This is a genomic window from Variovorax sp. OK605, assembly GCF_900115445.1.
In the GTDB taxonomy this organism is placed as follows: Bacteria; Pseudomonadota; Gammaproteobacteria; order Burkholderiales; family Burkholderiaceae_C; genus Variovorax.
This window is the reverse complement of sequence record NZ_FOWL01000002.1, coordinates 227,567-339,084: the sequence shown is the minus strand read 5'-3', so window position 1 is coordinate 339,084 and position 111,518 is coordinate 227,567. Positions and strand designations below refer to the sequence as shown.

Sequence of the window (111,518 nt, the reverse complement as noted above, 5' to 3'; positions counted from 1 at the left end):
GCCGCGCACAGACCGATGTGTTCTCATGCCCTCTTACCCCTCGAACAATGCTGATGAATGCTTATTGGAACGGACCGATGCGACCCAGATCGCCGAAGTTCATCCAGACAAAGAAGGCCCTGCCCACGATGTTGCTGTCTGGCACGAAACCCCAGAAACGCGAGTCGGCCGAATTATCGCGGTTGTCGCCCATCATGAAGTAGCTGCCTACGGGCACCTTGCAGACGACGCCCTCCACCGAGTAGCGGCAGTTCTCGCGGCCGGGGAAGTCGCTGGCGCCGGGCACGAAGGACGGGGCCGTCTCGTCGTTCAGGATCTTGTGCTTCCTGCCGAGCAGGTCTTCGTCGTACTGCTTGAGTAGGCGCATCGATTCGCTGTCGAGGTAGTCGGCCGCGGGCTGCTTGGACACCGGCTGGCCGTTGATCGTGAGCTTCTTGTTCAGGTAGGCCACTTCGTCGCCCGGAATGCCGACCACGCGCTTGATGTAGTCCATGCTCGGCTTGGGCGGGTAGCGGAACACCACGACGTCGCCGCGCGCCAGCGGCGTGCCTTCGGTGATCTTGGCGTTGATGACCGGCAGGCGCAGGCCGTAGGTGAACTTGTTGACCAGGATCAGGTCGCCGGTCAGCAGCGTGGGCATCATCGAGCCCGAGGGAATCTTGAAGGGCTCGTACAGGAACGAGCGCAGCAGGAACACCACCAGGATCACCGGGAACAGGCCGGCGGTCCAGTCGAGCCACCAGGGCTGCATCAGCAAGCGCTCGCTGGCCTTCGCGTCGGCGGTGTCGACCTGCTTGATGCCCTGCCCGGCCAAGCGCGCGTTGCGCTCGGCCAGCGAGGCTTCCAGCGCGGCGGCTGCGCGCTCGCGCTTCGGCAGGAAGAAGAAGCGCTCGGCCACCCAGTAGAGGCCGGTGATCACCGTGGCCACGAACAGCAGCAATGCGAAGTTGCCTTCGATCGCGCCGAAATACCACGAGCCGACATAGCCGGCAAAAGCCGCGAGGACCAGGGAGGTGATGAGTGCCATTTTTTTGATCAGTCTTCGACTTGCAGAATCGCGAGGAAGGCCTCTTGCGGGACCTCGACGGAGCCGATCTGCTTCATTCTTTTCTTGCCCGCCTTCTGCTTCTCGAGCAGCTTCTTCTTGCGGGAGATGTCGCCGCCGTAGCACTTGGCCAGCACGTTCTTGCGAAGGGCCTTGATTGTCTCACGCGCAATGATGGTGACCCCGATGGCGGCCTGGATCGCCACGTCGTACATCTGGCGCGAAATGATCTCGCGCATCTTCGAGACCACCGCCCGGCCGCGGTACTGCGACTGGCTGCGGTGCACGATGATGGACAGCGCGTCGACCTTCTCGCCGTTCAGCAGGATGTCGACCTTCACCACGTCGGAGGCGCGGTACTCCTTGAACTCGTAGTCCATCGACGCGTAGCCGCGGCTCACCGATTTCAGCTTGTCGAAGAAGTCGAGCACGATCTCGCCGAGCGGCATCTCGTAGGTCAGCATGACCTGGCGGCCGTGGTAGGCCATGTTCATCTGCACGCCACGCTTCTGGTTGGCCAGCGTCATGACGGAGCCGACGTATTCCTGCGGCATGTACAGGTGCACGGTGACGATGGGCTCGCGGATTTCCGCCATCCGGCCGACGTCGGGCATCTTGGACGGGTTCTCGACCATGATCACTTCGCCGTCATTCCTGACCACCTGGTAGACCACGCTGGGCGCGGTCGTGATCAGGTCCTGGTCGAACTCGCGCTCCAGGCGCTCCTGCACGATCTCCATGTGCAGCAGGCCGAGGAAGCCGCAACGGAAGCCGAAGCCCAGCGCCTGGCTCACTTCGGGTTCGTAGCGCAGCGACGAGTCGTTGAGCTTGAGCTTTTCGAGCGCGTCGCGCAGCGAGTCGTACTCGCTGGCTTCGGTCGGGTACAGGCCCGCGAACACCTGCGGCTGGATCTCCTTGAAGCCGGGCAGCGCCTCGGTCGCCGTGGCTGCCGCACCGCCGGTGCCGGGCCGGATCAGCGTGACCGTGTCGCCGACCTTCGCGGCCTGCAACTCCTTGATGCCCGCGATGATGTAGCCCACCTCGCCGGCCTCGAGCGACTCGCGCGCTTCGTTGGCGGGAGTGAAGACGCCGATGCTGTCGGCGTTGTACATCGCGCCGGACGCCATCATCTTGATGCGCTCGCCCTTCACGAGCCGGCCGTCGACCACGCGCACCAGCATGACCACGCCGACGTACGCGTCGAACCAGCTGTCGACGATCATCGCGCGCAGCGGACCGTCGGGATTGCCGCGCGGTGCGGGCATGCGCGCGACGATGGTCTCGAGAATGTCGTCGATGCCGACACCGGTCTTGGCCGAGCACGGAATCGCGTCGGTCGCATCGATGCCGATCACGTCTTCGATTTCAGTGCGCGCGTTGTCGAGGTCTGCATTGGGCAGATCGATCTTGTTGAGCACGGGCACCACTTCGACACCGAGGTCGAGCGCGGTGTAGCAGTTGGCCACCGTCTGCGCTTCGACACCTTGCGATGCATCGACGACGAGCAATGCGCCTTCGCATGCGGACAGCGAGCGACTCACTTCATACGAGAAGTCGACGTGGCCCGGCGTGTCGATCAGATTGAGGTTGTAGACCTGTCCATCGCGCGCCTTGTAGCGCAGCGCAGCGGTCTGCGCCTTGATGGTTATCCCACGCTCTTTTTCGATGTCCATCGAATCGAGCACCTGCGCTTCCATCTCGCGTTCCGCGAGGCCGCCGCAACGTTGGATCAAACGGTCTGCGAGCGTCGACTTGCCATGGTCGATGTGCGCAATGATCGAAAAATTTCTGATGTGATTCATCAACGGGAACGCTTAAGTACTTGAATTGGCTCGGACGCAGAGTGCGACGGGCAAGAAAAAAGGGCGCGTCTTCTGGAGACGCGCCCTGAACCAACAAGCAATGGCAACTGCAGTAGTTGGAACTTCATTGTAGGCAAAAAGGGAGGCACGTACATCCGGGAACAGGGTCCAAAGGGGTCGTTGCAGGTCCACAACATCAAAGATATGAACAGGTTATCAACAGGATCGGTGGAGCAGTCTATGAACAACTTGTGGGCGATCTGTGGACCACCGGTGGACTGCTGTCTGACATCTCGCATCGTGGATGCCAGTGCACTCCTTATGCGCTGACTGGCTGCACCGAGCGATCTATTCTACCGAAATTCGTCCTAAGCCTGTTTTAAAGTTAGTTTCCACTAACAAAATCCGCCGCTTTTTCCGTCCAAGATTTTTTTCATGGCCGGCGCAAGAACGTCGTAAACACCTCAAAAAAACGGCCCCAAACCCGACTGCCGGGTGGGGCCACTTGACGCCAGCGCCAGATCAGCGTGCGGGCCGGATCAGGGCGTACTGCGCCCAATCGCCCCGGCGGAACAGCACGCTGAGCGCCTTGTTCTTGTCGGCCTTCCCCACGGCAGACTCGAATTCGCGGGTGTTCGCCACCTCGGCATTGCCCACGGAAAGAATGATGTCGCCCTCGCGCAGACCAGCCCGCGCCGCTGCTTCGTTGGCGGCATCGACCTTCACGCCGCCCTTCAGCTTGAGCTCTTTCTTCTGCGCATCGCTGAGGTCGCTCACGGCCAGGCCGAGCGACTTCGCGGCGGCGGAGGCCGGCGGCTTCGGCGCCGGCTCGTCGCGGTCGCTCGCACGCTTGGCTGGCTTGTCGGGCTCGATCTCGGCAATGGTCACGCTCAGGTCGCGCGACGCGCCGCGGCGGAACACCGTTAGCGTGCTCTTGGTGCCCGGCTTGGTGTTGCCCACCAGGCGCGGCAGGTCGCTCGGCTTCTCGATGGCCTTGCCGTCGAACTTGGTGATGACGTCGCCCGGTTCCACGCCGGCCTTCTCGCCCGGCGAACCTGCCTCGACACCGCGCACCAGCGCGCCCTGCGCCTTGCCCAGGCCGATGGCCTCGGCCACGTCCTTGGTGACCTGATCGATCTGCACGCCGATGCGGCCGCGCGAGACGCGCCCGGTGGTGCGCAACTGGTCGCTCACGCGGATCGCTTCGTCGATCGGGATCGAGAACGAGATGCCCATGAAGCCGCCCGAGCGCGAGTAGATCTGGCTGTTGATGCCCACCACCTCGCCGCGCATGTTGATGAGCGGTCCGCCCGAGTTGCCGGGATTGATGGCCACGTCGGTCTGGATGAACGGCAGGTACTCGCCCGTGTCGCGCTGCTTGGCGCTCACGATGCCGGCGGTGACGGTGTTCTCGAGGCCGAACGGCGAACCGATGGCCATCACCCATTCGCCCACGCGCAGCCTGGAGATGTCGCCGACCTTCACCGCGGGCAGGCCCGTGGCTTCGATCTTCACGACCGCCACGTCGGTGCGCTTGTCGGCGCCGACGATCTTGGCCTTGAACTCGCGCTTGTCGGGCAGCGTGACCAGCACCTCTGAGGCGTCTTCCACCACGTGGGCGTTGGTCATCACGTAGCCGTCGGCCGTCAGGATGAAGCCGGAGCCCACGCCGCGCGGACGTTCCTCTTCCTGCGGCTGCTGGGGCCGCTTGGGGGTCGGGCCCTGGCGGGGCTGGCCCGGCGCCGGCTGGCCGAAGAAACGGCGGAAGAACTCCTGCATTTCCTCGTCCATCTCGCCGTTGCCGCCGCCGCGTTGCGCGACTTTCTCGACCGTGCGGATGTTGACGACCGAAGGCCCGACCTGGTCGACCAGATCGGTGAAATCGGGCAGCGTGCGCGTCTGCGCATGAACGGATTCGACCGGCAGGAAGGTGGCGCCCGCGGTCAGCGCGAGTGCAAAAGCCAGCAGGCCGGAACGAAGCTTGTGTCCCTCGACTTTGAAGATCATCGGTTTTCTTTCAAAAGAACAGAGCGGCGGAAAACAGTTGCTATGAGTCTGCGCTACACGCTTGGTTCAGCGCAACTTGGCGCCCATGCGGCCCGACGCCGTCAGCGTGTGCGCGCCAGGCTCTGCGCGAAGGCGTTGAGTGTCTGCGGCGGCACCTCGCCCACCGCGGTCAGCCACCAGTCGCTGGCCGGCGCGGGCAGGCGGCGGCGGATCGCGTTGGTCGCGCCGATGGTTAGCACGCCATCGCGCGGCGCACGGGCGGCGTCGTAGCGCTCGATGAAGAGCGATACCGAGGCCAGGCCATCGGAGAAGGTCCACTGCACCGTTGCGGTGTCCTGCTTCGCCTTGCCGCTGCTGTCGTCGGCAGCGGCGGCCATCGGGCGGCGGAAGAAGCTGCGCGGCTTGAAGCCGGCAACGGGCGTGCTGAGGGTCCAGCCCTCGTCCTGCGCGTTGCTGCGCTCCAGCTCGAGCTTCTCGATGCGGTAGCCGGTGGTGTTGGCCATCATCTGCGACAGCGCCTGTGCCTTGACGGGCGCGTCGAGCTGCAGCTCGGAGAACGCCGACTGCTCCACCACGCGCGCATCGCTGTCGATGGTCTGCAGCTTCACCACCAGCCCGGAGCGGCGCTCGCTCCAGATGCGGTAGCCGAAGCGCAGGCCGTCGTGCGGCACCAGTTGCACCACGTCGGCGTCGAAGCCGGCCACGCGGTCCTTGCCGATCGCGCGCACATCGTAGAAATCGCTGATCGACGAATCGGGCTTTTCCGGCAGGTTCGGGAAGAGGTCGAGGTTCTCGCGCTTCTCGACCTTGACGACCTTCGCCTCGGGCAGGAAGGTCATCACGTTGCGGTTGCGCCGGAAGGTCGAGCGCGGTGGCCCCGACAGGGCCTCGATGCGTTCGATCTGGTGCTCGCCGTCGCGCACGTGCCAGATGCGCGCGCTCGACAGGTCGCCGCCCGGCGCCGACACCACGAAGGTGCCCACGTAGTTGCGCTGGCGGGCCCCGGCGTGCATGCGCTGCAGCCACTCTGTCACGTTCATTGCCGGCGGTTCGTCGGTCTGAACCGGTGCGGTCGCACCCTTCGCATTCGCAGCACCCGAGCGGGTCTGTGCGGTGGCGGCCTGCGCAAGGCAGAAAGCGGCAAACACAAGCACGCAGGCGCGTGCGGAGATCGGCATCTGAACGGTCATTACGGGCGGCTGCGGGGGCGCGCGCTCAGCGCGTCGGACCCTCGAAAGTGGCGTTGCGCAGGAAACCGGAAGGCATTTGCGACGCACCGCCGGCTTGCTGGTGCGCTTCGAGCAACTGGTCGAGCCGCGGATCGCGCAGCATGACCTGCGGGTTGCCGTTGCCGACGATCACGCGGGTGGGCGTGAGCGTGTTGGCTGCGGGCTGTTCGCTGTTCACGGCCACGGCCACGGCCGCCAGCACCGAATTCACTGCCGGCTGCACCTGCTGTTGCTGCACCGCGGCCATCTGGGCACCGGCTTGCGGCACCGCCGCGCCGTTGCCGACCAGCGTCCAGCTGATGGCGGCCACGGCCATCAGCGACGCGGCACCGGCCACCAGCTTCCAGCGGAACACCGGCTCGTTGGCCGCCTCGGCCCTGCGCTGCACTGGCAGCGCGACAGGCGCGGCTGCCGGCACCGGGGCCGGCGCAATCACCACGGGCTCCGCCGCCAGGCGCTGCTGGAAGCGCGTGAGGAATGCCGAGGTGTCGCTGCACGGCGCATGCGAGCCCGAGCGCAGCACATCGCCCGCCACATGGAACGCCTGCCAGGCCGCGCGGGCTTCGCCCTCGGCGCAGACCGCTTCGATCGCCTGCGCGAACGCCTCGCCCTGCAAATGACCATCCGCAAGTGCGGACACCTGTTCCCGAACCGTCATCGTCTGATTCATTTCATTCACCTGCTTACTTACCAACGCTTGCCGGACTGGTTGTCCAGCAGCGGTTTGACCCTGGCCGAAATGGCCTCGCGCGCCCGGAAAATACGCGAACGCACGGTGCCGATAGGGCAATCCATGACCTCGGCGATCTCTTCGTAACTCATGCCCTCGATTTCGCGCAGCGTGACCGCCTGCCGCAATTCAGCTGGCAGTGCTTCCATGGCAGCCTCGACGGCACTGGCGATTTCGTTCGCCGCCATGACCGATTCGGGGGTTTCGTCGGTGGTTGGTTCGTTTCCAGGACGGTAAGTTTCATCGTCGTCCTCAGAAGACGGCCTCAGGGCCGCTTCGGAGACGGTCGGATCGCGCTTCATGTCGACCAGCGCCTTCTTGGCGGTGTTGACGGCGATCCGGTAGAGCCAGGTGTAGAACTGCGCCTCGCCGCGGAACTGGTGCAGCGCGCGGTAGGCGCGAATGAAGGTTTCCTGCGCGATGTCCTCGACCAGGTCGACATCGCGCACCATGCGCCCGATCAGGCGCTCGATGCGCCGCTGGTACTTGATGACCAGCAGTTCGAACGCTTTCTGGTCGCCCGCGACGGTGCGCTGAACGAGCTGGAAATCGACCTCGCCCGGCCGCGGCGCTTCAGCGGGCGCGTCGGTCAGGCCGGAATCCGGCGGCACGGGCGGCGGAGAAGTGGTCATCGAGGAGGGTTCAGGGCGCGTCGGCGGGAGCCGTCGCGCGCCAGGTGTCGCCCGCAGGTGCTGCGGACGGGGGGCGCGAATATACCGCACGGCGCACGTCGCGCCAGCGTTCGGGCATGGCCCGCTGTTCGACCCAGAGCCAGCGCCGCGCGCGGCCCGGCTCGCTGAAACGAAGCAGCATCAGCGACTGGAAATCGAGCGCCACCAGCGCCCGCGCGGCATGCACCGAACGCGATGCATCGCCCGCGGAGAGCGACCAGTGAAGGCCGTCGAAATGCAGGGTGCCCGCACCGTCGCGGCGCAGGCCGAAGCCCGCCGCGACGCCGGCGAATGCAACGCTGAGAACCAGCAGCAGCTGGCGCCATCCGGCGCTATCCGAAAGATAGCAGGACGTGCCCGCGCAACAAGCGCCCAGGGCCCAAAGAACAACAAGGAGGCGAGTCGCGCCGCGCGAGCGCCCCACCGGGTAGGTCACCGACGGCGCGCTGTGCATGAAAGAGCAATGCTCAAGCGCGCTTGAACACCAGCGTGCCGTTGGTGCCGCCAAAGCCGAAGTTGTTCTTGACCGCGACGTCGATCTTCAGATCGCGCGCCTCGTTGGCGCAGTAGTCGAGATCGCACTCCGGATCCTGGTTGAAGATGTTGATGGTCGGCGGGCTCTTCTGCTCGTGCAGCGCCATCACCGTGAACACCGATTCGATCCCGCCCGCGCCGCCCAGCAAGTGGCCGGTCATGGACTTGGTCGAATTCACGACCAACTTCTTCGCGTGATCGCCGAACGCCAGCTTGACCGCATTGGTCTCGTTGAGGTCGCCGATCTGCGTCGAGGTGCCGTGCGCGTTGAGGTACTGGACCTGGTCGGCATTGACGCCGGCGTTGGCCAGTGCCATGGCCATCGAGCGGCGGGGGCCGTCGACGTCTGGCGCGGTCATGTGGTACGCGTCGCCCGTCAGGCCGAAGCCCGCGACTTCCGCGTAGATCTTGGCGCCGCGCGCCTTGGCGTGTTCGTACTCTTCGAGCACCAGCACGCCGGCGCCCTCGCCCAGCACGAAACCGTCGCGGTCCTTGTCCCAGGGACGCGAAGCCGTGGCGGGATCGTCGTTGCGGGTGCTCAGTGCGCGAGGCGCAGTGAAGCCGCCGATGCCGAGCGGGGAAATGGTCGATTCCGCACCGCCCGCGATCATCACGTCGGCGTCACCGTACTCGATCATGCGTGCCGACGTGCCGATGGCATGAAGGCCGGTGGTGCAAGCGGTGACCACGGCGATGTTCGGGCCCTTGAAGCCGTACTTGATCGACACGTGGCCGGAGATCATGTTGATGATCGACGCCGGCACGAAGAACGGCGACACGCGGCGCGGGCCGCGTGCAGCCAGTTCGGCGTGCGTCTGTTCGATCATCGGCAGACCGCCGATGCCCGAGCCGATGTTGCATCCGATGCGCACGGCTTTTTCATAGGACAGCGCTTCGCCGGTCGGCAGTCCGCTGTCCTGCACCGCCTGGATGGCGGCGGCGAGACCCAGATGAATGAAGCGGTCCATGTGACGCGCTTCCTTCTCCGAGATGTATTGGGTGATGTCGAAACCCTTGACCTCACCGGCGAACTTGCAGGCGAAGGCGCTTGCATCGAACGCGGTGATGTTCGCAATACCCGACTTCCCGGCCAACAGGTTGGCCCAGGATTCGGTTGCGGTGTTTCCGACAGGAGCGATGCAACCGAGTCCGGTCACGACGACGCGGCGTTTGGTCATGCCGGCAAACCTTTCTGGATGCGCTGAACAGTTGCCTGTCGGCGCGTGCGGTTTAGAGATAAGCCGCCGGCCGCAGTTGCAATCTTGTCAGCTGGCCTGTCAGGCCTTTTGATTCTTGGTGGCGTAGTCGACGGCGTTTTGCACCGTGGTGATCTTCTCGGCATCTTCGTCGGGAATTTCGATGCCGAATTCGTCTTCGAGTGCCATCACGAGTTCGACCGTGTCGAGCGAGTCAGCGCCGAGGTCGGCCACGAAAGCCTTTTCGTTCGTCACTTGGGACTCTTCCACGCCGAGTTGCTCGGCGATGATTTTCTTGACACGTGCTTCGATATCGCTCATTTGGTTCCCTCTGAGGGTTGTAGGTAATCGGTGGATTTTAGCCGGGCGCATTGTGGCATTTGCCGTGCACCCGGTGCGGGAAAGATTGCGCCTTGCGGCTACATGTGCATGCCGCCGTTGACGTGCAGCTCTTGCCCCGTGACGTAGGACGCCTGGGGCGATGCGAGGTAGGCCACCGCGTGCGCGATGTCGGCCGGCTTGCCCAAGTGGCCCAGCGGGATCTGCTGGAGCAGCGCCTGTTGCTGGGCCTCGGGGAGGCTGGCCGTCATGTCGGTCTCGATGAAACCGGGCGCGACGCAGTTGACCGTGATGTTGCGGCTGCCGAGTTCACGGGCCAGCGCGCGGGTCATGCCCGCAACGCCGGCCTTGGCGGCCGCGTAGTTGGCCTGGCCGGCATTGCCGGAGGCGCCAACCACGCTGGTGATGCTGATGATGCGGCCGTAGCGCTGCTTCATCATCGGGCGGATGACGGCGCGCGAGAGCGAGAAGACGGCCTTGAGATTGGTGTCGAGCACCGCATCCCAGTCGCTGTCCTTCATGCGCATGGCGAGCGTGTCGCGCGTGATGCCGGCGTTGTTGACCAGTACGTGGATCGCGCCGTAGGCCTGCACGATCTCGTCGATCAGCGCTTCGACGGCGGCACCGTCGTTCACGTCGAGCGCGCGGCCGCGGCCGCCGAATGCGCTGAGTGCCGACGTGATCTTGGTCGCACCTTCATCGGTGGTGCCGGTGCCCACGACCTTCAGGCCACGCTGGGCGAGCTCCAGCGCGATTGCCGCGCCGATGCCGCGCGTGGCGCCGGTGACCAGGGCGACTTGCCCTTCGAATTTGGGAATGCTCATAAGAAAAAGTGTCTGGCCTTGCCGGTCAGCCGGCGAGCGATTGTCGGGTGTCCGCGAGCGTGGCCGGGTCGTACACCGACGCGGCTTCCAGATCGGGGGCGATGCGCTTCACCATGCCGGCCAGCACCTTGCCGGGGCCGCACTCGATGATGGAGGCTACACCGCGCAGTTTCAAGGCCTGGACGCTCTCGACCCAGCGCACCGGACCGGCCGCCTGGCGCACCAGCGCGTCGCGGATGCGGTCGGCGTCGGTTTCCACCGACACGTCGATGTTGTTCAGCACCGGAATCTGCGGCGCCGCCAGCGGCGTGGACGCCAGCTTTTCGCGCAGCGCCTCGGCGGCGGGCTTCATCAGGCTCGAATGGAACGGTGCCGACACGGGCAGCAGCAGCGCGCGCTTGGCGCCGTTGGCCTTGAGCAGCTCGCAGGCCTTGTCGACGGCGGCCTTGCTGCCGGCGATCACGGTCTGCATCGGGTCGTTGAAATTCACCGCTTCGACGATCTCGGCACTGCCGGCACCGAAGCTGGCGGTGGCTTCCGCGCACCCGGCCACGACCTTGCCCGACTCCATGCCGAGCACGGCAGCCATCGCGCCGACGCCCACAGGCACCGCCTGTTGCATCGCTTGCGCACGGAAACGCACGAGCGGTGCGGCTTGCGCCAGCGTCAAAACGCCCGAAGCCACCAGCGCCGAGTATTCGCCCAGCGAATGACCGGCCACGACCGCGGGCGTGGCACCGCCTTCGGCCAGCCACGCGCGCCAAGCGGCCACACCGGCCACCAGCATCACGGGCTGCGTGTTGGTCGTGAGCGCCAGGTCTTCCTTGGGGCCGTTCTTGATCAGCGCGCCCACGTCTTCGCCGAGCGCGTCCGAAGCTTCGCGCAGGGTTTCGACAACGGCGGGGTGATCGCCCCAGGCGTCGAGCATGCCGACGGCCTGCGAGCCCTGACCCGGAAAGACAAAAGCAAAGGATTTCATTGTTTATGCGTCGTCTCGCATTGCAGGCGCCCTCTTCCGGGCGCCGCAACACACTACAGATTCAATAGCACCGCGCCCCAGGTGAAGCCGCCGCCCACGCCTTCGAGCATGAGCGTTTCGCCTTTCTTCACCTTGCCGGAGCGCACGGCCTCGTCGAGCGCCAGCGGGATCGAGGCGGCCGACGTGTTGCCGTGCTCGTTCACCGTGACGATCAGCTTCTCGCGTGGAAGCTTCAGCTTCTTCGCCGTGCCTTCCATGATGCGGATGTTGGCCTGATGGGGAATGAGCCAGTCGATGTCCGCTTCGGTCTTGCCCGCCTTGGCAAGCGTGGCGCGCGCCGCTTCTTCGAGCACGCGAACCGCGAGCTTGAAGACGGCCTGGCCGTCCATGTGCAGCAGCGGCGTGCCCAGCACATTGCCGCCGGACACATGGCCCGGCACGCAAAGAATGCCGACGTGCTTGCCGTCCGCATGCAGGTCGCTGGCCAGGATGCCGGGCTGTTCGCTCGCTTCGAGCACCACCGCACCCGCGCCGTCGCCGAACAGCACGCAGGTGGTGCGGTCGCTGAAGTCGAGGATGCGCGAGAACACTTCGGCGCCCACCACCAGCGCGCAGCGCGCGGTGCCCGTGCGGATCATGGCGTCGGCCACGGTCAGCGCATAGACGAAGCCGCTGCAGACCGCCTGGACGTCGAACGCCGGGCAGCCGGCAATGCCGAGCTTGTGCTGGAGGATGGCGGCCGACGACGGAAACACCATGTCCGGCGTCGAGGTCGCGACGATGATCAGGTCGACGTCGCTGGCCTTGCGGCCGGCGGATTCGAGGGCGTGGCGGGCGGCTTCGAGACCGAGATCGCTGCTGGTGACGTCCGGCGCGGCAAAGTGCCGCGCGTGGATGCCGGTGCGCTCGACGATCCACTGGTCGGAGGTTTCGATGCCGCGTGTCGCCAAGTCCTTGGCGAGATCGTCATTGGTCACGCGGCGTGGGGGCAGATAGCTGCCGGTGCCGGTAATGCGTGAATAAGGGGTCATCAAACGTGAAGGGCCGTCGCGTCGACCGGCGCCGCCGGTTCCTGCCGCGCGAGCAATGGCGCGGCGTGGGCGATGCGGGCCCGCACGCGATCGAGCAGGTTGTTGCGAGCGGCATCATAAGCGCGATCCAGGGCGTGCCCGAAAGCCACTTCGTCAGCCGAGCCATGGCTCTTGAAAACCAGCCCACGCAGACCCAAAAGTGCCGCACCGTTGTAACGGCGGTGATCCAGGCGACTTTTGAACGCTTTTAGAACCGGATAAGCAACGATGGCCGCAAGTTTCGTGAACACGCTTCGCGAGAATTCGACACGAATGAACTCGCCGATCATCGACGCCACGCCTTCGCTGGCCTTCAGCGCAACGTTTCCAACGAAACCGTCACACACCACGATGTCGGTCGTGCCCTTGAAAATATCGTTGCCTTCGACGTTGCCGTAGAAGTTCAGATCTTTCGAGTTGGCAGCCGTACGCAGCAGTTGACTGGCTTTCTTGATGGTTTCGCTGCCCTTGATGGCTTCCTCGCCAATATTGAGCAGGCCGACCGACGGCGCCTCGTTGCCGGTCAGCGCCGACACCAGAGCCGAGCCGAGCACGGCGAACTGAAGCAGGTCTTCGGCGTCGCAGTCGACGTTCGCACCCAGGTCGAGCACGGTCGTCGCTCCACCTTTTGCATTTGGTAACTGCGGCGCGATGGCCGGGCGGTCGATGCCGTCGAGCGTCTTGAGCAGGTAGCGCGCAATGGCCATCAGCGCGCCGGTATTGCCGGCGGAGATCGCGGCCTGGGCGACGCCGTCCTTGACCTGCTGGATCGCCACGCGCATCGAAGAGTCTTTCTTCTTTCGCAAGGCGATCTCGATCGGGTCGTCCATGCCCACCACTTCGCTCGCGGCGACGATGCGGGCACGTGGATGCGCGGCGAACCCCGCCAGTGCGGCCGGCGCACCGACCAACAACAACGAGGCTTCGCTGTGCCGCTCGAGAAACGCGCGGCAGGCCGCGAGCGTGACTCGCGGCCCATGGTCACCCCCCATGCAATCGACGGCAAGCGTGATTGCGGAAGGCGCAGCAGTGATTTCGGGGGAAGAAGGCGTAGCCATCAAAACAAAGGCCCGACGCTACGGCAAAAGTAGCTTCGGGCCTTGGCCTTGGGATGCGAGATCAGGCTTCGGACTTGTTCTTGAGCACCTGGCGGCCACGGTAGAAACCGTTGGGGCTGATGTGGTGACGCAGATGCGTTTCGCCGGTGGTCGGCTCGACAGCGATGCCGGGCACGACCAGCGCATTGTGTGAACGGTGCATGCCGCGCTTGGAAGGCGACTTCTTGTTTTGCTGGACGGCCATGGTGGCTCCTGGACTGTGAGGTGAGTGAAAGGGTGCGGGCTCAAGCGGTGGCAATGCTGTGACATGGCTGGCATGTTCTGATCTGCATTGCTGCTCACGGCGGCGCGCGCGAAGCCCATGATTATAGCCCAGCCTGAGGAAAAGAGCTACTTGCCCTCTTCCGAGCCTTTTTTCGGCGTGCGCGAACGCAACGCTTCGAGGGCGGCAAAGGGGTTCGGCTTGGCTTCTTCGGCCGCCTTGAAGTCCTCGTCGCTGGACGAAAGCTTGACCGGCGTGGGGCACACGTCGTGAACGGGCATGACGGGAATTTCCATCAGCAGCTCGTCCTCGATCAGGGCGTGGAGGTCGAAATCCCGGCTCACGACGAGCAGGTCTTCGTCGGATTCCTCGTCTTCGGTCTCCGCCGTGGCTTCGTCGGCCACGAAACGGAACCAGCGGTCCACGAAAAGCTCGGCATCGACCGGCGACAGGCAACGCTGGCAGACCAGCGGCACGACGGCTTCGGCTTCCAGGTGCATCCAGGACACGGGCTTGCCGTCGGCGCCGGGGCGCTCTTCCCCGGTGGCTTCCCAACGCACGACCGCGTCGGGCGCCGGGGCGGCCAGTTCGGCGGTCAGGCGTACATAGTCAGGCACCGGATCGGCGGCATCCAGGGTGGCGGCCGCGGCCGTAAAGGCAGGCACATTGAGCCGTTCGGGGGCAAATTCTCTCTTCATCCGCGCCAGTCTAGCGCGCCTCGCGCTTCACCGGCTCGGGACAAGCCTGAGGGAAAGCCGAGGGATTCAGGCGGCTCACGCACAATCGTCCCATGCAACGCACCGTGATCCTCGCCTCGACCTCGCGCTACCGCCGCGAACTGCTTACCCGCCTGAGACTGCCCTTCGACGTGCACTCGCCCGAGGTGGACGAAACACCGCTGCCCGGCGAAACGCCGCGCGACCTGGCCGTTCGCCTGGCCCTCGAAAAAGCCAACGCCGTGGCCGCCCGCTTCCCCGAAGCCGTGGTCATCGGCTCCGACCAGGTGGCCGACCTGGCCGGTGAAGCGCTCGGCAAGCCCGGCGACCATGAGCGCGCCACCACCCAACTGCGCCGCATGCGCGGCCAGACGCTGATCTTCCAGACGGCCGTGGCCGTGGTCTGCCGTGCTTCGGGCTTCGTCCAGCGCGACATCGCCCCGGTGCGCGTGGTGTTCCGCGATCTCAGCGACGCCGCCATCGAGCAGTACCTGCAGGCCGAGCAGCCCTACGACTGCGCCGGCAGCGCCAAGAGCGAGGGCCTCGGCATCGCGCTGCTGGAAGCCATCGACAGCGACGACCCGACCGCGCTGGTCGGCCTGCCGCTGATCCGCACCTGCCGGATGCTGCGCGCCGCGGGGGTGGATCTGCTGTGACGCAAAAAGGCAAGCTCTACCTCGTTCCGGCGCCGCTCGACTTCGGCTGCGACGTCCAGGCCCCGCTGCAGGACGCCCTGCCCCTGGGCACGCTGCAGACCGCCGCGGGCATCACCCACTGGATTTGCGAAAACGCGAAATCCGCTCGCGCCTACCTGAAACGCATCGACGCCGTCGCTCCGCTGGCGGCGCCGCTGCAGGCGCAGAACATCCAGGAACTGCCGCGCGAAGTGCACAAGAAAGGCGACCATGCCGGCCAGTTCGACGCTCGCCCCCTGCTGGCCGCCGCGCTCGAGGGCCACGACATCGGCCTGCTGAGCGAAGCCGGCATGCCGGCGGTGGCCGATCCGGGCTCGTCGGTGGCACGCGCCGCGCACGACCTGGGCCTGACCGTGGTGCCGTTGACCGGCCCGGTCTCGCTGCTGCTGGCGCTGGCCGCGAGCGGCCTCAACGGCCAGAACTTCGCCTTCGTCGGCTACCTGCCGCAGGACGCCGTCGAGCGCCAGACGCGCATCCGCGAACTCGAGGCACTGGCGCTCAAGACGGGCCAGACACAGCTCTTCATCGAAACGCCCTACCGCAACGCCGCGTTGCTGCAGGCGCTCGTGCAGACCTTGCAGCACAACACCCGCCTCGCCGTGGCGCGCGGCCTGACGCTGGCCACGGCCCAGGTGCGCAGCGAGACGGTCAAGTCCTGGCGCGCCGCCAAGCCGCAAGCCACCACCGACGAACGCCTGCCCGCCGTGTTCGCGATCGGCCGTTGACGATGGTGGCCGTCACCTCGGGCACGCGCTGGGCGTCGCGTGCGCAGTTCTTTTCCGCCGGCTTCATCTTCGCGACCTGGGGCGTGCATGTGCCCACCGTCAAGGCGCACTACGGCATCGACGAGGCGCAACTCGGGCTGGCCATGCTCGCGGCCGGCGCGGGCGCGATGTTCGGGCTGACCAGCGCGGGCCGCTGGATCGGCCGCCACGGCTCGCGCCGCGTGGCCGGCATCTGCGGCTGCATCTATGCGCTGCTGCTGGCCGGGCTGATCGCAATGCCCGGCTACGCCGCGCTGCTGGCCCTGCTGGCGGCCTTCGGCCTCGTGACGAGCGTGTTCGACGTGTCCATCAACACGGAAGCGGCCCAGCTCGAACTGCATGGCGACACGCCGCTCATGAGCGGCATGCACGGCATGTTCAGCCTGGGCGGCATGGCGGGAGCGGCCAGCGGCAGCGCCGCACTGGCGGCCGGCCTCGGCGCGCAGGCGCACCTGTTGATCGTCGCCGCGGCCATGGTGCTGGTGGTGGCGTTTGCCTCGACGCGCATGCTGCCCCGGCCCGCCACCAGCAGCGCCACCGAGGCCGACCACGGTTTCCTGCTGCCGCGCGGCACCCTCGCCGTGCTGGGCGCGCTCGCGGCACTGGGCTTGATCGCCGAAGGCGCGATCTACGACTGGAGCGTGCTCTATATGCAGCAGGAAATCGGCAGCCCGCAGCAGCAGGCCGCACTGGCCTACGCGAGCTTCTCCGCCGCCATGGCCGCGGCGCGTTTCGGCGGCGACGCGATGCGCGCGCGCTTCGCGCCGGCCACGCTGCTGCTCGGCAGCGGCCTGCTGGCTGCGGCCGCCATGACGCTGGTGCTGATCACCGACCTGCCCTGGCTGGCGCTGGTCGGCTTTGCGGGCGTGGGCGTGGGGTTCGCGAACGTGGTGCCGATCCTGTTCTCGGCCTCGGCGAAGGTGCCGGGTGTCGAGCCGGCGCGCGGCATTGCGTCGGTGTCGGCCTTGGCCTATCTGGGGTTCATGGCAGGCCCGGCAGTGATCGGGCTGCTGGCGCGGGCGACCTCGCTGACCGCCGCGCTCTATGTGGTCGTGGTGTTCGCCGCGGCGCTGGCAGCGTCTGCGCGCTACACCGCCAGCGGCGAAACCAGATAAGCGATCAGCGCAGGGCCGGCGCGGTGTGCATCAGGCGCACGGTGGTTTCGGCCATCGCCGCGCCGAACTTCTTGGCCAGCTTCTCGGCCACGTTGTCGCGCCGCGTGTAGTCGATCACCTCTTCGGCCTTGATGACCTCGCGGGCCACGTAGTCGACGTTGCCCAGCTGGTCGGCCAGGCCGTACTCGACGGCTTGCTCACCGCTCCAGAACAGGCCGCTGAACAGGCCGGGCGTGTCGAGCTTGAGGCGGTCGCCGCGGCCGGTCTTCACCACGTTGATGAACTGCGTGTGGATCTGGTTCAGCATGGTCTGCGCATGGGCGCGCTGCGCGTCGCTCATCGGGCTGAACGGATCGAGGAAGCCCTTGTTCTCGCCGGCGGTGAGCAGGCGGCGCTCGACGCCGACCTTTTCCATCACGCCGGTGAAACCGAAGCCGTCCATCAGCACGCCGATGCTGCCGACGATGCTGGCCTTGTCGACATAGATCTTGTCGGTGGCGGCGGCAATGTAATAGGCCGCCGACGCGCAGGTCTCCTCGACCACCGCGTAGACCGGTTTCTTGTACTTGGCCTTCAGGCGCTTGATCTCGTCGTTGATGATGCCGGCCTGCACCGGGCTGCCGCCGGGCGAGTTGATCAGCAACACCACGCCCTTGGCGCCTTCGTCCTCGAAGGCCGTCTTCATTGCGGCGACCACGAATTCGGCGCTCGCGTCACCGCCGTTGGCGATCTCGCCCTTGATCTCGACGACGGCCGTGTGCGCCGTGGTCTTGGCCGTGCTCGGCGCGCTGCGCGAGAGCGCGAGCCACGCCAGGAAGATGAAGAAGGCCAGCCACGACAGGCGCACGAAGGTCTTCCAGCGGCGCGTGGCTTTCTGTTCGTTCAGTGAAGCGAAGGCGAGCTTTTCGAGGGTGGCGCGCTCCCAACCGGGACGCTGCGTGGGGTCTTTGGCCATGTTCTTGGAGGGGGCCGGCTCAAATGGCTCGAACCCCGCGGGCTCGGTTCTGGTTGGGTCGGTCATGTCAGAAGGTCAGGGGGTGAAGGTTCCAGTCAGTATGCCAGTGCACCACGCCGTCATGCTCGCTCAAGGCGATCTTCACGAGGCCGCCGCGGCAAGGGCCGCCGGCGCATTCGCCGGTGTCGGGCTTGTAGACCGCGCCGTGCGTGGCGCACAGCAGCCACTGGCCGGTGTCGTCGAAGAAGCGGTCGGGCTGGAAGTCCATTTCCATCGCGACGTGGCTGCAGCGGTTGAGAAACGCATGCGGCAGGCCTTCGAAACGCACCGCGAAGGCGCGGCAGGTCTCGCCGCCATGGATCACGTCGAAAGGCACGGCCAGGCCGCCTTCGACCAGGTCGCCGGCGTTGCACAGCGGGATGCGTTCTTCACTCATGGCAACACAAGTCCCGGTTCAGGCGTTGTCGAGGAGCCACGCTTGCAGGTCGGCCACCGAGTGCGCGACGTGCAGCGGCTTGAATTCATCGAAGCTGGCGGGCTCGTGCGCGCCGTAGCTCACGCCCACGCTGGCGGCGCCGGCGTTCTGCGCAAGCTGCAGGTCGTGCGTGGTGTCGCCGATCATCAGCGTGCGTTCCGCCGTCACGTCGAGCTCTTCCATCAGCTCCAGCAGCATGCGCGGATGCGGCTTGCCGAAGGTTTCGTCGGCCGTGCGCGAGCCGTCGAAGCGGTCGCGCAGCGCCACCGACTTGAGCGCCTCGTTCAGCCCGCGGCGCGACTTGCCCGTGGCCACCGCCAGCTTGTGGCCGCGCGCACGCAGGGCGTCGAGCATCTGCAGCACGCCGTCGAACAGCACGAGGTCGTCCTGGTGCTGCAGGTAGTGGTAGCGGTAGCGCGCGCCGAGTTCGGGGTATTTCTCCTTGGGAACGTCGGGCGCCGCACGCGCGAGCGCCTCGGCCAGGCCCAGGCCGATGACCCAGGCGGCGTCGTTCTCGCTCGGCTTGGCGCCGCCGACGTCGACCACGGCGGCCTGGATGCAGCGCACGATCAGGCGCGTGGAGTCGTAGAGCGTGCCGTCCCAGTCGAAGGCGATCAGGTCGAAGCGAAGGGGTCTGGAGGTATCAGTCATGGGACGTGGGTGTGGGGTGTTGGGCCATCGCCTCGAGGGCGGCGGGCGACATCAGCGCATGCAGCTCGGGCGGCAGGTCGGCCTGCAGCGCCACGCGGTCGCCGCTGGCCGGGTGATTGAACTGCAGCCGCCAGGCGTGCAGAAACATGCGCTTGAGGCCGAGCTTCTGCAGGGCGCGCTGGCGATCGGACTCGCCGTACTTGTCGTCGCCGGCGATCGGATGGCCGGCCGAAGCCAGATGCACGCGGATCTGGTGCGTGCGGCCGGTCTTGATGGTCACGGCCAGCAACGACAGCGGCGCGGCGTCGCCCGGCAGCGCGAGCCGCGCCAGCACCCGCACCAGCGTGATGGCGCGCATGGCGTCCGGGTGGTCCTTGGCGACCACGCGCACACGGCGCTCGCCGGCCCCCGCGCCGGAACCGTCGGGCAACAGGTACTTGGCCAGCGGCGCGTCGAGCACCTTCTTGTTGGCGGGCCAGGCGCCTTCGACCAGCGCCAGGTAGGTCTTGCCGGTCTCGCGCTCGCGGAACTGGTCCTGCAACGCCAACAGCGCGCTGCGCTTCTTGGCCACCAGCAGGATGCCGGAGGTTTCGCGGTCGAGCCGGTGCACCAGCTCCAGGAACTTGGCGGCCGGCCGCGCGGTGCGCAGTTGCTCGATCACGCCAAAGCTCACGCCGCTGCCGCCATGGACGGCCACGCCGGCGGGCTTGTCGATGGCCAGCACGGCGTCGTCTTCCAGGAGCACCGGAAATTCGCGCGCCGGGGCGGGCGGCGTGGCGCCCTCTTCCGCGCGCGGCGACAGGCGAATGGGCGGCAGCCGCAGCACGTCGCCGACCTCGATGCGGGTCTCGGCCTGCGCGCGGCCCTTGTTGATGCGCACCTCACCCGATCGGATGATCCGGTAGACGTGCGTCTTCGGCACGCCTTTCAGATGGCGGAACAGGAAGTTGTCGAGCCGCTGCCCGGCGGATTCGGCGTCGACCGTGAGGAATTTGATGGCCGAAGGCGGCGCCCCGGCATCGCCCGAGGCTTTTTGGTCTGCGGGATTTGGAGCAGCCGCGGGGCCTTGCTTCGCACCTATAATGTTTTTCACCAGCGCGGTCATGTAAGTGCTTGATTAGACAGAAGTTTAGTCCACTGCCATCAAATACCCAGGGCGGCGCTGTGAGGTCGATGCCGCTTTGGCACCCAGCTGCAAACCCCGCGCAATTGCGCAAAGTGGCAGAGCAGGTGCCCAAGTCAAGCCGACACCCACGAAACACCGATACGGAATACCCAGCCTGCAGCTGACCAAGCTGCAGGCGGATCGAAGCGAGTCCCTTGTTGTGTTGATGCTGCTGATTCAAATTTGCCTGCGCTGGCCCACCTGGTTTCGACCAGCGGCCTCAGGCATTGAACTATCGGTAGCGCGCGCCACCCTTGCGCAACCAGCTATCAAAAAGATAGCTACCCAACACCGAATCTGGCTCGCGCCCATCCACGCGCCCCCACCCCGGCTGTCTTCTTGAGCTAACGTTCGAGAGGCCTGCTCGCGCCTGGCGCGGCAGTGACAGCATCCGGGGCCCAAGCGGCAATTCCCTGGTTTCGCGGGCGTCGTCCGTGCATCGTTGGCCCATCAAGGGCCGGTAGAACGATACATATAAGGACAACGCATCATGAAGCGGATGCTGATCAATGCCACGCAGGCCGAAGAACGCCGCCTGGCCATCGTCGACGGGCAGAAACTGCTCGACTACGAAATCGAAATCGAAGGGCGCGAACAGCGCAAGGGCAACATCTACAAAGCGGTCGTGACGCGCGTCGAGCCTTCGCTCGAAGCCTGTTTCGTCGACTACGGCGAAGACCGCCACGGCTTCCTGCCGTTCAAGGAAATCTCCAAGCAGTACTTCGCAGAAGGCGTGTCGGCCAGCCAGGCCCGCATCCAGGACGCGATCCGCGAGGGCCAGGAACTCACCGTCCAGGTCGAAAAGGAAGAACGCGGCAACAAGGGCGCCGCCCTCACCACCTTCATCTCGCTGGCCGGCCGCTATGTCGTGCTGATGCCGAACAACCCCCGCGGCGGTGGCGTTTCGCGCCGCATCGAGGGTGACGACCGCGCCGAACTCAAGGAGGCGATGGACCAGCTCGAGTACCCGAAGGGCATGAGCATCATCGCGCGCACCGCCGGCATCGGCCGCACCGCGCCAGAACTCCAGTGGGACCTGAACTACCTGCTCAAGCTCTGGAGCGCCATCGACGGCGCGGCCAAGGGCGGCAAGGGCGCCTTCCTGATCTACCAGGAATCGTCGCTCGTGATCCGCGCCATTCGTGATTACTTCAATCACGACATCGGCGACATCCTGATCGACACCGACGACATCTACGACCAGGCGCAGCAGTTCATGGCGCACGTCATGCCCGAGCATGCCGCCCGCGTGAAGCGCTACCGCGACGACGCGGCGCTGTTCAGCCGCTTCCAGATCGAGCACCAGATCGAGTCGGCCTACGCGCGCACCGTGCAACTGCCCTCGGGCGGCGCCATCGTGATCGACCATACCGAAGCTCTGGTCTCGGTCGACGTGAACTCGGCCCGCGCCATCAAGGGCGGCGACATCGAAGAGACCGCCACCCGCACCAACCTCGAAGCCGCCGACGAAGTGGCCCGCCAGATGCGCCTGCGCGACCTGGGCGGCCTGATCGTCATCGACTTCATCGACATGGACGAGTCGAAGAACCGCCGCGAAGTCGAAAGCCGCCTGCGCGACGCGCTGCGCCAGGACCGCGCCCGCGTGCAGTTCGGCTCGATCAGCAAGTTCGGCCTGATGGAAATGAGCCGCCAGCGCCTGAAGCCGGCGCTCTCCGAAGGTTCGTCGATCCCCTGCCCCCGTTGCGGCGGCTCGGGCCACATCCGCGACACCGAATCGAGCGCGCTGCAGATCCTGCGCATCATTCAGGAAGAGTCCATGAAGGACAACACGGCCGCCGTGCATGTGCAGGTGCCCGTGGAAGTCGCTTCGTTCCTGCTGAACGAAAAGCGCCCCGAAATCGCCAAGATCGAGCTCAAGCAGCGCGTCACCGTGCTGATGGTGCCCAACAAGACGCTCGAAACGCCGAACTACAAGCTCGAGCGCCTGAAGCACGACGACCCGCGCCTGGACCACATCGAAGCCAGCTACAAGATGGCCGACGAGATCGAAGACCCGACCTCGGTCACGCGCCGTTCGCAGGAGCCCACCAACAAGCAGACGCCGGTCATCAAGGGCGTGCTGCCCGACGCACCTGCGCCGGTGGTGCCGCCCAAGCCCGAAGCGGTGCGCGCGCCTGTCGCCGCAGCACCCGCGCCGGTCGCGCCGCCCGTGGTGAGCGCCCCGGTTCCGGCCCAGAAGGGTTTCTTCGGCTGGATCAAGAACCTGTTCGGCGCCACGCCGGAAGCCGAGGCGGCGCCCGCGCCGTCCGCGATCCCGGTCGAGGCACCGAAGCCCCGCCGCGACGGCCGTCCTGGCCGCGACGGTGAAGCGCGCGGCGGACGCGACGGCGAACAGCGCCGTGGTGGCCGCGGCGGTGAAGGTCGTGACGGCCGCGGCGAAGGCCGTGGCGAGAACGGCGGACGCTCTGGCGGCCGCGACGGCGAGCAACGCCGCGGCGGCCGTGGCGGCGAACGCCGTGAAGGACGCGAAGGTCGCGAGGGCCGTGAAGGCCGCAACAGCGAAATGCGCGCCGACGGCACGCCCAACCAGCCGCGCGAACAGCGTGAACCCCGCGAACAACGCGAGCCGCGCGAGCCCCGTGAAGCGCGCGCACCGCGTGACGGCGAACAACGCCGCAACGGTCGTGGCGAACGCCGCGAAGGTGAAGGCCGCAACCTGCCGGCGGAAGCACTCGACGGCAACGCCAACCTCGAAGCCCAGCAACTGGCGCCCGGCGCCGTCGCAGGCGAAGAAGGCAACACGGCAGAACGCGCACCGCGCGCCCGCCGTGAACGTGGCGAGCGCGGCGACCGTGCGGAACGCGGCGAGCGCACCGAACGCGGTGAGCGCAGCGACCGTGGCGGCGAACGCAGCCCCGAAGCCGGCGAAGCAGCAGCCCCAGGCGAACGCCAGCCCCGCAGCGGCCGTGAAAACCGTGAAGGTCGCAGCGATGAGCAGCGCGCACCGCGTGGCGACCGCAACGACGGCCGCCGCGAACGCCGCAACGATGCCCCCGAGCAGCTGAACGGCGAAGCCGAAGTGGCAGCCGCCACCGAAGCCACGCAAGACGGCGAAGCCAACGGCAACAACGAGCAGGCACCGCGCCGCGAAGGCGACGAGCGCCGCGGTCGTTCGCGTGACCGTTACGGCCGTGACCGCCGCGAACGCGGCCCGCGCGACGAGAACGAAGCCAACACGGCCGATGCACCGGTCGCGGCGGAAGCCGGCGAAGCCCAGGAAGCCCCTGTGTCGCGCCAGCCCCAGCCGATGGTCTCGGAACGCGCCGAAGAGGCCGTCGCTGTTGCAGCGGTCGCCGCACCGGAAGTGCGCGAGGCCGCTCCCCAGCAGCCGCGCGCCGAGCGCCCCGCGCCGGTCGCCCCTGTGGCGGTTGCCCCTGTCGCGGTTGCCGCGCCGGCAGCGCCGATCGTGGCCGAAAGCGCCAAGGCACCTGCCGCCGCGCCCGCAGCCACCGCCGCCAATGGCCGCGCACTGCCCAAGGTCCAGCCCTTCGAACTGCCGCTGGCCGACCTCGCGCAGATCGCCGAAGGCTCGGGCCTGCAGTGGGTCAACTCCGACGCCGAACGCATCGCGCAAGCCCGCGCCGCGATCGCCGCCGAGCCGAAGCCGGTGCACGTGCCGCGCGAACGCCCCCCGGTGGTCGTGCTCGACGAAGGCCCGCTGGTGCTGGTCGAAACGCGCCGCGACCTCGGTTCGATGTCGCTGCCGTTCGAGCAGGCCGCCGCTGACGCACAGCCGCAGCAACGCATGCTCTGAGCGACACACGCTCCCAAGTAAAAACGGCGCCACTGGCGCCGTTTTTTTATGTCTTGTTCAGTTGAGCCGCCGGCAGCCCGGGCATCTCCAAAATCAGCTGCCCGAAGCGGCACGCGCATTCCGTCTTGCCGCCCTCGCTCCAGATCAGCGAGAAATCCACGCTCGGCAGGGCCGGCAGGCCGTAGCGGCCGTCGACGATCTTCATGCCCGGCTCCACGTCCTCGCGCGTGAGCACCGACACGGCCAACCCCGCCAGCACGGCCGCGCGAATCCCGTGCGGGCTCGCCGAAGTGAAGACCACGTGCCAGTCGACCGGCACGGAGTCCAGCGCCGCGCCCGCCACCTGGCGGTTGACACAGGGCTTGGGAAAGAACGCCAGCGGCAGCGAGGCGCCGGCCGGCACGTCGAAAGTCTCCGCCGCCACCCACACCAGTTGCGTGCGCCGCAGCCGCGTGCCTTCCTCGCAGTCGGGCGGCGACATCACCACGGCCAGGTCGAGCTCGCCCGCGCGGATCATCGCGCGCAGGTCGAGGTGCATGCTCACGCTGACCTCCATGCGCGTGGCGGGGAACGAGCGCGCGAACTGCGAGAGCAAGGGCGGCAGCCGGTCGCCCATGAAGTTGTCGGGCACGCCGAAGCGCACCACGCCCGTGATCGGCGAAGGCAGGAAGCGCTGCGTCATCGCGTCGAGCGTTTCGAGGATCTGCAGCGCGTAGCGAAGAAAGTCCTCGCCGTCCTCCGTCACGGTGAGGCGGCGCGTCGTGCGGTGCAGCAGCGGGCGGCCCACCTGCTCCTCGAGACGGCGGATCTGGTGGCTGATGGCCGACTGCGTCAGGTGCAGCCGCTGGGCGGCGCGCGTGAAGCCGCCGGTTTCCTTCACGGCCACGAAGGCGCGCAGCAGCGCGGGGTCGAAATCCATGCGGGTCGATTCATGATGAATGGTCATGGATTCTAGGAAATTAAATCATTTCCATCATGAAGAGCCTTTCCACAGAATCGCGCGGCGCTTCCTCCGGAAGCCGTCAGAAAAGATTCCGAAAGACTTCCCATGCCTCTCTCCCCCACCGGCAAGAACCGGATCGCGCTGGCCGCGGTCTGCCTCATCGCCCTCATGTTCGGCCTCGAGATCTCGAGCGTGCCGGTCATCCTGCCCACGCTCGAACATGCGCTGCACGGCGACTTCAGCGACATGCAGTGGATCATGAACGCGTACACCATCGCCTGCACCACGGTACTGATGGCAGCCGGCACGCTGGCCGACCGCTATGGCCGCAAGCGCGTCCTCGTCGTCGGCGTGGTGCTGTTCGGTCTCACGTCGCTGGCCTGCGGGTTCGCGCAAAGCGCCTGGGTGCTGATCGTCAGCCGCTTCCTCCAGGGCCTGAGCGGCGGCGCGATGCTGATCTGCCAGCTCGCGGTGCTCTCCCACCAGTTCCCGCAAGGCCGCGAACGCAGCCGGGCCTTCGCCGTCTGGGGCGTGGTCTTCGGCATGGGCCTGGGCTTCGGGCCGATCGTCGGCGGCGCGATCGTCGCGCTGTCGAACTGGCAATGGGTGTTCCTGGTCCACGCGCCGCTGGCCATGGTGGCGGTGGCCCTGGTGCTCGGCAGCGTGGCGGAGTCGAGCGACCCCGAGGCGCGGCGCCTCGACCTCGCGGGCATCGTGACGCTGTCGCTCGCGGTGCTGGGCCTGACCTGCTTCATCACGCAGGGGCCGGGCCTGGGCTTCGCGAGCCTGCCGGCCATCGGCCTTGCGGCAGCGGCGCTCGCCAGCTTCGCGCTCTTCCTGTGGGTGGAAAAGACCCACCCGCATCCGATGTTCGACTTCTCGGTCTTCCGCATCCGCAACTTCTCGGGCTCGATGATCGGCTCCGTCGGCATGAACTTCAGCTTCTGGCCGTTCATGATCTACCTGCCGATCTACTTCCAGGGCGCGCTGGGTTACGACGCGGTCACGGCCGGCTCGGCGCTGCTGGCCTACACGCTGCCCACGCTGGCACTGCCGCCGCTGGCGGAACGCCTGTCGCTGCGCTACCGGCCGGGCGCGGTCATTCCCGCGGGGCTGTCCGTCATCGGGCTGGGCTTCATGGCGATGTACGTCGGCAGCGCCGTGGACCACGCCAGCTGGATGACCATGCTGCCCGGCTGCCTGCTGGCCGGCATCGGCCTGGGCCTGACCAACACGCCCGTGACCAACACCACCACCGGCGCGGTGCCGAGTGCGCGCGCGGGCATGGCCTCGGGCATGGACATGAGCGCGCGCTTGATCACGCTGGCCGTCAACATCGCGCTGATGGGCTTCATCCTGCTCGAGGGCATTCATGCGCACCTGCGCGGCGCCCTCTCCGCCTCGCTCGGCGCGGCGCAGTTGCGCGCGCTGGCGGAGAAGATCGCGACCGGCAACTTCGCCTCGCTCGCGCCCGCTTTTCCGGCGCTCGCACAGGCCGATCCGTCCGGGGCGGCCGTGCATGCCGCACTGGTGCACGGCTTCGGGCTGGTGATGCTCTACGGGGGTGTCGGCGTCTGGGTGCTGGCCGGCCTCGGCTGGCTGGTCTTCGGCAGCGGCAAGCCGTCGGCACGGCAGGCATCGGCGCTGAAAGCCGGCGGGCCTGCGTGCCCTTGAAGACGCTCAGGCGTTCAAACGTTCCAAGCGTCCAAAACGCTCAGGTGCTCTCGACCTGCGCCGCGCGCTTCCAGGCTTCGGCCGCCTGGGCGGCGTCGTTGCGGTCTTCGGCCAACTGGGCCAATGCCAGCCAGGCGCGGCGGTACAGCTCGGTGTCCTGCAGGCCGAGCCCGGCCTGCATCAACAGCTGCTGGGCCTTGCCCCACAGCTGCCGCTTCATGCAGGCCATGCCCGCGAGGTACTGCAGATTGGGGTCGCGCGGGTTGTTGCGCTGCGCGCTTTCGATGCGGGCCAGCCAGTCGGCATCGACCGAATCGAGCCCGGCTTCGAGTGCACGCGCGAGCTTCACGCGCAGCCCGTCGCCCAGGCCGCGCGGGTTCGCCACCATGCGCTCCCAGGCTGGCAGCAGCCAGCCGCGCGCCAGTGCCAGGTCGCCGCGCAGCGCCACCATGCGTTGCGCCGCGTGGATCGCCACCTCGGGCATCCCGCGTTCGTTGGCGTCGAGTTCGGTCCATGCGCGCTGCAATTGCGCCGGGTCGTGTGCACCCGACAGCAGCTCGGTCGCAAGGCCGCGCAAGATGCTCTGTGCAGCGGCTTCGGAGAAGGCACGGTGCTTGGCCAGCAGCCGCGCGGTCTCCAGCGCCTCGAGCGTGCGCTGGTCCTGGCGGGCGGCCTTCAGGCGCAGGCGCAGTGCCAGCGTGCGGCGCTGCGCGCCCTGCGGCAGTTCCTCGAGCCGGGCCAGCGCCGCGGCCGCGTCGCGGTCTTCGAGCGCCCAGCGGGCGGCGCGCAGCTGCACGCCTTCGCGCGTCTCGGGGCTGGAGAGCACGGCGCGGTCGGCGCTTTCGTTGAGGGCCTGCTGCAGGTGGGCGTCGCGCGCCGGCTTGTCCTGCAGGGCCTGCGCGCTTTCAGCGGCCAGCAGATGCGACAGCACGCGCACCTGCTGCGCCTGCGGCAGGCTGGCGCCCAGCGCGGCCAGCGTCTTCTCTTGCGTCAGCGCGGCCTGGGCCGCCTTGCGGGCACGCGAGAAGCGGCCGGAGATGAGTTGCACCATCGCGTCGAGCAGTGCCGCATGCAGCGTGCGCTCCTTCTGCTGCAGCCGCCATTGGCGCGCCTGCTTCGGCAGCGAGAACAGTGCCGCCAGCGCGCGCAACGCGGCGTGCAGCAGCACGAAGGCCACCAGCAGGATCACCAGCACGAGGTTGAGCGACAGGTCGACACGCCACGGCGGCCAGAACACGGTGATCGTGCCCTGGTTGTTGCCTGCGAACAGGGCGACGGCCGCGGCAACGGCAAACAGCGCAAGGAGCCAGATTGCGGCGCGCATTCCCGGTCAGCGTCCTGCAGCCGCGGTGGCGAGCGCGGTCAATGTGTCGTCGATGCGGACGGCTTCGGTCGTCTTCACCAGCGACTGCAGTTGCTGCAGCTGCGTGGCAGCGGCCTGCGTGCGGCGCGATGCGGGATCGAAATAGCGGTTGAGCGAAACGGTCACCTGGGCCAGTTCGGTGCGCGTGGCTTCCATCTGCCGCGACAGCAGCGACAGCCGCGCGTTGAGCAGCTTGAGCTTGAGGTTCTCGCGCAGGAAGTAAGACTGCTCGGGCGCCAGCAGGATGGCCTCCGGGCTCTGGATGCGGCCCACGCGCACCAGCGAGCGCAACTCGCCGCGCACCGTCAGCAGCGCGCGCTGCCACCACGGCGCGTCGGCGGGAATCGGCTCGGCCTGCCAGGCGTTGGCGCCGGTGCCGCGCACGGCCACGGCGTTGAGCGTGGGCAGGTCGTCCACGCCGCGCATCAGTTCGTCGAGCTTCTGCAGCGCTTCGGCGCTGTCGGTGCTGGCGCTGCTGCGCAGGCGGTCGGCGTCGCGCTGCATGGCGCGCTGCAGCGGCGCCAGCCGCGGCTGGGCCGCGCGCGCGATGCGCTGGTCGCCGGCCTTTAGCGCGGCCAGCAAGGGCTCCACGCTGCCGGTGACCTGCGCCTGCTGCAGCGACAGGCGCACGGCCGAGTCGATGTCGACCACGAGGTTCTCGTCGCGCGAACGCGAGAGGCTTTGAATGAGTTCTTCGAGCTGCGAGCGCTGCAGCGCCACTTCGGCCACGCGCGTCTCGACCAGTGCCACGCGCGCCGCGGCGTCGCGCACCGTGTCGCTGGCCTGGCGTGCCAGCGTGCGCGCTTCCATCGACTGGGCAATGGCATCGGCGCTCTGGCGCGCCAGTTGCTCCTTCATGCCGCCCACCTTCTGCCACAGCGCGATGACCATCAGCAGCGCCACCACCGCAACGAGGGCCACGAGCCCGAACGCGAGGCGCGACAGCAGCAGTGCACCCGCGGCCTGCGCGGCCGGTGTCTGGTGCGGTGCCACGGTGACGGGCACCGGCGGTGCGGCAACGGTGGGGGAAGAAAGATCGTCTGACGGGGACGCGGCGCTCATGCCAGGGATTCTATCGACGCGACCAGTGCGTCTTGCAGCGGTGTGCATACACGCAACGCCCCAAAACCCGCGGCCTGCGCGGCTTCGCCGATGCGTGCATGGGTGACCACGGCGCTGGCCGCATGCCAGTCGGTGCCGGGCATCGCGCGCTGGAGATTGCCGATGGCTTCGGAACTGCTGAAGAGCCAGATCGCGCGGCCTTCGGCTCCGTCGATGGCCAGCTGGCGTTGTACGACGTCCAACGACGGCGCCAACCGGCGGTACGCGACCACGGTGCTCCTGAGGCCGCCCGCGGCATCGATCTCGTTGGCGAGCCAGTCGCGTCCCGTCGGGTTCGCGTTTTCGTCGCCGCCGCGCACGATCAGCACGCGCACGCCGGCCGACACCTGCGTCTGCACGCGCTCCCACAGCGCCTCGGAATCGAAGCGCGTGGCTTCGGGCGGCGGTGCGTCGATCGACGCGGGCGGCACGCCCGCGCGGAGCAAGGCGCGCGTGGTGCCGGGGCCCGTGGCCCAGAAACGGCGGCCCGCCAATGAAACGCCGGCATCCTTGTGCGCGAAGAAATGCTCGACCGCCGTGGCGCTCACGAACATCAGCGCCGCATGGTCCGCGAGCTGCAGCCATGCGTTGCGCAAGGCTGCTGCATCGGCCACCGGCTCGATCGCGATCAGCGGCAACGCCACCGCATCGAGCCCCGCCGCGCGCAGGTCGGCAACCCAGTGCGCGGCCTCGCGGGCCGGCCGCGTGACGATGACGGGACGGGTGGTCATGCGATGACCACGGCTGTCAGTGGGCCCCGGCGTCGCGCAGCAGCGCCGCGGCGCGCTGGCCGAGCGCGTCGGCCTCGGCGAAGTCGGCGGCGCTCGACAGTGCATGCACCTTCACCAGCGGCGCGTTGCCTTCGGGGTCGCCCCAGGCGGCGTCGATGCGCAAGGCGCCGTCGGCCTGCCAGCGCGCATGCGCGGCCAATGGCATCGAGCAACTGCCGCCCATCGCGCGGCTCACGGCGCGCTCGGCGGCGGTCGAGAGCCAGTCGCCCCGGTGGGCCAGCGAGCTCAGCAATGCGATGAGTTCGGCGCGGTCCGCGCGCACCTCGATGCCGAGCGCGCCCTGCCCCGCGGCCGGCAGCATGGTGTCGGGCTCGAAGGCCACGCGGATGCGGCTCTCGAGCCCCAGCCGCTTGAGCCCGGCCGCGGCCAGCACGATGGCGTCGTACTGCCCTTCGTCGAGCTTGCGCAGGCGGGTGTCGAGGTTGCCGCGCAGCGGTTCGATGCGCAGGTCGGGCCGCAGCGCGCGCAGCAGCACCACGCGGCGCAGGCTGGAGGTGCCGACCACCGCGCCCTGCGGCAGTTCGTCGATGGAGGCGTAGCGCGGCGAGACGAGCGCGTCGCGCGGGTCTTCGCGCTCCAGCACGCAGGCCAGCGCGAAGCCTTCGGGCAGGTCCATCGGCACGTCCTTCAGCGAATGGACCGCGATGTCGGCACGCCCTTCTTCGAGCGCGAGTTCGAGCTCTTTCACGAAGAGCCCCTTGCCGCCCACCTTGCTGAGCGAGCGATCGAGGATCTGGTCGCCGGTGGTCGTGAGGCCCAGCAGGCTGACCGTGTGGCCTCGTTCTTGCAGAAGCGCCTGCACGTGTTCGGCCTGCCAAAGGGCCAGCCGGCTTTCGCGCGTGGCGATCACGATATTGCTCAAGACCGTTCCCAAAAAGTACATGTTTGCAGACCGTCGGAATGCTAGCATGTTGCGCCGCAGCAACGCAGACGGCGCATCCATTCAAGAAGTCCAGGACAAACATCGAATGAAAGCCAGCAAGACCCCTGCCCTCCCCAAGCGCCGACAGGCCGAAGACCAGCCACTGATCGACGACATCCGGCTGTTGGGCCGGATCCTCGGCGATGTGATCCGGGAGCAGGAAGGAGACGAGACCTATGCGTTGGTCGAGAAGATCCGCACGCTGTCGGTGGCGTTTCGCCGCGATGCCGACCATGCCGCCGACCGCGCGCTGAAGAACCTGCTCAAGGGCCTGAGCGCCGCGGAAACGGTGCGCGTGATCCGCGCCTTCACCTACTTCAGCCACCTGGCCAACCTGGCCGAGGACCGCCACCAGATCCGCCGCCGCACCGAGACCGAGCGCGCCGGCGAGAGCGTCGACGGCGACCTGCAGACCGCGCTGGCGCGCATCCGCAAGGCCGGCGTGAAGCCCGACGAAATCGTCGCCTCGCTGGCCCACAGCTACGTGTCGCCGGTGCTCACCGCGCACCCGACCGAAGTGCAGCGCAAGAGCATCCTCGACGCCGAGCGCGCCATTGCGCAGCTGCTCACCGTGCGCGACGAGATCCGGCTGCGCCAGAACGCCTACGCCAGCGGCAAGGACACGCTCACGCCGCTGGAGTTCGCGGACAACGAGACGCAGATGCGCACGCGCGTCACGCAGATCTGGCAGACGCGCCTGCTGCGCTTCTCCAAGCTCACCGTGGCCGACGAGATCGAGAACGCGCTGAGCTACTACGAGGCCACCTTCCTGCGCGAGATTCCGCGCGTGTACGCCGACCTCGAGAAGGCGCTGGCCCAGGGCGGCCACACGCCCTCGGTCGCGCCTTTCCTGCGCATGGGCCAGTGGATCGGCGGCGACCGCGACGGCAACCCCAACGTCACGGCCGAGACGCTCGAGTACGCGCTGAGCCGCCAGTGCGAGCTGGCGCTGCGCTACTACCTCACCGAGGTGCACTACCTGGGCGGCGAGCTCTCGCTGTCGGCCACGCTGGTCGACGTGTCGGTCGAGATGCAGGCGCTGGCCGAGCGCTCGCCCGACACGAGCGAGCACCGCAAGGACGAGCCCTACCGCCGCGCCCTCACCGGCGTGTATGCGCGGCTGGCCGCCACGCTGCGCGAGCTCACCGGCGGCGAGGCCGCGCGCCATGCCGTCGCGCCGCAGAACCCGTACACCAGGGCCGAGGAGTTCCTGGGCGACCTGCGCACCGTGGCCGAGTCGCTCGAGGAGAAGCACGGCAACGTGCTTGCCGCGCCGCGCCTGCTGCCGCTGATCCGCGCGGTGGAAGTGTTCGGTTTCCACCTGGCCACGGTCGACCTGCGCCAGAGTTCCGACAAGCACGAGGCGGTGATCGCCGAACTGCTGGCCACCGCGCGCATCGAGCCGTCGTACGCCTCGCTGGCCGAGGAAGCCAAGCAGACGCTGCTGCTCAAGCTGCTCGACGACGCGCGCCCGCTGCGCGTGCCCGACGCCGACTACTCGCCGCTCGCGCGCAGCGAGCTGGCCATCTTCGCCGCGGCCCGCGCCGCGCGTGCGCGCTACGGCGCGGCGGCCATCCGCCACTACATCATCAGCCACACCGAAACGGTGAGCGACCTGCTCGAGGCGCTGCTGCTGCAGAAGGAAGTGGGCCTGCTGCGCGGCGCGATGAGCAGCAACGCGACCTGCGACCTGATCGTGGTGCCGCTGTTCGAGACCATCGAAGACCTGCGCAATGCCGCGCCCATCGTGCGCGCCTTCTATGCGCTGCCGAACATCCAGGCGCTCATCGAACGCTCGGGCGCCGAGCAGGACGTGATGCTCGGCTACAGCGACAGCAACAAGGACGGCGGCATCTTCACCAGCAACTGGGAGCTGTACCGCGCGGGCATTGCGCTGGTGTCGCTGTTCGACGAGCTCAACAAGAAAAAGGCCAACCCCATCCGACTGCGCATGTTCCACGGCCGCGGCGGCACGGTGGGACGCGGCGGCGGCCCGAGCTACCAGGCCATCCTGGCGCAGCCGCCGGGCACGGTGCGCGGCCAGATCCGCCTGACCGAGCAGGGCGAAGTCATCGGCTCGAAGTACGCCAACCGCGAGATCGGCCGGCGCAACCTCGAGACGCTGGTGGCCGCCACGCTCGAGGCCACGCTGCTGCCGCAGGGCAAGCTGGCGCCGGCCACCTTCCTCTCGGCGGCCGGCGAGCTGTCGACCGCGAGCATGGCCGCGTACCGCAAGCTGGTGTACGAGACCCCGGGCTTCGGCGACTACTTCTTCGGCTCCACGCCGATCCGCGAGATCGCCGAACTCAACATCGGCTCGCGCCCCGCCTCGCGCAACCCGAGCCACAAGATCGACGACCTGCGCGCCGTGCCGTGGAGCTTCAGCTGGGGCCAGTGCCGCCTGACCATTCCGGGCTGGTTCGGCTTCGGCTCGGGCGTGGAGCAGTTCCTGGCCGCCGCCGGCACCGCCGCGGGCAAGAAGGAACGCGTGGCCCTGCTGCAGCGCATGTACGCGCAGTGGCCGTTCTTTCGCACGCTGCTGTCGAACATGGACATGGTGCTGGCCAAGAGCGACCTCGCGCTGGCCTCGCGCTATGCCGAACTCGTGACCGACCGCAAGCTGCGAACGAAGGTGTTCTCGATGATCGATGCGGAATGGCACCACACCTCGGACGCGCTCACGCTCATCACCGGCGCGAAGCAGCGCCTCGAAGGCAACGCCGAGATGCAGCGCTCGGTGCGCCACCGCTTCCCGTACATCGACCCGCTGCACCACCTGCAGGTCGAGCTGATGCGCCGCTACCGCGCGGGCGACGGCGGCGAGCGGCTGCAGCGCGGCATCCACATCTCGATCAACGGGGTGGCCGCGGGCCTGCGCAACACGGGCTGATGCCGCGCACGAAAAAGTGAAGCGATGAAGCGATGAAGCGATGAAGGCGGGCCCCACGGGCCCGTCTTGTCCTGCGGCGGACATAGACTCGCAGTCCCTCCCACCGAAAGAGAACGCCATGAAAGGCTCCTGCCTCTGCGGCACCGTCCAGTACGAGGCCACCCGTCTCGCGGGCCCCATCGTCCACTGCCACTGCACGACCTGCCGCAAGGCGCACAGCGCGGCCTTCACGACCACCGCGCGCGCCGACCGCACCGACTTCCGCTGGACCGCGGGCGAAGAGGCGCTCGGTTCGTTCGAATCGACGCCCGGCAAGCTGCGCCACTTCTGCACCCGCTGCGGCACGCACCTGGTGGCCGAATGGGTCGCGCAGCCGCAGGTGATCCTGCGCGTGGCCTCGCTCGACGACGACCCGGGCAGCCGCCCGAGCGCGCACATCTGGACCTCGCTCGAAGTGCCGTGGCTCGACCACGGCACCGCCATCCCCTCCTTTTCAGAAGCGATACCCCCCAAGGCATGAGCACCAAGATCCAGTTTCGCCGCAAGGTCATCGTCGCCGTGCTGCTGTGCGTGGCCATCGGCGGCGCCATCGTCCGGCACTACGCAACGCCCGGCACCACCACGCGCGACATCGGCACGCTGCTGATGGTGCTGTGGGTGCCGATCATCGGCAACGTCATTGCATGGCTCATCAGCAAGCGGCCGCGCCGCGCGAAGCCCGCTGCCGTCGACGCGCCGCCGAGCTTCGACACCACGGGCGCTTTCACGGCCCATGCGCGCGTCGAACTCGTCTTCCGCAAGCCGGGGCTGCCTTCGCAGGACGTGCCGATCTCGTCGGGCGAATACCGCTGCGCGCTGGTGATCGACAAGGAAGGCTTCTCGGCACGCTGGTTCGTGCCGCCGGGCGAGGTGCTGGAGCGCGGCACGGCGGCCGAGGTCGACATCGAGTACCTCTCGCCGACCCTGGCGCAGCCGCGCTTTGCGCAGGGTGCGGCCTTTCGCGTGCTGATCGGCGATTCGTTCGTGGCCGACGGCCGCGTGCTCTGACGGCCGTCGCCACCCGCGCGACGGGCGAAGATGTCAACGGGGCAAAAAAGAGCCGATTGTTCGCGGCAAGGAAACTGACTACTGCCGCGCGCCCCCTTTGTCGCGAAGGCGACGGCTCGCACACTCCAATGCCCTTTCACCGGCATTGGCGTGCATGCACCGCCGATGCGATCCAGGACCGCATCCCATGATGAATTCACCCAGCAGCAACCCGTGCATCGACGAGGTCGGCGGCCTTGCGCCCGACACGCCCGCCGCGGCAACGGCGCATGCGCCCGCGTCGCGCTCCGCATGGCTCGCCGTGAGCTCCATCGCCGTCGGCACCTTCGCCATGGTCTCGACCGAGTTCATGCCCATCGGCCTGCTGACCGACATCGCACGCGGCCTCAACGTGTCCGACGGCACCGCGGGCCTGATGGTCACCATGCCCGGCGTGCTGGCGGCCTTCGCCGGCCCCGCGCTCATCGTGGCCTCGGGCCGGCTCGACCGGCGCACCGTGCTGATCGCGCTCACCGCCTTGCTCATCGCGTCGAACCTGCTCGCCGCGCTCGCGCCCAACTTCGCCACCATGCTGGTCGCGCGCCTGCTGCTGGGCCTGTGCGTGGGCGGCTTCTGGACCTTTGCGCCGGCCGCCGCCACGCAGCTGGTGCCGCACGCCTCGCAGGCGCGGGCCATGTCGCTGGTGCTGGCCGGCGTGTCGGCCGCCACCGTGCTCGGCGTGCCGGCCGGTTCGTTCCTCGGCACGCTGTTCGGCTGGCGCGCCTCGTTCGCCGTGACCGGTGCGCTCGCGGCCTTCGTGCTGGTGGTGCAGCTGTGGCTGCTGCCGGCCATTCCGCCGGCGCGGGCCATCGGCGCACGCGACCTGCTGACGCCGCTCACGCGCCGCATGGCCCAGGTCGGCCTGCTCACGGTGCTGTTCTTCATCGCCGGCCACTTCGCGGCGTACACCTACCTGAAGCCGCTGCTGCAGCAGGTGTTCGGCCTGGCGCCCAATGCCGTTTCCACGCTGCTGCTGGTCTACGGCGCGGTCGGCTTCGTCGGCACCTTCGTGGGCGGCAGCATGGTGGCGCGCAGCGTGCGCGGCACCACCCTGCTGGCGGCGCTGATGCTGGCGGCCGCGCTGCTGATGTCCACGCTGATCGGCACCGGCTTCGTGCCGGGCGCGGTGGTGGTGGTGATCTGGGGCGTGGCCTTCGGCCTGATCCCGGTGGCGCTCACCGGCTGGATGCTCGAGGCCGTGCCCGACGCGCCCGAAGCCGGCCAGGCCCTGCTGGTCAGCGGCTTCCAGGTGGCCATTGCCGCCGGCGCGCTGATCGGCGGCGTGACGGTCGACAGCTTCGGCATCTCCAGCGCGATGGTGCTCAGCGGCGTGCTGGTGCTGGCCGCCGCGCTGATCGTCGGCACGCTGGGCCGCGCACGCGGCAGCGTGCGGATGGCTGCGATTCCGGAATGAACGGCTGAACTGCTGGCTGGCCGCCAGCCAGCGGCGCAGGCCAGCTAGCGGCGGCCGCGCTTGCCGGCCGCCAGGATCGCGTCGAGCACCACGCGCAACGCCTTGTTGACGGGCTTGTCCCGCCGCACCACGATGGCCAGCGTGCGCTGCATGCGGGGGTTCAGCCGGTGCGTCTTCAGGCCGGGGTGGGCGCCGCGGCCCGTCATCGACATGCCCGGCACGATGCCGTAGCCCAGCCCCGCGGCCACCATCTCCTTCATCGCCTCGACGCTGCCCAGCTCCATCACGGGTTGCGGATGCACGGCCCCCGCGGCAAACCAGCGGTCGACGAGCTTGCGCGTGTTGGCGGCGGGCTCGAACAGCACCAGCGGCAAGGCACCCAGCTCGGCCGGCGTGAGCTTGGCCTTCAGCGAAGCCCCACGCGCGGACCCCACGGGCCCACTCATCGGCCCACTCACTGGCCCACTCACCGGGCCGATCGCGACGAACTCGTCTTCCAGCACCGGCATCGCCGCCAGCGAACGCCCCGCCGCCGGCAGCGTGACCAGCGCAAGGTCGAGGCTGTTCTCCTCCACCTTGCGCGCCTGGTCTTCGGTGTTGCCGGTGCTCACGACCACGCTGAGTTCCGGGAACTGTTCGCGCAGCGTGCGCAGCACGGCCGGCAGGAAGTGCAGGCACGCCGTGGCGCCCGTGCCCAGCCGCACGCGGCCGGCGACGCCGCTGGCGTGGTCGGCCAGTGCGTCGATCGCGTTCTCCACCGCGGTGTCGATGTGGGGCATGTGGCGCAGCAGCTCCATGCCCGCGGGCGTGGCCTTGGCGCGCTTGCCCACGCGCTCGATGAGCCGCACCGCGAGGCGGCGCTCCAGCTGGCGGATCTGCAGGCTCACGGCCGGCTGCGACACGCCCAGCCGGTCGGCCGCGGCCGAGAAGCTGCCGGTCTCGATGACCAGGCCGAAGGACTTGAGCTGGTCGAGGTTGAGTGTTTTTTCCAAAAGTATTCCTTATGCACCGCATAGGCAGACGAAGCTTCTCTTATCGATGGTGCATCGTCAACATCGGGGCCATGTCATCGCCACGCCTCGCTTCCACCCTCGTCGACATCGCCGACGCCGAGCCCCGCCACATGGCCGCCGTGCAGGCCATCTACAGCCACTACGTGCTGCACGACCTCTGCTCCTTCGAAGAGCAGGTGCCCAGCGTCGAAGAGATGCAGGCGCGCCGCGCCGACGTGCGCGCACGCGGCCTGCCCTACCTGGTGGCGCTGAAAGACGGCGAGGTCGCCGGCTATGCCTACGCCACCGCCTACCGCGCCCGCTCCGCCTACCGGCACACGGTGGAAGACTCGATCTACGTCGCGCAAGGCATGCACGGCCACGGCATTGGCAAGGCGCTGCTGGGCGAGGTGATCCGCCGCTGCACCGACGGCGGCTTCACGCAGATGGTGGCCGTGGTCGGCAACAGCGCCAACGCCGGCTCGCAGGGGGTGCACCAGAGCCTGGGTTTCGAGCGGGTCGGCGTGCTGCGCGACGTCGGCTTCAAGTTCGGGCAATGGGTGGACACCGTGCTGATGCAGCGCGCGCTGCGCTGAGCCGCACGATGACCGCGCAAGACACCGGGCCCATGCGCGGCTGGCTCGCGCTGCTGTGCGCGAGCCGGCTGCTGCAGACCATGATCGTCACGGCCTACTCCGGCGTGCTGCCCTTCCTGATGGCCGACTGGCAACTGACGGCCGCGCAGGCCGGCTCGATCCAGAGCGCATGGCACGTGGGCTACATGAGTTCGCTGTTCGCGGTCGGCCTGCTGGCCGATCGCTACGGGCCGCACCGCATCTTCCTGGCCGGCAGCGCCGTCAGCGCGATGGCGGCACTGGCTTTTGCCGTGTTCGCGCGCGACCACCTCTCCGCGGTGCTGCTGTACGGCCTGGCCGGCCTGTGCGCGGGCGCCTCGTACACGCCGGGCCTGCAGCTGCTGGCGCGCAACACAGAGCCGGCGGTGCGCGGGCGCGCGATGGGCCTGTTCATCGGGTCGGCGTCGATGGGCTATGCGCTCTCGCTGGCGGTGGTGGCGGTCTGCAGCCATCTGCAGCACTGGCGCCTGGGCTTGCTGATCGCGGCGGCGGGCACCGCGGCCGGCGCCTTGCTCACGGTGCAGGCGCTGCGCCGCATGCGCCCGGCCATGGCATTCGTGGCCGGCACGCCCGGCATGCCGCGCGAAGGCCCCTGGCAGTCGCTGGCCGCCACCGTGCGCGACAAGCCCGCGATGGCCGGCAACTGGGCCTACGCCTTCCACTGCTGGGAGCTCATGGCGCTGTGGGCGTGGCTGCCGGCCTACCTGGTGGCGTCGTCGGGCGCCGGCACGTCATGGCAAGGCGCGGGCATTGCGCTGGCCGCGCTGGCGCACCTCGTCAGCGTGTTCGGCAGCGTGGCGGGCGGCGCGGCCTCCGACCGGCTCGGCCGCGCGCGGGTGATGATGATCGCCACCGTGGCGAGCCTGTGCATGTCGTTCTCGTTCGGCTGGATGTGGACCTGGCCGCTGTGGCTGCTTGCCGCGGCCGCCGCCGTCTACAACCTGCTCGCCATCGCCGATTCGTCGGTCTACTCGACCGCGCTGGCCGACGTGGTGGCGCCGCACCGGCTGGGCGTGGCGTACTCGGTGCGCTCGGTGATGGGCTTCGGCGCGGGCGCGCTCAGCCCGTGGGTGTTCGGCCTGGCGCTCGACTGGGGGCAGACCCGCTTCGGCCTGGGCAGCACGCACGGCTGGGTGGCGGCGTGGAGTTCGGTCGGCCTCGGTGCGCTGCTGGGCCCGCTGATGATCGCGCGCTTCTCGCGGCTGCACCGGGCGCGCGCCCTCGCCCAGTGACTCACGGATCCTCGCCCTCTGTCCACTCGGGGCTGTAGCCACCGAGCGTCGGGTGGTACATCTCGTCGCCCGAGTGCTGCGTGAACTCGACGTTGAGCCGGTCTTCGCGCAGGCCCAGGATGTCGATGCAGTCGCGGCACAGCGCCTTCGCCACCTCGAGCCGCAGCTCGGCCGAGCGCCCGCGCCGGATGTCGCACATCAGCACCGACACCTCTGCGGGGTCGCCGTCGACCATGCGCCACACGCCGCCCTCGCCCACCTCGCGGATGGCGATGCTGATGCGGCGGATGTCCACGCTCATCAGGCGCGCGTAGGTCTCGCTGAGCTGTTTGGCAAGGCGCTTCTTGTCGGCCACCGGGTGGCGGCCGTTCACGTCGAGTTGGAGGTAGGGCATATCGGGGATAAAGAAGAGTCAGGGAATCGAAGCGTCAAGCAAGTCTTCGACTGAGCGGCTTCGCCATTTCTCAAATGGCATCGGCAAACGGAAAACTGTCCACCTCGTCGAGATCCAGCGAGGGCCAGCCGGTGAAAGGCCTTGCGCCACGGTCACTGAGGAGATCGAGATGGGCTCTGACGGCGGTACGCAATTCCGCCCCTGGCCCGATCACCATGTCGTCACCTCCCAGACCGTGGACCACACCGCCGGCGATCACCGCAAGCGCGGCGCACACGACGACCTGCACCGCGACCGTGGCGTCCGCCCGGCCCATGCTGCTGCTCAGATCGTAGAAATGGTCCATCTCCCTGGCTTCAGGCGGATACAGGCGCCACCTGTTTCTCGCCTCGATTTCTGCACGGCCAACGTGCTCGAATCCGCAGCCGACCAGCAGGCTGACACCGGGACGGACACGAGAAAAGGTGTGGAAATCGAGCTTCGCCCACAGGCAGTCGACATCCGGCCCGAGCGGATGAAAGTCGGGGTGAAGCTCAAGGCCCACATCGAGCGCTTGCATTTCTGCGGCGAAGCGTGCCCGCCAATCCGGTGGTAGCGCGTGCGTGAACGCACTGATGCCGATGCTCATCGGGTCCCCTGTGGAAGGTCTGCATGACGTGACCGACTGCGCCAATTTTGAGGCATGAGCGCCATGCAGCGCATGGTCGAGTCCACCGATGGAGCCGGGCAGCCGCGCGAACGGCCTGCGCACCTACCCCGGTCGAAACCCGATGATCCTTTCACGAGCTCAACCCGCTGCCGCGCCAAACCAGGCCCCAGGCCCCAGGCCCCAGGCCCAGGCCCAGGCCGCCCCGCACGACGGTCCACGTCCCCAGCCCGCGCCATGCGTGCAACAACGCCGACCGGGCCATGCCGAGGCAAGGTGATCCAGCAGGCGGCGGTGAAGGTGGTCCGAGCGGGCACCAGCTCGGGCCGGACCGCGATTGTTTCCATCGCGGAAACTGAGTAACGCTTCGGCGCGCCGGTGCCTCGCTCGAAGGGCCATGAAAATCCGGGGCGGGCGCAGTGTGCGCACCCAACCTTTCCATCGAACCGAACGATCCATGTCCAATTCTTCTGCCCAATCCGCCACCGACGAACCCACTGCAGCCAAACTGCTCGACACCCTGCAGTGGCGCTATGCGACCAAGAAAATGGACGCAACGCGCAAGGTCCCGAAGGAAAAGCTGGAGCGCATCCTCGAGGCCGCCCGCCTGGCGCCGACGTCCAGCGGCCTTCAGCCGTTCGAGATCTTCGTGGTCACCGACGCGGCGGTTCGCGAACGCATCAAGCCCATCGCGTGGAACCAGGGCCAAGTGGTCGATTGCTCGCACCTGCTCGTCTTCGCTGCCTGGGACGACTACACGGCCGAGCGCATCAACCACATGTTCGACCTGACCAACACCGTGCGCGGCACGACGAACGAAGGCTGGGAAAACTACCGTGCCATGCTGCTCGGCAGCTATCCGCAGCGCGGCAGCGAGGTCAACTTCGCGCATGCGGCCCGCCAGGCCTACATCGGGCTGGCCGCGGCACTGATTGCAGCGGCGCACGAAGAAGTGGACAGCACCCCCATGGAGGGCTTCGACCCCGCGGCGCTCGACGACATCCTGGAGCTGCGCCCGCGCGGCCTGCGCAGCGTCGCCATCCTGCCCGTGGGCTACCGCGTGGCGGACGAAGACTGGCTGGTCAACCTCACCAAGGTGCGCCGGCCGCGCGACCAGTTCGTGACGGAAGTCTGAGGCGACGTCGAGCGATCGGCCTGCATGGCCTGCAGGAGAGCGATGCAGGCGGCTCGGGTTCGAGCATGCCGCCGCCGTGGCGGCAGGCGCCAGGAGCGAGTTTCTCGTCGGCATGCAGCGAGGCTTCGTTGGCTGTCACCTGGGCAGCGCCTGCGCACCGCGATACCCCAGCAGCGCGTCGTACAGATCGGTGCGGCGGTCGCGGTGCAGGTCGTTGAACTGGTTCCAGATGGGCGCGCTGCGCGCGGCGCCGAGGTCCACGTCGGCGTAGAGGATGGTGTCTTCGTCGGGCCCGGCGATGCGCCCGACCGGCCAGCCGTTGGTGCCCGCAATCAGTGAGTTGCCCATGAAGCCGGCGCCGCGCTCTTGCCCGACGCGGTCGGCCGCGGCGATGAACACGTTGTTCGAGTGCGCGGCGGTGATCGTCAGGTACGCCGCCATGCAGGTGCCGCTGGCGTCGTACAGCGGCGGCGGCGTCCAGACCCAGGCGGTGGGCAGGCACACGATGTCGGCGCCCAGCTGCGCGAGGATGCGCGTCGTCTCGGGAAACCAGATGTCCCAGCACACCAGCAGGCCGATGCGGCCGATCCTGGTCTCGAACACCGGGTAGCCCAGGTCGCCGGGCGTGAACCAGAGCTTCTCGTTGTTCCACAGGTGCGTCTTGCGGTAGCGGCCGATGTAGCCCTCGGGGCCGACGAGCACGGCGGTGTCGAACAGCTGCGGGCCGTCCTGCTCGACGAGGCAGCCGACGATGTACACGTCGTGCTGCGCGGCGAACGCCACCCAGCCCTGCACGGTCTCGCCACCGGGCACCGGCTGCGCATGGGCGTAGGCCTCTTCACGGCCACTGAAGCAGTAGCCCGTGGTGGCCAGTTCAGGCAGCACGATGAGCCGGGCCTTGTTCTCGACAGCGGCCAGCAGGCGTTCGTTCACGGCCTGCGTGTTGCGCGCGAGGTTCTCGACGCCGACCTGCGGATCGAACTGAACGACGGCCACGCGCACGGGGCTGGCGCGCAGGCCGGGGGTGGCGTCGGATGAATGGGCGATGGATGGATGCATGAACTCAGGCTTTCAGGTTTTAGGTTTTAGGTTTCAAATTAAAACCAGATGGATCGTAGCCATTCAGGTTTTACTTTGCAACCAACATGGCATTGCGCCCTACACTCGCCCCCCAAAGGGGAAAACCATGGCCCAGAGAAAAAGCCTGAAGAACGACGCATGCCCGATGGCGCGCTCGCTCGAAATCGTCGGCGACCAGTGGTCGCTGCTCATCGTGCGTGACGCGTTCGACGGCATGAAGCGCTTCGGCGAGTTCCACCAGAGCCTGGGCGTGGCCAAGAACATCCTGTCGGACCGGCTCAAGTACCTGGTGCAGGAAGGCGTGCTCGACCTCGCGCCCGCCTCGGACGGCTCGCTCTACCAGGAGTATGTGCTGACGCCCAAGGGCAAGGGCCTGTTCCCGGTGGTGGTCGGGCTGCGCCAATGGGGCGAGGCGCACCTGTTCGCCAAGGGCGAGCCGCATTCGACGCTGCTGGAGCGCGACAGCGGCAAGCCGGTGCCGAAGATCGCGCTGCTCACGCGCGACGGGCAGCCGCTCGACCCGGCGAGCACCTTCGTGAAGAAGCTGCCGGTCAAGGCAGGCGCCGGCTGATCAGGTCGCCGCTGCTGCCGCCGCGGCCTTCGCCCTGGCGGCCAGCGCGCCGAACTCTTCCTTGCCGAAGGCGGTGCCGAACAGGCCCCAGCCGCCCTCCGCCGCCTCGGTGAGGATCACCCAAGTGCGCGCCGCCTGGCCCGGGTCGCCCGAGAGTTTCGCGACGATCTCGGTCGCTTCCCTGGTGATCTGCTTCTGCCCTTCGCGGTTGAGCGAGCCCGGCGGCGTGACAATCTGCACGCGCACCGTGCGGGCCTGCGCGCTGGTGGCGGTCTGCACGGCCGATGCCGGCATGCGGTGGATGTACGCGGCGGTGTTGTCGAGGTGGAACGGGCCGGGCTTGGCCACACCCTCGGCACGCAGCACGGCCAGCGTGAGCGCCTCGCCAAGCTGGCGGTCCGCGTCGGCGGGGAACATGTCTGCGGCGGCGTAGACGTCGATCATGGGCATGGGAAGGCTCCTGTTGAGGCGTTGGTCTTGAATTCTGAATGACGACCATCATCCAAATGCAGGATGATGATGAACATAATCCTCACCGTCAAGCACGCGCACCGAGGACTTTTTCACCGACATGGGCCATTCCAAAGCGAACAAGGAGCAAAGCCACGAGCGCATCGTGCAGACCGCCGCCGCGCGCTTTCGCGAGGAAGGCGTCGACGGCATCGGCGTGGCCGACCTGATGAAGGAAGCCGGCCTCACGCACGGCGGCTTCTACCGGCACTTCGGCTCGCGCGACGAGCTGGTGGCCGAGGCCGTGGAATGCGCGCTGAGCGACGGCGGCCGCGCCGTCGAGGCCGTGGCCGCGTCCAAGGCGAGCCGGCAGGTGGTGGCGGCCCGGCTGGTCGATGCGTACCTGAGCACCGCGCACCGCGACGCGCTGGCCACCAGCTGCGCCGTGACCACGCTGGCCGGCGACGTGGCGCGCAGCAACCAGCGCGCGCGCACGGCCTACACGCAGCAGGTGAACAGCTACCTCGACCTGCTGGCCAGGCTGGCGGCGGCGGAACCGTCGAAGGACAAGCGCGCGAAGGCGATCACGGCGCTGTCGTCGTTGGTCGGCGCGGTGTCGCTGTCTCGCGCGGTGAACGACGAGGCGCTGTCGCAGGAGATCCTGAAGTCGGCCGCCGACGAGTTGAAGGCGCTGCTCGGCTGAAACCTACTCGCCCAGCAGCTCCCCGATCGGCTGCAGGTCTTCCACCCGGTCGCAGATCGCCTTGATCACCATCGTGATCGGAATGCCCAGCAGCAGCCCCCAGATGCCCCAGAGCCAGCCCCAGAAGATCACGCCCACGAACACCGCCACCGGGTTCATGCGGCTGGTGCGGCTGGTGAGCCAGGGCATCAGCAGGTTGCCGATGATCGTGTGGATGGCCAGCGACACGCCGCCCACCACGATGCCCATCTGCAGGCTGTTGAACTGCAGGAAGGCCACCAGCCCCGCGGCCGCCAGCACGATCACCGAGCCGATGTACGGAATGAGGTTGGTCACGGCCGCGATGATTCCCCACACCGCCGCGTTCTCCACGCCCAGCGCCCAGAAGGCCAGGCCGGTCGCCACGCCCACCACGGCGCTCACCAGGATCTGCACCAGCAGGTAGCGCTCGATGTTGCGCGTGATGTCGTCCAGCACGTGCACCGTGACCTTCTTCTTCTGCAGGCTAGAGCCGGTGATCTTGATGAGCTTGCGGCGGAAGGTGTCGCCCGAGCACAGCGCGAAGTACGTGAGGAAGGCCACCAGCGTGAGCTGCCCCATGGCGCTCAGCAGCCCGACGGTGCCGCTCAGCAGGTAGTCGCGCACGTTGAAGTTGGGCCGTTCGATGACCACGCGGGCCACGCCGCGGCGCGAGGCCACGCGCGCGGAGTTTTCCTCGGCGGCCTTCTCCAGCTGCGCGGCGGCGGCCTGCACGCTCTCGAGCGGCGTGGCGCTGGCACCCTTGTCGCGGCGCATGGCCAGCCCGAGCTTCTGCGCGGCGACCGGCAGCGAATCGAGCAGCTGCGAGGCATTGCCCGAGAGCGAATAGCCGGTCCAGCCGATGCCGCCGAACAGGCCCACGAGGATCAGCGCCGCGCCGATCCAGCGCGGCAGGTGCCAGCGATGCAGCAGCTCGACCAGCGGCGACAGCGCATAGGTCATCAGCAGGCTCAGCATCAGCGGAATGAACACCGCCTGCCCCCACTGCAGCGCGAACACGCTGGCCAGCACGGCGAGCACGACCAGCGAGGCGCTGCGCACGTCCACCGGCATGTGCAGCAGCAGGCGCTTGCGCTCGCGTTCGCGTGCGGGCTCGGAAGGGTCCGGGGCCGGCGCTGCCGGCGGTGCTTCGGGCGCGGGCTGTGCCGTGGCCGCCTGCGGAGGCTCGGCGGCGGGGGCCTCCGGCGCGGGTGCGGAAGGCGCTGGAGAAGGCGAAGGCACAGGGGCCGGTGCGGGGGTCGATGGGGCGTCGGTCATCGTGTCTCCTTCAGCACTTCGCGCACGGCGGCGAGCTGGCGGCGCGACACGGCCACGGGTTCGGGAATGGCGTCCAGGCGCAGGGCCCAGCCCTCGGCGTCCTCGCCGTCGTCGTATTTCTCCAGCGCGCGGATCGCCGCGCGCGCCACCAGCGCATTGCGGTGCACGCGCAGGAAGCGGTTCGGGTAGCGCTCCTCGAACTCGTTGAGCGAGCCGTCCAGGATGTGGCTGCGCGTGGCGGTGCGCACGGTGAGGTACTTGTATTCCGACTTGAGGTAGAGCACCTCCGACAGCGGCACGCGCTCGGAGCGGCCGCGGTCCTGGATGAGCACGGTTTCCGGCGCGGCGGGTGGTGCCGGTGCCACTGGTGCCACCGGGGCCGCAGGCGCGGCCTGCAGCGCGCGGCGCTCCTTCAGGAAGCGCTCGGCCTTCTGCAGCGCCTGCTGCAGCCGCTCGGCGCGCACGGGCTTGGTGAGGTAGTCGACCGCGTCGAGGTCGAAGGCCGTCACCGCATGGCTCGCGTGCGCCGTGACGAACACCACCGCCGGCGCGTCGCCCCGGCTGCGCAGCGCGCGCGCCACCTCGATGCCGTCGACCCCGGGCATGTGCACGTCCAGCAGCACCAGGTCGAGCGGCATCGCGGCCAGCTGCTGCAGCGCCTCGGCGCCCTGCGAGGCCTCGGCCACCACCTCGGCGGCGGGCGAGGTGCAGTCGCGCAGCAGGGTGCGCAGGCGCGAGCGCGCGAGCGATTCGTCGTCGACGATCAATGTCTTGAGGGTCATGGTTCGGCGGAGTCTGCGGGAATGGCGATGCGCACGCGGTAGTTCTTCTGGTCCATGCCGGCGCTGAACTGCATCTGCATGTCGTGCAGCAGCCGCAGCCGGTCGCGCACGTTGGCCAGCGCAATCCCGTGGCCGCGCGGCAGCGGCTCGTCGGCCCAGCGCAGCGGCGGCAGGCTGTTGACCACCTCGATCACCACCATGCTGCCGCGCCGCTCGGTGCGGATGCGCAGCTTGGCGCCCTGCGGGCTGGGTTCCACGCCGTGCTTGATGGCGTTCTCGACCAGCGGCTGCAGCAGCAGCGGCGGCAGGCGCGCCTTGCTGGCCGCGGCGTCCAGGTCCCAGCGGATGCGCAGCCGGTCGCCGAAGCGCACCTGCTCGATGGCCAGGTAGCGCTCGGCCAGCGCGATCTCGTCGGCCAGCGTGCCCGACTCGCCCGGGTCGGCCAGCGCCTGGCGGAACAGCTCGGCCAGGTCTTCCAGCATGGTCTCGGCCTTGGCCGGCTCCTCGCGCACCAGCGCAATGGCGCTGTTGAGCGTGTTGAACAGGAAGTGCGGGCGGATGCGCGACTGCAGCTCTTCCAGCCGCGCGGTGGTCGCCGCCGGCGTCTGGCCGCGGGCGCGCAGCACCATCGCGGCCATCACCAGCCCCGCGAACAGGGCGCCGGTCAGGCCGCTGGCCAGCCAGGGTGCGCTGGCCAGCACGCCGGTCAGGCGCAGCAGGCCGCAGCCGTAGAGCGCCGCCGCGGCCCCCAGCACGGCGCCGGCCGTGTACTGCCACTGCTTGGGCAGGCGCCGCAGGGGTTTCTTGAGCCGGCAGGCCGCCACCAGCCACATCAGCGTGGCGGGCAGCGCCCCGCCCGTGACGGTGGCCGTCTGCACCAGCCAGTCGACGGGCCCGGAGACCACGAACAGCGTGGCGATGGCCACCACCGCCTCCACGAAAACAACCGTGCGCAGCACCACGCCGATCTGGCAGGCGTCGAAGATCGAGGGGTCGTCGCGCAGGGACGCGCGCGTCCTTTCCGGCCTTTCCGAAGAAGACGGGGACGTGGGGGTGGAGCTGGCCGATAAAATCGCCGGGTTGCGCATCGCAGACATCTGATCCATCGGGTGACCAACCCATTATTGCCTCCTGGACGGCTCCCATGACCCAAAACCAACTCGACAAGAAATCCGAAGCCTGGTCGGCCCTGTTCTCCGAACCTATGAGCGACCTGGTGAAGCGCTATACCTCCAGCGTCTTCTTCGACAAGCGCCTCTGGCAGGCGGACATCCAGGGCTCCCTGGCCCATGCCGGCATGCTGGCCGCGCAGGGCATCATCGGCGTGCAGGACCACGCCGCGATCGAACGCGGGATGGCGCAGATTCGCGCCGAAATCGAATCCGGCGCCTTCGAGTGGAAGCTCGACCTCGAAGACGTGCACCTGAACATCGAGGCCCGCCTGACCCAGCTGGTCGGCGACGCCGGCAAGCGCCTGCACACCGGGCGCAGCCGCAACGACCAGGTCGCCACCGACGTGCGCCTGTGGCTGCGCGGCGAAATCGACCTCATCGGCGACCTGCTGGTCGAACTGCAGAAGGCGCTGGTGGACATCGCCGAGAAGAACGTCGAGGTGATCCTGCCCGGCTTCACCCACCTGCAGGTGGCGCAGCCCGTGAGCTTCGGCCACCACATGCTGGCCTACGTGGAAATGTTCAGCCGCGACGCCGAGCGCATGGGCGAAGTGCGCCGCCGCGTGAACCGCCTGCCGCTGGGCGCCGCCGCCCTGGCCGGCACCAGCTACCCGCTGGACCGCGAGCTGGTCGCCAAGACCCTGCAGATGGACGGCGTCTGCCAGAACAGCCTGGACGCCGTGAGCGACCGCGACTTCGCGATCGAGTTCACCGCCGCGGCCAGCCTGTGCATGGTGCATATCAGCCGCATGAGCGAAGAACTCATTTTGTGGATGAGCCAGAACTTCAGCTTCATCAACATCGCCGACCGCTTCACCACCGGCTCGTCGATCATGCCGCAGAAGAAGAACCCCGACGTGCCCGAGCTGGCGCGCGGCAAGACCGGCCGCGTGGTCGGCCACCTGATGGCGCTCATCACGCTCATGAAGGGCCAGCCGCTGGCGTACAACAAGGACAACCAGGAAGACAAGGAGCCGCTGTTCGACACCGTCGACACGCTCAAGGACACCCTGCGCATCTTTGCCGAGATGATCGGCGGCATCACCGTGAAGCCCGAGGCGATGGAAGCCGCCGCCCTGCGCGGCTACGCCACCGCCACCGACCTGGCCGACTACCTGGTGAAGAAGGGCCTGCCCTTTCGCGACGCGCACGAAACCGTGGCCCACGCCGTGAAGGCCGCCACCTCGCACAAGGTCGACCTGGCCGAGCTGCCGCTGTCGGTGCTGCAGCAGTTCAACCCGAACATCGAGAAGGACGTGTACGACGTGCTGAGCCTGCGCGGCTCGCTGAACGCGCGCAACATCCTGGGCGGCACCGCGCCTGCGCAAGTGAAGGCCCAGGTCGCCCGCCACCGCGCGCGCCTCGGCTGATCGAAGCGAAGCAGCGCCGTGTTCTACGCCATCCCGCTCGAGAACCGACCGAGCTGGCGCAACCCGCCGTGGATGACGGTGCTGCTGATCCTCCTGAACATGATCGTGTTCTGGGGGCCCCAGCGCAGCGAGGAAAACGGCCGCGAGCGCGCCGCCGTCTACTACGTGGGCAGCGTGCTGCCCGAGCTGGAGCTGCCGCCCTTCGTGGACTGGCTCGAAAAGTCGGACCCCAAGCGCGGCAAGGTCGCGCGGCGCATGCTGCGGCACGAAGAGGCCTATCCGCAGCTGCTCGAGGGCCTGCAGAACAACAAGAAGTTCCTCGCGAAGCTGCAGGCCGACCAGGTCATCACGCCCGCGAACCCGCAGTACGGCGAATGGAAGCGTGACCGCCAGCAGTACGAGGCGATGCTGCCCGCGTCCTTCACCGAGCGCTGGGCGCAGGACTACGGCAAGGACGCCGAGTCCAAGCCCTGGACCTGGCTGACCGCCGCCTTCCTCCACGGCAGCACCGGCCACCTGCTGGGCAACATGCTGTTCCTGTTCCTGTTCGGCTTCTCGGTCGAACTCGCGCTGGGCCGCGGCACCTACCTGGGCTTCTACCTGCTGGGCGCCGTCGGCGCCTCGGCGCTGGCCGGCTGGGCCTATGCGGGCAAGGGCAGCTACGGGCTGGGCGCCTCGGGCGCCATCTCGGCGCTGATGGGCATGTACGCGGTGATGTACCGGCTCAAGCGCATCCGCTTCTTCTACCAGCTGTTCTTCTATTTCAACTACGTGACGGCGCCGGCCCTGCTGCTGCTGCCGGCATGGATCGTCAACGAGCTGATGCAGCACTGGCTCGGCGGCCAGGGCATCGCGTACATGGCCCACCTGGGCGGCCTGCTGACCGGTGCGGCGCTCATGGCCTGCGCCCTGCTGCTGCACCGCGTGCAGGCACCCGAAGCCACGGCGGCCGCGGCAGCCGAACCCGACCTCTTCGGCACGCACGTGGCCGCGGCCCAGAAGTACGGCGCCGCGATGAAGTTCGACAAGGCCTGCGCCGAATGGCGCGCCGCCGCCGCGCTGCGCCCCGGCGACACCGACACGCTGCGCGCCTGGTTCAACACCGCGCGGCTGCAGCCCGCGAGCGAAGACTTCCACCAGGCCGCGCGGCGCATCTTCCGCCTGCCCGCCACCGAGCCGAACACGCTCGCGCTGCAGCACGCCAGCTACAAGACCTACCTCGACCAGGCCAAGCCCGGCGCGCGGCTGAAGCCCGACGACATGGCGCGGCTGGCGCGCCGCTTCGCGCGCATCCGCCAGTTCGACGACGCCGACCGGCTGTGCGCCATCCTACTGAAGACCGCGCCCGACCACCCGGAGCTGGCCGACACGCTCTCGGTGTGCGCCAACGGGCTGCTGCACGCGGGCGAGCGCGACAAGGCCATCGGCCTGCTGCCGCACCTGCTGCGGCTCGCGCCCAACGACATGGTCACGCGCGCCCTGCAGCGCGCCTGAAAAACCCCAGGCCTTCAAAGGCCGCAAGGCCTCGCGCGCAAGCGCTGTCACACGGCCGCGTCACCCTGTGGCACTGCAATTGCAGGGGCCTCTCTGTAAAGCTCGCCCCCGCCCTCCCGTCGCATTGAACTCGGGAGCGCCTGTTCGCTCCATTTGGGGCCTTCGTCATTTCTCCAGCGCCATGCCCGTCCACCCAAGCCCCCGTTTCTCGTTGCTCGCGACCGTCGTCGCGGCTTGCGCCCTTGTCACGCTCGCCACGCTCGCCGGCTGCTCGCGCACCAGCGCAGAGTCGTCCGGTGCGTCCAAGGCCGCCGCCGCACCAGAAAAGGAAGTCGGCACCGTCACGCTGAAGCACGAGACGCTGGCGCTGAGCACCGAGCTGCCCGGGCGCACCGCCGCCCCCGTCATCGCCGAGATCCGTCCGCAGGTCGGCGGCATCCTGAAGGAGCGGCTCTTCACCGAAGGCTCGCAGGTCAAGGCCGGCCAGGTGCTCTACCAGCTCGACCCGGCGCCGCTGCAGGCGGCCCACGCCAGCGCGCAGGCCAGCGTGCGCAAGGCCGAGTCGGCCCTGGCCACCTCGCGCACCGTGGCGCGCCGCAACGCCGAGCTGGTGAAGATCGACGCCATCAGCCGCCAGGTGTTCGACGAGTCGCAGGCCGCCGAGCAGCAGGCCGAGGCCGACCTCGGCGTGGCACACGCGGCCGAGCAGACCGCGCGCATCCAGCTGGGCTACACGCGCATCACCTCACCGATCACCGGCTGGGCCGAGCTCTCGGCGGTGACGCCCGGCGCGCTCGTCACGGCCAACCAGGCCGCGGTGCTCACCACCGTGCAGCAGCTCGACCCCATTCACGTGCACGTCACGCAGTCGAGCAGCGAGCTGCTGCGCCTGAAGCGCGAACTCGCCAGTGGCCGGCTGCAGCGCGCGAGCGACGCCGAGGCCCGCATCCAGCTGGTGCTGGAAGACGGCAGCAAGTACCCGCATGCCGGTCGCCTCACCTTCAGCGGCGTCACGGTCGACGCCGGCACGGGCAGCGTCACGTTGCGCGCCGTGGTGCCCAACCCCGACAAGCTGCTGATGCCCGGCATGTACGTGCGCGCCGTGCTGCAGGAAGGCGTGAACGCCACCGCGCTGCTGGTGCCGCAGCAGGCCGTGACGCGCGCGCCCGACGGCAGCGCCTCTGCGCTGGTGGTCGACGCCGAGAACAAGGTCGCCAGGCGCCCCATTCGCGTCGGCCGCGCGGTGGGTACGCGCTGGGAGGTGCTCGACGGCGTGGCCGCGGGCGACCGCGTGATGACCGAGGGCTCGCAGCGCGTGAAGGTCGGCGACAAGGTGAAGGTGGTCGACCTCGGCGCCAAGCCGGTCAACGCCGCGCCAGGCCCCGTGGCCAGCGCCGAGCGCGACCCCACCGACGCCGCCTCCGACCCCGTGGCGCGCTGAGGTCCGGCCATGGCGCAGTTCTTCATCGACCGACCCATCTTCGCGTGGGTGCTCTCCATCGTCGTCATGCTCGCGGGCCTGATGGCCATCCGCACGCTGCCGCTGGAGCAGTACCCCGACATCGCGCCGCCGCGCGTGTCCATCAACGCCACCTACACCGGTGCCTCCGCCAAGACGGTGGAAGACTCGGTCACCCAGGTCATCGAGCAGCAGCTCAAGGGGCTGGACAACCTGCTGTACATGCAGTCGACCAGCAACTCGTCGGGCGTGGCGCGGCTGTCGCTCACCTTCAACGCGGGCACCAGCATCGACGTGGCGCAGATGCAGGTGCAGAACAAGCTGCAGCAGGCCATGTCGCGCCTGCCGCAGCAGGTGCAAAGCCGCGGCGTCACCGTGACGAAGGGCGGCAACGACTTTTTGATGATCGTGTCGATGTACTCCGGCGACGGCAGCGCCTCGGCGGTGGACGTGGGCGACTACATCTCCAGCAACCTGGTGGACGTGATCAGCCGCATCGACGGCGTGGGCGAGGTGCAGACGCTGGGCACCGGCTACGCCATGCGCCTGTGGCTCGACCCCGACAAGCTGCGCAAGTACGCGCTGATGCCCTCCGACGTGAACGCCGCCATCACCGCGCAGAACGCGCAGGTCTCGGCCGGCCAGCTGGGCGCGCTGCCGGCCAACGCGCAGCAGCAGCTCACCGCCACCATCACCGCGCGCAGCAAGCTGACGACCGCGGAGCAGTTCGAGAACGTGGTGCTGCGCGTGACGCCCGACGGCGCCGTGGTGCGCTTGCGAGACGTGGCGCGCGTGGAACTCGGCGCCGAGAACCTCACGGTGCGCTCGCAACTGAGCGGGCGTCCCGGCGCCGGCCTGGGCGTGGTGCTGGCCGACGGCGCCAACGCGGTGCAGGTGGCCGAGGCGGTGAAGGCCAAAGTGGCCGAGCTGCAGCCGCTCTTTCCCAACCAGCTGCAGACCTTCGTGAGCTACGACACCACGCCGTTCGTGAGCGCGTCCATCGACGAGGTGGTCAAGGCGCTGCTGGAGGCCATGCTGCTGGTGGTGCTGGTGATGTACGTGTTCCTGCAGAACATGCGCGCCACGCTCATTCCGGCCATTGCGGTGCCGGTGGTGCTGCTGGGCACCTTCGGCGTGCTGTCGCTGGCCGGCTATTCGATCAACACGCTCACCATGTTCGGCATGGTGCTGGCCATCGGCCTGCTGGTGGACGACGCCATCGTGGTGGTGGAGAACGTCGAGCGCGTGATGCACGAAGAGGGCCTCTCGCCCAAGGAGGCCACGCGCAAGTCGATGGCCGAGATCACGCCCGCGCTCGTCGGCATTGCGCTGGTGCTGTCGGCGGTGTTCATTCCCATGGCCTTCTTCGGCGGCTCGACCGGCGTGATCTACCGGCAGTTCTCGATCACCATCGTCTCGGCCATGGCGCTGTCGGTGTTCGTGGCGCTCACGCTCACGCCGGCGCTGTGCGCCACGCTGTTGAAGCCGGTGCACAAGGGCGAACGCGCGGTGCCGCGCCGCGGCCTGCTGGGGCGGGTCGACCGCTTCTTCGCGGCCTTCAACCGCGGCTTCGACAAAAGCGCCGACCGCTACGAAGGCATCGTGGGCGGCATCGTGCGGCGCGGCAAGCGCAGCATCGTGGTGTACCTGTTGATCGCGGGCGTGATGGCGCTGCTGTTCATGCGCCTGCCCACCTCCTTCCTGCCCGACGAAGACCAGGCCTTCCTGCAGGTGCAGGTGACCTTGCCGCCGGGTGCGTCGAACGCGCGGCTGCAGCCGGTGGTCGAGCAGGTGCAGCAGTACTTCGGCAAGCAGCCCGAGGTGCTGAGCGTGAACGTGATCACCGGGCAGAACGGCGACCAGAGCTCGGCGCGCGCCTTCGTCAAGCTCAAGGACTGGGCCGAGCGCACGGGCACCGGCCAGTCGGCCGCCGAGCTTTCGCGGCGCGCCAACAAGGACCTGTCGTCGATCCGAGACGCGCGCGTGTTCGTGCTGCTGCCGCCGGCGGTGCGCGGGCTGGGCGCCAACGCGGGCTTCAACTTCCACCTGAAGGACATCAACGGGCTGGGCCACGACGCGCTGGTGAAGGCGCGCGACCAGGCCATCGACCTGCTGGGCCAGCGGCCCGAAGTGCGCAACGTGCGCAGCAACAACCTGGACGACACGCCCGAGTTCGCGGTGGACATCGACGACGCGCGCGCCGGCGCGCTGAGCCTGGCCACGTCGGACATCGACAGCACGCTGTCCAGCGCCATGGGCGGCACCTACATCAACGACTTTCTCGACAAGGGCCGCGTGAAGCGCGTGTACATGCAGGGCGACACCGACTTCCGCATGCTGCCCGCCGACATCGACCGCTGGAGCGTGCGCAACAGCCTGGGCCAGATGGTGCCGTTCCCGGCGTTCTCGGGTTCGCGCTGGAGCTACGGCTCGCCGCAGCTGCAGCGCTACAACGGCAGCCCCAGCTATGAGTTCGTGGGCGACGCGGCGCCGGGCGTGAGCTCGGGCGACGCCATGGCCGCCGTGGACGAGGTGATGAAGCAGATGCCGCCCGGCATCGGCTACGAATGGACCGGCGCCTCCTACCAGGAGCGGCTGTCGGGCGCGCAGGCGCCGATGCTCTATGCCATCTCGATCCTGTTCGTGTTCCTGTGCCTGGCCGCGCTGTACGAGAGCTGGTCGGTGCCGTTCTCGGTGATCCTGGTGGTGCCGCTGGGCATCGTGGGGGCGCTGCTGTTCACCAGCTTCCGGGGCTTGAGCAACGACGTGTACTTCCAGGTCGGCCTGCTGACCACGGTGGGGCTGTCGTCGAAGAACGCGATCCTGATCGTGGAGTTCGCCAAGCAGCTGCAGGAGCAGGGCAAGGGCGTGATCGAGGCCACGCTGCAGGCGGTGCGCCTGCGGCTGCGCCCGATTCTCATGACCTCGCTGGCCTTCGGCTTCGGCGTGCTGCCGCTGGCCATCGGCACCGGCGCGGGCGCGGGTGGCCGCCAGTCGATCGGCACCGCGGTGCTGGGCGGCATGGTGGTGGGCACGGCCCTGGGCATCTTCTTCGTGCCGCTGTTCTTCGCGCTGATCCGCGGCTGGCTGGCGGGCCGGCGCAAGGCAAAGCCCGAGCAGAACGTCATTGCGGGCACGACCGCGGAACAAGGAGGCCATTGATGAAGCACGCATTCCCGCTCCGCGCGGTGGCCCTCGCGGCGGTCGCATCCGCCGTGCTCGCCGGCTGCATCAACCTCGCGCCCGACTACGCCGCGCCCGCCTCGCCGGTGCCCCAAGCCCTGCCCTCCTCCGGCGTCGAAGCGGCAACGCCGCTCGATGTGGGCTGGCGCAGCTTCTTCGTCGAGCCCCGGCTGCAGGGCACGATCGAACTCGCACTGGCCAACAACCGCGACCTGCGCATGGCCGCGCTCAACATCGAGCGTGCGCGCGCCCAGTACGGCATTGCGCGCGCCGGCCTGTTCCCCACGGTGGAAGCCGGCGCGGGCGGCAGCCGCTCGCGCACGCCGGGCAGCCTGTCGAACAGCGGCGAGCCGCGCATCTCGTCGCAGTACAGCGCCAACCTGGGCCTCACGAGCTACGAGATCGACCTGTTCGGCCGTGTGCGCAACCTGGGCGAGGCGGCACTGCAGAGCTACTTCCAGACCGAGGCCACGCAGCGCGGCACGCAGATCAGCCTGGTCGCGTCGGTCGCCACCGCGTGGCTGCAGTTGGCCGCCGACGAGCAGCGCCTGCAGCTCGCGCGCCACACGCTGGAGAGCCAGCGCAAGTCCTTCGACCTGGTCGAGCGCAGCCACCGGCTCGGCGCGCAGTCGGGCCTGGCGCTCGCGCAGGCGCAGAGCACGGTCGATGCCGCGCGCGCCGACGTGGCGGCGTTCGACAGCCAGGTGGAGCAGGACCGCAACGCGCTGGCGCTGCTGGTCGGTGCCACGCCGCCGGCGGAGCTGCTGCCCGTGATTGGCACGGACACGACCGCGGCCACGACAGCCACTGCAGCCACGCAATTGCTGGTGCCGCCGGCCGGCCTGCCGTCGAGCGTGCTGCAGCAGCGCCCCGACGTGCTGGCCGCCGAACACGCCCTGCGCGCGAGCAACGCCGACATCGGCGCGGCGCGCGCCGCGTTCTTTCCGCGCATTGCACTCACCGCGTCGGCGGGCACGGCGAGCAGCACGCTGTCAGGGCTGTTCGCGGGCGGCAGCAAGGCATGGAGCTTCGCGCCGTCGGTCAGCGTGCCGATCTTCGACGGCGGCGCCAACCGCGCGAACCTGCGCGTGGCGCAGGCGCAGCAGCAGATCCAGATCGCCACCTACGAGAAGACGGTGCAGACGGCCTTTCGCGAAGTGGCCGATGCGCTGGCCGAGCGGCGCACGCTGGCCGAACGGCTGGACGCGCAGCGCTCGCTGCTGGGCGCCACCTCACGCAGCTTCGCGTTGTCGCAGTCGCTGTTTCGCAGCGGCGCGAGCAACTACCTCGACGTGCTCGATGCGCAGCGCGCCCACTACGCGGCGCAGCAGACGCTGATCGGCCTGCAGCTCACCGAGCAGACCAACCGGCTGTCGATCTACAAGGCGCTGGGCGGGGGCTGGAAGGAAGGCTGAGCCGCGGAAGCAGAAGCCGAAGAACTCAGGCGGCCGGGGCCGGCCGCAGCAGCCAGCGCACTTCCTGCGTCTGCTCGCTGTCCGGGTAGCGCGCCTCCATCGTGGCCAGGATGGGCTGCGCCATGTCGGCGCGGCCCAGGCCCTGCACCAGCGCGCGGGCGGCCAGCTCATAGGCCTGCGGAATCGTCTCGTGGCCGCGAAAGCGCTTGTCGAAACCCGAGATCAGCGCCAGCGTGGCGTGCGCGTCGCCGCCGCGCCATTCGGCGCGCGCCATGGTAATGACCATCTGCGCGTCGTCCAGCGAGAAGGCCTTGTCCTTTTCCTTGCAGGTCTTGAAGACCTTGAGCGCCTCGGAAGACAGGTCGCGGCGCATCAGCAGCGGGATGAAGCGCTTGCCGTGGTCGAGCATGGTGGCGCTCTTGTCGGGCATCAGCGCCAGCACGCGGTGGTAGCGGCGCTGCGCGGCCAGGTCGTCGGACGCGGCCGTGCGCTGTGCCTCGTAGGCGGTGCCCAGCGCGGCGGCCAGGTCGCCTTCGGTGACGAGCTGCGCCACTTCGGCGTCGGTGCGCTGCGCGGCGATCTGCTCGGGCGTGCGGCGCTCCACCGGGCCGCCGCCGTCGAGCTCGCTGCCCGCCACGGCGTCGAAGCCGAAGGCGTCGTGGTGCTGGAACATCACGTACCCCAGCAGGCTGGCCATGACCCAGCCGAAGTAGATGAAGGCGAAGTTGGCGATCGGCAGCACGATGCGCCCGTCGAACATCGGCAGCACCAGCGACAGCGCCACCTGCGCGCCCGTGCTCAGCAGGAACAGGAAGAAGCACAGCAGCGCGTAAGGCCAGCCGATGGTGCGCATCGTGTCCATCACGTAGCCCGGGTTCATCGCCTGGAAGAAGCTGCCTGACTGCACCAGCACGATCACCGCCGCGGGGAAGGTGAACGACATCACGAACAGGCCCACCGTGCCCAGGATGGGCGCGTAGTACGCGAGCCAGCCAATCAGCAGCGCCTGCACCAGCGAGATGGCGAACAGCTTCCACGGCAGGTAGGTCCACTCGTCGCTGGCCTCGCGGCCGAAGTCGGACGAGTCGCGGATGCCGCGCGCGCCCAGCGCGATGATCTTGAAGCCGTAGCGGCTGGCCGCCAGCATGATGCCGATCTCGATGACGATGAGCGCCACGGCGTCGGGCAGGAAGAACACGCCCTCGAACAGCAGGCTGCAGAACGACAGCACCAGCCCGTAGGCCAGCGGCCGCATCTGCAGCGGAAAGGCGAAGAAGCTGTTCAGGCGGTGCCAGAACGGCGGTGGCGGCGGCAGCGAATCCCGGATGGCGAGCATGGCGACGCCTCCTTTTTTTCTGTGGTGATGGGGGGTGCCGGCGGGCGGCTACTTGCGGAAGAAATCGCTCTGGCTCATGACCCCGCGCCCGCCCAGGCGCACCACGGTGCTGTCCTCGGCGTGCACCAGGCGCATCTGGCCGAGCTCGCGTTCCAGGCGCTGGTTGAAGCTGGTCTTCAGCTGCAGCGCGGAGTCGCCCATCTTCAGCACGCTGGTGCCCTTGACGACGGCGCTCTTGCGGTCGGAGGCCACCTCGACGGTGTCGATGTGGTAGTCGTATTCGATCGCCAGGATGGCGCCGACCTGGTCGTTGACGCGGCGCAGCGTCTCCATGGTCTTGCGGGTGGCGGCGCAGGCTTCGTCGCGGTCGAGCGACACCTCTTCGGTGCGGCCCATCATGGTGGTCTTCGCCTCGACGACGGCCTTGCGGCTGAGCTGCTTGCACAGCTTGTCGGCGTCGTTGGCCGACACGGCGCGCGCCTCCTGCTGGTAGTAGTCGCGCACCATCGACTCGTCGAGCTTGCGGCCGCCGATAAAGAAATACCACGCGCCCATGCAGAGCACGATCACGATCGCAATTTGCTTCATTACTTCCCCACCTGCGCTGGCGCGCCCCCTCGTTTTGCGGCGCAGTATACGTTGACAATTGTTTTCAATTTCGGCTTGACGGCTCCTTTTTCCGGGGTCCGTGGCTTGAATCCGACCGGCCGCCGGGCCCGTATATCAGGCATGCGCACCGATGCCCCACAATCCGCGGATGACAGCACCCAGCCCCGACGCCGAACTGATGGCGCTGATCGATCGGATCGGCCATCGCGACGAAGCCGCCCTGCGCCAGCTCTACGACCGCACCTCGCCCAAGCTCATGGGCCTGGCGATGCGCGTCGTTCGGCAACGCGAGTGGGCCGAGGACGTACTCCAGGAAGCCTTTCTGACCGTCTGGCGGGTGGCCGGCGACTACCGCGCATCGCTCAGTCCGCCGCTGGCCTGGCTCGGGCTGATCGTGCGCAGCCGGGCACTCGACCTGCTGCGCCGCCGCACCGCCGACCGCGCCCAGCTCACGCAGGAATTCGACGAGCTCATGGCCGACCAGTTCGAATCGGACGCGCCCAACCCGGCGGACACGGCCGATGCCAGCGAGCAGGCCTGGGCGCTGCACCAATGCCTGAGCCAGCTCGAGGGCCGGCAGCGCGAGGTGGTCAGCCTGGCCTACCTGCGCGAGATGAGCCACGGCGAGCTGTCCGAGCAGCTCAAGCTGCCGCTGGGCACGGTCAAGACCTGGATCCGGCGCGGGCTGGAGAAACTGCGCGTCTGCATGGGACGCTTTGCATGAATGCGATGACGACGACGACGAAGGCGGCCCTCTCATGAACCTCATCGCCAACCCCGAACTGCTCGAGCTGATGGCCGCGAGCCATGCGCTCGGCACCCTGCGCGGCGGCGCCCGCCGCCGCTTCGAGACCCTGGCCCGCGAACAGGCGCCGATCCGCGCCGCCGCGCTCATCTGGCAGGCCCGCCTTGCCAGCATGACCGAGCTGCAGCCCTCCGTGGTGCCCGACCCGGCCGTGTGGACCCGCATCCGCAACATGATCGACGCCGAGCAGGCCAAGGCCGCCATCGAGCGCCAGCGCGACGCGGCCAACGCCCGCGACGCCGCCCGGCCCCAGCCCGGCGGCTGGCTGCGCAGCCTCGCGCTGTGGCGCGGCGCCACGGCGGCCGGCGCGCTGGCCACCGTGCTGGCCGTGGTGGTCGGACTCAACCTGCGCGACCAGCTGGTGAACGCCCCGGCGGTGCAGTACGTCGCCGTGCTGTCCGACGACCAGGCCGCCGCTTCGATGCTGGTCACCTTCGACCCCAAGAAGAAGCAGCTGGTGCTGCAGCGCGTGAGCAGCTACAGCGAAGGCACCGACAAGTCGCTGCAGCTGTGGGCCCTGCCGCCGGGCGGTGCGCCGCGCTCGCTGGGCGTGCTCGACAACGCGCCCGCGCTGCGCCTGGCGGCGTCGGAATCCGACGTGCATGCCGTGCCGACCCTGGCCATCACCCTCGAAGCCAAGGGCGGCGTGCCGGCGGGCAGCGGTCCGAAGGGCCCGATCGTGTTCAAGGGCGCGCTCATCGAGAAGACCATCTAGGCCCGGCAGGCTTGCAACCCGTCACCGGCCTTCCCGTGGGCCCGTGGTAGAAACCCGCTTTGCCTTTCGTCATGCTGGTCCTTCGGTTGTTTCGGCCCTTCCCTCTTCCCATGCTTTCGATGAAAACCGCGCTCACCGCGGTCGCCACGGTCGCGCTGCTCACGGCGGCGCTCGCCGCGCACGCGCAGTCCACCTCCTCCTTTTTCCCCCAGGAATCCGAGACGGCCGCGGCCGAGGCCTCGGCCGCGCGCGACTACCTCGCCGCCAAGGAGCGCTGGCACAACGAACTGGCCGCCTTCGCGCGCGCCGACCAGGAGCGCTTTCCCGGCCCGGGCGGCGTGGTGTTCGTCGGCAGTTCCACCGTGCGCATGTGGACGCGGCTGGCGCAGGACTTCCCGCGCGTGCCCGGCGGCGTGGTCAACCGCGGCTTCGGCGGCTCCACGCTGAACGACTGCAGCCTGTTCGCGCGCGACCTCGTGGTGCGCTACAAGCCGCGCCAGGTGGTGGTGTACGCGGGCGACAACGACCTGGCCGAAGGCCGCACGCCGCTGCAGGTGCTCGACAGCTTCGCGCGCTTCGCCAACGCGGTGCGCGCCGAGCTGCCCGACACCCGCATCAGCTTCGTCTCGGTCAAGCCCAGCCCCTCGCGCGAGCAGCTGATGCCGCAGATCCGCGAGACCAACCACGTGATTTCGGCCTACCTCAACCTGCTGCCGAACAGCGAGTTCATCGACATCTACACGCCGATGCTCGGCGCCGACGGCCGCCCGCGCCCGGAGCTGTTCCGCGGCGACAAGCTGCACATGACCGACGAGGGTTACCGGCTGTGGCACGCGGTGATCGCGCCGCACCTGCCGAGCATCGCGCCGGCGCCGACCGCCTCCCTGCCCTGATCGGGCCTCGCGGGCTCGAGCCCTCGACGGTTTTCAGGCCCGTGCCGGCTGCGTCGGCACATCGTCCGCGGGCGGCGGCACGTCCGCCCCGCGCGTGAAGCGCGCGACAAAGTACATCCCCGCGAACACCACCACCAGCAGCAGGCCGTCGCCCCACCAGGGCCGCGCGGTCTGGCTGTCGCCGTAGAAGGCCAGCACCAGCAGCACCGCCACCAGGTGCGCGCAGAACACCGGCAGCGAGGCCGAGCCCATCGCCTCCAGCCAGCGCAGCCGCGGAACGAGCCGCATCAGCCAAGGCCCGAAGCGCACCGCCAGGATGCCCAGCGCCACCAGGTTCACCAGCCGCAACGGCCCGAGCTGCCACTTGTCGAACAGCAGGTTCAGCTCGATGTCGCCGCCGAACGGCGCCTGCCCGTTGATGCCGTGGTGGCGCCAGTACAGCCCGTACAGCGCAACGCCCGCGGCCAGCACCAGCAGCCACGCCGGAAAACGCAGCGGCTTCATGCCGGGCGTGTTGCGCGTGGCGCCGATGCACAGCCCCGAGAACCACAGGAACTGCCAGGCGTAGGTGTTGAACGCGCCCATCTCGTGGAACGGCACCGGCACGCCCAGGTGCTGCACGGCCAGCCCGTAGACCCATTCGCTGAGCCCGAACTGCGCCGCCGCCCACACGGTGGCGCTCACCACCATCACCCAGTTCCAGCCGTGGCGCATGGCGAAGGCCAGCACCCAGGGGCTCAGAAGCATGAAAAAGATGTACATCGGCAGGATGTCGAGCAGCGCCGGCTCGTAGATGAGCAGCAGCCCGAACAGGAAGCCGTCGCGCGGCTCCGCCAGGTAGTACGACACCAGGTTCTTCACGGCCGGCTGGTCGATGTGCAGGCCCACCGCGGCGATCACCGTGAACAGGAACAGCAGGATCGCCGCCTGGCACAGGTAGACCTTCAGCACGCGCCGCCAGAAGGCCTGGCGCATCGAGTCGACCCCGCGCACATAGCCGATGCGGCTGTACACCAGCCCGGCCACGAAGGCCGACAGCAGCACGAAGCCCTCGGCGGCCGACACGAAACCGAAAGGCTGGCCCAGCGGATCCGTGAGCCGGGTCGGCAGATGGGTGACGGTCATCAGCACGAGCATCAGCCCGCGCAAGGCGTCTATTTCCCAGTAGCGTTTCATCGGTCGGCGGCAAGGTCTTGGTGGCGGTCTGCGCGGCGCACGCAAGACAGCCTTCGATTGTAAGAAGTCCGGCGGACATGACGCTTGGCACTGACGAACCGTCGTGCAAATCGGCTACGCTGCGCGCTGCCTTAGGTGGAGATACAAAAAAGTGAACCGTTTCCTTCCAACATTGCTCCTGGCCGGCGGCGCCCTCATGGCCGGCCCGGGCTTTGCCCTCCAGATCACCAGCCTGACCCCGAAAGGCGAGGTTGCGCGCGTGCGCCAGATCGTCGCCAAGTTCGACCAGGCCGCCGTCAATTTCGGCGACCCGAAAGCCCCCGCCCCCCTCACCGTGAGCTGCAACGACGCGCAGGCCGGCAAGGGCACCGGCCGCTGGACCGACGCCAAGGCCTGGGTCTACGACTTCGAGAACGACCTGCCGCCCGGCGTGCGCTGCACGGTCACCCGCGTTCCCACCTTCAAGCCCAGCGCCGGCGGCGAGCTGACCGGGCCCGAGCGCTACCAGTTCAACAGCGGCGGCCCGTTCGTGCGCAACTACATGCCGGGCAGCTACAGCCGCATCGACGAGCAGCAGATGTTCATGCTCGAGCTGAACGGCGCGGCCACGCTGGACAGCGTGCGCCAGAACGTCTGGTGCACGGCCGATGGCGTGGGCGAGCGCATTCCGGCCAAGCTGCTCGACGGCGAGCAGCGCGCCGGCCTGCTGAAGGCCTTCGGCCGCGACAAGGCGGCCGAGAAAGACCCGCTGCGCTTCATCACCATGCAGTGCAACCGCACGCTGACGCCGGGCGCCAAGGTGCAGGTGGTCTACGGCAAGGGCGTGGCCACGCCGTCGGGCGTGGCCAACAACGTGGAGCGCCGCATCGAATTCCAGGTGCGCGAACCCTTCGCGGTGTCGTTCACCTGCGAGCGCGAGAACGCGCAGGCCGCCTGCCTGCCGCTGCGCCCGATGCAGCTCGAGTTCAACGCGCCGGTCACGCGCAAGCTCGCTTCGCAGATCGTGCTCAAGGGCAAGGACGAGACCACCAAGGCCCAGATCGCCAACGACAGCGGCGCGCAGAGCGACGACGACGTGGTCAGCAGCGTGTACTTCGGTCCGCCGCTGGCCGAGAGCGCGCAGTTCAGCATCGAGCTGCCCTCCAAGTTCGAGGACGCCTCGGGCCGCCCGCTGGCCTCGCCCGGCAGCTTCCCGCTGAAGGTGGCGACCGGCATGATGCCGCCGCTGGCCAAGTTCGCCGCCTCGCCCTTCGGCGTGGTCGAGCGCCTGGCCGAGCCCGACACCCCGGCCATGATGCCGGTTACCGTGCGCCGCGTGGAGCCGCAGCTGATGGTGCAGGCCCTCACGCCCGGCAAGGTGAGCGACATGAACCCGAAGACCGACGCGGAAATCATCGCGTGGTTCCGCAAGGTGCGCCGCTACGACAGCTTCAGCATCTCGCGCGAACAGGCGCGCAAGGACGTCAAGAGCCCGCTGCCCCCGGTCATCGACAAGGACGACCGCACCTCGCTGCAAACGCGCATGCTGTCGCTGCTGGGCGGCCAGACCGGCGTGAAGACGCTGGACATGCCCAAGTCGGACGCGGGCGATCCGCGCCCGTTCGAAGTCATCGGCATCCCGCTCACGCCGGGCTTCCACGTGCTGGAAATCGCCTCGCAGAAGCTCGGTGAAGCGCTGCTCGACGAACGCTACAACGCCGGGCGCACGATGTACGTGCGCACCACCGCGCTGGCCACCAACCTGGCCGTGCACTTCAAGCTGGGCCGCGAGAACTCGATGGCCTGGGTCACCACGCTGGACAAGGGCAAGGTCGTGGCCGGCGCCGAAGTGCGCGTGTCCGGCTGCGACGGCAAGGCCGTGGCCACCGGCACCACCGACGCCAACGGCATCGTCATGCTCAACGGCATCGCGCCGCAGGCGCCGTCGTGCAACGGCCCGAACGAATACGACACGGCCGCCTGGTTCGTCAGCGCCCGCGCCAAGGACGAGAAGGGCGTCGAAGATCTCGCCTTCACCTGGAGCGACTGGCAGCGCGGCATCGAGCCCTGGCGCTTCAACGTGCCGACCAACATGCAGGCCGAGCCCGACCGCATCGCCCACACCATCTTCGACCGCACGCTGCTGCGCGCCGGCGAAACGGTGTCGATGAAGAGTCTGATCCGCACGCAGACCAGCAAGGGATTCGGCCTGCCCGAGAACCGCCCCGACACGCTGGTCATCACCCACGTGGGCAGCGGCCAGCGCTTCACCCAGCCGCTGAACTGGCGCAAGACCGCCACCGGCGGCCTGAGCGCTGAGAACACCTTCCCCATTCCGCCCGCCGCCAAGCTCGGCGTGTACCAGGTGGTGCTGCGCACCGGCGGCGGCAAGGACGCCAACGCAGACAACGACAACGAAGGTGACGGCGACGAGGGCTACGCCCGCAGCTTCAGCACCGGCGTGTTCCGCGTCGAGGAATTCCGCCTGCCCGTGCTCGAAGGCCGCATCTCGCCCACCGAGAAAAAGCCGCTGGTGGCCGCCACCAGCGTGCCGGCCGACGTGCAGATCAACTACGTGGCCGGCGGCGGCGCCGCCAACCTGCCGGTGCGCGTGTCGGCCATGGTGCGCGGCAAGAGCCTGAGCTTCTCCGACTACGACGCCTTCAGCTTCAACCCGCCGCGCGCCACGCAGGGCGACGGCACCGAGGCGGCCACCGCCGCCGGGGACACCGGCGCCGGCGAAGAAGACCTCAACAGCGTGAACGACACCCGCGTGATCGCCGACAAGCTGCCCGTCACGCTGAACAAGGACGGCGCCGGCAAGGTCACCATCGACAAGGTGCCCAAGGTCAAGTCCGCGCGCGAGCTGCTGCTCGAAGCCACCTACGCCGACCCGAACGGCGAGGTGCAGACCATCCGCAGCACGCAGACGCTGTGGCCGGCCTCCGTCATTGCCGGCATCAAGACCGAAGGCTGGGTCTCCACCAGCCAGAAGCTGAAGTTCCAGGCGCTCGCGCTCGACCTCACGGGCAAGCCCCAGGCCAACGTGACGCTCAACGTGCGCGCCGTGGCGCGCATCACCACCACCAGCCGCAAGCGCATGGTGGGCGGCTTCTACACCTACGACAACAAGACCGAGACCAAGGACATCGGCACCGTGTGCAGCGGCAAGAGCGACGCGCGCGGCCTGCTGCTGTGCGAGTCGGAGCTGAAGGAAGCCGGCGAAGTCGAACTGATCGCCAGCGCCACCGACAGCGACGGGCGCGACGCCAAGGCCGTGAGCTCGGTCTACGTGACCAAGCAGGGCGAACTCTGGTTCGGCGGCGAGGACAACGACCGCATCGACGTGCTGCCCGAGAAGAAGAGCTACCAGCCCGGCGAGGTCGCCAAGTTCCAGGTGCGCAGCCCGTTCCGCTTCGCCACCGCGCTGGTGGCCGTCGAACGCGAAGGCATCATCGAGACGCACGTGGTGCAGCTCGACGGCAAGGACCCGACCGTCACCCTGCAGGTCAAGCCCGAATGGGGGCCCAACGCCTACGTGAGCGTGCTCGCCCTGCGCGGGCGCCTGCGCGAAGTGCCGTGGTACAGCTTCTTCACCTGGGGCTTCAAGTCGCCGCGCGAGTGGTGGACGGCCTTCTGGTACGAAGGCAAGGAATACGTGGCGCCCACCGCCATGGTCGACCTGAGCAAGCCCGCCTACCGCCTGGGCATGGCCGAGATCCGCGTGGGCACGCAGGCCCACCAGCTCGACGTGAAGGTGACCAGCGACAAGCCCAGCTACCCCATTCGCAGCAAGGCGCAGATCACCATCAGCGCCAAGCTGCCCGACGGCAAGCCCGCCGCCGGTGCCGAAGTGGCGCTGGCCGCGGTCGACCAGGCGTTGCTGGAGCTGATGCCCAACGACAGCTGGAACCTGCTGAACGCCATGCTGCAACGCCGCAGCTGGGGCGTGAGCACCTCCACCGCGCAGATGGAAATCGTCGGCCGGCGCCACTACGGCCGCAAGGCCGTTCCCGCGGGCGGCGGCGGCGGCAAGGGCCAGACGCGTGAACTGCTGGAGACCCTGCTGGTGTGGAACCCGAAGGTGGTGCTCGACGCCAACGGCCAGGCCGTGGTGACGGTGCCGCTGAACGACGCGCTCACCACCTTCAAGATCGTGGCCGTGGCCGATTCGGGCACCAGCCTGTTCGGCACCGGGCAGACCAGCATCCAGGCCACGCAGGATCTGCAGATCATCAGCGGCCTGCCGCCGCTGGTGCGCGAGGACGACCAGTTCCGTGCCCAGATCACGCTGCGCAACACCACGCAGAAGCCCATGAAGGTCGAGGCCACGCCGCGCGCCACCCTGCTCACGCTGGAGCCGCAGACCGTGGACATTCCGGCCGGCGAGGCGCGCGAAGTGGCATGGACCGTGACCGCGCCCGCGCAACTCGCGCAAACGCGCGCCGAAGCCATCCTGTGGGAGATCGAGGCCAAGGACACCATCGGCGGCGCACGCGACGCGCTCAAGGTGCGCCAGCGCATCGTGCCTTCGGTGCCGCTCACGGTGCAGCAGGCCACGCTGGTGCAGGTCGACGGTCCCTTCACGCTCGACGTGGCGCCGCCCGCCGACGCCCTGCCCGGGCGTGGCGGCCTGAAGATGTCGCTGCAGCCCAGGCTGGCCGAAGGCCTGCCGGGCGTGCGCGACTGGTTCGCCAACTACCCGTTCATCTGCCTCGAGCAGAAGACCAGCAAGTCGGTCGGCCTGCGCGACGCGAAGATGTGGCAGGGCGTGCTGGCCACGTTGCCGACGTACCTGGACAGCGACGGCCTGGCCAGCTACTTCCCGCCGCGCGACGGCGAGGCCAACCGCGGCAGCGACATCCTCACCTCGTACCTGCTCGCGGCCACCAGCGAAGCCGCTTCGCTCGACCCCGCCTTCGCGCTGGCCGACGACATTCGCGCGCCGATGGAGTCGGGCCTGATCGCCTTCGTCGAAGGCCGCATCACGCGCGAGTTCTGGAGCCCGCGCAAGGACCTGGACGTGCGCAAGCTCGCCGCGCTCGAGGCGCTCTCGCGCTACGGCAAGGCCAAGGGCAGCATGCTCGGCAGCATCACCATCGCGCCGAACCAGTGGCCCACCAGCGCGGTGATCGACTGGCTCAACATCCTGAAGCGCGTGAACGACGTGCCGCAGCGCCAGCAGCGCCTGGAAGAGGCCAACAACGTGCTGAAGGCACGGTTGTCGTACCAGGGCACCAAGCTGATCTTCAGCACCGAGCAGGACGACTACTGGTGGTGGCTGATGACCAACGGCGACGTCAACACCGCCCGCCTGCTGCTCAGCGTGATGGACGACCCGGCGTGGAAGGACGACATCGGCAAGCTCGCCAACGGCTTCATCGGCCGCCAGCAGAACGGCGCCTGGCACACCACCACCGCCAACCTGTGGGGCGGACTGGCGCTGGAGAAATTCAGCAAGGTGTTCGAGAGCACGCCGGTGGCCGGCATCACCGCCGCCACGCTCGGCGCCGCCAAGGCGCAGGTCGACTGGAGCCGCGTCGAACGCGTGAAGACCAGCGACGCCGCCGGTGCACCGAACCAGACCACCTTCTTCGGCGCGCCCGCCTCGCCGGGCAACCTGAAGAACAACACGATGTTCCTGCCGTGGGCCACTTCATCGAACGCGCCTTCGGGCGCCCCGGTGCGCGACACGCTGCTGGTGACGCAGCAAGGCACCGGCAAGCCGTGGCTCACGCTGCAGTCGATTGCCGCCGTGCAGCTGAAGGCACCGTTCGCGGCGGGCTACGCCATCAAGAAGACCATCACCCCGGTCGAGCAGGCCACCGCCGGCAAGTACACGCGCGGCGACGTGCTGCGCGTGACGCTGGAGGTGAACGCCAGCACCGACATGACGTGGGTGGTCATCAGCGACCCGGTGCCGGGCGGCGCCACCATCCTGGGCAGCGGCCTGGGCCGCGACTCGCAGATCGCCACGCAGGGCGAGAAGAAGAGCGGCGCCGGCTGGCCGGCCTTCGAGGAACGCAGCTTCGAGGCCTTCCGCAGCTACTACGAGTACCTGCCCAAGGGCGTGGTGAAGATGGAATACACGGTGCGCCTGAACAACGTGGGTGACTTCGCGCTGCCGCCGAGCCGCGTGGAAGCGATGTACGCGCCCGAGATGTTCGGCGAGACGCCGAACGCGCGGGTGAAGGTGGAGGCGGCGAAGTAGGCCGACCCCGACCGACGACAACAAGGAAAAAGAGGAACCGCCATGGGCTTGGCCATCAGCGTCGGCACGCTTGCCGACTTTCTAGCGAACGACCCCGAGGGGGCCGAGTGGTTCGAAGGCGACTTCGAGATCGTGAACCAGGTGCTGGCGGCGGCAGGCCTGCCGCCGCACGCCGAGCCGCGCGAACTGCCGGCGCTGGATTCGCGGGCCTCGCTCGACGGGTTTCCGTACGCGTTCATCCACTACCTGCGCCGCGCCTACGCGCACAGCGTCGTGACGCCGGGCTGGAAGGCGACGCCGGTGGAAGACGGTGTCGACCCCTCGGAAGACCCCGCCATCCAGGCCGCGCTCGACGTGGCCGAAAGCCACCTCATCTGCCACTCGGACGCCGAAGGCTTCTACGTGCCGGTCGAGTTCGAGGACGTGCTGTTCTCCGAGTCCGAATCGGAAGAAGAGGCGCTGACGGGCGGCATGCTCGGCTCGTCCTACCGGCTGCGCGACGAGTTGGTGCAGGTCGCGCCCGCGCTGGGCATTGCATTGACCGACGGTGACCTGTCCGATGAAGAGGCTGCACGCATCGACGCCTTGGTCGAAGAAGACGAAGGGCTGTCCCGCGAGTACGCCTCGTGGTTGCTGCTGTATGAGATGGCGCGCCTGAGCATTGCGCACAAGACGGCGATCGTGTTTTCCTGAGCGCGGCGTCCCGGATCGACTGAAGGATCTGCGAAGCCATGTTCGAAACGCCCATTCACTGGGTCCGCGACATCGCGCCGCACCGGCTGGGACTGATGGCGCGTCCACGCGGCGGTGACGCGCTGCGCGAGGAAGTCGCCGCCTGGCAACGCGCGCACCTCGGCATGGTGGTCTGCCTGCTCGAATCGCATGAGATCCGCGAACTCGAGCTCAAGGAAGAGCCGGCGCTCTGCGCCGAACACGGCATCGCCTTCCTGCACTTCCCTATTCCGGACCGCGGCACGCCGAAGTCTCGCCAGGAGGCTGCCGCGCTGGTCACGGAACTGAACGCCGAGATCGTCGGCGGGAAAGCCGTCGCGATCCACTGCCGGGCAGGCATCGGCCGCACGGGCCTGATCGCCGGTGCGCTGCTCCACACGCTGGGCGTTGCGGGCAAGGACATCTTCCCGCTGCTGAGCCGCTCGCGTGGCGTCGGCGTGCCGGACACGCCGACGCAGGCGAAATGGGTCGCGCAGTATGCGCAGGCGCGCTCCTCGCACACGCGATGAAAGAACCTCCGGGCAATGACGCCATGACCCCTTCCCCCCTCACGCGCCACCTCGCCACCGTCACCCTCCTCGTGCGCGAGTACGACGAAGCCATCCGCTTCTTCACGCAGGCACTGCGCTTCGACCTCGTCGAAGACACGCCGCGCGGCCCGGGCAAGCGCTGGGTGGTGGTCGCGCCCTCGCAGAGCACCGGCAACGCGGGCGCCGCGCTGCTGCTGGCGAAGGCCGTCACCGACGAGCAGGAAGCCGCCGTCGGCAAGCAGGCCGGCGGCCGCGTGTTCCTGTTCCTGCACACCTCGGACTTCGCCTGCGACCATGCCCACATGGCGTCCCACGGCGTGCGCTTTCTCGAAGAGCCGCGCCACGAGCCGCATGGCACCGTGGCGGTCTTCCAGGACCTCTGCGGGAACAAGTGGGACCTGATCCAACCCGCCGCCATGACGGCCGTCACCCACACCGCACCATGAACCAGGACCGCATCTTCTTCACCGGCAACCCGTGGCCCGAGGGCCACCCCGTCAAGGAATTCCGCTGGACGGCAGCGGTGCGCGACGGCCAGGTTCGCTTCGACCTGCACCTGCGCAGCGACGACTACGAGGCCGAGCGTGAAATCGAAGACCCCGAGGAAGAGGAAGGGGACGAAACCGAAGACGGCGAGTACATCGGCGACTGGCAATCGGTCGGCGTATGGACCAACTACCACCGCTGCACGCTCTCCTCCACCCACTGGGGCGCGGGCGACGGCCTTGCCGTGTGCGCGGCGGCCGACTACAGCCTGGACATGCTCGACGGCCTCGAGATCGTGGTGGACGACCCGCCGCCCGCGGACATCGAGCAGAACTTCTTCCACATCTACCTGCTGGGCCACGACGCCGCGGCGGCGCACCGCATCCGGTTCGACCGCATCGCGGGCACCGAGCGCTTCAACGTCACCTGGACCGGCAAGATCGCGCTGGCCTATGCCGGCGACAACGAATACAAGTACGAGTTCGCCGCGCACCTGTACGGCGTGGAGGCGCCGCGCCTTCCGGCATGAGCCTTCGAAGCTACCTCTCGCAAGCCTTCCGCTGGCAGCGCGGCCGCCAGGGCACGGGCTACGACAAGATGCTGCTGGCCACCGCGCGCTGGCCGCTGCCGTTCGACAGCTACCTCATCCGCTACCCCGAAGGCTCGGAGATCCCGCCGCACACCGACCCGGTGCAGGCCGGGCGGCACTACCGGCTCAACGTCGTGCTGAAGTCGCCGCGCTCGGGCGGCGAGTTCGTGTGCGCCGATCCGATCTTCGAGACACGGCGCATCAAGCTGTTTCGCCCCGACGCCTGCGTGCACAGCGTGACGCGGGTGGTGGGCGGCAGCCGGTATGTGTTTTCACTGGGCTGGGTGTTGCGCCGCCACGCGAGTGGTGCGGGCCGCGCCTAGCTCTTCATCTGCATGTCCATTCCACCCGGAGCCACCCCATGACCCACCATTTCGACGACCCCGAAGAAGGCCTCGCCCGCGAGACCAGCCACCCGCGCTTCGTGGCGCTCGCCGCCGACGACTTCTACTACGACGTCGCCGACGACTTCAGCCCCTTCGGCAGCGACGACGGCAACGACACGCTGTCGTCGCTGGAAGACTGGTACCGCGACGGCGGCAAGAACAACAAGGTCGCGGGCTTCCTCAAGGAGATGCTCGCCGACTGGGACTTCGGCGTGCCCAAATCCATGCACCGCGCCGACGCCGACGTGCGCGAGAAGTGGCTCGCCAAGGAAGACATGCACGAAACCTACCTGCTGTCCGAATGCCGCGCGCGCGTGGCAACGGCCTTCGGGCAGCTCAAGATCACGGGCGAGGTCGACCCCGGCATGCGCGACGAGGCGCTGGCCGCCATCGCGTGCCAGCTGGCGCTGAACGAGCGCGCCCGTACGCAGCAACCCGCCTGGCCGCACGCCGACGAGAACCAGGCGCGGCTGACCGCGATGCAGGCAGTGTTGAACGCGCTTTGAAGCACGCATCGGCCTAAACTGCCCTCCCCTCTTCCTCAGGAGAAAGCCCATGACCACGATGGAGATCGCGAACCAGCTTGTCGCGCTGTGCCGGCAAGGGAAATTCCAGGACGCCAGAGCGCTGTATGCCGACGACGCCGTGAGCGTCGAGGCAGGCGCGCCGCCCGGCGGGCAGCGCGAGGCCGTCGGCCTGGCGGCCATCGAGGCCAAGGGCAAGTGGTGGACCGACAACCACGAGGTGCATTCGGCCAAGATCACCGGCCCCTGGCCGCACGACGACCGCTTCATCGTCGGCTTCGAGTTCGACGTCACGCTCAAGCCCACGGGCCAGCGCTTCAAGATGGAAGAAGCGGGCCTGTACACGGTGAAAGACGGCGCCATCGTGCGCGAAGAGTTCTTCTACTCGATGGGCGCCTAGCCGCCGCGTGGCCACCGCCCCGCAGCACACCGCCGGCGTTGCCACGGCCTGCCCGCGCTGCGGGTCGGTGGCGCTGCGCGGGCTCGCCGAATCCACGGCGACGACGGCGTTCTTCGAATGCCCGTCGTGCCGCCGCCACTTTGCGCGCAAGCGTGGCGGCGCGCTGACCTACCGGTGGGGGCATCCCGTCAGCCTCGCGCTCTACGGCGTGCTCTTCGAGCCGGCGCCGCTGACGGAAGCGCCGCGCATCGCCGAATCGCTGCGACAGGGCCGCACGCCCGAGGCACTGGCGGCATTCGCCGAAGAGATCGAACTGGAGCTTGCGCACCCCACGCAGCAGGTCGGGGACATCCTTGGCGGCAAGGCGTCGGAGGCTGCGTGCCGGGCATTCCTGGCGGCGGTCGTTCGTCAGTTGAAAGACGCTTAGCCCGACCCCGTCCCGCCCATGGCCAGCGCGGCGGTTACGGCGGTGACGCCGGTTACGGCGGTGACGATGCGCACCGCCGCCCGCGTTGTCCTTGTGCGCGGCCCGCCGGATGATTCGCGGCGTCATCACTTGCGCACCCGCTTTTCACGCCATGCTTTCTTCCAGACCCGACCAGCAACGCCGCGCCCTGCTGGTGCGCGGCGGCAGCGCCGCCGCCGCATTCGCCGCCTCGTGGCGCGCCGGCTTCGCCCACGCGGGCGCCACGCCCGACGCCGCCATCGAAGAACGCGCGGACCTCGCCCGCCACTTCACCGCCGCGGGCACGCCCGGCACCTTCGCGCTGTTCGACGCCACCACGTCGAAGCTCACGGTGGTCAACGGCAAGCGCGCGGCCCAGCGCTTCGTTCCCGCCTCGACCTACAAGATTCCCAACAGCCTGATCGCACTGGAGACCGGCGCGGTGAAGGACATCGACGAGGTGCTGCCCTGCGGCGGCAAGCCCCAGCGCCGCAAGGCATGGGAACGCGACATGAACCTGCGCGACGCCATCCGCGTGTCGAACCTGCCGGTGTACCAGGGCGTGGCGCGCCGCATCGGCATGGCCCGCATGAACGAATGGATCGCACGGCTGCACTACGGCAACGAGGCGCTGGGCCCGGCGGTCGACCGCTTCTGGCTCGACGGCCCGTTGAAGATCTCGGCCATCGAGCAGGCGCGCTTTCTGGCGCGGCTGGCCCTGAAGCAGCTGCCGCTGTCGGCGCGCACGCAGGAGATGGTGCACGACATCACCCTCGTCGAGAAGACACCCGCGCACGCGCTGCATGCCAAGACCGGCTGGTACCACAAGCCGCCGGTGTCGATGGGCTGGTGGGTGGGCTGGATCGCCGATGCGCAAGGGGGCGTGAAGAGCTTCGCGCTCAACCTCGACATGCACAGCGACGACGACGCGCCCAAGCGCCTGACCATCGGCCGTGCGCTGCTGGCCGAGCTGGGCGCGCTGTAACCCCGCGGGCCCCTGCGCCACGCAGCGCAATGCAAGGCAATGCAGTGCCGGCATGAATACCGGCAAAATGCCCCGCAGGTGCCCTCATGAATACAAGATTTGTCGAAGCCTTCCTCTGGGCCGCACGCCTCGGCAGCTTCCGCGCGGCCAGCGACCGGCTCCACATCACGCAGGCGGCGGTGTCCAACCGCGTCGCCTCGCTCGAAGAAGACATTGGCGCGCGCCTGTTCGAGCGCGATGCGCGCGAGCTGCGGCTCACGCCGGTGGGCGTGCGGCTCATGGACTACGGCGAGCGGCTGCTCGAACTGCGCCGCGAGATCGTCTCGCTGGGACGCCCGCGCGAAGACCTGCTGGGGCTGGTGCGCATCGGCGCCATCGAGACCGTGGTGCACACCTGGCTGCTGGGCTTTCTCACCAACCTGCGCTCCACCTACCCGGGCATCGAGGTGCAACTGACCTCCGAGACCACGCTGGCGCTGCACCGAGGCCTGCGCGAAGGCGCGCTGGACATCGCGCTGCAGACCGACCACATCGCCGGCGCGGGCATCGTGAGCACGCCCTGCCTGCCGATGCCCATGGGCTGGGTCGGCCCGCAAGGCGCCGAGGCCACGCAGACCGTCGACCAGCTGCTGCGCCAGCCCGTGCTGACCATGAGCCCGGGCTCGCAACCGCACGAGGCGCTGAAGAACCTGTACCGCGCGGTGGGCATTCCGCTGGGCAAGGTGCACTGCGTGAGTTCGATCTCCGCGCTGGCGCGGCTGGTGAAGGCCGGCTTCGGCAACGCGCTGGTGCCGCTGCCGCCGGTGTACGAGTACGTGGCCAGCGGCGACGTTCGCATCATCGCGTGCGACGCGCTCATCTCGCCGCAACGGCTGGTGGTGAGCCACCTGGAAGCGGCCGACTCCGACGCCATCCGGCTCGTGGCCGAACTGGCCTGCCGGGCCTCCGACCAGTTCACGACCTCTGCAATCGCACCAACCTGGAGCGGGGCTTCAGAGGGTTAACCCTCGAATTGGGGCGTTTCCGCCCCAGGAAGGGGCCAGTAATTCTTGTGGCTGTCGCCCAGAAAAACTCGTTTGTGACAGCAGCACCCTGCGACGGAAGATCGCGCCTTCATTTTTCGAAGGCCCGCCCGCTCCTCCGCCGCCATGACCACTTCCGACTCTTTCGCCCCTGACACCGACGCCGTGGCCGTGGCCCCGGCTGTGCACGGCATGCTGTTCGTCGCCTCCGATGTCGACGCGGCCGACGACGCCGACTACAACCGCTGGTACGACCGGGAACACGTGGAAGAGCGCGTGCGCATTCCCGGTTTCCTGTCGGGCGCGCGCTATTCCTCGCTCGAGGGCGGGCGCCGATACCTGGGCCTGTACCGCACCGAATCGCTGGCCGTGTTCGGCTCCGCCGGCTACCGCGCCGCGTTCGAGAAGCAGACGCCCTGGTCCATCGCCAACCTGGACCGCATGCGCCAGCCGATGCGCCGCGTGTGCGCCGTGCGCGCCGTCACCGGCTTCGGCAGCGGCAGCCATGCCGTGGTGCTGCCGTTGGCCGCGGCGGCCGATGCCGAAGCGCTCGCGGCCCATGCCGCACGCGTCGGCCAGTCGCTCGCCGAGCAGGCAGGCTTCGTGCAGTCGTACCTGCTCGTGCCCGACACCGCGCTGAGCACGCCCCTGCCGCGCGAATCCACCGAAGGCCGCGTGCTGCAGCCGATGCTGGTGATCGAAGCCAGCAACGCCCACGCCGCGCGCACCGCCCGTGCCACGGCGGCCGCCGCCTTCGACACCGACCCCGCCACCGGCTGGCTGCTCGCACTCGGCTGGAAGCTGGGCGCAGCCGAGCTGGCCTGACCCGACCCCCGTGTCTTCACCTAACCAAGGTATTCCGATGACCGAACATGTTCTTCCCACCAAGGCCGCGCCGGGCACAGCGCCCGCTTCGCATGCCGCGCCCAGGATGGGCCGCCTGGCCATGGCCAGCTCCATCGGCACCACGCTGGAGTGGTACGACTTCACCGTCTACAACATCATGGCCGCGCTGGTCTTCAACGCGGTGTTCTTCCCCTCGTTCGACCCGCTGACCGGCACCATCCTGGCCTTCTCGACCTACGCGGTCGGCTACATCTCGCGCCCGCTGGGCGGCGTGGTGTTCGGCCACCTCGGCGACCGGCTCGGCCGGCGCTTCGTGCTGGTGGCCACGCTGGTCATCATGGGCATTTCCACCGGGCTGATGGGCCTGCTGCCCACCTACGCGAGCTGGGGCATCTGGGCGCCCGTGGCGCTGGTGGCCTTGCGCTTCGTGCAGGGCGTGGCGCTCGGCGGCGAATGGGCCGGCGCGGTGCTGCTGTCGATGGAACACGGCAAGAGCGACGAGCGCGGGCGCAACGCCTCGTTCACGCAGGTCGGCCCGTCGTGCGGCACGCTGATCGGCACGGGCTTCATCGCCATCGTGTCGGCCTGGCTGAGCCCGGAAGAATTCCAGGCCTGGGGCTGGCGCCTGCCGCTGATCTCCAGCGTGGCGCTGGTGCTGTTCGGCCTGTGGCTGCGCCGCGGCGTGGACGAGACGCCCGTGTTCCTCGAGATGGAACAGAAGAAGGCCACCGCCAAGACCCCCATCAAGGAAGTGTTCACGCAGCACTGGCGCAGCCTGCTGGTGGCCGGCGGCTCGCGCATCGGCTCCGACGTGCTGTACGCGCTGGTGGTGGTGTTCACGCTGACCTACGTGACGACGGTGCTGCACCTGTCGCGTCCGCTGGCGCTCACCGCCACGATGATCGGCGCGGCCTGCAACGCCATTGCGGTGCCGTGGTTCGGCGGGCTGTCGGACCGCATCGGCCGCCGGCCGGTCTACATTGCCGGCGCGCTGCTGGGCATGGTGTGGGCCTTCGTGTTCTTCGTGCTGATGGACAGCGCGCACCCGGTCGCCATCTGCGCGGCGGTGGTGGTCGGCCTGCTGATCCACGCCATGATGTACGGCCCGCAGGCCGCCTTCGTGACCGAGCAGTTCCCCGGCCGCGTGCGCTATGCGGGCGCCTCGCTGGCCTACACGCTGGCCGGCATCCTGGGCGGCGGCTTCGCGCCGCTGATCATCGCCAGCCTGTTCAAGTCGTGGGGCAGCACGCTGGCCGTGTCGTTCTACGTGGTGGCCGCACTGGGCCTGACGCTGGTCGCCCTGGTGGTGGCCCGCGAAACCGCCAAGCGCCCGCTGGAGACCTGAGATGCACATCGAAACGACCATGCAACGCCTGAACTTTGCCTGCGAGAGCGTCGCCGCCGACGGCACGCGCTCCACCGCCCTGCACACCGTCGCGCCCCGCGCGCTGGTGGTGGCGGGCTGGACCGGCCGCGACACCGCGGCCATCGAGCACCACATCGAGGAGCTGGCCGCCATCGGCGTGCCGCGCCCGTCGAGCGTGCCGCTGTACTACCGCGTGGCGGCCCAGTTGCTGACGCAATCGCCCGCCATCGAGGCCCTGGGCGAACAGAGCTCCGGCGAAGCCGAGCCCGTGTTCTTCTTCTCGCAGGGCGAGTGGTGGCTGAGCGTGGCCTCGGACCACACCGACCGCCAGGTGGAGAGCTACTCGGTGGCCGTGTCCAAGCAGATGTGCGCCAAGCCCGTGGCCGAGACGGCCTGGCGCTGGAGCGACGTGCAGGCGCACCAGGACACGCTGGAGCTGCGCTCGCGCATCCTGGAAGACGGCCGCTGGGTCGACTACCAGCGCGGCACGCTCGCGTCGATCCGCCCGCTGGCCGCGCTGCGCGACGGCATGCCCGGCGCCGGCGCCGCGCCCGAAGGTCTGTTCATGACCTGCGGCACGCTGGGCGCGCTGCCCAACGCCAAGGGCGAAGGCATCCGCCCGGCCACGCAGATGGAGATCGAGCTGCACGACCCGAAGCTGCAGCGCCGCATCGTGCATCGCTATGCGGTGCAGGCACTGCCGGTGGTGGCGTGATGAACGGCGGCTTCACCATTTCCGAACTGCGCGCGCGCATCGCCAGGGGCGAGCTGTCGCACGAGGCGCTGATCGACCAGGTGCTCGACGCGGCCTCGCAGCCCGCCGCCGCGCATGTGTTCACCCGCGTCTACGCCGATGCCGCGCGCGCCGCGGCGCGCCATGCCGACGCGGCGCGCAAGGCCGGCGTCGAGCTCCCCGCGCTCGCCGGCCTGCCCGTGTCGGTGAAAGACCTCTGCGACGTGGCCGGCGAAACCACCATGGCCGGCTCCGCCGTGTGCGCCGGCGAGCCGCCGGCCGCGCACGACGCCGTGGCCGTGGCGCGCCTTCGCACGCAGGGCGCGGCCATCGTGGGCAAGACCAACATGACCGAGTTCGCGTTCTCCGGCGTGGGCATCAACCCGCACCACGGCACGCCGCGCAACCCGGCCGATGCGGCCACGCCGCGCATTCCGGGCGGCTCGTCGTCCGGTGCAGCGGTGTCGGTGGCGCTGGGCCTTGCCGTGGCCGGGCTGGGCTCGGACACGGGCGGCTCCATCCGCATTCCGGCCGCGCTGTGCGGGCTGGTGGGCTTCAAGAGCACGCAGTCGCGCGTGCCGCGCACCGGTGCTTTCGAGCTGGCGCGCTCGCTCGACACGGTGTGCGCCATGGCGCGCAGCGTGGAAGACTGCCTGGTCGCCGACGCGGCCATTGCCGATGCGCCGCTCGCCGTGCGCCGCCGCCCCCTGCAGGGCATGCGGCTGGCCGTGCCGCGCACGCTGATGTTCGACGACATCGAGCCGGCGGTGGCGCAGGCCTTCGACCGCGCGCTGAAGGCGCTGTCGGCCGCGGGCGCGCAGGTGGTCGACATCACGCTGGCCGAGCTGGCGGAGATCGCCACCGTCAACGCGCCCGGCGGCTTCTCGCCCGTCGAAGCATCGGCGGTGCACCGTGAACGCTTCGCGGCCAAACGCGAGGGCTTCGACGCCCGCGTGGCCGCGCGCATCGCGCTGGGCACCGAGGTGCGCGCCGCCGACTACATCGCCATGCAGGACCGCCGCCGCGACTGGATCGGCCGCGTGGAGCGCGCCATCGAAGGCTTCGACGCGCTCGTGTGCCCGACCGTGCCGATCGTCGCGCCGCCCATCGCGGCGCTGGCGGAAGACGCGGCCTTCTTCAAGGCCAACGGCCTGCTGCTGCGCAACACCTTCGCCATCAACCTGCTCGACGGCTGCGCCTTCAGCCTGCCCTGCCACGCGCCGGGCGAACTGCCGGTGGGGCTCATGCTGTCGTCGGTGCGTGGCGACGACGCGCGCCTGGCCGCGGTGGCGCTGGCCGTGGAGCCGGTGCTGCGTTTCGGCTGAACGAAGCGAAGGCCGGTGACGGGCCCGTTCCGTCATCGGCTATCGTTTCGCCCATGTCCCTCGCGCCACCCTCGCTCACCGGCCCCCGCCTTCTCCTGCGCCCGCTGCTCGCCGCCGACGCGGCGGCACTGGTTGCCGCCGCTGCCGACGGCGAACTCTGGAGCCTCCCGTTCACCGTGGTTCCATCCGCCGACACGGTCGATGCCTACGTCGGCAACGCGCTGGCCGGCCAGGCCGCCGGCACCGTGATGCCCTTCGCCACCGTGCTGCGCGAAACAGGCCAGGTCATCGGCTCCACGCGTTTCTGGAAGATCGACCGCATCAACCGCAAGCTGGAAATCGGCAGCACCTGGATCGCGGCGTCGTGGCAGAAGACCTTCGTCAACACCGAGGCGAAGTTCCTGATGCTGCGCCATGCGTTCGAGGAACTGCGGTGCGTGCGCGTGCAACTCACCACCGACGAGATCAATGCGAAGTCGCGCGCGGCCATCCTGCGGCTGGGCGCGAAGCAGGAAGGCGTCGTGCGCAACGAACGCATCATGCCGGACGGGCGCAAGCGCAACTCGGTGCGCTTCAGCATCATCGACGACGAGTGGCCGCAGGTGAAGGCGCGGCTCGAAGAGCGGCTGGCTGCGGGGGTCGGCACAGTCTTGCAGGAGCGCACGGCATGAGCCACGAGATCGTTCCGACGCACGAGTCGCACTTCGAGAGCCTGCACCGCGCGCTCGACATCGTGGCGCGCGAGCACAAGTACCTTGCGCTCATGCAGGCGCCGCCGCTGGAGCGGTCGGTCGCGTTCTACCGCGGCTTGATCGAAGCCGGCTTCCCGCATGTGGTGGCACTCGACGGCGCGCGAGTGGTCGGCTGGTGCGACGTGTCGCCGGTGTTCGGCCAGTCGCGTGCCCACATCGGGCTGCTGGGCATCGCGCTGCTGCCCGAGGCACGCCACCAGGGGCTGGGCGCGCGGCTGCTGCAGGCCGCCATCGACAGGTCGTGGGCGCGCGGGCTCACGCGCATCGAGCTGTCGGTGCGCGCGGACAACCTGAACGCCAAGGCGCTGTACGAGCGCTTCGGCTTCGCGCACGAGGGCGTGCAGCGCCGCGCCACGCTGATCGACGGCGTCTACCACGACGCCCACGCGATGGCGCTGCTTCGCTAGACTGGGCGCACGTCGTCGCCGAACGGAGAGCGCCCATGTGCCGCAGCATCAAGACCCTCTACAACTTCGAACCGCCCGCCACCGAGCAGGAGATCCGCGCCGCCGCGCTGCAGTTCGTGCGCAAGCTCAGCGGCTTCAGCGTGCCGTCGCGCGCCAACGAGGAAGCCTTCGAGCGCGCGGTCGAAGAAGTGACCGCCACCGCCGCGCGGCTGCTCGAATCGCTGGTGACCACCGCCGAGCCGCGCGACCGCGAGGCAGAGGCCGAGCGGGCGAAGGCGCGCAATGCGGTGCGCTTCGGCAGCACCGCGTGACCCAAGGCGTGACTGGGACGTGATCGACGTCACCCTCAACGGCGAGCCCCGCGCCGTCGCCTCGCCACAGGCCCTGCGCACCGCCCTCGCCCGCTTCGACGCCGAGCTGCCGCGCTACGAACTCTGGCTGTGCGTGCCCGACGGCCCCTCGCTGTGCATGCTGCGCAGCGGCCCCGACGCCTGGCTCATGCACCTGCGCCACCCGGGCGACCACGGCTTCACCTCCGAAGGCGACACCGCGCGCGACGGCGTTGCGCACTACACGCTGTCCAACGGCCAGGTCGACGAATACCCGCTCGCGTGGTGCATCGGGCTGCCGCGCTGCCACGACGCCGTCGTGCACTTCTTCGCCAGTGCGGGCGGCCGCTTCGACGGCGTGGCCTGGCGCGAGAGCTGAGCCGCCTGCAGATAACCCGCGGCCAGCAGCCCGGCACCGCCTTTGCTATGGTGCTTTCCGGCGCCAGATTGCGCACGCCGCGCACGTCACGCCCATCACGCATGGCCTTGCGAATTTTCAGCGTATGAAAAAGACCTATACCGGCGGCTGCCACTGCGGCGCCGTGCGATTCGAAGCCGACATCGACCTGAGCCAGGGCACCCTGCGGTGCAACTGCTCCATCTGCACCAAGACCCGCTTCTGGCCCGCGGCGGTCGAGCCCGACGCATTCCGGCTGATGGCTGGCCAGGAAGAGCTGACGGAGTACCTCTTCCACACGCGCCAGAACAAGCACTTCTTCTGCAAGCACTGCGGCGTGCGCTCGTTCGGGCTGGGCAACCGGCCGGACGACGGCGGCGCGATCTACGGCGTGAACGTGACCTGCCTGGACGACGCCGAGCCCGAAGAGCTGATCAACTCCCCCATCACCTACGTCGACGGCCGCAACAACAGCTGGCACCTGCCGCCGGCCGAGACCCGGCACCTCTGAACCACCCACCCACCCACCCACCCACAGGAGACACCGCACCATGCCCATCGAACTCTGGCTCGCCTTCGTCGCAGCGTCCACGCTGATGCTGATCATTCCGGGGCCGACCATCCTCACGGTGATCAGCTATTCCATGTCGCACGGCCGCCGCGCCAACGTGCCGCTGGTGGCCGCGGTGGCGCTGGGCGACTCGACGGCGCTGGTGGTGTCGCTGCTGGGCCTGGGCGCGCTGCTCGCCACCTCGGCCTTCTGGTTCACGGTGGTGAAGTGGGTGGGCGGCCTGTACCTGCTGTACCTGGGCATCAAGCTGCTGCGTGCCGGCGTCTCGCCCGCCGAGCTGGCCAAGCCCGCCGCGCCCGTCTCGCGCCTGCGCCTCTTCGCCAACACCTACCTGGTGACGGCGCTGAACCCCAAGGGCATCGTGTTCTTCGTGGCCTTCCTGCCGCAGTTCATCAGCCCGGCGGCCGACGTGACGCGCCAGCTGTGGGTGCTGGCCGTGACCTTCGTGGTGCTGGCCGCGACCAACGCCACGCTGTACGCGGTGTTCGCGGGCTCGGCGCGCAAGCTGCTCTCGTCGCCGCGCGCGCAGAAGCGGTTCAACCTGGCGGGCGGTTCGCTGCTGAGCGCCGCGGGCATCTGGGCGTTGATGGCGCGCCGGCCCGGCTGAGACGCACACGCCCTTGAATTGAAAAAGGCCGCGAAGCAGGTTGCTTCGCGGCCTTTGTCCTTGCGCCTGGCGCAATCAGTTGCGGTACGGATTGTTCGGGCTGCGGTCGTAGCGGTTGGGCACGCCGTCGTTGTCGCGGTCACGGTCGTAGCGGTTCGGCACGCCGTCGCGGTCGCGGTCGCCGTAGTGCGCGCGCGGCGGCGGCGGACGGTCATACGGGGCCACCACGCAGCCAGCCAGCAGGGCCGATGCGGCCATCAGGATCGCCAAAGTCTTCGTCATGTGAGTTCTCCTTGGAGTGTTTGTCGAACCGGGGGTCGCCTCCTGCGAGCCGGTACTGCATTGAAGGCCACGCCGGTACGCGTCGGGTTTCGCGATGAAGGCCCTTGCGTGAAGTTCGTTACCGGATGTGGAACGTGCTGAGAACTTTGGCGTGTAGTTTTCGCTCGCCGGGGCGGTCGGCGGCGCGTGTGCGAGTAGGCGCGGTTCCCGTGGTGCATCGCGGAGAATGTCACCGGCCCACACTTCCGGATACGAAGCTTTTCTCTCGATGCAGTTCGCGCCTTTCATCCCCACCCGCAAGACCCTCGCCCTGGCCGCCGCCGTGCTGGCCGCGGCCTGCGCGCACCCGGCCTGGGCCGTGGTCAGCTTCGACGAAGTGAAGCGCGAGTTCCGCTCCTCCGACACCGCCGTGCTCGACCGCAACGGCGAACTGCTGCAGCGCGTGCGCACCGACCCCACCGTGCGGCGCGGCCAGTGGACCGGGCTGGCCGACGTGTCGCCCGCGCTGCGCACGGCCATGGTGCTGAGCGAAGACAAGCGCTTCTTCGAACACAGCGGCATCGACTGGCGCGCCGTGTCGGCCGCCGCCTGGGGCAACCTGTGGAACACGCGCACGCGCGGCGCATCGACCATCACCATGCAGCTGTCGGGCCTGCTCGACGACGACCTGCGCCGTGCTTCGGGCGGGCGCAGCTTCACGCAGAAGATCAGCCAGACGGTGGCCGCCGCGCAGCTGGAGCGCAGCTGGCGCAAGGACCAGATCCTGGAGGCCTACCTCAACACCGTGCCGTTTCGCGGCGAGATCGTGGGCATCGATGCGCTCTCGCGCACGCTGTTCGGCAAGGCACCGAGCGGGCTCGACGCGCGCGAGGCGGCCGTGGCCTCGGCGCTGGTGCGCGCGCCGAACGCCATGCCCAACGTGGTGGCGCAGCGCGCCTGCGAGGTGCTGCGCGCGATGGAGCCGCAGCAGAAGGTCGACTGCGAAGCGCTCGACATGTTCACCAGCGCGGCGGTGCAGCGGCGTGCCTTCGACGCGAACGAGGGCATCGCGCCGCATGCGTCGCGGCGCGTGCTGCGTGAATTGCGCGACTTGCGCGAGTTACGCGACCCGAAGGAGGCGGATGCGGGCACAGCCCCCGCCCCCAAGAAAGACAAGGACACCGCCGTGCGCACCACGCTGCGCGCGCCGCTGCAACGCTTCGCGCTCGACACGCTGCAGCGCCACCTGCGCGAACTGCGCGAGCGGCATGTGGAAGACGGCGCGCTGGTGGTGCTCGACAACGCGACCGGCGAAGTGCTCGCATGGGTCGGCTCGTCGGGCCCGCTGAGCCAGGCGGCCGAGGTCGACGGCGTGACCGCGCTGCGCCAGCCGGGCTCCACGCTCAAGCCGTTGCTCTACGGGCAGGCCATTGCCGAGCGGCGCCTCACGGCGGCTTCGCTGATCGAGGACTCGTCGGCGCAGATCAGCACGGCCAGCGGCCTCTACATTCCGCAGAACTACGACCGCCGCTTCAAGGGCCCGGTGTCGGCGCGCACCGCGCTGGCCGCCTCGCTCAACGTGCCCGCCGTGCGCACGCTGGTGATGGTGTCGCCCGAGTCCTTCGCGCGCGAGCTGCGCGCGGCCGGCCTGCCGCTGCGCGAGAGCGGCGACTACTACGGCTACAGCCTTGCGCTGGGCAGCGCCGAGGTGTCGCTGCTGTCGCTCACCAACGCCTACCGCATGCTGGCCAACGGCGGGCGCTACGGCACGACGACGCTGACCGTGCAGCCCACGGCGACGGGTACAGCGACGGGTGCAGCGCCGGGGGGCAAGTCGAAGGCCACCGCTGCGCCTCCATCGCCGCCGCTGCTCGACCCGCGCGCCGCCTTCATCGTCGGCGACATCCTCTCCGACCCCAACGCGCGCACGCGCACCTTCGGCCTCGACAGCATTCTGTCCACCCGCTTCTGGACGGCCGTGAAGACCGGCACCAGCAAGGACATGCGCGACAACTGGGCAGTGGGCTGGTCGCAGCGCTACACGGTGGGCGTGTGGGTGGGCAACGCCAGCGGCGAGTCGATGTGGGACGTGAGCGGCACCAGCGGCGCCGCGCCGGTGTGGGCCGAGGTGATGCGCTTCCTGCACGCGCGCGAGCCGAGCCGCGCGCCCGCGCCGCCCGCGGGCCTGGTCGAGTCGCGCGTCGAATTCGGCCCCGGCCCCGACGGCAGCCCGCTGGAGGCGGCGCGCAGCGAGTGGTTCCTGCAAGGCACCGAGCAGCCGCTGTTCGCGCTGGACACCGGCATGGCGAACGACATCGGCTTTGCGCGCATCACCTCGCCGTCGGACGGCACCATCATCGCGGTCGACCCCGACATTCCGCCGCTGCGCCAGCGCGTGCGCTTCGAGTCCGAAGGGCGCGGCGTGCAGTGGCGCATCGACGGCAAGTTCTTCGCGCGCGGCAACACCGCGCAATGGCTGCCGTGGCCGGGCCGGCATGTGATCGAGCTGGTGGACGGCGCCGGCAAGGTGGTGGACCAGCGCCGCATCGAGGTGCGCGGCGCAGGCGTGGTGACGAAGAGCGCGCGCCGCTGAGAAAAACACGAAGACGAAGGGAGTGCTGAATGAATGCTCGCCGCTGGCCGGGAACGGCGCTGGCGTGGTTGTACCTGTGCCTGCATCTGTGCCTGGGCCTGCTGGCAGTGGCGCTGCCCGCGCAGGCCAAGCCGGTGCCGGTGCCCGCCATGCAGTCGCGCGTGGTCGACCTCACCAGGACCCTGAAGGCGGACGAGGCGGAGGCGCTGCGTGCCGACATCGCCGCGCTCCAGTCCGAGACGCAGGCCCAGCTCGCGGTGCTGATCGTGCCGACCACGGGCGAAGACTCCATCGAGCAGTACGCCACGCGCGTCTTCGCGCAATGGAAGCTCGGGCGCAAGGAAGAAGACGACGGCGTGCTGCTGCTGGTGGCGCTGAAGGACCGGCGCATGCGCATCGAGGTGGGCACCGGGCTGGAGGGCACGATCACCGACATCCAGGCGGCGGCCATCATCGACCGCGAGATGACGCCGCGCTTTCGCGGCGGCGACTTCGCGGGCGGCATCCGGGCGGCCGTGCACTCGCTGTCCGCGCTGATCGCCGGGCCGTCAGCGGCCGTTGCGGACGCCGACATGCAGGTGCATGAACTGCCGTCGGACACCGCGCCGGCGATCGCCTCGCGCGACGGGCACGTCACGCCCGAAGGCTGGGCGCTGCTCGGCGTGGCGCTGTGGAGCCTCGCGGTGGGTGCGTGGCACGGGCGCGGCATGGCCGGCAATGCGCGCGAACGCGCGGCCGTGCAGCAGTCGGGCCGCAAGCGCAAGGGCAAGCTCAGCGGGAAGCTGCAGGGCAAGGCCAGGAGTGCTCGCCCCGAGCCCTGGGCCGACGCCGTGGCCGCCATCGAGCCCCCCGCGCCGCGGCGCAAGCCCAACTGGCGCGTGGCGCTCGGCCTGTTCGCCGTGGGCCCGGTGGCCGCGGCCGCGGCGCTGCTGAACCCGCTGATGGCGGGCTTCATGGCCATGCCGGCCGGCTTCGCCTACGGCGTCGGCTACGCCAGCGGGCGCTCGCGCGCGGTGAGCTACGTGGTGGGCGGCATCGCGCTGTTCATCGCGGCGCTGGTCGCCGTGGCGTTCATCGTCGGGGAAGAGCACTTCTGGTGGGGTTTCCTGTGGGCCTTGGGCGTGGGCGGGGTCGGCGTCTTCGTCACGGGCATCTTCTTCGCCATGCGGGCTTGCTGGCGCAGGAGCGAACTGGGTTTCCTGCTGCGCTCGGCCGCGGCGCTGGGCGTCATCGGCTGGGTGGCGGCGATGGCGCAGCCGGGGCTGACGCCCGACGAATCGTGGATTCCGGTCGGGCTGGTGACCTTCATCACGCTGCTGTTCGCGTACCTGCCGTACGGCGGCGGCGGAGGTGGCGGCGACAGCGACGACAGCGGCTGGAGCAGCAGCTCCTCGAGCAGCTCGTCGTCCTCTTCGTCTTCCTCGTCATCCTCGTCGTCCGACAGCGGCGGCGGCTCCAGCAGCGGCGGCGGCGCCTCGGGAAGCTGGTAGTTCGGGGGCTGCAGGGCGGCCTCAGGACGCCCTGAACACGCCCAGCATGTAGTCGACGAAGGTCTTGATCTTGGGCGAGTTGCGGCGCGCCGGCAGGTAGACCAGGTTGATCTCCTGCGGCTTGAGCTTGAGCGCCGGCAGCACCGGCACCAGCAGCCCGCCGTCGAGCTGCGGCTGCGCCAGCGACACCGGCAGCAGCGCGATGCCCCGGCCCGAGAGCGCGAGCTGCAGGATCAGCTCGAGGTCGTCCGACTGGCACACGCTTTCCACGCGCACGCGGTGCGTCTTCTCCGGTGTCGCCAGGTGGATCTCGCGCTTGCGGCCCTCGGCGTCGGCGCTCAGGAAGGCGTGCGATGCCAGGTCCGACAGGCTGGCCAGCGGCGCGTGCGGCGCCAGGTAGGCGGGCGCGGCGCACAGCATCAGCGGCTCGTTCTTCAGGTGGCGCGCCACCAGCTCGTCGCAGCCTTCGCGGCCGCGTCGGATGGCCACGTCGGTCTCGTCGCGGAACAGGTCGACACGGTCGCGGCCGGTCTCGACCACCACGTCGAGCTGCGGGTAGGCGCCCATGAAATCGGGCAGGTGGCTCGTGAGCAGCTCGCGGCCGTAGTAGTGCGGAACGGCGATGCGCAACCGGCCGGTGACGGTGCTGCCGCTGGAGGAGAGGTTGAGCATGACGTCGTCGAGGATCGTCAGCACATGCTGGGCAGCCACCAGGAACTCCCGGCCCTCGTCGGTGAGCGCGAAGCGCGTGGAGCCGCGGTGCAGCAGCTGGTGGCCCACCGTGGCTTCCAGCCGCTGGAGCTGGCGCGAGGCGGAGGCCTTGGGTACGTTCAGCACATCGGCGGCCGGGGTCAGTCCCCCGAGCTGCGCGGCCTTGGTGAAAAGCCGCACGTCCGACAAAGAAAAGTCCTTCATTTCAACTTCGGCGAGATCCGTTTCCTGTGGTTCTGGCGCTCCCTGGACGCTGTTCGAGACGGTCGGGAAGGGAGCACCGGACCGCGAAACGAGGCAACTTCTGGATTCATAAGTGACCTTTAGTTTCATTTTCAGCCAGCGGATCGGGCTCGGTTAACAATGGTGAAAAGCATTTCCCAATGCCGGAAAAAGTTCACTTTATTCGGACAAATCTTCGAAACCGGCTTGCGCCCGGCTGCGAATAGAGCTTGGTGGGCACTGTGGCGCGAATGCGCCGTTCAACTACCTCACCCCTAGCCCGGGTTTTGCATTGACAGCAAAATTCGTCTAATCATTGAATGAATAGGCCTTCTCGATGCTCGCCCAAGCCCCTCGCACCTCCCTGGCAGACAGCGCCGCCGACAGCATCCGCGCCGAGATCTCCGCCGGCCGCTGGGCGGTCGGCTCCCGCATCCCGATCGAGCCGCAGCTGGCCCAATTGCTCGGCGTGAGCCGCGGCACGGTGCGCGAAGCGGTCAAGACGCTGGTGTCGCGCGGCCTGCTCGAGGTGCGCCAGGGTTCGGGCACCTACGTGCGCTCGGGCTTCGACCCCTCCGCCAGCCTGCAGAAGATGCGCCTGGCCAGCCTGCGCGACCAGTTCGAGGTGCGCCGCGCGCTCGAGGTCGAGGCCGCGCGCCTGGCCGCCGTGCGCCACACCGCGCGCGACCTGCGCCGCCTGCACACCCTGCTCGACAAGCGCGGCGTGCCCGACGCCGACGACGCGGGCGCCTCGTTCATCGAGCGCGACCTGGCCTTCCACCTGGCCATCGTCGACGTGTCGGGCAACCTGGCGCTGGCCGAGACCTGCCGCTTCGTCACGGGCTACATCAAGGAAACCATCACCAGCACCATGGGCACGGTGCTGCCCGAGCCCGACGAGGCGGCGCACCGCGCCATCGTCGAAGGCATTGCCAGCCGCAACCCCGACGTGGCGGCCGAGGCGGTGCGCGCCTTCATGGCGCCGATGATCAACGCGCTCGCACTGGGCACCCCGGCCACGCCTTGAGCATCCGCTGATGCACCCATTGAGCACCTCTTGAACACCCCATGAATTCGGCCACCCTTTCTTCCTCGCCTTCCACCGCCGCGGCGGCGCGCGAACCCCACAGCCTCGCCCGGCGCATCCTGCTCGGCGCCAGCGTGGTGCTGATCGCCTTCAACCTGCGCCCGGTGTTCTCCAGCCTGTCGGTCGTGCTGCCCGAGATCATCAAGGCCACCGGCCTCTCGGCCACCGCCGCGAGCCTGCTGACCACGCTGCCGATCGTCTGCCTGGGCGTGTTCGCGCCGCTGGCGCCCGGCCTCGGGCGCCGCTTCGGCACCGAGCGCACGCTGCTGGGCTGCATGGTGCTGATCGGCGTGGGCACGGTGCTGCGCGGCACCGGCCACATTCCGCTGCTGTTCCTGGCCTCGGCCATCGCGGGCAGCGGCATCGCGGTGTCGAACGTGCTGCTGTCGGGCCTGGTGAAGCGCGACTTCGCGAGCCAGGCGGCGCTGATGATGGGCCTGTACACCATGGCCGTGTGCGGCGGCGCCGCGAGCGCGGCCGGCTTCACGGTGCCGCTGGAGCACGCGCTGGGCGGCGGCTGGACCATGGCGCTGGCCATGTGGGCGCTGCCGGCCGCTCTGGTCACGCTGATCTGGGCGCCGCAGGCGCTGCCCCGCAAGCCGGTGGCCAGCGAGTCGGGCTTCACGGTGCGCGGCCTGTGGCGCGACAAGCTGGCCTGGCAGGTCACCTTCTTCATGGGCCTGCAGTCCGCGCTGGCCTACATCGTGATGGGCTGGCTCGCGCCCATATTGCGCGAGCGCGGTCTGGGCAGCGAGACGGCCGGCTACGTGGTGTCGCTGTCGGTCATGACGCAGGTGGTCACCTGCCTGGTGGTGCCGGCGCTGGCCGTGAAGCTGCGCAACCAGCGCGGACTGGCGGTGGTGCTGGCCGCGATGACGGTGGCGGCCATGCTGGCGATGCTGTTCGCGCCGCTGGCCGGGGTCTGGGCCTGGGCCGTGCTGCTGGGCATCGCGCAGGGCGGCACCTTCGCGCTGGCGCTCACCATGATCGTGCTGCGCTCGCCCGACTCGCACGTGGCCGCGCACCTCTCGGGCATGGCGCAGGGCGTGGGCTACATGGTGGCGGCCTTCGGCCCGCTGGTGGCCGGGCTGCTGCACGGCTGGACGGGGAGCTTCGGCGCCTCGTCGTGGCTGTTCATCGGGCTGGGCATCGCGCTGGTGGTCGCGGGCCTGGGCGCCGGCCGCACGATGCACGTGGGCACGACGACGGTGCCCCGTCACTAGGCACGGGGCATCAGCGCCGGCGCCCTACTGCAGGTAGCTTTCCGCCAGCAGCGCCCAGTAGGCCGCGCCGATCGGCAGGTTGCTGTCGTTGAAGTCGTAGCCGGGGTTGTGCACCATGCAGCCGCCGTGCTCGCCCGGCGCGCCGTTGCCGATGAACAGGTAGCAGCCGGGCTTCTTCTCCAGCATGAAGGCGAAGTCTTCGCTGCCCGTGACGGCCGGGCCCTGCGGCTCGACATGCGCCTCGCCCACCAGCTCGTAGCCGATGCGGCGCGCGAACTCGGTTTCATCCGGCGTGTTCACCAGCACCGCATAGCCCTTGCGGTAGTCGACGTGCGCCTTCACGCCGAAGCTCTCGGCCTGCGCGTTGACGATGGCCTTGACCCGCTTCTCGAGCAGCACGCGCATCTCGCGGTTCAGCGAGCGTACGCTGATCTCCAGCGTGCAGGTCTCGGGAATCACGTTGTTGGCCTTGCCGGCGTGGATGGCGCCCACGGTGACGATGGTCATCTCCTGCGGATCGGCGTTGCGCGAGACGATGGTCTGCAGCGCCATCACGATGCTGGAGGCCGCCACGATCGGGTCGGCCGTGCGGTGCGGCATGGCGCCGTGGCCGCCCACGCCGGTGAGCGTGACGGTGGCGTAGTCCGACGAGGCCATGGCCGCGCCTTCGCGGAACACCAGGTCGCCCTGCTTGCGGCCCGGCGAGTTGTGCATGGCGTACACCGCGTCGCACGGGTACTTGTCGAACAGGCCGTCCTCCATCATCTTCACGGCGCCGCCCATGCCCTCTTCGGCCGGCTGGAAGATCAGGTTCAGCGTGCCCGAGAACTCGCCGTGCTGCGCCAGGTACTTGGCCGCGCCCAGCAGCATCGCCGTGTGGCCGTCGTGGCCGCAGGCGTGCATGATGCCGGGCCGCCCGCTGCGGTAGGCCAGGCCCGTCTTCTCCTCGATGGGCAGCGCGTCCATGTCGGCGCGGATGCCGATGGCGCGCGTGCCGCCGCCGCGCTTCAGGCGGCCCACGAGCCCGGTCACGCCGAGGCCGCGCTCGACCTCGTAGCCCCACGCCGTGAGGCGCTCGGCGACCAGGTCGCTGGTGCCGAACTCCTCGAAGCCGAGCTCGGGGTTCTGGTGAATCTGCTGGCGCACCGTCACGAATTCGGCGGCGTGCTTTCTCATGTACTCGAGGTAGTGCTGTGCGTTCTGGGGCATCGTGTGCTCTGGTTCGGTGGAAGGAAAAAGCGGGTCGCTCAGGGCCGCAGCGCCATGGTGGCGGGCAGCCGGGTCCATGGCAGGTCGGCCGGGTCGGCGGCCATCGGGCCCGGGGCCTTGGCCACGAGGATGGTGCTGGCAATGGGCGCGAAGTCGGCGCGGAAGTGCACCGAGCTCTTGTTCACCAACACCTTCATCGCCTCGGGCTCGATGCCCAGGTAGCGGAAGAACTCGCGGTCGAGCATCTGGCTCTTGCCGCTGGCCACGGCAATGCGCACGCCGTCGATCTCCAGGCAGGCGCTCGGGCCCAGCGACACCGTGCCGCCGCGCGACATCGGTCCCTTGCCCTGCACCTGGCCGTCGCTGAGCGCGGTCACGGTGAACACGCCTTCGACCGGCGCGTCGCTGAACTGGCCGCCCCACGTGGGCACCGAGGTGCCGAGCGCGATGCGGATCTGCGCGCCCACGCCGGCCTTGTGCGCGGCGGCCGCGGCCGCCGGGTCGAACATCAGCCCCAGCGCCACCTGGCCCGGGTAGCGCTGGCCCGCGCCCTCGGCCAGCAGCGCGTGCAGCATGCCGGTGGTGTTGCTGTCGGCGCCCGCGCCGGGGTTGTCCTGCGTGTCGGCGATCACGACCGGCTGGCTCGCGCCTTCGGCCAGTTCGAGCGCGCGCGCCACGGCCGCACGCGGCTCCAGCACCTCGAGCCGCCACTGCGAGCGCGGCTGGTCGATGCGCTCGTACAGCGCGGCCACGGCCGCGCCGGCGTCGTCGCCGTAGCCCCACACCACCGGGCCGCACTCGGCGATGTCGGCGGCCGGGAAGCCGGTGGCAAAGCTCAGCACCGCGTCGTGCTTCGCGTCGAGTTCCTTCAGCAGCCCGTACACCGACGCGGCCGGCTCGATCATGGTCGACTGCACGTTCAGCGGCAGCAGGAAGGTGAAGCGCCGCGCGTGCAGCGGCTCGCGCGCGCCGCGCGCCATGCGGCGCTCCAGCAGCGTGGCCGCGAGCCGGCCGGTGTCGGCCATGTCGATGTGCGGGTAGGTGCGGTAGGTGGCCAGCGCGTCGGCCTCGGCCAGCATCTGCGCGGTGATGTTGCCGTGCAGGTCCAGGCTCGCGACGATGGGCACACCGGGGCCCACCAGCGTGCGGATGCGCGCGATCAGTTCGCCCTCGGGGTCTTCGAGGTGCTCGGTCACGGCCGCGCCGTGCAGGTCGAGGTACACCGCGTCGATGCCGCCATTGGCCAGCGCCGCGGCCAGGTCCTCGGTGATGGCGCCCGAGATGCGCTCGAAGGCGTCCTCGGTCACGTGCGCGGACGGCGTGGCGCCGGCCCAGGCCGAGGGCACCAGCGACCAGCCCTTTTCCTTCGCCGCGTCGATGAAGCCGCCGACCGGGATGTTGCGGCCCGCGTAGGCCTCGACGATCGCCGCGCCGCGCCGGTACGGCGGAAAGCTCGAGCCCGCGTTGAACGCGGCCCAGTCGGCCTTGCTGGGCGCGAAGGTGTTGGTCTCGTGCTGGAAACCGGCGATGAAGACTTTCATGGATTCCTTGTCGTGGGGTGAAGCAATGAACGGGGCGCAGCCCTAGCTGCGCGCGAAAGCGAAGTCGCGCCCGGGCGCAGCAGCCAACAGTTTGCGCGTGTATGCATGCTGCGGTGCAAAGAACACCTCGCTCACGGCGCCGCGCTCCACGATCTCGCCCTGGCTCATGACGATCACGTTGTCGCAGATCTGGCTGGCCACGCGCAGGTCGTGGGTGATGAAGAGAATGCCGATCTTCAGCCGCTGCTGGATCTCGTCGAGCAGCCGAAGAATCTGCGCCTGCACCGACACGTCGAGCGCGGACACCGCCTCGTCGGCGATCAGCACCTTGGGCTCGCAGGCCAGCGCGCGCGCAATCGAGATGCGCTGGCGCTGCCCGCCCGAGAACTCGCTCGGGTAGCGGCGCAGCGCGTCGGGCGACAGGCGCACCAGCCGCATGAGTTCCTCGGCGCGGGCCCAGGCCTCGGCGTGCGGCGTGCCGAAGTTCACCGGCCCTTCGACGATGGATGCCCCCACCGTCTGGCGCGGGTTCAGCGAGCGGTACGGGTCCTGGAAGATCACCTGCACCGTGCGCCGAAACGGCGACAGCGCGCGGCCCGTGGCGTGCGCCACCGAGCGGCCGTCGGCAAAAATGTCGCCCGAGGTCGGATCGATCAGCCGCGCAATGCAGCGCGCCACCGTCGACTTGCCCGAGCCCGACTCGCCCACGATGCCCACGGTTTCGCCGGGCCGCACGGCCAGCGACACGTCGCGCGCGGCCTTCACCGTGCGGCGCTTGCCCGGCCAGCTGCCGGTGACGTAGGTCTTGCAGATGTTCACCGCATTCAGCAGCGGATAGGCGTCGGCCACCGGCGCTCGCTTGTGCGCCGACAGCTCGGGCACCGCGTCGAGCAGCATCTGCGTGTAGGGCTCGCGCGGCGCGGTGAGCACCGCCATCTTGTCGCCCTTCTCGATCATGGCGCCCAGCTGCAGCACCACCACCTCGTCGGCGATCTCGGCCACCACGCCGAAGTCGTGCGTGATGAACAGCACCGCCGTGCCGTTCTCGGTCTGCAGCTCCAGGATGAGCTTGAGGATCTCGGCCTGCGTGGTCACGTCCAGCGCGGTGGTCGGCTCGTCGCAGATGAGCAGCGCGGGCTTCAGGATGAGCGCCATCGCGATCACGATGCGCTGGCGCTGCCCGCCCGAGAGCTGGTGCGGGTACGAGGCATAGATGCGCTCGGGCTCGGGCAGCCGCACGCGCGCCATGATCGCCAGGATCTTCTGCCGCCGCTCGGCCGCGCCCATGGACACGTGCTGCGCGAGCATCTCGTCGACCTGCGCGCCGCAGGTCATCACGGGGTTGAGCGCGGTCATGGGCTCCTGGAACACCATGGCCATCGACGGGCCGCGCAGCGCGCGCAGCCGCGCCTGCGGCGCCGCCAGCAGGTTCTCGCCCTGCAGCGCGATGGTGCCGCGCACGGGCACGTGCCCCGGCGGCAGCAGCCCCATCACGGCGTTGGCGATGACCGACTTGCCCGAGCCCGATTCGCCGAGCAGGCAGACGATCTTGCCGGGCGGCACGTCGAAGGAAATGTGGTCGACCGCATGCGCGCGGTCGCCGCCGGGCGGCAATGCGATGGCCAGGTCGCGCACGGAAAGAACCGGCAGGACAGGGGTGGGGTTCGTCATGGCTCAGCCTCCGCGCTTGTTGAACTTGGGGTCGAGCGTGTCGCGCAGGCCGTCGCCCAGGATGTTCACGGCCAGCACCGTGAGCGCCAGGAAGATGCCCGGGAACAGCACGTTGTGCGGGAACTGGTTGAACTGCGCGCGGCCCTCGGCCATGATGTTTCCCCAGGTCGCCATGTCCGCCGGCAGGCCCACGCCGAGGAACGACAGGATCGCCTCGACCAGGATGGCGGACGCGCACACGTAGGTCGCCTGGATGATCAGCGGCGCAATGGCGTTCGGCAGGATGTGCCGCACCAGGATCTTCCAGGTCGGCGTGTCCAGCGCGATGGCCGCTTCCACGTACGGCTCCTCGCGCACCGTGAGCACCACCGAGCGCACCAGCCGCGCCACGCGCGGGATCTCGGGCACCGCAATGGCCACCACCACCGTGAGCAGCTTGCCGCCGAACAGCGCCACCAGGCTGATCGCGAACAGGATGCCGGGAATGGCCATGACGCCGTCCATGAGCCGCATGACGGCGCTGTCGATGCGCCGGAAGTAGCCGCCCAGCAGCCCCACCAGCATGCCGAACACCACCGCCAGCGCGGCCACCGCGATGCCCACGGTGAGCGACACGCGCGCGCCGTACAGCGTGCGGCTCCAGATGTCGCGGCCCAGGCTGTCGGTGCCCATGACGAACAGGTGCTCGAAGGTGTCGCCGGCCAGGCTGTTGAACTCGCCGCGCGTGCCCGGCAGGATGTTCGAGCTGCCGGGGTCGATGGCGGTCGGGTCGATGGTGCCGAGCCACGGCGCGGCCAGCGCGATGAGCACCAGCAGCACCAGCACGCCGCCGCCGGCGCGCACCGACCCGTTGGCCAGGATGCGCTTGAGCAGCGAGCGGCGCCTGGGCGGCGGCAGTGCCTCCACGGCGCCGTCGGATGCAGGCCCCGGGGGGGCGAGGGAAAGAGACGAATCGGTCATGGTATTTCTTCGTGGCGGTTCAATACCGGATGCGGGGGTCGAACACCAGGTAGCTCACATCGATCAGCAGATTGATGAGCACATAGATGACGGAGAAGAACAGCGTGATGCCCTGGATCAGCGGAAAGTCGCGCGAGAGCACCGCGTCGACCGTGAGCTGGCCGAGCCCCGGAATGGCGAACACCGTCTCGGTGACCACCACGCCGCCGATGAGCAGCGCAATGCCGATGCCGATCACCGTGACGATGGGAATCGCCGCGTTGGCCAGCGCATGGCGCATCAGCAGGCGCGTCTCCGATATGCCCTTGGCGCGCGCCGTGCGGATGTAGTCCTCGGTCATGGCCTCGGCCACCGCCGCGCGCGTGACGCGCGCGATCAGCGCCACGTAGATGATCGACAGCGTGATCGACGGCAGGATCAGGTGCTTGAGCCACAGCAGCGGCCCCTGGCTCAGCCGCGCGTAGCCCTGCACCGGCAGCCACTGCAGGTGCAGCGCGAAGATCCAGATGAGCACGTAGCCGATGACGAAGGCGGGTATCGAGAAACCCATCACCGAGAAGCCCATGAGCATGCGGTCGAGCCACCCGCCATGGCGCCACGCGGCGATCACGCCCAGCGGCACCGCGATGAGGATGGTGACCACCAGCGTCACCGCGGCCAGCGACACCGTGGCCTCGATGCGCTGGCCGATCAGCTCGGTCACGGTCTTCTTCATGAAGTACGACTCGCCCAGGTTGCCCTGCAGCAGCTGCGCGCTCCAGTGGAAGAACTGCACGGGCAGCGACTGGTTCAGGCCCAGCTGCTCGCGCACCCTGGCGATGTTCTCGCTGGTGCCGCTGTCGCCCACGATGGCGGCCGCGGGGTCGCCGGGCGCGAGCCGCAGCATCAGGAAGACGATCAGCGCGACGATGACGAGCACCGGCACGGTCGAGAGAATGCGGCGTGCAAGAAAGAGCAGCATGGGCGGGTCCCGTGAGGCGGGCTCAGTTCTTCTTCAGGTTCCAGAACACGCCGACCGGCGAGCGCACCACGCCGCTCACCACGCCCTTGCGGTAGGCCGTGAGCGGCTTGTATTCGCCGATGGGCGCGTAGATGCCGGTGTCGTACACGCGCTGCTGGATGGCCGTGGCCAGTTCCTTGCGCTTGGGTTCGTCGGCCGTGGCGAGGAACTCCGACTTCAGCTGCTCGAGCTTGTCGTCGGTGGCCCAGCCGAACCAGCCCTTGTCGCCGGTGCCGGTGAGCGGTGCGAAGAACATCGGGTTCATGTTGTCGGCAATGCCCCAGCCGGTGATGAAGAGGTTCCAGCCGCCGTTGGTGACCGGGTCTTTCTTGGCGCGGCGCGTGACCAGCGTGGGCCAGTCCATCGACTGCATGTCGACGTTGAAGCCGGCCTGCTTGAGCAGCTGCGCCATCACCGGCGGAAACTTGTTGAGCACCGCGAAGTCGGCCGGGAACATCAGCACCACGGGCTTGCCGTCATAGCCGGCTTCCTTCAGCAGCGCCTTGGCCTTCTCGAACTGCGGCTTGCCGGTGAAGTAGCCGGTCTTGTCGGTCGCGAAGGTCGAGCCGCACGGGTAGATGGAGGCGCAGCTGTTGTACAGCTCCTTGTGCACCAGCTGGGCGCGCATGAGCGCCTCCTGGTTGATGGCCATGAACGCGGCCTGCGCGATCTTCGGGTTGTCGAAGGGTGGGATCAGGTGGTTCAGGTGCAGCGCGAACGAGCCCTTGGACACCGGGCTGTCGAGCGTGATGGCGGGGTTGTTCTTCAGCGCCGTGTACTGCTCGGAGGGCACCCACTCGATCATGTCGACCTCGCCGTTGGCCAGCGCGTTGGCCTGCGTCTGCGCGTCCTTCAGGATGATCCATTCCATGCGGTCGACGTACACGTTCTTGCCGCCGGCGGTGCCCGAGGGCGCCTCGGTGCGCGGCACGTACCTGGTGTTCTTCAGGTAGACGATCTTCTCGCCGGGGCGGTACTCGTCCTTCTTGAAGATGTACGGGCCCGAGCCGGTGGCGTCGTCGATCTGCTTGTCGGCGGGCGTGGCGGCCACGCGCGCGGGCATGATGAAAGGCGGGTTCGACGAAGGCTTGCTCAGCGCGTCGAGCACCATGCCGAAGGTGTCCTTGAACACCAGCTTGAAGGTGTTGGCGTCGACCGCCTCGGCCTTGTCGAGCGCGGCGAACATCTTCTGGCCCAGGCCGTCGCGCTGGCCCCAGCGCTTGAGCGAGGCGAGCACGTCTTCCGAGGTGACGGGCTTGCCGTCGTGGAAGGCCAGGCTCTTGCGCAGCGTGAAGGTCCAGGTCTTGCCGTCGGGGCTGGTCGTGTACTTGTCGACCATCTGCGGATGCACCTTGCCCTGCTCGTCCACGCCGAACAACGTGTCGTAGACCATGTAGCCGTGGTTGCGCGTGATGAAGGCGGTGGTCCAGATCGGGTCGAGGATCTTCAGGTCGGACTGCGGCACCAGGCGCAGCACCTTGCCGGTGTCCTGCGCGAAGGTGGTGGCTGCCGCCGCGGCCAGCAGGGCGCCCGCGAAGATGGCTTTCAGTCGTCGTTTCGTCAGCATGGGTCAGTTCTCCGGTTGAAAAAGGGGGACGCGAAAACGGGCAACGCCAGGAACACATGCGTCGTGTGGCGTTGCGGAAAACAAGTCATGGAAACAAGGAGGCTCCGGAAGCGAACACGGACACCCCGCGCTCTGCGCGGCGTGCCCCTGCTGTCCTTTTGCCTGAGAGATTCACCCCGCGCGCACATCGCACAGGGCTTGCCCCTTCGGCGGCTGCCCTCGGTCCCTGCAACGGGTCCGGTCAGCGCTCTCCAGCGTTAGAAAAATCCAGTCTTGGGACCTGAGCGTTCTGGGCTATCGCCTTCGGTAATGCACTAACTCGAAGCATCGAGCCGGCATTTCTCCTGGATGGATTTCTCCAAAGCAGTTTGCGTGCCACTCGGCGCGATGCGCGTGGCCCTCCGCTGCGCGCACGGTGCGCGTGCGCCGCGCACACGGTGCGCCGTACGCCTTTGTATTTACTGCGGCCCGCCGCAGAAGCCCGCGCGCTCGGTGGTCTTCGCGGTGAAGCGGATGCGCGAGCTGACCGCGGCGCTCTGCGGTTCGTTCTGGCCCCACTCGGTCTGCAGCCACGTGTACTGCCAGTCGTACAGGCCACCGGGTTTCGCGGCTTCGCCGTAGGCGATGCGCAGGCTGCCGTTGCTCTCGTCGTGGCAGTGCCTGGAGGTCTTGTATTCCTTCTCGCTGAAGCAGGCGCGGATCATCTTGAAGCACGAGAAGGGAATGTCTTCGTGCACGGCCTTGCCGTCCTCGAGCGGCACGAAGTCGGCGGTGTCGAACGAGGCGCCGCCGCCCGAGTACATCTCCGACACGGTCTGCAGCACGGCCACCGCCCACTTGCCTTCGGCCAGCGGATAGAGCGCGGGCGCGAGCGACAGGCGGGTCTCGGGCGCGCCCGCGTTGTCCTCCTTCCTGACGGACTCGGCGTAGGCCGGGAATTCGTACATGCGGTCGAGCTGCCAGCCCTTCGCGTCGGTGGTGCGCTTGACGCGCGCCATGGCCAGCGGCTGCGCGGAGAGCACGACGAAATCGCCCGGCGTTGCGCCGCGTGGGCGGTACAGGCCCAGCTGCTGCACGTCGCACGGCTGCGGCAGCAGGGCGCACAGGCGCGCACGCCATTGCGCATCGACCGACTCGGGCTTCTTCACCACCTCGAACACCTGCGCGGACGGCGCGGCGAGCATCGGGCCGGCGAACAACGACACGAGGAGACCGGTGGCGAGCAGCTTTTTCATGGAGCCGAATGGTAGCCACGGCGGGCGCCTTTCGTGCGGCCGGCTGCACAAGCTCGCTTGGTACAGTCGGCCGCGACCATGAACCCACCTACCCCCCTCCTCCAGATCGGCGCGCTCGGCTTCGCGTACCCCGGCCAGCCCGCCATCGCCTCGAACTGGAGCGCCGCCATCGGCCCCGGCGTGACGCTGCTGTACGGCGACACCGGCGCGGGCAAGTCGGCGCTGCTGCAGGTGATCGCGGGCGCGCTGCCCGCCACCGGCGAGCTGAGCGTGGCGGGCACCAGCCTGGCCGCGTCGCCCGAGGCCTATCGCCGCAACGTCTTCTTCGTCGACCCGTCCACCGACCGATTCGACCAGGCCACGGTGCACCAATGCACCGCCGCGCTGCGCGAGGGCGACGCGGGCTTCGACGACGCCCGCTGGCAGGCGCTGGTCGAAGGCTTCTCGCTGACCCCGCACCTGGAGAAGTCGATGTTCATGCTGTCGACCGGCTCCAGACGCAAGGTGTGGCTGGCCGCCGCCCTCGCCTCGAGCCGCCCGCTGGTGCTGCTGGACGAGCCCGCGGCCGCGCTGGACGCGGGTTCGGTGCGCTGCCTGTGGCGTTCGCTGTGCGAACTGGCCGAAGCGGGCACGCAGAGGGCCTTCCTGGTCGCCAGCGCCGAGCGCATCGACACCGTGCCGCTGGCGGCCACCATCGAGCTGCCGCTCCCCTGAAACCCCATTGACAAGGCGCCCGTGGGGGTGATCGCCCCTCGGGCGGACGAAACAGGTCGCCGACGGGCGACAATCGCGGATTCCGGCGGCCGATCCCGCCAGAAGTTTTCCAGCCAACCCGACAACCAGCATCTACGGAAGCAAGCGCATGAGCTCGAAGCAACCCACCATCGTCTACACCCTCACCGACGAGGCGCCCCTGCTGGCGACCTACGCGTTTTTGCCCATCATCCGCGCCTTCACCAACCCGGCCGGCATCAATGTCACCACGAGCGACATCTCCGTGGCCGCCCGCGTCCTGGGTGAATTCCCCGAATTCCTGAGCGACGCGCAGAAGGTGCCCGACAACCTCAGCGAACTCGGCAAGCTCACGCTGCAGGCCGACGCCAACATCATCAAGCTGCCCAACATCAGCGCCTCGGTGTCGCAGCTCAAGGCGGCGATCAAGGAACTGCAGGGCAAGGGCTACAAGATCCCCGATTACCCCGAGAGCCCGTCCACGGACGAGGACAAGGACATCCGCGCGCGCTACAACAAGTGCACGGGCAGCGCCGTGAACCCGGTGCTGCGCGAAGGCAACTCCGACCGCCGCGCGCCCAATGCCGTCAAGGAATACGCACGCAAGAACCCGCACAGCATGGCCGACTGGAGCCAGGCCTCGCGCTCGCACGTGTCGCACATGCACGGCGGCGACTTCTATCACGGCGAAAAGTCCATGACCCTGGACCGCGCGCGCAACGTGAAGATGGAGCTGATCACCAAGAGCGGCAAGACCATCGTGCTCAAGCCCAAGATCGCGCTGCTGGACCGCGAAGTGATCGACTCCATGTTCATGAGCAAGAAGGCGCTGCTGGCCTTCTATGAAAAGGAGATCGAGGACGCGCACAAGACCGGCGTCATGTTCTCGCTGCACGTCAAGGCCACCATGATGAAGGTCTCGCACCCCATCGTGTTCGGCCACTGCGTGAAGATCTTCTACAAGGAAGCCTTCGAGAAACACGGCAAGCTGTTCGACGAGCTGGGCATCAACGTCAACAACGGCATGGTCGACCTGTACACCAAGATCGCCACGCTGCCCCAGAGCACGCAGGACGAGATCAAGCGCGACCTGCACGCCTGCCACGAGAACCGCCCCGAGCTGGCCATGGTCGACTCGGCCAAGGGCATCACCAACTTCCATTCGCCCAACGACGTGATCGTGGACGCCTCGATGCCCGCGATGATCCGCAACGGCGGCAAGATGTGGGGCGCCGACGGCCGCCTGAAGGACGTCAAGGCCGTGATGCCCGAGTCGACCTTCGCCCGCATCTACCAGGAGATCATCAACTTCTGCAAGTGGCACGGCGCCTTCGACCCCAAGACCATGGGCACGGTGCCCAACGTGGGCCTCATGGCCCAGAAGGCCGAGGAGTACGGCTCGCACGACAAGACCTTCGAGATCCCGGAAGACGGCGTTGCCAACATCACCGACCTGGACAGCGGCGAAGTGCTGATGAGCGAGGACGTGGAGCAAGGCGACATCTGGCGCATGTGCCAGGTCAAGGACGCCGCGATCCGCGACTGGGTCAAGCTGGCCGTCACCCGCGCGCGCAACTCCGGCATGCCGGTGGTGTTCTGGCTGGACGCCTACCGCCCGCACGAGGCGCAGCTGATCACCAAGGTCAAGATGTACCTGCACGAGCACAACACCTCGGGCCTGGACATCCAGATCATGAGCCAGGTGCGCGCCATGCGCTACACGCTGGAACGCGTCGTGCGCGGCCTGGACACCATCAGCGCCACCGGCAACATCCTGCGCGACTACCTGACCGACCTGTTCCCCATCATGGAACTGGGCACCTCGGCCAAGATGCTGTCCATCGTGCCCCTGATGGCCGGCGGCGGCCTGTACGAGACCGGCGCGGGCGGCTCGGCCCCCAAGCACGTGCAGCAACTGGTCGAGGAGAACCACCTGCGCTGGGACTCGCTGGGTGAATTCCTGGCGCTGGCCGTGAGCCTGGAAGACCTGGGCCTGAAGACGGGCAACAAGCAGGCCGCCATCCTGGCCAGGACGCTCGACACCGCCACCGGCAAGCTGCTGGACAACAACAAGAACCCGTCGCCCAAGACCGGCCAGCTGGACAACCGCGGCAGCCAGTTCTACCTGGCCATGTACTGGGCCCAGGAACTGGCCGCGCAGACCGAAGACAAGGATCTGCAAGCCAAGTTCAAGAAGCTGGCCGAGACGCTCACGTCCAACGAGCAGAAGATCGTCGACGAGCTCGCAGCCGTGCAGGGCAAGGCCGTGGACATCGGCGGCTACTACCTGGCCGACCCCGAGAAGTACTCGGCCGTGATGCGTCCGAGCGCAACGCTCAACGCCACCCTGGCGTCGGCACAAGCCTGACGCCACGACGAGCCCTGGGACGGCAGCAACTGCCGCTCCCCGGCTCTCCCTCCTCCAGCGGGTGCGGGACTAGACTCCACGTCCCTCCATCCGCTGGCAAGGCAGGCCCCCCATGAAAACCTGGCTCATTCCCGCCGTGCTGGCCGTTGCCGGCGCCGCCCATGGCGCCCAAAGCTGCGACGACCTGCGCACCCAGATCGAATCGAAGATCGCCGCCGCCGGCGTGGCGCGCTTCACCGTGTCCGTGGTCGATGCCAACGCACCGGCCAGCGGGCAGGTGGTGGGCAGCTGCGAGCTGGGCAGCAAGAAGGTCGTCTACGAAAAAGGCGTCGGAGAACCGAGGCCGGACGCGGGCGGCGCGCCGGCACCGTCGCGCGAGCCCATGCTCACCGAATGCAAGGACGGCACAGTGTCCGTCGGCGGCGATTGCCGCAAGCCGCAATAGCCCGGCCAGCCCGGGCCAGCCCGGGCCGACCTGGGGCTAGTTGCAGGCCTCGGGGTTGAGCAGCCCCCGTTGCATCGCCTCGCGCACCGCCTGTGCGCGCGTCTTCACCGCCAGCTTGCGGTAGATGTTCTTCACCTGCGCATCGACCGTGTGCAGCGAGCGGTAGCTCGTCTCGGCGATCTCGCGGTTGCTCAGGCCTTGCGAAATCATGCGCAGCACCTTGAGTTCGCGCGGAGACAGCGAACCGCGTCCGCGCTCCGGGCTCGCCGGCGCCGCCGCGCGCGCGCGCCTGGCCTTCGGTGGCGCCGAGGCCGCGGCCTCGGCCGGCGGCTCGGCCCCGGACGAGCGCTTCGTCTCCAGGATGCGCCGTGCAATGCGCGCGGCCGTGGCCGAGTCGCCTTCGGCGATCAGGCGCATCAGGAAGGCCAGCTCCACCTCGTTCGCGTCGGAGAACATCGAACCCACGATGCTCGCGGCCGCGGCCGAATCGGCCGGCAGCACGTCGTCGCCGAGCGCGTGCGCGAGGCCTGCGTCGCGCTCCCAGGCGGGGAAGCCGGCGGGCAATGCGCTGCCGGGTGTGGCGGCTTGCGGCGGCGCGCTCCAGTGGCCCGGCTGCATCGCGCGGGCCGCCCGGTACAGCTGCGCGCCCGGCGCCGCGATGGTGTTGTTCTTGCGAAAGACTTCCGGCTTCAGCAGCGCCGGCGACAGCGGCATCCTCGGGCTTGCCGCGCTCACCGACACGCTCGCGCGGCTCGCGCCGTCGCCCGGGTACATCGCGCCGAGCACGCACATCTGGTCGATGAGCCGCGTGCGTTCCCGCAGCGCCACGAGCCGCGCCCGCGCACCCCAGCGCTTCACGCCCAGGCTGCGCCGGAAGATCTTGCCGCGCCCCGCGATGCCCTTCGCCAGCCAGCGCAGCGGCCGCCCTTCGAGCGCCGCCCCGCCGGCGGCGCTGGTGCGATAGCGGCTTGCCAACCGCAGGGCAACCCGCCCGATCTTTCCCGTGGACATGTCTGTCTCGCCCCCTCAAGAATGAAGTGAAGCTGCGTATTGACCGGTACTCGCCCAGGGCAAACCGCGCACGCGTGGACTTGCTGCCACGTCTGCAGGGAGATTGCGTGCACGCGCCGGACGGCCTTGACCGTGCGTCTCACTTCTTGAGAGAATCCGCCAGATTTCCGGGAATTTTTGGCACTTTTGTCTTATTTGTAGGTTTTTTGACGGTCTTCACGCCGTTTTTTGAACATCTTTGATGGGCTTGCGCGACCTCGAAACCGGTGTCCGTTCCACGCTCCCGAACGGTCTTCCCTACAGCCACTTCAGCGTGCTGAACGAGCCGCCGGCCCGTCGGCTGCAGGCCTGGCGCGACCGCGTGGGCCACGTCATGGACGTCGTGCCCGTACCCGACGACAGCGGCCGCCCGTTTCACGCAGCCATCGACCGCTACGACATCGGCGACGTCGTCTTCACCGACTGCCGCTCCGACGCCATGCGGCTGGAGCGCTCGCTGGCGCGCATTTCCACCGACAAGGTGCGCGACTTCGCTTTCCACGTGTTCCTGGAGGGCGACGTCGAAGGCGTCACCGTGCGCTCGCCGGCCCGGCAAAAGGAAACGCCCCATTCGGCCAAGGTGATCGCGCTCGACATGGGCCAACCCGTGCGCATGCAGCGCAACGACTGCCGGGTGCTGACCTTCTTCGTGCCCGGCTCGCTGGTGAACGAAGTCTTTCCCGACCCCGAGGCCATCCACGGCCGCGTGATGCCGCAGCACACGCCACTCGCGCGGCTGGCCCTGGCCCAGGTCGAGGCGCTGGGCCGCGACATCTCGCACATGAGCGCCCTCATGGCCGAGAACGCCGTGCGTTCGAGCGCGCAGCTGCTGCTGGCCGGTTTCGGCAAGGAAGCCCGCCTGAGCGGCGACGCGCGCGCCGCCGCGCGCGCGGCCATGTTCGGCCAGGTGCGGCGCTACGTGCAGGCCAACCTGCACCGCGCCGACCTGTCGCCCGAGCAGGTGCTGGCCGCGCTGCACCTGCCGCGCCCCACCCTGTACCGGCTGTTCCAGCACGAAGGCGGCCTGGGCGCGTACATCCGCCACCTGCGCCTGCGCCATGCGGCCGACGACCTCGCGCGCTACCCGCACATGATGGTCACGGACGTGGCGTACGGCGTGGGGTTCAAGAGCCCGTCGGATTTCACGCGGGCGTTTCGCCGGGCGTACGACGTGTCGCCGCAGGAGTTCAGGGCGTCGTCGGCAAGGCCTGCCTGAGAGCAGCCGCCGCCGGATGCGGCACCCGGCTACAGTCGCCCGGATGTTGCGTCGCGCCCTGCCTCTTCTTTGCCTGGCGATCCTTTGCCAGTCCGGCGCGCAGGCGCAGCAGGTGCAGGAGGTGCCCGACGGTGCACCGGCGAGCCAGGAAAGCGCCATCGGCTATGCCTCGCCGGACGCTGCCTTGAAAGCCCTGCAGGCAAAGCCGGGCGTGAACATCCGTGAAGAGAACGACTGGTTGGTGATCGACGACGCGAGCGAGATGACCTTGTGGTCCATCGCGACGCCCCAACACCCGGTGTACCCCACAGCCGTCAAGCGGAGCCTGGTCCAGGAAAACGGAACCATCGACATCCGGATGCACGTGCTCTGCGGCGCGAGCAAGGAGGGTTGCGACGATGTGGTGGAGCAGTTCCGGAAGATGAACGCGGGCCTTGCCGAGTCGCTGAACCGCAAGCGCTGAGGCGCATGGCTCGATGCCCGGCGCGCCGCCTGAGCCTCGAACCGTCCGCAGCCGCCGGACCGGAACCTACTTCGCCCCCACCACCCGCGCGATCCAAGCCAGCAGCACCGCCTCGACCTCGTCGCGGTTGGTCTCGTTCAGCGTCTCGTGCCGCGCACCGCCGAACACGTGGCACGACACATCGCGCAGCCCCGCCTCGCGGTAGCGCTGCACCAGCGGATAGAACCATTCGGCCTTGTTGCTGACCGGGTCCTCGTCGCCCACGAACAGGTACAGCGGCAGCTCGGGCCGGATGCGTTTCTGCATCGCGGCGGGCGCCAGGTCGGCAAGGTTCGCGAACATCGAGCCCATGCCTTCGGCCGAAACCGTGAAGCCACACAGCGGGTCGGCAATATAAGCGTCGACCTGTGCCGGGTCGCGGCTGAGCCAGTCGAAGGGCGTGCGCACGTCGGGCAGCGCGGCGTTCATGTCCTCGAGCTTGAAACCGCCCTGCAAGGCGGCGCCAAGCAGGTCGAGCGCGGAGGTGCCAGAGAGCACCGCGCCCGACAGCAGTTCGCTGTGCCTGACGAGGTAGTACTGCGTGGCGAAGGAGCCCATGCTGTGGCCGAGCAGGATCAGCGGCAGGCCCGGATGCACGCCGCGCACGTGGCGGCTCAGCAGCGCCATGTCGTCCACCAGCCCGGCGAACCCGCGCGGGCCGAACTCGCCCAGTTCGCCGCGCGCCGAAGCGCCCTTGCCGTGGCCGCGGTGCTCGTTCGAATAGACGACGTACCCGGCCTGCACCAGCGCCTGCGCCAGATGCCGATAGCGCAGCGAATGCTCGCCCATGCCGTGCGCCAGCTGGATGACGGCCCGCTGCGTCGCGCCCTGCCAGCGATGGGCCTCCACCGTGACGCCGTCGTTGGCGCTGAGGTCGAAGTGCGTCTCGGTGATCTGCATGCGGTGCTCCAGTGGAAAGGGACTGCCATCCTAGGCGGTGCCGGCTGGAGCGGGGGTCAGGGCTTTCCTGCTTGGGGTGCGCGGCGCGCGGCCAGCAGCCCGGCCATCGCCTTCAACGCCGCTTCAGGCGTCGGCTCGATCTGGATCGAGCAGGCCAGCATGAGGTTCAGCTGCTGGCCGAAGTCTTCGACCGCGATGCCGGTGCCGCTTTCGCGCAGCACGCCGTTCGCGTCCTTCTCGCATGCCAGCGCCGCCTGCGCGCGGTCCGCATAGCTGCCCTCCGCCACGCCGTAGGCCACCACGGGAATGGCCAGCGCAATGGCCGCGCCGACTTCGAACACCGTGCCGGAATCGGGCTCCAGGCCCCTGAAGCAGGCGAGGTTGGCGACGACACCGTCGGCACCGCGAAGGCGCTGCATGTTGGCTTCGTAGATCCGCTTCTCGGGCGTGTCGGAAGTCGTGTCTTCGTTGCCGTCGGCGGGCAGCAGGGCTGCGAGGCCGACCGCATCGCAAGCGGCGGCGAGCCGGACGAAATGGTCTCTGGCGTCGGGACGGAAGACGTCCGGGCCGGCCAGGTAGATGCGCGGACGCGACGGAATTTCGGGAGCTTCGACCATCGACGGAGCATCATCGATTTCCCGGGTCGACTCAAGGCTCAGCGGCGCTCCGCATTGCGCTTTGCTACAGCCAGGCTCAGCAACGCGTCTACGCGAGCGAATGGAATGGCGATTTGCCCGGCCGACTGTTTCGCACGCGCGAATGCCTGGTCCGCAAACCGGGGAAGTTGCTTTCGTCTGGCCAACGTGGCCATCGAGCCGAGGTCGATGAACCGGCGAGGGTCGTTCGAACTTGCGACCGCTTCTATTGCTTCTGGTAACAGGGACGCTGCCTGCGCATTTTTTCCCAGGACGAGGGACCGCCGAATCACTGTCGTCCAGACGCCCGCGCCGCCGCCGCGCACCGCCGCCTCATCGGCAGGGCTTGCCTTCGAAAGGTCGGTGGCCAGCAGCACGAACCAGATCCAGAACACCTCGCGGTTTTCAGGCGGCACCTTCGCCGCGATATCCGCAAAGATCTCGCCCAAGCCCGACCAATAGGCAGCAAACGCCAGATAGCAATGGTCGGACTGGAACGCGGGACCGCTTTGAACGTAACCGGCAGGCAAGGGGTTCTCACTCTTGCCCCGAGCCGCCTCGGCCTTTGGTGCAGATCGGTAGAGTTCGTGGCCGCGAAGGCACAGCGCGCGGGCAGCATCGCGATCACCGAGATCATGGAAGAGGACGGACAGCATGGCAAAGCCATAGAGTCCACGCGATGCTTGCGCGTCGAACTGCACAACCGCTCGTCGAGCCAGGTCGAGAGCGCCCTGATCGTCGCCGGCGGATCGTCGAATCGCTGCAAGCGTGGTGATGGCATTCACGGCCGTGACCTCATCGCCTGCGAGTTGAGCGATCGTTGCAGCTTCGAGCACGCGCAGCCTCTTGAAGCCGACGGCAGCGCCCTTCTGCTTGATCTCGAGCATGACGACACCGCTCCAGAGCGAAAACTTGATCCGGAAGTCGGGCAGTGCGTCCAGCATGCCGATCGCACCTTCCAGATCGCCGACCGTGAGGTAAGTCAGACCCGCATAGCTCATGTCGTTGGCGAGGTCGGCAGGAGGCCCCTTGTAAAAGGTCCAGTTGAAGGCCGCCGCCTTCAGCGCCGTTCTGGTCAACGCCACTTCGCCGAGCTGTGCCGCGAAATTGGCGATCTGCACCGCATACAGGTTCTGTTGGCGTTGCAGCACACTGGTTTCCACGCTCGTCTTCATGAGCTGCACGATCGCAGCGCGCGTGGCGTTGGGCTTCCTCGGCGTGCTCGGCTCAAGCGACCTGCTCGCGCGCTCGCTCGCTGGCGAGGGCTCGGCCCAGAAGCCCGAGGGGCCCATCTGCAGGTCGTCCAGTTGCTCTAGGACTTTCAGCAGGACAGGCATTGCCTGCGGCGAGGCAGCCGATGCCCCATCGGACAGCCCGAGGGCTCCGGGCGAAAGGTCCGCCGCGGCCGATGGCTTTTGCAAGGCCTTTCGCACGAGGGCCGCCGCTCGCAAGCTGGCACGAAGGTTGTCGCGCTGCATTGCTTCAGCGCCTGACAGCGAAGGTGGATAGAGCCTGTCGAGCAGCGCGGATGCCTCTGGAATATCAAAAATGCAAAACCGCCAGATCAGCCGGCGCAGGTCGGCATCGGCAAAGCTGGCGGCTTCCCGTGCCAGGGCAGCCACCTCATTTTCCGGTGAGCCGGGCGTTGCGGGTGCTGCGCTAGAGATCCTCAAGAACGCGGCCAACGGCCATGCAAGCACGCCCCGGCGGTGCAGAGTCAATCGAGCAACCATGGATTTCAAGAAGAGGTTCAGACCGAGGAATTGAATCACAGCGTCGGCCAGTCACCGCCGGGGAATCAGGCAAGAAACTCGCACGAAGCGGCTAACGCCCCGCCCGCGCCTTTTTCAAGAATGGACGCTCCATTCACGAACCCAGGCGCTCCCATGAACACCACCGCACACCGCCGCGGCGCGCTCGCCGCGATCTCCACGCTGTCGCTGTCCCTCGCCATCCCGCCGGGGCCGTCGCATGCCCAGGCGCATCAGCCCCGGCTGCTGAACGACCCCAACCGCTGCGTCGGCATGTGGGTGACACGAGACGGTCATATTCGCCACGAGCTGCTTGCCGGTGGCCGCTACGACGAAGCGCGCGGCACGCGCCAGAGCGCCTACCAGGGCCGCTACATGCTCACCGGCAACCACATCGACTACGTCGACGACACCGGCTTCACCGCCGACGGCGACTTTCGCGACGGCGTGCTGCACCACGCCGGCATGGTGCTCTACCGCGAAACCGAAAGCACTCACCCGCGCTGATTCGCGTTGATGCGCGCCGATCGGCAGCGCCGGCCGACCGCACCTTTTGCAGGATCAGGCAAAAACCCCGTTCGATCCGGATACCGCTTCGAGCCCCTGGCGCGAGACACTTCTTTCCATGCCCGGTGCACCCTCTTCTGTGTGCGCCCCACGGCAACCGACCAGCACGAGGAGTTTTCAAATGAGCGCAATCCAGGAAAAAGTCGTTCTCATCACCGGCGCGAGCAGCGGCATCGGCGAAGCGACCGCGCGGCTGCTTGCGCGGCGCGGTGCCAAGGTGGTGCTGGGTGCACGGCGCACCGACCGGCTCGCGGCGCTGGTGGCCGAGATCGAAGCCACCGGCGGCACCGCGAGCTTCCAGCGGCTCGACGTGACGCACCGCCCCGACATGGAGGCCTTTGCCGAGTTCGCCCTCGAGACGCACGAGCAGATCGACGTGCTGGTGAACGCCGCGGGGGTGATGCCGATGTCGCCGCTGTGGAACCGCAAGGTCGAGGAGTGGGAACTCATGATCGACGTGAACCTGCGCGGCGTGCTGCTCGGCATTGCGGCCGTGCTGCCGGCGATGCAGGAGCAGGGCTGGGGCCACATCGTGAACGTGGCGCCGGTGGCCATGCAGGGCGTGCTGCCGAGCTCGGCCGTGTACCACGGCACGCAGTACGCGGTGAACGCGATCTCCGAAGGCCTGCGCCAGGAGCATGCCGGCCGGCTGCACGTGACGGTGGTGAGCCCCGACGTGAACGGCCCGAGCGATCCGCTGGCCGAACGCATCGCGGCCAGCTACTGCCGCGAGCGCATGCGCACGAACCGCCGCCTCGCGATGCCGGTGGATGCGGTGGCCCGTTCGATCGCCGGGGCCATCGAGGGCTACGGCATCACAGCAGGCGCGGTGCGCCCGTCGCCCAGGCACCGGCCGCACCCCACCGAGTACGTTCAGTAGGTCTTGTAGGGCAGGAACTTGCCCGACAGCACCACGTTGACGCGGTCGCCCTTGGGGTCGGCCTGGCGCTGGATGTCCATGCTGAAGTCGATGGCGCTCATGATGCCGTCGCCGAACTCCTCATGGATCAGCTCCTTGATGGTGGTGCCGTACACGCTCACCACCTCGTACCAGCGGTAGATGAGCGGGTCGGTCGGCACGGGCGTGGGCAGCGAGCCCTTGTAGGGCACCACCTGCAGCCACTTCTGCTCCTCCGCCGTGAGGCCGAAGATCTTGCCGATGACCTTGGCCTGCTTGTCGTCGAGCGTCATCTGGCCCAGGCAGGCGGCGGTGGTCCACTCCTTGGAGAGGCCGACCTTCCTGGCCACGTCGGCCCACTGGATGCCCTTGCTCACCTTGACGGTGATGATCTTCTCGGTGACGTCGTTGCGGTTCATGCGGTCTCCTGTTGAAAGGGCTCAGCCAAGCAACTGCTGTGCCCATTCGGTGCGTGCCGCATGGCTCAGCCGCGCGCCCAGTGGAACTTGCGGCCGGCCTCCGCGATGGGCTGGTCGTTGATGCTCGCGAAGCGCCGCTGCATCAGGCCGTTCTCGGCGAACTCCCAGTTCTCGTTGCCATGGCTGCGGTACCACTGGCCCGCGTCGTCGTGCCACTCGTACTCGAAGCGCACCGCGATGCGGTTGTCCATGAACGCCCACAGCTCCTTCTTCAAGCGGTAGTCGAGCTCGCGCACCCACTTGCGCGACAGGAACTCGACCACCTGCTCGCGGCCGTTGACGAAGTCGGCGCGGTTGCGCCACTCGGTGTCGGGCGTGTAGGCCAGGCTCACGCGCACGGGGTCGCGCGAGTTCCAGGCGTCTTCGGCGGCCTGGACTTTCTTCAGGGCCGACTCGAGGGTGAAGGGCGGCAGCGGGGGACGGGATTCCATGAGGGTCTTTCGGTGAAGTGGGGAAACGGTGAAACGCCGGAGCAGTTCGGGGAATGCGCCGCAATGTGCCACATGTAGACAGGTCTGTCTACATGCCTACAATCGCGGCATGGACATCTCCACCCTGCCCGCGCGCGAGCGCATCCTGCTCACCGCGCACGACCTCTTCTATGCCGACGGCATTCGCGCCACCGGAGTCGACCGCGTGATTGCGGCATCGGGCGTCACCAAGGTCACGTTCTATCGGCACTTCCCGTCGAAGGACGACCTGGTGCGCGCCTTTCTCGAGCACCGCCACGGCCTGTGGATGGCGTGGTTCGTCGATGCGCTGGGACGGCGCGGCGCGCAGCAGCGCATCGGCGACGCGCAGGCGCTGCCGGTGCTGGCCGACGCCATGGCCGAGTGGTTCTCGGATCCGGTGTTTCGCGGCTGCGCGTTCATCAATTCAGTGGTCGAAGTGGGTGCGAGCGTGGCCGGCGCGAGCGACATCGCGCGCGAGCACAAGCGCGAGATGGTCGAGGTCATTGCCGGCCTGCTGCCGGAGCGGCTCGACGGATCGCGGCGCATGGCCATTGCGCAGGCGGCCGGGCTGGGCGTGGACGGTGCCATCGTCAAGGCGCAGATGGGCGGCGCGCAGGCGCAGGAGGCGGTGGACGACCTGCGCCGGCTGCTTCAGGCGCTGGGGGCGACGTTGTCGGCGTGAACAACGTCGGCGTCGTGGGTGGCTACTTCACCACCATCAGCGTGAACGGCCACACATAGGCCTGCAAGGTCACGTAGAAGCCCACCAGGCAGGCCAGCGCGATCGAGTGGAAGAACACGTAGCGAAGAATTTCGCCTTCGTGATTGAACCAGCGCGTGGCGGTGGAGGCCACCACGATCGACTGCGCATCGATCATCTTGCCCATCACGCCGCCCGAGCTGTTGGCCGCGCCCATGAGGTTGGGGCTCAGGCCGAGCTGGTCGGCCGCCACCTTCTGCATGCCGCCGAAGAGCACGTTCGATGCGGTGTCGGACCCCGTGAGCGCCACGCCCAGCCAGCCCATCAGCGTGCCGAAGAACGGATAGAACATGCCGGTGTTGGCAAAGGCCAGGCCCAGCGTGGTGTCCAGGCCCGAGTAGCGCGTGAGCGTGCCCAGCGCGAGCATCAGCATGATGGTGAGCAGCGAGAACTTCACCAGCCACAGCGTGCGGCCGTAGGCGGCCACGAGTTGCACCGGGTTGTACTTCATGACCAGCCCGCCCACGATGGCCGACAGCAGGATGCCGGTGCCCGTGGCCGAGAGCAGCAGCAGCTGGTACACCGCGCCCTCCTTCGTGGGCTTGGGCACCACCGGCGCCACTTTCTCGATCATGTTGTGCAGCCCG

Annotated in this window: 108 protein-coding genes and 1 riboswitch (2 of these 109 running past the window's edge); of the genes, 56 read left to right on the top strand and 52 right to left on the bottom strand. The window is 68.6% G+C overall.

Features of this window, described 5'->3' with window-relative positions; genetic code table 11:
* The 16 genes from BM013_RS05960 to BM013_RS05885 all read right to left on the bottom strand — a co-directional run.
* Positions 1–27: the start of a DUF4845 domain-containing protein gene (locus BM013_RS05960; RefSeq protein ID WP_093124083.1), read on the bottom strand. The gene continues 342 nt to the left of window position 1, outside the view; 27 of the gene's 369 nt are visible here — the first part of the coding sequence; its start codon is at positions 25–27; its stop codon lies beyond the left edge, outside the window.
* A gap of 34 nt (positions 28–61) precedes the next feature.
* Positions 62–1,027, bottom strand: coding sequence for a signal peptidase I (gene lepB, locus BM013_RS05955; protein WP_093124081.1), 966 nt, complete (start codon positions 1,025–1,027; stop codon positions 62–64).
* Positions 1,028–1,035: 8 nt separating this feature from the next.
* Positions 1,036–2,847: a translation elongation factor 4 gene (gene lepA / locus BM013_RS05950; protein ID WP_093124079.1), complete on the bottom strand. Its 1,812-nt coding sequence runs from the start codon at positions 2,845–2,847 to the stop codon at positions 1,036–1,038.
* 522 nt (positions 2,848–3,369) lie between these two features.
* Complete coding sequence (locus BM013_RS05945) at positions 3,370–4,854, bottom strand: DegQ family serine endoprotease (RefSeq protein WP_093124077.1); 1,485 nt, start codon at positions 4,852–4,854, stop codon at positions 3,370–3,372.
* Positions 4,855–4,955: 101 nt separating this feature from the next.
* Complete coding sequence (locus tag BM013_RS05940) at positions 4,956–6,044, bottom strand: MucB/RseB C-terminal domain-containing protein (RefSeq protein ID WP_093124074.1); 1,089 nt, start codon at positions 6,042–6,044, stop codon at positions 4,956–4,958.
* Between the two features lie 25 nt (positions 6,045–6,069).
* Positions 6,070–6,753 (bottom strand): sigma-E factor negative regulatory protein, encoded by a 684-nt coding sequence (locus tag BM013_RS05935; RefSeq protein ID WP_093124072.1) that lies wholly within the window; start codon positions 6,751–6,753, stop codon positions 6,070–6,072.
* Positions 6,754–6,770: 17 nt separating this feature from the next.
* Entirely contained in the window at positions 6,771–7,445 is a 675-nt protein-coding gene (gene rpoE / locus BM013_RS05930) for an RNA polymerase sigma factor RpoE (RefSeq protein WP_093124069.1), read from the bottom strand.
* A 10-nt stretch (positions 7,446–7,455) separates the two neighbouring features.
* Positions 7,456–7,938 carry a hypothetical protein gene (locus tag BM013_RS05925; protein ID WP_093124067.1) on the bottom strand — a complete coding sequence of 161 codons (483 nt, stop codon included), beginning with the start codon at positions 7,936–7,938 and terminating at the stop codon, positions 7,456–7,458.
* A gap of 13 nt (positions 7,939–7,951) precedes the next feature.
* Positions 7,952–9,196 carry a beta-ketoacyl-ACP synthase II gene (gene fabF, locus BM013_RS05920; protein WP_093124065.1) on the bottom strand — a complete coding sequence of 415 codons (1,245 nt, stop codon included), beginning with the start codon at positions 9,194–9,196 and terminating at the stop codon, positions 7,952–7,954.
* 99 nt (positions 9,197–9,295) lie between these two features.
* Positions 9,296–9,535: an acyl carrier protein gene (gene acpP, locus BM013_RS05915; RefSeq protein WP_007830471.1), complete on the bottom strand. Its 240-nt coding sequence runs from the start codon at positions 9,533–9,535 to the stop codon at positions 9,296–9,298.
* Positions 9,536–9,633: 98 nt separating this feature from the next.
* The gene (gene fabG / locus BM013_RS05910; RefSeq protein ID WP_093124062.1) at positions 9,634–10,377 is read right to left on the bottom strand and encodes a 3-oxoacyl-ACP reductase FabG; all 744 of its coding nucleotides are present in this window, start codon (positions 10,375–10,377) and stop codon (positions 9,634–9,636) included.
* A gap of 25 nt (positions 10,378–10,402) precedes the next feature.
* Complete coding sequence (fabD, locus tag BM013_RS05905) at positions 10,403–11,356, bottom strand: ACP S-malonyltransferase (protein WP_093124060.1); 954 nt, start codon at positions 11,354–11,356, stop codon at positions 10,403–10,405.
* Positions 11,357–11,409: 53 nt separating this feature from the next.
* Positions 11,410–12,387, bottom strand: coding sequence for a beta-ketoacyl-ACP synthase III (locus tag BM013_RS05900; protein WP_093124057.1), 978 nt, complete (start codon positions 12,385–12,387; stop codon positions 11,410–11,412).
* A complete protein-coding gene (plsX, locus tag BM013_RS05895) occupies positions 12,387–13,484 on the bottom strand; it encodes a phosphate acyltransferase PlsX (protein ID WP_093124055.1) in 1,098 nt (365 codons plus the stop codon). Before plsX ends, BM013_RS05900 begins: the two co-directional genes overlap by 1 nt.
* 61 nt (positions 13,485–13,545) lie before the next feature.
* Entirely contained in the window at positions 13,546–13,728 is a 183-nt protein-coding gene (gene rpmF, locus BM013_RS05890) for a 50S ribosomal protein L32 (RefSeq protein WP_007830466.1), read from the bottom strand.
* 146 nt (positions 13,729–13,874) lie between these two features.
* A complete protein-coding gene (locus BM013_RS05885) occupies positions 13,875–14,444 on the bottom strand; it encodes a YceD family protein (RefSeq protein WP_093124053.1) in 570 nt (189 codons plus the stop codon).
* A 92-nt stretch (positions 14,445–14,536) separates the two neighbouring features.
* Between BM013_RS05885 and BM013_RS05880 the strand changes: the two genes are divergently transcribed.
* Genes BM013_RS05880 through BM013_RS05870 form a run of 3 tightly spaced genes read left to right on the top strand, consistent with a single transcriptional unit; the run spans position 14,537 to position 17,036 of the window.
* Positions 14,537–15,118 (top strand): Maf family nucleotide pyrophosphatase, encoded by a 582-nt coding sequence (locus tag BM013_RS05880; RefSeq protein WP_093124050.1) that lies wholly within the window; start codon positions 14,537–14,539, stop codon positions 15,116–15,118.
* Positions 15,115–15,882 carry an SAM-dependent methyltransferase gene (locus tag BM013_RS05875; protein WP_177225426.1) on the top strand — a complete coding sequence of 256 codons (768 nt, stop codon included), beginning with the start codon at positions 15,115–15,117 and terminating at the stop codon, positions 15,880–15,882. The genes BM013_RS05880 and BM013_RS05875 overlap by 4 nt, the downstream gene beginning before the upstream one ends.
* A 2-nt stretch (positions 15,883–15,884) precedes the next feature.
* Positions 15,885–17,036 carry an MFS transporter gene (locus BM013_RS05870; protein WP_093124045.1) on the top strand — a complete coding sequence of 384 codons (1,152 nt, stop codon included), beginning with the start codon at positions 15,885–15,887 and terminating at the stop codon, positions 17,034–17,036.
* Positions 17,037–17,040: 4 nt separating this feature from the next.
* Here BM013_RS05870 and BM013_RS05865 read toward each other — a convergent pair whose 3' ends face one another.
* The 4 genes from BM013_RS05865 to BM013_RS05850 are packed head-to-tail and all read right to left on the bottom strand — an operon-like array spanning position 17,041 to position 20,210.
* Positions 17,041–18,057 carry a S49 family peptidase gene (locus BM013_RS05865; protein WP_093124043.1) on the bottom strand — a complete coding sequence of 339 codons (1,017 nt, stop codon included), beginning with the start codon at positions 18,055–18,057 and terminating at the stop codon, positions 17,041–17,043.
* Between the two features lies 1 nt (position 18,058).
* Positions 18,059–18,427, bottom strand: a complete 369-nt coding sequence (locus tag BM013_RS05860) for a Rieske (2Fe-2S) protein (RefSeq protein ID WP_093124040.1) — start codon at positions 18,425–18,427, stop codon at positions 18,059–18,061.
* A gap of 18 nt (positions 18,428–18,445) precedes the next feature.
* Entirely contained in the window at positions 18,446–19,117 is a 672-nt protein-coding gene (locus BM013_RS05855; RefSeq protein WP_093124036.1) for an HAD family hydrolase, read from the bottom strand.
* Positions 19,110–20,210, bottom strand: a complete 1,101-nt coding sequence (locus BM013_RS05850; RefSeq protein ID WP_093125168.1) for an RluA family pseudouridine synthase — start codon at positions 20,208–20,210, stop codon at positions 19,110–19,112. Before BM013_RS05850 ends, BM013_RS05855 begins: the two co-directional genes overlap by 8 nt.
* Positions 20,211–20,772: 562 nt before the next feature.
* Here BM013_RS05850 and BM013_RS05845 point away from each other — a divergent pair.
* Positions 20,773–24,057 carry an Rne/Rng family ribonuclease gene (locus BM013_RS05845; protein ID WP_093124034.1) on the top strand — a complete coding sequence of 1,095 codons (3,285 nt, stop codon included), beginning with the start codon at positions 20,773–20,775 and terminating at the stop codon, positions 24,055–24,057.
* Between the two features lie 46 nt (positions 24,058–24,103).
* Here the strand turns inward: BM013_RS05845 and BM013_RS05840 are convergent, their stop codons facing one another.
* Entirely contained in the window at positions 24,104–24,976 is an 873-nt protein-coding gene (locus BM013_RS05840) for a LysR family transcriptional regulator (RefSeq protein ID WP_093124031.1), read from the bottom strand.
* Positions 24,977–25,105: 129 nt separating this feature from the next.
* Between BM013_RS05840 and BM013_RS05835 the strand changes: the two genes are divergently transcribed.
* Positions 25,106–26,674: an MFS transporter gene (locus BM013_RS05835; RefSeq protein WP_093124029.1), complete on the top strand. Its 1,569-nt coding sequence runs from the start codon at positions 25,106–25,108 to the stop codon at positions 26,672–26,674.
* Positions 26,675–26,714: 40 nt separating this feature from the next.
* Here BM013_RS05835 and BM013_RS05830 read toward each other — a convergent pair whose 3' ends face one another.
* From BM013_RS05830 to hemC, 4 genes are read right to left on the bottom strand one after another with little or no spacing between them, the layout of a single operon-like run.
* Positions 26,715–27,998, bottom strand: a complete 1,284-nt coding sequence (locus tag BM013_RS05830) for a heme biosynthesis protein HemY (protein ID WP_093124026.1) — start codon at positions 27,996–27,998, stop codon at positions 26,715–26,717.
* Between the two features lie 6 nt (positions 27,999–28,004).
* A complete protein-coding gene (locus BM013_RS05825) occupies positions 28,005–29,099 on the bottom strand; it encodes a uroporphyrinogen-III C-methyltransferase (RefSeq protein ID WP_093124023.1) in 1,095 nt (364 codons plus the stop codon).
* Positions 29,096–29,869: a uroporphyrinogen-III synthase gene (locus BM013_RS05820; RefSeq protein ID WP_093124021.1), complete on the bottom strand. Its 774-nt coding sequence runs from the start codon at positions 29,867–29,869 to the stop codon at positions 29,096–29,098. Before BM013_RS05820 ends, BM013_RS05825 begins: the two co-directional genes overlap by 4 nt.
* A gap of 16 nt (positions 29,870–29,885) precedes the next feature.
* Entirely contained in the window at positions 29,886–30,812 is a 927-nt protein-coding gene (hemC, locus tag BM013_RS05815; RefSeq protein WP_093124018.1) for a hydroxymethylbilane synthase, read from the bottom strand.
* An 85-nt stretch (positions 30,813–30,897) separates the two neighbouring features.
* On the opposite strand from hemC, the gene ppc reads away from it, so the two are divergent.
* The 4 genes from ppc to BM013_RS05795 all read left to right on the top strand — a co-directional run bounded on the left by ppc (position 30,898) and on the right by BM013_RS05795 (position 36,241).
* Positions 30,898–33,741, top strand: a complete 2,844-nt coding sequence (ppc, locus tag BM013_RS05810) for a phosphoenolpyruvate carboxylase (RefSeq protein WP_093124015.1) — start codon at positions 30,898–30,900, stop codon at positions 33,739–33,741.
* 118 nt (positions 33,742–33,859) lie between these two features.
* Positions 33,860–34,261: a GFA family protein gene (locus tag BM013_RS05805; protein ID WP_093124013.1), complete on the top strand. Its 402-nt coding sequence runs from the start codon at positions 33,860–33,862 to the stop codon at positions 34,259–34,261.
* On the top strand, positions 34,258–34,788 hold the full coding sequence (locus BM013_RS05800) for a hypothetical protein (protein ID WP_093124010.1): 531 nt from the start codon (positions 34,258–34,260) through the stop codon (positions 34,786–34,788). Before BM013_RS05805 ends, BM013_RS05800 begins: the two co-directional genes overlap by 4 nt.
* A 187-nt stretch (positions 34,789–34,975) precedes the next feature.
* On the top strand, positions 34,976–36,241 hold the full coding sequence (locus BM013_RS05795) for an MFS transporter (RefSeq protein WP_093124007.1): 1,266 nt from the start codon (positions 34,976–34,978) through the stop codon (positions 36,239–36,241).
* 44 nt (positions 36,242–36,285) lie between these two features.
* Here BM013_RS05795 and BM013_RS05790 read toward each other — a convergent pair whose 3' ends face one another.
* The gene (locus BM013_RS05790; protein ID WP_093124005.1) at positions 36,286–37,233 is read right to left on the bottom strand and encodes a LysR family transcriptional regulator; all 948 of its coding nucleotides are present in this window, start codon (positions 37,231–37,233) and stop codon (positions 36,286–36,288) included.
* Positions 37,234–37,304: 71 nt separating this feature from the next.
* On the opposite strand from BM013_RS05790, the gene BM013_RS05785 reads away from it, so the two are divergent.
* Positions 37,305–37,829 (top strand): GNAT family N-acetyltransferase, encoded by a 525-nt coding sequence (locus BM013_RS05785; RefSeq protein ID WP_093124003.1) that lies wholly within the window; start codon positions 37,305–37,307, stop codon positions 37,827–37,829.
* A gap of 8 nt (positions 37,830–37,837) precedes the next feature.
* Entirely contained in the window at positions 37,838–39,100 is a 1,263-nt protein-coding gene (locus BM013_RS05780; RefSeq protein WP_093124001.1) for an MFS transporter, read from the top strand.
* Between the two features lies 1 nt (position 39,101).
* Here BM013_RS05780 and BM013_RS05775 read toward each other — a convergent pair whose 3' ends face one another.
* Complete coding sequence (locus tag BM013_RS05775) at positions 39,102–39,494, bottom strand: tautomerase family protein (RefSeq protein WP_093123998.1); 393 nt, start codon at positions 39,492–39,494, stop codon at positions 39,102–39,104.
* A 70-nt stretch (positions 39,495–39,564) separates the two neighbouring features.
* Positions 39,565–40,122, bottom strand: coding sequence for a hypothetical protein (locus tag BM013_RS05770; RefSeq protein ID WP_093123996.1), 558 nt, complete (start codon positions 40,120–40,122; stop codon positions 39,565–39,567).
* A 475-nt stretch (positions 40,123–40,597) separates the two neighbouring features.
* Here BM013_RS05770 and BM013_RS05765 point away from each other — a divergent pair, with 475 nt between their 5' ends.
* Positions 40,598–41,275, top strand: a complete 678-nt coding sequence (locus BM013_RS05765) for an NAD(P)H-dependent oxidoreductase (protein WP_093123993.1) — start codon at positions 40,598–40,600, stop codon at positions 41,273–41,275.
* Between the two features lie 135 nt (positions 41,276–41,410).
* On the opposite strand, the gene BM013_RS05760 is transcribed toward BM013_RS05765, so the two are convergent.
* A complete protein-coding gene (locus BM013_RS05760; RefSeq protein WP_093123990.1) occupies positions 41,411–42,334 on the bottom strand; it encodes a nitrilase family protein in 924 nt (307 codons plus the stop codon).
* A gap of 127 nt (positions 42,335–42,461) precedes the next feature.
* On the opposite strand from BM013_RS05760, the gene BM013_RS05755 reads away from it, so the two are divergent.
* Positions 42,462–42,926 (top strand): winged helix-turn-helix transcriptional regulator, encoded by a 465-nt coding sequence (locus BM013_RS05755; RefSeq protein ID WP_093123987.1) that lies wholly within the window; start codon positions 42,462–42,464, stop codon positions 42,924–42,926.
* Here BM013_RS05755 and BM013_RS05750 read toward each other — a convergent pair whose 3' ends face one another.
* Positions 42,927–43,376 (bottom strand): tautomerase family protein, encoded by a 450-nt coding sequence (locus BM013_RS05750; RefSeq protein WP_093123983.1) that lies wholly within the window; start codon positions 43,374–43,376, stop codon positions 42,927–42,929. It lies immediately after the preceding gene.
* A 121-nt stretch (positions 43,377–43,497) separates the two neighbouring features.
* Here BM013_RS05750 and BM013_RS05745 point away from each other — a divergent pair, with 121 nt between their 5' ends.
* Positions 43,498–44,079 (top strand): TetR/AcrR family transcriptional regulator, encoded by a 582-nt coding sequence (locus BM013_RS05745; RefSeq protein WP_093123980.1) that lies wholly within the window; start codon positions 43,498–43,500, stop codon positions 44,077–44,079.
* A 3-nt stretch (positions 44,080–44,082) separates the two neighbouring features.
* Here the strand turns inward: BM013_RS05745 and BM013_RS05740 are convergent, their stop codons facing one another.
* Genes BM013_RS05740 through BM013_RS05730 form a run of 3 tightly spaced genes read right to left on the bottom strand, consistent with a single transcriptional unit; the run spans position 44,083 to position 47,161 of the window.
* Positions 44,083–45,375: an AI-2E family transporter gene (locus BM013_RS05740; protein WP_093123977.1), complete on the bottom strand. Its 1,293-nt coding sequence runs from the start codon at positions 45,373–45,375 to the stop codon at positions 44,083–44,085.
* A complete protein-coding gene (locus tag BM013_RS05735; protein WP_093123974.1) occupies positions 45,372–46,157 on the bottom strand; it encodes a LytR/AlgR family response regulator transcription factor in 786 nt (261 codons plus the stop codon). Before BM013_RS05735 ends, BM013_RS05740 begins: the two co-directional genes overlap by 4 nt.
* Entirely contained in the window at positions 46,154–47,161 is a 1,008-nt protein-coding gene (locus BM013_RS05730) for a sensor histidine kinase (protein WP_256221425.1), read from the bottom strand. Before BM013_RS05730 ends, BM013_RS05735 begins: the two co-directional genes overlap by 4 nt.
* Between BM013_RS05730 and BM013_RS41720 the strand changes: the two genes are divergently transcribed.
* The 6 genes from BM013_RS41720 to BM013_RS05705 all read left to right on the top strand — a co-directional run bounded on the left by BM013_RS41720 (position 47,076) and on the right by BM013_RS05705 (position 56,250).
* The gene (locus tag BM013_RS41720) at positions 47,076–47,258 is read left to right on the top strand and encodes a hypothetical protein (RefSeq protein WP_256219812.1); all 183 of its coding nucleotides are present in this window, start codon (positions 47,076–47,078) and stop codon (positions 47,256–47,258) included. The two genes, BM013_RS05730 and BM013_RS41720, sit on opposite strands and share 86 nt — an antisense overlap.
* Before the next feature lie 43 nt (positions 47,259–47,301).
* Positions 47,302–48,699, top strand: coding sequence for an argininosuccinate lyase (argH, locus tag BM013_RS05725; protein ID WP_093123971.1), 1,398 nt, complete (start codon positions 47,302–47,304; stop codon positions 48,697–48,699).
* An 18-nt stretch (positions 48,700–48,717) separates the two neighbouring features.
* Positions 48,718–50,193 carry a rhomboid family protein gene (locus BM013_RS05720; protein ID WP_093123968.1) on the top strand — a complete coding sequence of 492 codons (1,476 nt, stop codon included), beginning with the start codon at positions 48,718–48,720 and terminating at the stop codon, positions 50,191–50,193.
* 181 nt (positions 50,194–50,374) lie between these two features.
* Entirely contained in the window at positions 50,375–51,634 is a 1,260-nt protein-coding gene (locus BM013_RS05715) for an efflux RND transporter periplasmic adaptor subunit (protein ID WP_093123965.1), read from the top strand.
* Positions 51,635–51,643: 9 nt separating this feature from the next.
* Complete coding sequence (locus BM013_RS05710) at positions 51,644–54,814, top strand: efflux RND transporter permease subunit (RefSeq protein ID WP_093123962.1); 3,171 nt, start codon at positions 51,644–51,646, stop codon at positions 54,812–54,814.
* On the top strand, positions 54,814–56,250 hold the full coding sequence (locus BM013_RS05705) for an efflux transporter outer membrane subunit (protein WP_093123959.1): 1,437 nt from the start codon (positions 54,814–54,816) through the stop codon (positions 56,248–56,250). Before BM013_RS05710 ends, BM013_RS05705 begins: the two co-directional genes overlap by 1 nt.
* 25 nt (positions 56,251–56,275) lie before the next feature.
* Here BM013_RS05705 and BM013_RS05700 read toward each other — a convergent pair whose 3' ends face one another.
* A complete protein-coding gene (locus tag BM013_RS05700) occupies positions 56,276–57,586 on the bottom strand; it encodes a hypothetical protein (RefSeq protein ID WP_093123956.1) in 1,311 nt (436 codons plus the stop codon).
* Between the two features lie 48 nt (positions 57,587–57,634).
* Positions 57,635–58,174 carry a hypothetical protein gene (locus BM013_RS05695; RefSeq protein ID WP_093123953.1) on the bottom strand — a complete coding sequence of 180 codons (540 nt, stop codon included), beginning with the start codon at positions 58,172–58,174 and terminating at the stop codon, positions 57,635–57,637.
* A 169-nt stretch (positions 58,175–58,343) separates the two neighbouring features.
* Here BM013_RS05695 and BM013_RS05690 point away from each other — a divergent pair, with 169 nt between their 5' ends.
* The 3 genes from BM013_RS05690 (at position 58,344) to BM013_RS05680 (ending at position 60,608) form a co-directional block, all read left to right on the top strand.
* Positions 58,344–58,919 (top strand): RNA polymerase sigma factor, encoded by a 576-nt coding sequence (locus BM013_RS05690; RefSeq protein WP_256219776.1) that lies wholly within the window; start codon positions 58,344–58,346, stop codon positions 58,917–58,919.
* A 34-nt stretch (positions 58,920–58,953) separates the two neighbouring features.
* Positions 58,954–59,715 carry an anti-sigma factor gene (locus tag BM013_RS05685; RefSeq protein WP_093123947.1) on the top strand — a complete coding sequence of 254 codons (762 nt, stop codon included), beginning with the start codon at positions 58,954–58,956 and terminating at the stop codon, positions 59,713–59,715.
* A 110-nt stretch (positions 59,716–59,825) separates the two neighbouring features.
* Entirely contained in the window at positions 59,826–60,608 is a 783-nt protein-coding gene (locus tag BM013_RS05680) for an SGNH/GDSL hydrolase family protein (RefSeq protein WP_371268836.1), read from the top strand.
* A 33-nt stretch (positions 60,609–60,641) separates the two neighbouring features.
* Here the strand turns inward: BM013_RS05680 and opgC are convergent, their stop codons facing one another.
* Entirely contained in the window at positions 60,642–61,784 is a 1,143-nt protein-coding gene (opgC, locus tag BM013_RS05675; RefSeq protein WP_093123945.1) for an OpgC domain-containing protein, read from the bottom strand.
* A 196-nt stretch (positions 61,785–61,980) separates the two neighbouring features.
* Between opgC and BM013_RS05670 the strand changes: the two genes are divergently transcribed.
* From BM013_RS05670 to BM013_RS05570, 21 genes are all read left to right on the top strand, one after another.
* Complete coding sequence (locus BM013_RS05670; protein ID WP_371279690.1) at positions 61,981–67,974, top strand: alpha-2-macroglobulin family protein; 5,994 nt, start codon at positions 61,981–61,983, stop codon at positions 67,972–67,974.
* Positions 67,975–68,016: 42 nt separating this feature from the next.
* Positions 68,017–68,667, top strand: a complete 651-nt coding sequence (locus BM013_RS05665) for a hypothetical protein (RefSeq protein WP_093123939.1) — start codon at positions 68,017–68,019, stop codon at positions 68,665–68,667.
* Between the two features lie 38 nt (positions 68,668–68,705).
* The gene (locus tag BM013_RS05660) at positions 68,706–69,215 is read left to right on the top strand and encodes a phosphatase domain-containing putative toxin (protein WP_093123936.1); all 510 of its coding nucleotides are present in this window, start codon (positions 68,706–68,708) and stop codon (positions 69,213–69,215) included.
* A 23-nt stretch (positions 69,216–69,238) separates the two neighbouring features.
* The gene (locus BM013_RS05655; protein WP_093123933.1) at positions 69,239–69,682 is read left to right on the top strand and encodes a VOC family protein; all 444 of its coding nucleotides are present in this window, start codon (positions 69,239–69,241) and stop codon (positions 69,680–69,682) included.
* Complete coding sequence (locus BM013_RS05650) at positions 69,679–70,251, top strand: hypothetical protein (RefSeq protein WP_093123930.1); 573 nt, start codon at positions 69,679–69,681, stop codon at positions 70,249–70,251. Before BM013_RS05655 ends, BM013_RS05650 begins: the two co-directional genes overlap by 4 nt.
* Positions 70,248–70,634: a 2OG-Fe(II) oxygenase gene (locus BM013_RS05645; RefSeq protein ID WP_093123927.1), complete on the top strand. Its 387-nt coding sequence runs from the start codon at positions 70,248–70,250 to the stop codon at positions 70,632–70,634. The genes BM013_RS05650 and BM013_RS05645 overlap by 4 nt, the downstream gene beginning before the upstream one ends.
* A 38-nt stretch (positions 70,635–70,672) precedes the next feature.
* Complete coding sequence (locus tag BM013_RS05640) at positions 70,673–71,203, top strand: MolR family transcriptional regulator (protein ID WP_093123924.1); 531 nt, start codon at positions 70,673–70,675, stop codon at positions 71,201–71,203.
* Positions 71,204–71,252: 49 nt separating this feature from the next.
* Positions 71,253–71,621, top strand: coding sequence for a nuclear transport factor 2 family protein (locus tag BM013_RS05635; protein WP_093123921.1), 369 nt, complete (start codon positions 71,253–71,255; stop codon positions 71,619–71,621).
* A gap of 7 nt (positions 71,622–71,628) precedes the next feature.
* Positions 71,629–72,048 carry a hypothetical protein gene (locus BM013_RS05630; protein WP_093123919.1) on the top strand — a complete coding sequence of 140 codons (420 nt, stop codon included), beginning with the start codon at positions 71,629–71,631 and terminating at the stop codon, positions 72,046–72,048.
* A gap of 151 nt (positions 72,049–72,199) precedes the next feature.
* Entirely contained in the window at positions 72,200–73,051 is an 852-nt protein-coding gene (blaOXA, locus tag BM013_RS05625; RefSeq protein WP_093123917.1) for a class D beta-lactamase, read from the top strand.
* Positions 73,052–73,137: 86 nt separating this feature from the next.
* Positions 73,138–74,055 carry a LysR family transcriptional regulator gene (locus BM013_RS05620; protein WP_093123914.1) on the top strand — a complete coding sequence of 306 codons (918 nt, stop codon included), beginning with the start codon at positions 73,138–73,140 and terminating at the stop codon, positions 74,053–74,055.
* 144 nt (positions 74,056–74,199) lie between these two features.
* Complete coding sequence (locus tag BM013_RS05615) at positions 74,200–74,898, top strand: DUF4286 family protein (protein ID WP_093123911.1); 699 nt, start codon at positions 74,200–74,202, stop codon at positions 74,896–74,898.
* 37 nt (positions 74,899–74,935) lie between these two features.
* Entirely contained in the window at positions 74,936–76,264 is a 1,329-nt protein-coding gene (locus BM013_RS05610) for an MFS transporter (protein WP_093123909.1), read from the top strand.
* A 1-nt stretch (position 76,265) separates the two neighbouring features.
* Entirely contained in the window at positions 76,266–77,000 is a 735-nt protein-coding gene (locus BM013_RS05605) for a DUF2848 domain-containing protein (protein ID WP_256221399.1), read from the top strand.
* Positions 77,000–78,343 (top strand): amidase, encoded by a 1,344-nt coding sequence (locus tag BM013_RS05600; RefSeq protein ID WP_093123907.1) that lies wholly within the window; start codon positions 77,000–77,002, stop codon positions 78,341–78,343. Before BM013_RS05605 ends, BM013_RS05600 begins: the two co-directional genes overlap by 1 nt.
* A 53-nt stretch (positions 78,344–78,396) precedes the next feature.
* Positions 78,397–79,014 (top strand): GNAT family N-acetyltransferase, encoded by a 618-nt coding sequence (locus BM013_RS05595; protein ID WP_093123905.1) that lies wholly within the window; start codon positions 78,397–78,399, stop codon positions 79,012–79,014.
* Positions 79,011–79,502 carry a GNAT family N-acetyltransferase gene (locus tag BM013_RS05590; protein WP_093123903.1) on the top strand — a complete coding sequence of 164 codons (492 nt, stop codon included), beginning with the start codon at positions 79,011–79,013 and terminating at the stop codon, positions 79,500–79,502. The genes BM013_RS05595 and BM013_RS05590 overlap by 4 nt, the downstream gene beginning before the upstream one ends.
* A gap of 35 nt (positions 79,503–79,537) precedes the next feature.
* On the top strand, positions 79,538–79,813 hold the full coding sequence (locus BM013_RS05585; protein WP_093123901.1) for a DUF2277 domain-containing protein: 276 nt from the start codon (positions 79,538–79,540) through the stop codon (positions 79,811–79,813).
* A 19-nt stretch (positions 79,814–79,832) separates the two neighbouring features.
* Complete coding sequence (locus BM013_RS05580; protein ID WP_218153639.1) at positions 79,833–80,210, top strand: hypothetical protein; 378 nt, start codon at positions 79,833–79,835, stop codon at positions 80,208–80,210.
* 124 nt (positions 80,211–80,334) lie between these two features.
* The gene (locus BM013_RS05575; protein ID WP_093123898.1) at positions 80,335–80,739 is read left to right on the top strand and encodes a GFA family protein; all 405 of its coding nucleotides are present in this window, start codon (positions 80,335–80,337) and stop codon (positions 80,737–80,739) included.
* 40 nt (positions 80,740–80,779) lie between these two features.
* Positions 80,780–81,406: a LysE family translocator gene (locus BM013_RS05570; RefSeq protein ID WP_093123895.1), complete on the top strand. Its 627-nt coding sequence runs from the start codon at positions 80,780–80,782 to the stop codon at positions 81,404–81,406.
* Between the two features lie 75 nt (positions 81,407–81,481).
* On the opposite strand, the gene BM013_RS05565 is transcribed toward BM013_RS05570, so the two are convergent.
* On the bottom strand, positions 81,482–81,688 hold the full coding sequence (locus tag BM013_RS05565) for a thrombospondin type 3 repeat-containing protein (protein WP_093123893.1): 207 nt from the start codon (positions 81,686–81,688) through the stop codon (positions 81,482–81,484).
* A gap of 268 nt (positions 81,689–81,956) precedes the next feature.
* On the opposite strand from BM013_RS05565, the gene pbpC reads away from it, so the two are divergent.
* Together pbpC and BM013_RS41625 are read left to right on the top strand one after the other, a co-directional pair.
* Entirely contained in the window at positions 81,957–84,260 is a 2,304-nt protein-coding gene (gene pbpC, locus BM013_RS05560) for a penicillin-binding protein 1C (protein ID WP_093123891.1), read from the top strand.
* A 29-nt stretch (positions 84,261–84,289) separates the two neighbouring features.
* Positions 84,290–85,750 carry a TPM domain-containing protein gene (locus BM013_RS41625; RefSeq protein WP_218153638.1) on the top strand — a complete coding sequence of 487 codons (1,461 nt, stop codon included), beginning with the start codon at positions 84,290–84,292 and terminating at the stop codon, positions 85,748–85,750.
* 21 nt (positions 85,751–85,771) lie between these two features.
* On the opposite strand, the gene BM013_RS05550 is transcribed toward BM013_RS41625, so the two are convergent.
* Positions 85,772–86,665, bottom strand: a complete 894-nt coding sequence (locus tag BM013_RS05550; protein ID WP_093123888.1) for a LysR family transcriptional regulator — start codon at positions 86,663–86,665, stop codon at positions 85,772–85,774.
* 355 nt (positions 86,666–87,020) lie between these two features.
* On the opposite strand from BM013_RS05550, the gene BM013_RS05545 reads away from it, so the two are divergent.
* Both BM013_RS05545 and BM013_RS05540 read left to right on the top strand, forming a co-directional pair.
* Positions 87,021–87,710, top strand: coding sequence for a FadR/GntR family transcriptional regulator (locus BM013_RS05545; RefSeq protein WP_093123886.1), 690 nt, complete (start codon positions 87,021–87,023; stop codon positions 87,708–87,710).
* Positions 87,711–87,751: 41 nt separating this feature from the next.
* Positions 87,752–88,993: a CynX/NimT family MFS transporter gene (locus tag BM013_RS05540; protein WP_093123883.1), complete on the top strand. Its 1,242-nt coding sequence runs from the start codon at positions 87,752–87,754 to the stop codon at positions 88,991–88,993.
* Between the two features lie 24 nt (positions 88,994–89,017).
* On the opposite strand, the gene BM013_RS05535 is transcribed toward BM013_RS05540, so the two are convergent.
* From BM013_RS05535 to BM013_RS05505, 7 genes are all read right to left on the bottom strand, one after another.
* Complete coding sequence (locus BM013_RS05535; RefSeq protein ID WP_093125158.1) at positions 89,018–90,202, bottom strand: M20 aminoacylase family protein; 1,185 nt, start codon at positions 90,200–90,202, stop codon at positions 89,018–89,020.
* Between the two features lie 38 nt (positions 90,203–90,240).
* The gene (locus BM013_RS05530; protein ID WP_093123880.1) at positions 90,241–91,743 is read right to left on the bottom strand and encodes a M81 family metallopeptidase; all 1,503 of its coding nucleotides are present in this window, start codon (positions 91,741–91,743) and stop codon (positions 90,241–90,243) included.
* A 42-nt stretch (positions 91,744–91,785) separates the two neighbouring features.
* Complete coding sequence (locus BM013_RS05525; RefSeq protein ID WP_093123877.1) at positions 91,786–93,414, bottom strand: dipeptide ABC transporter ATP-binding protein; 1,629 nt, start codon at positions 93,412–93,414, stop codon at positions 91,786–91,788.
* A 3-nt stretch (positions 93,415–93,417) separates the two neighbouring features.
* A complete protein-coding gene (locus BM013_RS05520; RefSeq protein ID WP_093123875.1) occupies positions 93,418–94,374 on the bottom strand; it encodes an ABC transporter permease in 957 nt (318 codons plus the stop codon).
* A 19-nt stretch (positions 94,375–94,393) separates the two neighbouring features.
* Positions 94,394–95,335 carry an ABC transporter permease gene (locus tag BM013_RS05515; RefSeq protein WP_093123872.1) on the bottom strand — a complete coding sequence of 314 codons (942 nt, stop codon included), beginning with the start codon at positions 95,333–95,335 and terminating at the stop codon, positions 94,394–94,396.
* Positions 95,336–95,357: 22 nt separating this feature from the next.
* Positions 95,358–96,941, bottom strand: a complete 1,584-nt coding sequence (locus BM013_RS05510; RefSeq protein WP_093123869.1) for an ABC transporter substrate-binding protein — start codon at positions 96,939–96,941, stop codon at positions 95,358–95,360.
* A 140-nt stretch (positions 96,942–97,081) separates the two neighbouring features.
* Positions 97,082–97,206: riboswitch (glycine riboswitch) on the bottom strand.
* Between the two features lie 193 nt (positions 97,207–97,399).
* A complete protein-coding gene (locus BM013_RS05505; RefSeq protein WP_093123866.1) occupies positions 97,400–98,176 on the bottom strand; it encodes a hypothetical protein in 777 nt (258 codons plus the stop codon).
* Between the two features lie 78 nt (positions 98,177–98,254).
* Here BM013_RS05505 and BM013_RS05500 point away from each other — a divergent pair, with 78 nt between their 5' ends.
* The 3 genes from BM013_RS05500 to BM013_RS05490 all read left to right on the top strand — a co-directional run bounded on the left by BM013_RS05500 (position 98,255) and on the right by BM013_RS05490 (position 101,721).
* Complete coding sequence (locus BM013_RS05500) at positions 98,255–98,890, top strand: ABC transporter ATP-binding protein (protein ID WP_093123864.1); 636 nt, start codon at positions 98,255–98,257, stop codon at positions 98,888–98,890.
* Between the two features lie 148 nt (positions 98,891–99,038).
* A complete protein-coding gene (locus tag BM013_RS05495) occupies positions 99,039–101,276 on the top strand; it encodes an NADP-dependent isocitrate dehydrogenase (protein WP_093123861.1) in 2,238 nt (745 codons plus the stop codon).
* A 112-nt stretch (positions 101,277–101,388) separates the two neighbouring features.
* Positions 101,389–101,721: a DUF1161 domain-containing protein gene (locus BM013_RS05490; protein ID WP_093123859.1), complete on the top strand. Its 333-nt coding sequence runs from the start codon at positions 101,389–101,391 to the stop codon at positions 101,719–101,721.
* 36 nt (positions 101,722–101,757) lie between these two features.
* Here BM013_RS05490 and BM013_RS05485 read toward each other — a convergent pair whose 3' ends face one another.
* Entirely contained in the window at positions 101,758–102,732 is a 975-nt protein-coding gene (locus tag BM013_RS05485) for a helix-turn-helix transcriptional regulator (protein WP_093123857.1), read from the bottom strand.
* Between the two features lie 241 nt (positions 102,733–102,973).
* Here BM013_RS05485 and BM013_RS05480 point away from each other — a divergent pair, with 241 nt between their 5' ends.
* Together BM013_RS05480 and BM013_RS05475 are read left to right on the top strand one after the other, a co-directional pair.
* Positions 102,974–103,987, top strand: a complete 1,014-nt coding sequence (locus tag BM013_RS05480) for an AraC family transcriptional regulator (protein WP_093123855.1) — start codon at positions 102,974–102,976, stop codon at positions 103,985–103,987.
* A gap of 43 nt (positions 103,988–104,030) precedes the next feature.
* Positions 104,031–104,450 carry a hypothetical protein gene (locus BM013_RS05475; protein WP_143098233.1) on the top strand — a complete coding sequence of 140 codons (420 nt, stop codon included), beginning with the start codon at positions 104,031–104,033 and terminating at the stop codon, positions 104,448–104,450.
* A 66-nt stretch (positions 104,451–104,516) separates the two neighbouring features.
* On the opposite strand, the gene BM013_RS05470 is transcribed toward BM013_RS05475, so the two are convergent.
* The 3 genes from BM013_RS05470 to BM013_RS05460 are packed head-to-tail and all read right to left on the bottom strand — an operon-like array spanning position 104,517 to position 107,796.
* Entirely contained in the window at positions 104,517–105,389 is an 873-nt protein-coding gene (locus BM013_RS05470; RefSeq protein ID WP_093123850.1) for an alpha/beta hydrolase, read from the bottom strand.
* 56 nt (positions 105,390–105,445) lie between these two features.
* Positions 105,446–106,006, bottom strand: coding sequence for a nucleoside 2-deoxyribosyltransferase (locus BM013_RS05465; RefSeq protein WP_093123847.1), 561 nt, complete (start codon positions 106,004–106,006; stop codon positions 105,446–105,448).
* A 38-nt stretch (positions 106,007–106,044) separates the two neighbouring features.
* The gene (locus BM013_RS05460; RefSeq protein ID WP_143098232.1) at positions 106,045–107,796 is read right to left on the bottom strand and encodes a hypothetical protein; all 1,752 of its coding nucleotides are present in this window, start codon (positions 107,794–107,796) and stop codon (positions 106,045–106,047) included.
* Between the two features lie 114 nt (positions 107,797–107,910).
* On the opposite strand from BM013_RS05460, the gene BM013_RS05455 reads away from it, so the two are divergent.
* Together BM013_RS05455 and BM013_RS05450 are read left to right on the top strand one after the other, a co-directional pair.
* Positions 107,911–108,282, top strand: a complete 372-nt coding sequence (locus BM013_RS05455; RefSeq protein WP_093123842.1) for an Atu4866 domain-containing protein — start codon at positions 107,911–107,913, stop codon at positions 108,280–108,282.
* A gap of 181 nt (positions 108,283–108,463) precedes the next feature.
* Entirely contained in the window at positions 108,464–109,222 is a 759-nt protein-coding gene (locus BM013_RS05450; RefSeq protein ID WP_093123840.1) for an SDR family oxidoreductase, read from the top strand.
* Here the strand turns inward: BM013_RS05450 and cynS are convergent.
* Together cynS and BM013_RS05440 are read right to left on the bottom strand one after the other, a co-directional pair.
* Complete coding sequence (gene cynS, locus BM013_RS05445) at positions 109,216–109,659, bottom strand: cyanase (protein WP_093123838.1); 444 nt, start codon at positions 109,657–109,659, stop codon at positions 109,216–109,218. The two genes, BM013_RS05450 and cynS, sit on opposite strands and share 7 nt — an antisense overlap.
* Positions 109,660–109,724: 65 nt before the next feature.
* On the bottom strand, positions 109,725–110,150 hold the full coding sequence (locus BM013_RS05440) for a nuclear transport factor 2 family protein (protein WP_093123835.1): 426 nt from the start codon (positions 110,148–110,150) through the stop codon (positions 109,725–109,727).
* A gap of 109 nt (positions 110,151–110,259) precedes the next feature.
* On the opposite strand from BM013_RS05440, the gene BM013_RS05435 reads away from it, so the two are divergent.
* Entirely contained in the window at positions 110,260–110,853 is a 594-nt protein-coding gene (locus tag BM013_RS05435; protein ID WP_093123832.1) for a TetR/AcrR family transcriptional regulator, read from the top strand.
* Between the two features lie 22 nt (positions 110,854–110,875).
* Here the strand turns inward: BM013_RS05435 and BM013_RS05430 are convergent, their stop codons facing one another.
* Positions 110,876–111,518 carry the final stretch of an L-lactate permease gene (locus BM013_RS05430; protein WP_093123830.1) on the bottom strand. Its footprint extends 1,019 nt past the window's final position, so only the last 643 of its 1,662 coding nucleotides appear in the window; its start codon lies beyond the right edge, outside the window; the stop codon is at positions 110,876–110,878.

Bases quoted from the DNA above. Each gene is read 5' to 3' on its own strand.
- lepB (WP_093124081.1), bottom strand. From the start codon at position 1,027: ATGGCACTCATCACCTCCCTGGTCCTCGCGGCTTTTGCCGGCTATGTC.
- lepA (WP_093124079.1), bottom strand. From the start codon at position 2,847: ATGAATCACATCAGAAATTTTTCGATCATTGCGCACATCGACCATGGC.
- BM013_RS05945 (WP_093124077.1), bottom strand. From the start codon at position 4,854: ATGATCTTCAAAGTCGAGGGACACAAGCTTCGTTCCGGCCTGCTGGCT.
- BM013_RS05940 (WP_093124074.1), bottom strand. From the start codon at position 6,044: ATGACCGTTCAGATGCCGATCTCCGCACGCGCCTGCGTGCTTGTGTTT.
- BM013_RS05935 (WP_093124072.1), bottom strand. From the start codon at position 6,753: ATGAATCAGACGATGACGGTTCGGGAACAGGTGTCCGCACTTGCGGAT.
- rpoE (WP_093124069.1), bottom strand. From the start codon at position 7,445: ATGACCACTTCTCCGCCGCCCGTGCCGCCGGATTCCGGCCTGACCGAC.
- BM013_RS05925 (WP_093124067.1), bottom strand. From the start codon at position 7,938: ATGCACAGCGCGCCGTCGGTGACCTACCCGGTGGGGCGCTCGCGCGGC.
- fabF (WP_093124065.1), bottom strand. From the start codon at position 9,196: ATGACCAAACGCCGCGTCGTCGTGACCGGACTCGGTTGCATCGCTCCT.
- acpP (WP_007830471.1), bottom strand. From the start codon at position 9,535: ATGAGCGATATCGAAGCACGTGTCAAGAAAATCATCGCCGAGCAACTC.
- fabG (WP_093124062.1), bottom strand. From the start codon at position 10,377: ATGAGCATTCCCAAATTCGAAGGGCAAGTCGCCCTGGTCACCGGCGCC.
- fabD (WP_093124060.1), bottom strand. From the start codon at position 11,356: ATGAAATCCTTTGCTTTTGTCTTTCCGGGTCAGGGCTCGCAGGCCGTC.
- BM013_RS05900 (WP_093124057.1), bottom strand. From the start codon at position 12,387: ATGACCCCTTATTCACGCATTACCGGCACCGGCAGCTATCTGCCCCCA.
- plsX (WP_093124055.1), bottom strand. From the start codon at position 13,484: ATGGCTACGCCTTCTTCCCCCGAAATCACTGCTGCGCCTTCCGCAATC.
- rpmF (WP_007830466.1), bottom strand. From the start codon at position 13,728: ATGGCCGTCCAGCAAAACAAGAAGTCGCCTTCCAAGCGCGGCATGCAC.
- BM013_RS05885 (WP_093124053.1), bottom strand. From the start codon at position 14,444: ATGAAGAGAGAATTTGCCCCCGAACGGCTCAATGTGCCTGCCTTTACG.
- BM013_RS05880 (WP_093124050.1), top strand. From the start codon at position 14,537: ATGCAACGCACCGTGATCCTCGCCTCGACCTCGCGCTACCGCCGCGAA.
- BM013_RS05870 (WP_093124045.1), top strand. From the start codon at position 15,885: ATGGTGGCCGTCACCTCGGGCACGCGCTGGGCGTCGCGTGCGCAGTTC.
- BM013_RS05865 (WP_093124043.1), bottom strand. From the start codon at position 18,057: ATGACCGACCCAACCAGAACCGAGCCCGCGGGGTTCGAGCCATTTGAG.
- BM013_RS05860 (WP_093124040.1), bottom strand. From the start codon at position 18,427: ATGAGTGAAGAACGCATCCCGCTGTGCAACGCCGGCGACCTGGTCGAA.
- BM013_RS05855 (WP_093124036.1), bottom strand. From the start codon at position 19,117: ATGACTGATACCTCCAGACCCCTTCGCTTCGACCTGATCGCCTTCGAC.
- BM013_RS05845 (WP_093124034.1), top strand. From the start codon at position 20,773: ATGAAGCGGATGCTGATCAATGCCACGCAGGCCGAAGAACGCCGCCTG.
- BM013_RS05840 (WP_093124031.1), bottom strand. From the start codon at position 24,976: ATGGATTTCGACCCCGCGCTGCTGCGCGCCTTCGTGGCCGTGAAGGAA.
- BM013_RS05835 (WP_093124029.1), top strand. From the start codon at position 25,106: ATGCCTCTCTCCCCCACCGGCAAGAACCGGATCGCGCTGGCCGCGGTC.
- BM013_RS05830 (WP_093124026.1), bottom strand. From the start codon at position 27,998: ATGCGCGCCGCAATCTGGCTCCTTGCGCTGTTTGCCGTTGCCGCGGCC.
- BM013_RS05825 (WP_093124023.1), bottom strand. From the start codon at position 29,099: ATGAGCGCCGCGTCCCCGTCAGACGATCTTTCTTCCCCCACCGTTGCC.
- BM013_RS05820 (WP_093124021.1), bottom strand. From the start codon at position 29,869: ATGACCACCCGTCCCGTCATCGTCACGCGGCCGGCCCGCGAGGCCGCG.
- hemC (WP_093124018.1), bottom strand. From the start codon at position 30,812: ATGTACTTTTTGGGAACGGTCTTGAGCAATATCGTGATCGCCACGCGC.
- ppc (WP_093124015.1), top strand. From the start codon at position 30,898: ATGAAAGCCAGCAAGACCCCTGCCCTCCCCAAGCGCCGACAGGCCGAA.
- BM013_RS05805 (WP_093124013.1), top strand. From the start codon at position 33,860: ATGAAAGGCTCCTGCCTCTGCGGCACCGTCCAGTACGAGGCCACCCGT.
- BM013_RS05800 (WP_093124010.1), top strand. From the start codon at position 34,258: ATGAGCACCAAGATCCAGTTTCGCCGCAAGGTCATCGTCGCCGTGCTG.
- BM013_RS05795 (WP_093124007.1), top strand. From the start codon at position 34,976: ATGATGAATTCACCCAGCAGCAACCCGTGCATCGACGAGGTCGGCGGC.
- BM013_RS05785 (WP_093124003.1), top strand. From the start codon at position 37,305: ATGTCATCGCCACGCCTCGCTTCCACCCTCGTCGACATCGCCGACGCC.
- BM013_RS05780 (WP_093124001.1), top strand. From the start codon at position 37,838: ATGACCGCGCAAGACACCGGGCCCATGCGCGGCTGGCTCGCGCTGCTG.
- BM013_RS05775 (WP_093123998.1), bottom strand. From the start codon at position 39,494: ATGCCCTACCTCCAACTCGACGTGAACGGCCGCCACCCGGTGGCCGAC.
- BM013_RS05770 (WP_093123996.1), bottom strand. From the start codon at position 40,122: ATGAGCATCGGCATCAGTGCGTTCACGCACGCGCTACCACCGGATTGG.
- BM013_RS05765 (WP_093123993.1), top strand. From the start codon at position 40,598: ATGTCCAATTCTTCTGCCCAATCCGCCACCGACGAACCCACTGCAGCC.
- BM013_RS05760 (WP_093123990.1), bottom strand. From the start codon at position 42,334: ATGCATCCATCCATCGCCCATTCATCCGACGCCACCCCCGGCCTGCGC.
- BM013_RS05755 (WP_093123987.1), top strand. From the start codon at position 42,462: ATGGCCCAGAGAAAAAGCCTGAAGAACGACGCATGCCCGATGGCGCGC.
- BM013_RS05750 (WP_093123983.1), bottom strand. From the start codon at position 43,376: ATGCCCATGATCGACGTCTACGCCGCCGCAGACATGTTCCCCGCCGAC.
- BM013_RS05745 (WP_093123980.1), top strand. From the start codon at position 43,498: ATGGGCCATTCCAAAGCGAACAAGGAGCAAAGCCACGAGCGCATCGTG.
- BM013_RS05740 (WP_093123977.1), bottom strand. From the start codon at position 45,375: ATGACCGACGCCCCATCGACCCCCGCACCGGCCCCTGTGCCTTCGCCT.
- BM013_RS05735 (WP_093123974.1), bottom strand. From the start codon at position 46,157: ATGACCCTCAAGACATTGATCGTCGACGACGAATCGCTCGCGCGCTCG.
- BM013_RS41720 (WP_256219812.1), top strand. From the start codon at position 47,076: ATGGCCACCACCGCCTCCACGAAAACAACCGTGCGCAGCACCACGCCG.
- argH (WP_093123971.1), top strand. From the start codon at position 47,302: ATGACCCAAAACCAACTCGACAAGAAATCCGAAGCCTGGTCGGCCCTG.
- BM013_RS05715 (WP_093123965.1), top strand. From the start codon at position 50,375: ATGCCCGTCCACCCAAGCCCCCGTTTCTCGTTGCTCGCGACCGTCGTC.
- BM013_RS05710 (WP_093123962.1), top strand. From the start codon at position 51,644: ATGGCGCAGTTCTTCATCGACCGACCCATCTTCGCGTGGGTGCTCTCC.
- BM013_RS05705 (WP_093123959.1), top strand. From the start codon at position 54,814: ATGAAGCACGCATTCCCGCTCCGCGCGGTGGCCCTCGCGGCGGTCGCA.
- BM013_RS05700 (WP_093123956.1), bottom strand. From the start codon at position 57,586: ATGCTCGCCATCCGGGATTCGCTGCCGCCGCCACCGCCGTTCTGGCAC.
- BM013_RS05695 (WP_093123953.1), bottom strand. From the start codon at position 58,174: ATGAAGCAAATTGCGATCGTGATCGTGCTCTGCATGGGCGCGTGGTAT.
- BM013_RS05690 (WP_256219776.1), top strand. From the start codon at position 58,344: ATGACAGCACCCAGCCCCGACGCCGAACTGATGGCGCTGATCGATCGG.
- BM013_RS05685 (WP_093123947.1), top strand. From the start codon at position 58,954: ATGAACCTCATCGCCAACCCCGAACTGCTCGAGCTGATGGCCGCGAGC.
- BM013_RS05680 (WP_371268836.1), top strand. From the start codon at position 59,826: ATGCTTTCGATGAAAACCGCGCTCACCGCGGTCGCCACGGTCGCGCTG.
- opgC (WP_093123945.1), bottom strand. From the start codon at position 61,784: ATGAAACGCTACTGGGAAATAGACGCCTTGCGCGGGCTGATGCTCGTG.
- BM013_RS05670 (WP_371279690.1), top strand. From the start codon at position 61,981: ATGGCCGGCCCGGGCTTTGCCCTCCAGATCACCAGCCTGACCCCGAAA.
- BM013_RS05665 (WP_093123939.1), top strand. From the start codon at position 68,017: ATGGGCTTGGCCATCAGCGTCGGCACGCTTGCCGACTTTCTAGCGAAC.
- BM013_RS05660 (WP_093123936.1), top strand. From the start codon at position 68,706: ATGTTCGAAACGCCCATTCACTGGGTCCGCGACATCGCGCCGCACCGG.
- BM013_RS05655 (WP_093123933.1), top strand. From the start codon at position 69,239: ATGACCCCTTCCCCCCTCACGCGCCACCTCGCCACCGTCACCCTCCTC.
- BM013_RS05650 (WP_093123930.1), top strand. From the start codon at position 69,679: ATGAACCAGGACCGCATCTTCTTCACCGGCAACCCGTGGCCCGAGGGC.
- BM013_RS05645 (WP_093123927.1), top strand. From the start codon at position 70,248: ATGAGCCTTCGAAGCTACCTCTCGCAAGCCTTCCGCTGGCAGCGCGGC.
- BM013_RS05640 (WP_093123924.1), top strand. From the start codon at position 70,673: ATGACCCACCATTTCGACGACCCCGAAGAAGGCCTCGCCCGCGAGACC.
- BM013_RS05635 (WP_093123921.1), top strand. From the start codon at position 71,253: ATGACCACGATGGAGATCGCGAACCAGCTTGTCGCGCTGTGCCGGCAA.
- blaOXA (WP_093123917.1), top strand. From the start codon at position 72,200: ATGCTTTCTTCCAGACCCGACCAGCAACGCCGCGCCCTGCTGGTGCGC.
- BM013_RS05620 (WP_093123914.1), top strand. From the start codon at position 73,138: ATGAATACAAGATTTGTCGAAGCCTTCCTCTGGGCCGCACGCCTCGGC.
- BM013_RS05615 (WP_093123911.1), top strand. From the start codon at position 74,200: ATGACCACTTCCGACTCTTTCGCCCCTGACACCGACGCCGTGGCCGTG.
- BM013_RS05610 (WP_093123909.1), top strand. From the start codon at position 74,936: ATGACCGAACATGTTCTTCCCACCAAGGCCGCGCCGGGCACAGCGCCC.
- BM013_RS05605 (WP_256221399.1), top strand. From the start codon at position 76,266: ATGCACATCGAAACGACCATGCAACGCCTGAACTTTGCCTGCGAGAGC.
- BM013_RS05600 (WP_093123907.1), top strand. From the start codon at position 77,000: ATGAACGGCGGCTTCACCATTTCCGAACTGCGCGCGCGCATCGCCAGG.
- BM013_RS05595 (WP_093123905.1), top strand. From the start codon at position 78,397: ATGTCCCTCGCGCCACCCTCGCTCACCGGCCCCCGCCTTCTCCTGCGC.
- BM013_RS05590 (WP_093123903.1), top strand. From the start codon at position 79,011: ATGAGCCACGAGATCGTTCCGACGCACGAGTCGCACTTCGAGAGCCTG.
- BM013_RS05585 (WP_093123901.1), top strand. From the start codon at position 79,538: ATGTGCCGCAGCATCAAGACCCTCTACAACTTCGAACCGCCCGCCACC.
- BM013_RS05575 (WP_093123898.1), top strand. From the start codon at position 80,335: ATGAAAAAGACCTATACCGGCGGCTGCCACTGCGGCGCCGTGCGATTC.
- BM013_RS05570 (WP_093123895.1), top strand. From the start codon at position 80,780: ATGCCCATCGAACTCTGGCTCGCCTTCGTCGCAGCGTCCACGCTGATG.
- BM013_RS05565 (WP_093123893.1), bottom strand. From the start codon at position 81,688: ATGACGAAGACTTTGGCGATCCTGATGGCCGCATCGGCCCTGCTGGCT.
- pbpC (WP_093123891.1), top strand. From the start codon at position 81,957: ATGCAGTTCGCGCCTTTCATCCCCACCCGCAAGACCCTCGCCCTGGCC.
- BM013_RS41625 (WP_218153638.1), top strand. From the start codon at position 84,290: ATGAATGCTCGCCGCTGGCCGGGAACGGCGCTGGCGTGGTTGTACCTG.
- BM013_RS05550 (WP_093123888.1), bottom strand. From the start codon at position 86,665: ATGAAGGACTTTTCTTTGTCGGACGTGCGGCTTTTCACCAAGGCCGCG.
- BM013_RS05545 (WP_093123886.1), top strand. From the start codon at position 87,021: ATGCTCGCCCAAGCCCCTCGCACCTCCCTGGCAGACAGCGCCGCCGAC.
- BM013_RS05540 (WP_093123883.1), top strand. From the start codon at position 87,752: ATGAATTCGGCCACCCTTTCTTCCTCGCCTTCCACCGCCGCGGCGGCG.
- BM013_RS05535 (WP_093125158.1), bottom strand. From the start codon at position 90,202: ATGCCCCAGAACGCACAGCACTACCTCGAGTACATGAGAAAGCACGCC.
- BM013_RS05530 (WP_093123880.1), bottom strand. From the start codon at position 91,743: ATGAAAGTCTTCATCGCCGGTTTCCAGCACGAGACCAACACCTTCGCG.
- BM013_RS05525 (WP_093123877.1), bottom strand. From the start codon at position 93,414: ATGACGAACCCCACCCCTGTCCTGCCGGTTCTTTCCGTGCGCGACCTG.
- BM013_RS05520 (WP_093123875.1), bottom strand. From the start codon at position 94,374: ATGACCGATTCGTCTCTTTCCCTCGCCCCCCCGGGGCCTGCATCCGAC.
- BM013_RS05515 (WP_093123872.1), bottom strand. From the start codon at position 95,335: ATGCTGCTCTTTCTTGCACGCCGCATTCTCTCGACCGTGCCGGTGCTC.
- BM013_RS05510 (WP_093123869.1), bottom strand. From the start codon at position 96,941: ATGCTGACGAAACGACGACTGAAAGCCATCTTCGCGGGCGCCCTGCTG.
- BM013_RS05505 (WP_093123866.1), bottom strand. From the start codon at position 98,176: ATGAAAAAGCTGCTCGCCACCGGTCTCCTCGTGTCGTTGTTCGCCGGC.
- BM013_RS05500 (WP_093123864.1), top strand. From the start codon at position 98,255: ATGAACCCACCTACCCCCCTCCTCCAGATCGGCGCGCTCGGCTTCGCG.
- BM013_RS05495 (WP_093123861.1), top strand. From the start codon at position 99,039: ATGAGCTCGAAGCAACCCACCATCGTCTACACCCTCACCGACGAGGCG.
- BM013_RS05490 (WP_093123859.1), top strand. From the start codon at position 101,389: ATGAAAACCTGGCTCATTCCCGCCGTGCTGGCCGTTGCCGGCGCCGCC.
- BM013_RS05485 (WP_093123857.1), bottom strand. From the start codon at position 102,732: ATGTCCACGGGAAAGATCGGGCGGGTTGCCCTGCGGTTGGCAAGCCGC.
- BM013_RS05480 (WP_093123855.1), top strand. From the start codon at position 102,974: ATGGGCTTGCGCGACCTCGAAACCGGTGTCCGTTCCACGCTCCCGAAC.
- BM013_RS05475 (WP_143098233.1), top strand. From the start codon at position 104,031: ATGTTGCGTCGCGCCCTGCCTCTTCTTTGCCTGGCGATCCTTTGCCAG.
- BM013_RS05470 (WP_093123850.1), bottom strand. From the start codon at position 105,389: ATGCAGATCACCGAGACGCACTTCGACCTCAGCGCCAACGACGGCGTC.
- BM013_RS05465 (WP_093123847.1), bottom strand. From the start codon at position 106,006: ATGGTCGAAGCTCCCGAAATTCCGTCGCGTCCGCGCATCTACCTGGCC.
- BM013_RS05455 (WP_093123842.1), top strand. From the start codon at position 107,911: ATGAACACCACCGCACACCGCCGCGGCGCGCTCGCCGCGATCTCCACG.
- BM013_RS05450 (WP_093123840.1), top strand. From the start codon at position 108,464: ATGAGCGCAATCCAGGAAAAAGTCGTTCTCATCACCGGCGCGAGCAGC.
- cynS (WP_093123838.1), bottom strand. From the start codon at position 109,659: ATGAACCGCAACGACGTCACCGAGAAGATCATCACCGTCAAGGTGAGC.
- BM013_RS05440 (WP_093123835.1), bottom strand. From the start codon at position 110,150: ATGGAATCCCGTCCCCCGCTGCCGCCCTTCACCCTCGAGTCGGCCCTG.
- BM013_RS05435 (WP_093123832.1), top strand. From the start codon at position 110,260: ATGGACATCTCCACCCTGCCCGCGCGCGAGCGCATCCTGCTCACCGCG.